Consider the following 115,343-nt stretch of genomic DNA (forward strand, 5'->3'; position numbering starts at 1 on the left):
TCGTAGGCGGTGAGGCCTGCGAAGATCAGCACGCCGATCACGTTGATCGCGAAGGCGAGCGCCGAAGAGCCGAGGAAGATGTTGACGATAGACGCGATGATGACGCCGAACAGACCCATGATCAGGAACGAGCCCATGCCGGACAGGTCCTTCTTCGTGGTGTAGCCGTAAAGCGACAGGGCGCCGAACGAAGCGGCGGTCACGAAGAACGTCTGAACGATGCTCTGGCCGGTGTAGATCACGAAGATCGACGACAGCGACAGACCCATCAGGGCGGCATAGATCCAGAACGTCGTCTGCGCGGCAGAAACGCTCATGCTATTGATGCGGAAGCTCATGAAGAACACGAGTCCCAGCGGCGCCAGCATCACCACCCACTTCAGCGGGCTCGTGTAGATCGCAGCACCGAAGGCAGTCAGCTGGCCATCCGAAAACGCCATCTGGAAGGCCAGGTAGGCCGCGACGCCAGTGATCGCCAGACCAAGCGCCATCAGGTTGTAGACCTTCAGCATGTATGCGCGAAGGCCTTCGTCAATCACGGCACCCGCCTGAGCGCCGGCGGGCGACATTCGGGTTTGGTAATTTCTCAGATCAGCCATTGTTTCCTCATTCAAGCTCCGGTGGATGTTACGGTGTCGGGCGGCGAGTATCGCCCTGGAAGATGAGCTTCCACGCCCAGGCGCCGCTGCGGAGCTCCAGCATGCCTGTGGACAAATATGATGCCGAAACCCGCTGCACACAAGACCCGGCACTCCCGGATTCCGTTGCACCGGACCGATTCAGTCCGGTGCAATAGGGATTTACGGTTAACTCGGCCCGGTCAAAGTTCGCGCAGGACCGGCGCCGCCTTCTGCCCGAGAATGCGCCATGTACCGGCAAGTCCGATGCCGACCGTCATCACCAGCGCCGCCACAACCGTCACGATCGCCACGTCGGGCAGGAAGCTCGACGGCAGCGTCATGATGCGGTTGACGACGAACCAGGCGGCGATACCGCCGGCAAACAGCGCAAAAACGGCGGTTGCAAGACCGAGGATTGCGTATTCGTAGCTGAACGCCTTGATGAGCGTCACCCGCGTTGCGCCCAGCGTCTTCAGGACGACCGCGTCATGGACGCGCGCCCGGTTGCCGGCAGCAAGCGCGCCGGCCAGCACCAGCACGGAAGCGACCAGCGCCACGGCCGCCGCCGCCCGGATCGCCGTTGCCAGCTGCCCGAGCAGACCATTCACAATGTCGAGAGCGTCCTTCACCCGTACGCTGGTGATCGTCGGATAGGCATTGGTGACGGCCTTCAGGACCGCCGCCTCCTCTTCCGGCGTCGCCGACGGATCGATCACCGTCGCCAGCCAGGCATGCGGCGCGCCGGCAAAGGTATTTGGCGAGAACACCATGACGAAGTTGATCGACAGCGATTCCCACTCGACATTGCGGAAATTGGCGATCTTGGCGGTGATGTTGCGGCCGAGCACGTTGACGGTGACCGTATCGCCGATCTTCAGGCTGAGTTCGCCGGCCTCCTCCGACGAGAAGGAAACCAGGGGTTCGCCACTGTAGTCCGCCGGCCACCAGGTGCCCTCGGACAGCGTCGAGTTCTCCGGCTTGTTCTTGGCGTACGTGATGCCGCGGTCGCCACGCAGCACCCATTGGCCTGCGGGCGGCACGTTGCGGCTGTTCACGTCCTCGCCGTTGAAGGCGGTGATGCGGCCGCGCAGCATCGGCACTTCGATGACCTTGCCCTTCGGGATCGCCTGGTTCAGCACCGAGCGGAAACCTTCGATCTCGCTGCCCTGGATATCGACGAAGAAGAAGTTCGGCGCGCGCTCCGCCATGCTGCCGGTGAGTTCGCGGCGCAGATTGCCGTCGATCAGCGCCAGCGTCACGAGCAGCGCAAGCCCGAGGCCGAGCGACAGCACCACCGAGGAGGTCAGCGCACCCGGGCGGTGAATGTTGCCGATCGCAAGTCTGAGAGCCGGGGAATTGACCCGCGGGCTGCGGCGCGCGAGCCAGGCGATCGCAAGCGCAACGGCCCGAAGCACGATGAAGGCGAAGGCGATCGCGCCGAGGAAGACGAGCGAAATGTAGCGGTCGTAGGCCGTAAAGATCGCCAGCCCGGCGAGCGCGGCAAGGCACGCAACGGCACCGAGCAGATAGGGCCATGCCGGAAAGCCCGAGGGGTCGAAGCCCTGCTGGCGGAAGAGCGCCGTCGCCGGAATGGCGCGCGCCCGGCCGAGCGGCAGGATGGCGAAGGTCAGCGCCGTCAGCACACCGAACAGCGCGGCAAGCCCGAGCGCGCCCGGATAGAGATGAAAGGCGGTCGAAATCGGCAGCAGGTCGGCCAGGAACTGCGCCGCGACAAAGGGGATCAGGGCCCCGAGCACGAGCCCGATGACGATGCCGATCAGGGCGATCATCAGGATCTGCGCGAGATAGATCATCGCCACCAAGGCGGCAGGTGCGCCCAGGCATTTGAAGGTCGCGATCACGCTGCGCTTGGCATCGAGATAGGCGCGCACCGCATTGGCGACGCCGACGCCGCCGACGATCAGCGCCGTCAGGCCGACAAGCGTCAGGAACTGCGAGAAGCGGGTGATGTTGGCCGTCAGCGCCGGTGCTGCGTTGCCGCTGGTGCGGATCGACCAGCCGGCGGCCGGCTGGCTTTTCTCCGCCTCGGTGCGAACGGCGGCGACCCCTGCCGGGTCGGCAAGCTTCACCTTGTATGTGTGCTCGACGAGGCTTCCGGTCTGCACCAGTCCCGTCGCCGCCAGGGCTTCTTCCGAAACCATCAGGCGCGGCGCGAAGCCAAAACCGTCGGAAAGCGCGTCCGGCTCGCGCGTGATCGTGCCGGCGATCCGGACACGGGCGTTGCCAAGAAGGATTTCGTCTCCGACTTTGACGTCGAGGCGGTCGAGCAGCAGAGGCGCCACCACCGCACCGAAGACGTCGCCGTCGCGGGCGATGAGGTCGTGCAACGGCCGGTCGGGTTCGCTTTCCAGCGTGCCATAGAGCGGATAGGCCGCATCGACGGCCTTCAGTTCCACCAGGGCCTGGTTGGATCCATCCGGCAATCGCGCCATCGATCGGAGGCCGGCGGAAACCGCAACGGTTCCAAGGCTATCGAGATAAGCGCGCTCTTCCGCCGTTGCGACACGATTGTTGAGCTCGAAGCGTATATCGCCGGCAAGCAGTTCCTGCCCCTGAGAGGCGATCGTCGCGGTGATCGATTGCGACAGCGAGTTGACGCCGGCAATCGCCGCGGTCCCGAGCGCAATGCAGGCGAGGAAGATGTAGAAGCCCTTGAGCCCGCCGCGCATTTCACGCAGCGCCAACCTGAGGGCAAGCAGCGGCCTCAGCCGTACCGGAGGCGCGCCAATCATGCGGAGGCCGCCTGCTGGACCGGCGCAACCGCCACGGGGTCCGCCGCACCGCCGGCAACGATCTCGCCCGAGCGCACCCGCACCTGCCGCGCGCAACGGTCGGCAAGGGCGGCGTCATGGGTCACGAGCACGAGTGTCATGCCACGGTCACGCTGTTCGGCGAAAAGCAGATCGGCAATCTGCCGTCCGGTTTCGGCGTCGAGGTTACCGGTCGGTTCATCGGCGATCAGAAGTTTCGGCGAAGGCGCAAGCGCCCGTGCGATCGCAACGCGCTGCTGCTCGCCGCCCGAGAGCTGGCCCGGATAGTGGCTGAGCCGCTCGCCGAGGCCGACGGCGACAAGCTCCTTGCGCGCAATCTCGAAGGCGCCGGGGACATTGGCAAGCTCAAGCGGCACGGCGACGTTTTCGAGCGCCGTCATGTTGGGAATGAGGTGGAAGGACTGGAAGACGATGCCGATGTTGCGTCCGCGAAAGTCCGCTACCCGGTCCTCGTCGAGCCGGTGCAGCGGCGTGCCGTCGATAACGATCTCGCCGCGATCCAGCCGCTCGAGTCCGGCAAGCACCATCAGCAATGTCGACTTGCCCGAACCGGACGGGCCGACGATGCCGACGGATTCTCCGGCATCGATCGTCAGGCTCATGTCCTTCAGCACATGCACCGAGGCGGCCGCCTCGCCCAGCGTCAGATCCGCGTTTTTAAGTTCGATGATGGTGCTGGCCAAGCGAAACAACCCTATATGAAACGAAGTGGGGAACAGAAACGGCATTCGGGATTTAGGAACAGGCCCATGGCATTAAAAGGATTTCAACGGGTTTTCTTGGCACTGATGATGACATTTGCGTTATCATGCACGGCACGCGCCGAGACGATCAGCCTCATCGGCTTCGGCGACAGCCTGATGGCGGGTTATCAGCTCCCGCCGGAGGACGCCTTCCCGGCCCGGCTCGAAAAGGCGCTGAAGGAAAAGGGCTTCGACGTGACGATCGCGAACGCCGGCGTTTCCGGCGACACGAGTTCCGGCGGTCTTGCCCGCATCGACTGGTCGGTGCCGGATGGCACCAAGGGCGTGATCCTCGAGCTCGGCGCCAACGACGCGCTGCGCGGCATCGCGCCTGAAGAGACCCGTAAGAACGTCGAGGCGATGATCACCCGGTTGAAGGACCGCGGCATCGCCGTGCTGCTGGCCGGCATGATGGCGCCGCCGAACATGGGCGCCGACTACGCCGCCCGCTTCAACCCGATCTATCCGGAACTCGCCGAAAAATACGGGCTGGAACTCTATCCGTTCTTTCTCGATGGCGTGGTGACCGAGGCCAAGCTCAAGCTCGAAGACGGCATGCATCCCAATGGCGACGGGGTCGGCGTCATGGTCGAGAAGGCCCTGCCCGTCGTCGAACGGTTTCTGGCAACGCTGAATAAGACGGAGTGATGACACCGTCCACAGTTAAGACAACGTTAATATTCTGAAGCGTCAAATACCAGTTGCGTGCAGATGCGATGCGTGATTCGCTAAGACATCTGCAAGAGATTCGGGGAGCTCGCCATGCCGAGACTATTCACCGCCCTCGAAATTCCGCGCAATGCTGCAATGAGTCTTTCATTGCTGCGCGGAGGTCTTCCCGGAGCTCGCTGGATCGATGTGGAGAACTACCACATCACCCTGCGCTTCATCGGTGACGTCGACTGGCGCACCGCCGACGAGATCATCGACAAGCTCGATCGCATCGAACGTCCCGAATTCCAGCTGCAACTGACCGGCACCGGCGCCTTCGGCTCGAAGAAGCCGCATTCGGTCTGGGCCGGCGTCACCAATCATCCGGAAATGTATGCGCTGCAGGCCGAAATCGAGCGCATCTGCCAGCGGCTCGGACTGGGGCCGGACCCGCGCAAGTTCACCCCGCACGTGACGCTCGCCCGACTGCGCTCCAGCCGTGTCGAAGACGTGGTCGAGTACCTCTCCGGGCGCGGCAACTTTATGACCTCGCTCTTCAACGTTTCCCGCTTCGTGCTGCTCTCGTCGCGCGATTCGGTCGGCGGCGGACCCTACCTGACGGAAGAGGTCTTCCCGCTTCACGAGGTGCGTTCGCCGAACCTTTCGAGCAACGACGAACATCCGGCCTCAAGCATCTGGTAAAGCGCCTCGAAGGCTTCCGGCCCGTCATAGTAGGGATCCGGCACGTCCCGGCTCTCGCCTGACGCATAGTCGAGAAAGAGATGCACCTTCTGCGCCGTACCCTCAGACGCGAGCCTTCTCAGCGTGCGAACATTGTTCTCGTCCATGCCGAGGATGATGTCGAAATCGTCGAAATCTGCCGCCGCCACCTGGCGTCCGCGCAGCGTGGAAATATCGATGCCGTGACGCCTTGCCGCCTGGATTGATCGCCGGTCCGGCGGATCGCCGATATGCCAAGCGCCGGTTCCCGCCGAATCGACCTCCAGCGCGAAAGCCAATCCCTTTTGCTCCGCCAAGGCGCGCAACACGCCCTCGGCAAGCGGCGACCGGCAGATGTTGCCGAGACAAACGAAAAGAACTCTGACCGGTTTCATGCTATTCAGATTCGAAGGCTGGAGACAGTGGACGCTTATACGCGACAGCGCGGCCTTCGAACAGGCGGATGGGAGGAAGAGAGCGATGGCAGCGGAGAAACTGGACGAGGCAGCGATTGCCGACAACCTGCACAAGATGGAAGGTTGGGTGCGGGCCGAAGACGGCAACTCGATCTGGAAGGCCTTCCGCTTCAAGAACTTCGTCGAGGCCTTCGGCTTCATGACCGAATGCGCGATCGTCGCCGAAAAGCTCAACCATCACCCGGAATGGTTCAACGTCTACAATCGCGTCGACGTGACGCTGACGACCCATGACGCCGGCGGATTGAGCGAACTCGACTTCAAGCTGGCTGCGCGCATGGACAAGGCAGCGGCCGGCCGCATGCCCGATCATTTGAAATAGAATAGCCAATCCCCATATTGTGAAGCGCTGCAACAGCGGAAGCGGGACGATGGACGACATCAAGATCGGTGAAATTCTCTTGCCGGGCGAAGAATCCGAGCAGGAGCGGCGGGAAAAGCGCGTGAAGCGCCGCTTCTGGCCCACCTTTCGAAGGGCTGCCCGGCAGATCCCCTTCAGCCGTGACCTGGTTGCCGCCTATTACTGCGCCATCGATCCGAAGACGCCGACGCGCACCCGCGGCATCCTGCTTGCCGCCCTCGCCTACTTCGTGCTGCCGATCGATATCATCCCGGACGTGCTGGCCGTCGTCGGCTTCTCCGACGACGTGGCCGTCTTGACCGCGGCCTTTGCTGCGATCAGCGGGCAGATCAAGGAAACGCACTATACCAAGGCCGACGAGACGCTGGCCGACACGCCGGAGAGCTGACGCCGGACGCACGGCTGTCCGGTTGTGGCGCCCCATTCCCGCCCAAAAGTCAAACTCTTGCCCAATTCTTTGTGGCATACACATGCAAATGACGCCGGCCGCGCGATTTGGCGTGGCTGACGTCAAAGATTGGCTTGGGGCAGGAAACCTTCCGGAACGGCATTCCGAGGCAAGGCGCATCCGGCATCGAACCCGGTTCGGCGAAGATGCGAAGCGGCGGTCGGAAAGCATTGCGGGGCAAACCGCGCCGTTTCGGGGCTAAAAGCCGAGGTTTTCGGCCATCGTTGACGGTTTGGTAACCTGAATTAAGTCAAAACAAATTCAAATGATGACTACGCGTCGCCCGTCTAACCTGTTTCGGGTGATCGAAGAGCAAGAAAAGCGGCAGGACCTCATGTTTGTAAGAAAGATCGCAACCGCAATCGCACTCGTTCTGGCGACCGCCAGCGTGGCTGCCGCCCAGTCACCGACGCGCATCCAGCAGTTCAATGCCTGGGGCGCCTATTCCTACAACGCCGGCGGCGGCAAGGTCTGCTACGTGCTCTCGGTTCCGAAGGACAAGAGCCCGGCCGGCGTCGACCATGGCGACATCTTCTTCCTGGTTTCCCAGCGCCCCGGCCAGAACATCAGCTACGAGCCGCAGGCGATGATGGGCTATCCCCTCCAGGAGAACTCCAAGGTCAACGTCGTCATCGACGGCCGCACCTTCGTGATGTTCACCAAGGGCAACTCCGCCTGGGTCGAAAACGCTGCCGAAGAGCCGGCGCTCGTCGCCGCGATGAAGAACGGCAAGGCCATGTCGGTCAACGCCAAGTCGCGCAAGGGCACGGCAACCTCCTACTCCTACTCGCTCTCGGGCATCTCCGCTGCGTTGAAGCAGATCGAGGCCTGCAAGTAATCACGGGACGACACGTCACGCGCAAAGGGCCGGCTGCAGAGCCGGCCTTTTGCGTTCACGGACCCTGCCTCGTGACTCCGGGCCAAAACAATGCTAAAGCCCGGCCCAACTTGAGAGCCTCCGCGCCCCAATTGGCCGCTTTCGATGGCTCGACCGATTTCAATTCGCGCATCAGGACGATTTCCGGACCCGCTCTCCGGACGGCCTCACGCCGTATGACAGGACATCATGAGCATGGCAGCCACTGAAATTCTGAACCGGGTGGAAATCGCCAAGGCACCCCAAGTGCGCGCAGCCGTAGAGGCGGAAAAGCCGTCGCTGATCGGTCTTCTGCGCGAGGACATGGCCAAGGCGCTGGTCGAAAAGGGCGTGCCGGAGCGCCAGGTCAAGATGCGCGTCAGCCAGCTCTGGCATTGGCTCTATGTGCGCGGCGTCTCCGACTTCGACCATATGACGAACGTGTCGAAGGACATGCGCGAGATGCTGAAGCAGCATTTCACCATCGCACGCCCCGAGATCGTCGAAGAGCAGATTTCCGGTGACGGTACCCGCAAGTGGCTGCTGCGCTTCCCGGCGCGCGGCGCCGGCCGCCCGGTCGAGATCGAGACCGTCTACATTCCCGAAGAAGGCCGCGGCACGCTCTGCATTTCCAGCCAGGTCGGCTGCACGCTCACCTGTTCCTTCTGTCACACCGGCACGCAGAAGCTGGTACGCAACCTGACGGCCGAGGAGATTCTGGCGCAGCTGCTGCTTGCCCGCGACCGGCTCGGCGATTTCCCCGAGCGCGATACGCCGCAGGGCGCAATCGTGCCGGCCGAAGGCCGCAAGATCACCAACATCGTGATGATGGGCATGGGCGAACCGCTCTACAATTTCGAGCACGTCAAGACCGCGCTTCTGATCGCCTCCGACGGCGAAGGCCTGTCGCTCTCCAAGCGCCGCATCACCCTTTCGACCTCCGGCATCGTGCCGGAGATCTACCGCACCGGCGAGGAAATCGGCGTCATGCTGGCGATTTCGCTGCATGCGGTGCGTGACGACCTGCGCGACATGCTGGTGCCGATCAACAAGAAGTACCCGCTGAAGGAACTGATGGACGCCTGCCGCGCCTATCCGGGGCTTTCGAACGCTCGTCGCATCACTTTCGAATATGTGATGCTCAAGGACGTCAACGACAGCCTGGAAGACGCCAAGCAACTGGTGAAGCTCTTGAAGGGCGTGCCGGCGAAGATCAACCTCATCCCGTTCAACCCCTGGCCGGGCACCAACTACCAGTGTTCCGACTGGGAGCACATCGAGAAGTTCGCCGACTTCATCAACCAGGCCGGCTACGCCTCGCCGATCCGCACGCCCCGCGGCCGCGACATCCTCGCCGCCTGCGGCCAGCTGAAGTCGGAATCGGAACGCATGCGCAAGGTCGACCGCCTCGCCTTCGAGGCGATGATGATCGCCAACCACGGCGAAGATTGAGCCGTAGCGCCTGCTTGCGGTTCCTCCACTCTGCCATCACCCATCGATGAAGAACTTTGATGGGTGATGCAGATCCTATCGATTGATTTCATGTCCCCGGTTTCCTAAGAAAGCGGGAAATCAATTCAGGAGGACAACCCATGCGCTCACTTCTCATCGCCCTTGCCGCCACGGTGGCATTCACCCTGCCCGCCCGTGCCGATGAGGTGACCGTCGCCGTGACCGCGATCGTCGAGCACCCGGCGCTCGATGCCGCCCGCGACGGCGTGAAGGATGCGCTGGCCGCCGCCGGCTACAAGGAAGGCGAGAACCTCAAGTTCCTCTACGAGTCGGCCCAGGGCAACCCGGCGACCGCCGCCCAGATCGCCCGTCAGTTCGCCGGCGAAGCCCCGAACGTGATCGTTCCTATCTCCACGCCGTCGGCACAGGCGGTCGTCTCCTCGACCCGTGATATCCCGGTCGTCTTCACGGCCGTGTCCGACCCGGTCGGCGCGCAGCTGGTTAAGGACATGGACAAGCCCGGCGGCAACGTCACCGGCCTCTCCGACATGTCGCCGGTTGCCGAGCACGTCGCCCTGATCAAGGAAATCCTGCCGAACGCCAAGTCGATCGGCTACCTCTACAACTCCGGCGAGGCCAACTCCGTTTCGCTGCTCGCGGTGCTGAAGACCGAAGCCGAAAAGGCTGGCCTGACCGTCGTCGAGTCCGCCGCGACCAAGTCGGCTGAAGTCCAGGGTGCTGCCCGCGCTCTCGTCGGCCGCGCCGACGCGATCTACGTACCGACCGACAACACGATCATCTCCGCGCTCGAAGGTGCCGTCGCCGTCGCCGAGGAAGCCAAGCTGCCGCTCTTCACCGCCGACACGGATTCCGTTGCCCGCGGCTCGCTCGCAGCCCTCGGCTTCAACTACTACGACGTCGGCAAGCAGACCGGCGAAATCGTCGTTCGCATCCTCAAGGGCGAAAACCCGGGTGATATCGGCGTCAAGGTTGCTGCCGGTTCCGACCTGGTGATCAACAAGAAGGCCGCCGAGAAAATGGGCGTCACCCTTCCGGAAAGTGTCGTAAAGCGCGCAACCCGCGTCGTTGAATAACGCTTTCGACCTTTTCAGGTTCAAGTTTGTTGCGTTTTGCCCGCCTCCGTTCCATACGGGGGCGGTTCGCTATGAGGGGCCTGATCCTTTGGATCTCGGGGCCGCTCCGAAAGTTCTGAGCCGCACATGCGCCGGCCTTGGGCCCCATGTGCCAAGCGGGAGCGTCGCGCCCATAACGACAACCACGCGCGACACGTAAAAAGAGGGTCTGGGGTTGAGTCTAATCGCTTTCTGGGGAGCCGTGGAACTGGGGCTGGTCTACGCCTTCGTCGCCCTTGGCGTCTTTCTCGCATTCCGGGTGCTCGATTTCCCCGACCTGACCGTCGACGGATCCTTTCCGCTGGGGGCAGCCGTCACCGCCGTGCTGATCATCGCCGGCGTCAACCCGTGGCTTGCGGCCTGTGTCGCCATGGTGGCGGGTGCCGCTGCCGGTATCGTCACGGCGATGCTCAACGTGCGCTTCAAGATCCTCAACCTGCTCGCCTCGATCCTGACGATGATCGCGCTGTTCTCGGTGAACCTGCGCGTCATGGGCAAGCCGAACGTCGCGCTGATCAATGCCGACACGATGCTATCGCCCTTCTATGGCCTCGGCTTGCGTGATTTCTATGTCCGGCCGCTGTTCATCGGCGTGCTCGTCGTCGTCGCCGTCATCATTGTCTGGCGCTTCCTTGAGAGCGATGCCGGCCTTGCGATGCGCGCCACCGGCGCCAATGCCCGCATGGCCCGGGCGCAAGGCGTCGACACCAACCGCCAGATCTATCTCGGCATGGCAATCTCCAACGCACTCGTCGCCTTCGGCGGCGCACTCTTTGCCCAGACCAACGGTTTCGCCGACGTCACCTCGGGCGTCGGCACGATCGTCGTCGGCCTCGCAGCCGTTATCATCGGCGAAACGCTGCTCGGTGCCCGCGGCATCCTGATTGCGCTCATCGGCTGCGTGCTCGGCTCGATCCTCTACCGCATCGCCATCCAGCTGGCGCTCTCGACCGACATGCTCGGACTGCAGGCTTCCGACCTCAACTTCGTCACCGCAGCCCTCGTCACCTTCGCCCTCGTCCTTCCCCGCCTGCGTCGTGGAGGTGCGGCATGATCAGCGTCAACAATATCCAGGTCATCTTCGGCAAAGGCACGCCGCTTCAGAAGCAGGCGCTGAACGGCGTCAGTCTGACGATCGAGCAAGGCTCGTTCGTTACCGTCATCGGCTCTAACGGTGCCGGCAAGTCGACGCTCCTCGGCGTGCTCGCCGGCGACGTGCTTCCGAGCGCCGGCCAGGTGATGATCGGCAAGACCGACGTCAGCCGCAAGGGCACCGCCGCCCGCGCCGGCCTCGTCGCCCGCGTCTTCCAGGATCCGCTGACCGGCAGCTGCGGCGCGCTCTCGATCGAGGAAAACCTGGCGCTCGCCGCCAAGCGCGGCGAGGCGCGCGGCCTCACCGCCGCCCTCGGCCCGAAGCGTCGCGAACATTTCCGCGAGCGCATCGCCGAACTCAACCTCGGCCTTGAAAACCGCATGGGCGACCGCATGGATCTTCTGTCCGGCGGCCAACGCCAGGCGGTCTCGCTGGTCATGGCGACGCTCGCCGGCTCCGAAGTGCTGCTGCTCGACGAACACACGGCTGCGCTCGACCCGGGCATGGCCGAATTCGTGATGAACCTGACGCAGAAGATCGTTTCCGAGCGCAAGCTGACGACGATGATGGTGACCCACTCGATGCGCCAGGCGCTCGACTACGGCCACCGCACCATCATGCTGCACGGTGGCGAGATCGTGCTCGACGTCGCCGGCGACAGTCGCAAGGAACTGCAGGTCGAAGACCTCATCGCCATGTTCCGCCGCATCCGCGGCCAGACGCTCGACGACGACGCACTGCTCATCGGCTGAGTACGGAAGACGACTTCAGAATAAGGCCCGGACATCCACGATTGTCCGGGCTTTTTGTTTACCGCGCCGTCGTCATGAAGATCTTCACCGCGAACACCGAGAAGACGCCGGCGAAGCTGAAGTCCAGTGCCCGCATCACGCCCCTGTTGCGCTGCAGCCAGGAGGCAAGCCAGTCGGCAGTGAAGACGACCAGCATGTTCACCGGCATGCCGATGGCGATGAAGAACGCGCCGAGGAACAGAAGCTTGCCGGTGACCGAGGGATCGTCGGCGCTGACGAACTGCGGCAGGAAGGTCATGAAGAAGATGATGACCTTAGGATTCAAAAGGTTCACCCAGAATCCAGCCGAGATGTTGGCAAGCGCCTTGCCTTCCGTCGGCTCGACCTTCTGCACCGAAATACTGGAGCCGAAGCGGATCGCCTGGATGGCAAGCCACAGCAGATAGGCGGCACCGCCGGTCTTGAGGATGGCAAAGGCGGTCGGCGAAGCGGTGATCAGCGCCGAGATGCCGAAGGCGACGAGCAGCGTGTGCACGACGATGCCGAAGCTGGTACCGAGCACGACGAAAAGGGCTGCCTTCTTGCCCTGGGCGAGCGCCCGGCTGATGGAAAGCGTCATGTCCGGGCCGGGCGTGGCCGCCAGAAGCAGCGTCGCAGCCGCGAAGGTCAGGAGGGTCGGCAGGCTGGGAATGAAGTCCATCATCGTTTCCTCGGCGCGGGGGTCGCCTCCAGTAATCATGCGCCTGCGCTTTTGCCAGCGGATTCGCATCGTCAGGCGTTCTAGCGCTTGTATCGCCGCAGGTTCTGGCTAAAGTGCCGCAGATTTGCACGCGGCATCGCCGCCCTCCCCAAGACCAGACGGACGGAAACCATGGCATCGCATAAAGACGTGAAAAAGGTCGTTCTCGCCTATTCGGGCGGTCTCGACACCTCGATCATCCTGAAGTGGCTGCAGACCGAACTCGGCGCGGAAGTCGTCACCTTCACCGCCGACCTCGGCCAGGGCGAAGAGCTCGAGCCGGCCCGCAAGAAGGCCGAGATGCTCGGCATCAAGGAGATCTACATCGAGGACGTCCGCGAGGAGTTCGTCAAGGATTTCGTCTTCCCGATGTTCCGCGCCAACGCCGTCTATGAGGGCGTCTACCTGCTCGGCACTTCGATTGCCCGGCCGCTGATCTCCAAGCACCTGATCGACATCGCCAAGAAGACCGGTGCCGACGCGATCGCCCATGGCGCCACCGGCAAGGGCAACGACCAGGTTCGTTTCGAGCTTTCGGCCTATGCGCTGAACCCCGACATCAAGATCATCGCTCCGTGGCGCGACTGGTCGTTCAAGAGCCGCACCGACCTGCTCGAATTCGCCGAAAAGCACCAGATCCCGGTTGCCAAGGACAAGAAGGGCGAAGCGCCGTTCTCCGTCGACGCCAACCTGCTGCACTCCTCGTCCGAGGGCAAGGTTCTCGAAGACCCGGCACTGGAAGCCCCTGAATACGTGCACATGCGCACGATCTCGCCGGAAGCCGCTCCGGATCAGGCGACCGTCATCAAGATCGGCTTCGAGCGCGGCGACGCCGTCTCGATCAACGGCGTGCGCCTGTCGCCGGCAAGCCTGCTTGCCAAGCTCAACGAATACGGCCGCGACAACGGTATCGGTCGCCTCGACCTCGTGGAGAACCGCTTCGTCGGCATGAAGTCGCGCGGTGTCTACGAGACCCCCGGCGGCACCATCCTGCTCTCGGCGCACCGCGCAATCGAGAGCATCACGCTCGACCGGGGTGCTGCCCACCTCAAGGACGAGCTGATGCCGCGCTACGCCGAGCTGATCTATTACGGCTTCTGGTTCTCGCCGGAGCGCGAGATGCTGCAGGCGGCGATCGACAAGAGCCAGGAGCATGTCGAAGGCGAAGTGACGCTGAAGCTCTACAAGGGCAACGTCATGGTCATCGGCCGCGAGAGCGACAAGTCGCTCTACTCCGACAAGCTCGTCACCTTCGAGGACGACCAGGGCGCCTACGACCAGAAGGACGCTGCCGGCTTCATCAAGCTCAACGCACTGCGCCTGCGCACGCTGGCCGCGCGCAACCGCTAAGCCACTATCCAGTGAAGAAAAAAGCCTCCGCGATCCTTTCGCGGAGGCTTTTTCGTGCCCACTACTCCGCCGCTTGCTGCAACGGATCCTTGCGCTCGACCGGCGCGTCCAGCGGACGCAGCCGAATGGTGCGGCGATACCAGACATAGCTCAGGATACAGACGAGGCCGAAGCATGGAATGATCGTGCCGAGCGCCATCACCGGAACGCCGACTGCAGCGGCGATCGCGCCTCCGAGCAGCCCCGAGCCCATCTGTACGAAACCCATCATCGCCGAGGCCGTACCGGCGATCGCGGGAAATGGCGCCATCGCCGCCGTCATCATGTAGGGCATGACGAAAGCGATGCCGAAGGAATAGATGCCGATCGGCAGCATGACCGAGAGGAAGCTCGGCACGATCAGGTGCATGCTGTAGCCAAGCGCGAGGCTGGCCGCACCGATGAAGAAAAGGCCGGCCGGCACCAGCGCCTGCGGCGTAAACCGGCGCAGCAGAAACCGCACCGTCACCGCACCCGAAAAGAACAGGCCGGACTGCATCAGCATGCCCACGCCGAACTCGGTCGGCGTCAGACCCACTTCGTTGATGAGCACGAACGGCAGCATAGTCGCCCAGGCATAGAGCGCGCCGACGGCGCCGGCGATGACGAGGGTGGAGGAAATGAAGCGGCTGTCGGAAAGAAGCGAGCGATAGGCAGCAAGGATCGGCTTCAGATGCCCCTTGCTCGGATCGGGTGTCGCGGTCTCGGCCATGAAGAACTGCACGGTGAGGCAGGCCATGGCCGCAAAGCCGACCATCAGGAAGAAGATCGACTGCCAGCCGAAGAGCCCGAGCGCCAGACCGCCGAGCGTCGGCGAGAAGGCCGGCCCCAGCGCCAGCATCATGCCGATCATGTTCATGATGCGGGCAGCTTCGACCCCGGTGAACTGGTCGCGCACGATCGCCCGCGCCACCGTCATCCCAACGGAGGCGCCAATGCCCTGCACCAGACGACCGGCCAGAAGCACGGCAACGGAAGGCGCGAAGGCCGCCATCAGGCTGCCGACGAGGTAGATGGCCATGAAGATCAGCGTCGCGCGCCGGCGTCCGATGACGTCGGAAAGCGTGCCGGAGACAAGCTGGGCAAAGGCGAAGCCGGCGAAATAGAGCGACAGCGTCATCTTGATCGCCGCTTCGCTTGAGGAGAAGGCACGCACCAGTTCGGGCATCGCTGGCGTGTAGAGCGCCATGGAAACAGGGCCGAGCGCCACCAGGAAGGCGCCGATGATGCTTGTGCGCCGCTCGCTCATGCGACGCGTCATTGCGCGGCTCCGACCCGGACCTCGGCCTTCTCCGCTGCATCCTTGCCGGCAAGGCACGGATCGAGCTGACGCAGATTGTCACGCAGGATGCGCAGGTTGGAACAGAGAAGCGCGCGCGCTTCCGCATCCAGCCCTTCGGTATAGGCATCCATCATTTCGCGAAGACCGGTCATCAGCTCGTTGAGCAGCGGACCCGCCTTTTCGGTGATGATGACATTCTTGGCGCGACGATCCGCCGGATCGGGAACACGGGCGACGAGCCCGTTGGTCTCCAGCCGGTCGAGATAGGCCGACAGCGTCATCGGCTCGATGCCCATGCGTGTGGCGATTTCGGCCTGTTTGATGCCCTCGGTAAGCGCCGCCTGGATCAGCGTGCGCGCCTCGCCGGGGGTGATGCCCAGGTCCATGGCATTGACCTTGCGGTCGAAGGCCCCGCGCAAGAGGCGCGAGACATCGGTCAGAAGCATTCCAATGGTTTCGGATTCAAGCTTGAAGGGCATCATGATCGTTCACAGGCGATATAATAAGTTTTACTTATCATAGCATCTGATAACGTTCAACGCGGCTAGCCATCTTTCCCTTACCAGTTTAACGGTAAAACCCGCAAGGATTCAACGTATTACCTTCGCATTCACGCATGGAACCGTCCTGGCTGTACCTCAGCCCTCGAGCTCCTCGCGCAGCATCTCGAGCTCCAGCCATTCCTCTTCCATGCGAGCGAGGTCGGCACGCAGCTTTTCCAGCTCCTGCGCCAGTTTCGCAAAAGCATTTGGATCTTTTGTGAAGAGGTTGGGATCCGCCATCTTTTCTTCGCGCTTGGCAGCCTCGGCTTCCGCCTTGGCGATCTCCTTCGGCAGGTTTTCGAGCGCGAACTTCTGCTTGTAGGAAAGCTTGCCTTTGGCAGCCTTCGGCGCTTCGGCGGCAGGTGCGGCGGCATCGGCCTTGGCCTTTTCCGCCTTCTCGGCCTTGCGCTTCTCCTCGATCGCGCCCTTGCGCTGCGCCATCATGTCGGAATAGCCGCCGGCATACTCGATCCAGCGGCCATCCGGCGCCTCCGGATTGGCCGGCGCGATCGTCGAGGTGACGGTGCGGTCGAGGAAGTCACGATCGTGGCTGACGAGGATGACGGTTCCGGCAAAGCCGGCGACGATCTCCTGCAGCAGGTCGAGCGTCTCGATGTCGAGATCGTTGGTCGGTTCGTCGAGAATGAGGAGGTTCGTCGCCCGCGCCAGAATGCGCGCCAGCATCAGCCTTGCGCGCTCGCCGCCCGAAAGCTCACGGATCGGGGTGCGCGCCTGCTCCGGCTGGAACAGGAAGTCCTTCATGTAACCGGTAACATGGCGCTGCTCGCCATTGACCAGCAGGTTGTCGCCGCGCCCGTCCGTCAGGTAGTGCGCCAGCGTATCGTCGAGATTGAGGTCTTCGCGCTTCTGGTCGAGCGTCGCGATTTCCAGATTGGTGCCGAGCTTGACCGTGCCTGTGTCCGGCTCGATCTGTCCCGTCAGTATCTTCAGGAGCGTCGTCTTGCCGGCACCGTTCGGGCCGACGAGACCGATGCGGTCGCCGCGGTGCACGCGGATCGAGAACGGCGCGACGATTGTGCGCTCGCCATAGGCCTTGGTGATCTTCTCGGCCTCGATCACCAGCTTGCCGGATTCCTTGGCGTCGGCGGCAGTCGCCTGCACGGTGCCCTGCGGCCCCTTGTGGCCGCGATAGGTCGCCCGCATGGTCTGCAGCTCGCCGAGGCGGCGCATGTTGCGCTTGCGCCGCGCGGTCACGCCGTAACGCAGCCAATGTTCCTCGCGCTCGATCGCCTTGCCGAGCTTGTGCTGCTCCAGCTCCTCGGCTTCCAGCACCTCGTCGCGCCAGGCCTCGAAATGGGCAAATCCGCGATCAAGGCGACGGGACTGACCACGGTCGAGCCAGACGGTGGCGGTCGAGACCTTTTCCAGGAAGCGCCGGTCGTGCGAGATCAGCACCAGCGCCGAGCGGCTGCGGATCAGTTCGTCTTCCAGCCATTCGATCGTCGGCAGGTCGAGATGATTGGTCGGCTCGTCGAGCAAAAGGATGTCCGGCTCCGGCGCCATGACGCGGGCAAGCGCCGTCCGGCGCGCCTCACCGCCGGAAAGACGCTTTGGGTCTTCCTCGCCGGTCAGCCCCAGATGCTGCAGCAGATAGGCGACGCGATAGGGATCGTCGCTTGGGCCGAGGCCCGCCTCGGCATAGGCCTGCACCGTGTCGTAGCCGTCGAAATCCGGCGCCTGGTGCAGATAGCGGATGGTGGCCGAGGGATGGCGGAACACTTCGCCCGACTGCGCCTCGGCAAGGCCCGCGGCGATCTTCATCAGCGTCGATTTGCCCGAGCCGTTGCGGCCGACCAGGCAGATCTTGTCGCCCGGCTCCACTTGAAAATTGGCGCCGGCAAGCAGTGGCGTACCGCCAAAGGTGAGGAAGATATCGTCGAGTTTCAGAATGGGAGGCGCCAAGGCTCAGGCTCCGGAAAGATCATAGGGGCGGGCAAGCACGAGGGCGCGGCCGCTCTTGAGAGTGAAGCGAAGGGGACCCTCCGCAACGTTGGAAACGGTTCGGGACGAGCCGAACGGCAGGGTGAAATCGTCGAGCGGATAACGCGCATTGACGATCGAAAGGTCGGTAAGCTCGGTCAGACCCAGCACCGAGAAGAGGCAGCCCTTGGGCAGGTCGACTTCGAGCGAGCCGGCCAGCAGCGGATAGGCCTCTTCCTCGCCCGACGTCATCAACACCGAAAGCCCGCGCTCGGCAAGGGCGACGGCATGAAGCAGATGCATGAACGCATGATCACTGCGGGTGCCGCCGAGCGCGCCGGCGAAGATCAGGCGATCGGCCCCACGCGACAGCGCCGCCTCGACCGCGATCTCGCCGTCCGTCGCGGCCTTTGCCGCCGGATAGGGCTCGCGCGGGACCGAGGCGTAGTCCGCAAGAAGGGCTTCCTCGGTCGAGTCGAAATCACCGACCCAGACATCGGGCACGATGCCGAGCAGCCGCGCATGGCGCATGCCGCCATCAGCCGCGATGAAGCGACTTGCGACCAGCTGGTGAGCCAGCCGGTCGGTCAGCGAAAGGGCGCCGCCAAGCAGAATGGTGAAGGTCGATCGAGCCATGGCAAAGCCCATAGCGCAAAGGACCGCCGAAGGAAAACGAAGAAAACCGTCGGGCGACCGGTTCTCGGTATTTTGGTCAACTCGTCAATGCCCCTCGGGCACCGGATCGCGGAACAGCATGCCGGCATAAATGCCGGGGGTCGAATCCGGGATCTCGACGGCGCCGGCCACCCGCTCGTAGAACTTCGCCGGCCCGACACCGCCGATAATCGCGTAGCCGTAGCCGGCCTCGCGCATGGCCATCAGGCTTGCAAGCAGCAGCGCCTCGCCGATCCCCTGCCCGCGCATGCCTTCGTCGACACCGGTCGGACCGAAGAAGCCGAGCGCCGTCACGTCGTGGCAGGAAAAGCCGACGATCTTTTCGTCCTGGACTGCGACATGCATGCGTGTCGGGGTCGAGGAAAAGGCGGCTTCCGCCTCGCCCGCCCATCCGGCGCCAAAGGTCTTTTCGATCCAGGACACGACCAGGCGGCGCTCCGGCGCAATGGCGCGGCGAATGCTGACGCCAGGACCAAGCTTCGACTGAGGCTCAGCCGGCAGGGCATAAAGTCGAACGAGCATATCAGGCATGACATTTCCTCCTCGCTGCCGTTGTGTAGCGCAGTTGGCGGCTTAGGCAAACACGCGCCGTTGTGCCGGCCAGGCGCTCTTGCTTCCCCGCAAACATCGCTTGCCTTGGGGCCTTGGCAGCGGTAAATCTCTTGCCGCTCTAACGGGGTGCCTCCCGACCGCACAGCGGCCGGAGGCTGAGAGGCGTCAAAACGCCAACCCGCGGAACCTGATCCGGCTCATACCGGCGGAGGGATTAGACGCGATCGGATCGATACGCCCTTTTCCCATGCAACAACGAACTTTGGGAGAGAGGTCCTCGCCATGTCCAATTCATCGCAACTCAAACTCTTTAGCCGGCTAGCCCTTGCGGCCGCCGCAAGCCTCGTATTTTCCGGCGTCGCGGCCGCCGCCGACAAGACGCTGACGGTCTATACCTATGAGAGCTTCATCACCGAATGGGGACCGGGCGCCAAGGTTGCGGAAGCCTTCGAGAAGACCTGCGAGTGCAAGGTCAACTATGTCGGCGTTGCCGACGGCGTCGAGCTGCTCACCCGCCTGAAGCTCGAAGGCGAGGCCTCCAAGGCCGACATCGTGCTCGGCCTCGACACCAATCTGGTTGCGGAAGCCAAGGCAACGGGCTTCTTCGCGCCGCACGGCATCGAGGCAACCGGCGTCACCGTACCCGGCAACTTCTCCGACGACACCTTCCTGCCCTATGACTACGGTCACTTCGCCGTCGTCTATGACACCGAGACGCTGAAGACGCCGCCGAAGAGCCTGAAGGAACTGGTCGAAGGCGACCCGTCGCAAAAGATCGTCATCGAGGATCCGCGCACGTCGACGCCGGGCCTCGGTCTGCTCCTCTGGGTCAAGGCCGTCTATGGCGACGAGGCGGGTGCCGCCTGGGCGAAGCTGAAGGACCGCGTCCTGACCGTTACCCCCGGCTGGTCGGAAGCCTATGGCCTCTTCACCAAGGGCGAGGCGCCGATGGTGCTGTCCTATACCACGTCGCCGGCCTACCACATGGTCGCGGAAAACACCGAGCGCTATCAGGCGGCCGCCTTCTCCGAAGGCCACTACATCCAGATCGAAGTCGCCGGCATGACCAAGAACGCCAAGGAGCCGGAACTGGCAAAGCAGTTCCTCGCCTTCATGACCGGTCCGGAGTTCCAGTCGATCATCCCGACGACCAACTGGATGATGCCGGTCGCAGCGACCAAGGAGCCGCTGCCGGACGCCTTCAACAAGCTGGTCAAGCCGGAAAACACGTTCCTCCTGCCTTCGGAGGAGGTCGCCAAGAACCGCAAGGCCTGGATCGACGAATGGCTCGCCGCCATGAGCAAGAACTGAGGCCGGATTGTTCGCACTGCGCGAAAATCGCATGACAGTGGTCGCCGGGGCAGCCTGCCTCGGCGCCTTCGTGCTTTTCGTCGGCCTGGCGATCGTCGCCTTGCTGAGCCAGACGGGCGGCGCGAGCGATGACGCGCTCTTCGACGCCTATATCTGGCGCGTCACCCGCTTCACCCTGCTGCAGGCGACACTCTCGACGCTGCTGTCGGTGCTCTTTGCCATCCCCGTCGCCCGGGCGCTGGCGCGGCGGCCGCAATTTCCCGGCCGCATCTGGCTCTTGCGCCTGATGGCGCTGCCGCTCGGCCTGCCCGTTCTCGTCGGCGCACTCGGCTTGATCGAGATCTGGGGGCGCCAAGGCTTCCTCAATTCCGGCCTGCGCTGGCTCGGCCTCGCGCAGCCCGTCAGCATCTACGGCCTGTTCGGCATCCTGCTCGCCCATGTCTTCTTCAACATGCCGCTTGCGGCGCGCCTGTTCCTGGCCGGGCTCGAGCGCATCCCCGCCGAATACTGGCGCAGCGCCGCCAATCTCGGCATGCCGTCGCGCGCACTCTTCCGTTTCATCGAATGGCCGGTCCTGCGCGGCCTCCTTCCAGGTGCCGCCGGCCTTGTCTTCATGCTCTGTGCCACCAGCTTCACCCTCGTGTTGACGCTCGGCGGCGGGCCTGCGGCCAGCACAATCGAAGTGGCAATCTACCAGGCGCTGCGCTTCGATTTCGATCCGCCTCGCGCCATCGCGCTATCGGCCCTGCAGATCACCATGACCGGCCTGCTGCTGTTCCTGCTTCGTTATCTGGCGATCGAGCCGGAAGAGGGCATGACCGGTGGCCGCACCGTGCGCCGCTTCGATGGCGCATCCAGGATCGCGCGCCTGAGTGATGCCGCCTGGATCGCCCTTGCCTTTCTGTTTCTCGGCGCACCGCTGGTCGCCGTCCTCATCTCCGGCCTCGAAGCCGATCTGCTGAAACTCGCGCGCGACCCGGCGGTGCACCGGGCGCTACTGACCAGCGCGGCAATCGCGCTCGCGTCGGCCCTCGCCTCCGTCACCATGGCGGCCGTGATGATCCGCGCAGCCGCGACCGTCACCGCGCCGCGTCACGCGACGTCGCTCGCCCGCGGCTTTGCCGGCGCCATCGGCGCCAGCACCTCGCTGATCCTGCTGGTGCCGCCCGTGGTGCTTGGCGCCGGCTGGTTCCTTCTGCTGCGCCCCTTCGGCGATGTCGCGCGCTTTGCGCCCGTTATCGTCGTGGCGATCAATGCGCTGATGGCGCTTCCCTTCGTCCACCGCATCCTCGCGCCGGCAATGGCGACCCACGCGGCGCGGTCGGAACGACTGACGGCAAGCCTTGGCATCCGTGGTTTTGATCGCCTGCGATGTATCGACTTTCCGGCGCTGCGCAAGCCGCTGCTGATGGCGCTTTCCTTCGCCATGGCGCTGTCGCTCGGCGATCTCGGCGCCGTCGCCCTCTTCGGCAGCCAGGACATGGTGACGCTGCCCTGGCTGCTCTATAGCCGCATGGGCAGCTACCGCACCGACGACGCCGCCGGTCTCGCCCTTTTCCTCGGGCTTCTGTGCCTGATCTTCACCATCCTCGGCACGGCGAATGACAGCCGGCCGGAAAGACGCAAAACATGACCCACCCCGTTCCCGCGATAGAGCTGCGCGATGTCGAGGTCCGTTTCGAAACGGCCGCGCTCACCTTCGATTGCGCGATTGCCACCGGTGGCATCGTCGCCGTCGCCGGTGCGTCGGGCTCCGGCAAGTCGACGCTGCTCCACCTTATTGCCGGGTTCGAGGACCCCGATCGCGGCGAGGTCCGCATTCTCGGCGAGAACGTGGCCGACCGGGCGCCGTCGGAACGGCCGGTCTCGATGATCTTCCAGGACAACAACCTTTTCGCCCATCTCGACGTCGCGACCAATATCGGCCTCGGCATCGACCCAGCGCTTCGATTGACCGCGACCGACCGCGACAAGATCGAAGACGCGCTCCGCCGCGTCGGGCTCGAAGGCTTCGGCAAAAGGCTGCCGCCGACGCTTTCCGGCGGCGAACGCCAGCGTGTCGCGCTTGCCCGGGCGCTTGTGCGAAAGCGCCCGCTGCTGCTGCTCGACGAGCCCTTCGCGGCGCTTGATCCCGGCATGCGCGCCGGCATGCGCACGCTCCTGCGGGAACTGCACGCGGAGGAAGGCAACACGATCCTGATGATCACACACCATCCCGAAGACGTGAAAGCCCTGGCCGACAGCGTGTTTTTTCTCGACCAGGGGCGTATCATCGCAAACGATACCCTCGACCGTTTCCTGGAGCGGCGGGATAATGCGGCGATCGACCGCTTTCTCGGCAATACTTGAAGGACGGATCGGATTCACCGCGCCCTTGGCCGGTTGCCACAATTTGACCGCGGCGCCATGCGACGCGCGAAATATCCGGCAAGGCGCGAATATTCCCGCATCCGTTGCCGTGATACCACGGGGCAACTATTTCTACCGAGACAAACTAGGCAGGTGGCGCTGAAATCAGATACAGCAAGACCAGGACTGAAAGGTCGCGGCAGAGCAACGCTGCCGGGCTGAAAAAGTAGGACTTTCAACGCTGTCGTTCCACGTTTCCGCAGGATGCGGGCGGAGCGACGGACGGAAACGGGCTGAGGCATGGAGAGGCATACAGTCACACACGACCGGATCCCGCCGACGGGCGGACGGCTGCGTGGACGCGCCGTGGTTGCATTGCTTGCGACCACGCTCCTTTCCGCATGCCAATCCGTGATCGAGCAGACCTATCAGCCGACGGTTTCGCCTTCCTCCAATCCGCAGATCGTGGAGGAAGTCCAGAAGAACGATCCGCGGGCACAGCTGGGCGCGCGCGAACATCCGCGCATCGTCGCAAGCTATGGCGGCGAGTACAAGGACGCCAAGACCGAGCGCCTGGTGGCGCGCATCACCGGCGCGCTGACGGCGGTCTCCGAGAATCCGCAACAGTCCTATCGCATCACCATCCTGAACTCGCCGGCCATCAACGCCTTCGCGTTGCCGGGCGGTTACCTCTACGTCACCCGCGGCCTGCTCGCGCTTGCCAACGACGCCTCCGAGGTGGCAGCCGTGCTGTCGCACGAGATGGCCCACGTCACCGCCAACCATGGCATCGAGAGGCAGCAGCGCGAGGAAGCGGAAGTGATCGCCAGCCGGGTGGTCTCCGAGGTGCTGTCCTCCGATATCGCCGGCAAGCAGGCACTCGCCCGCGGCAAGCTCCGGCTCGCGGCCTTCTCGCGCAACCAGGAACTCCAGGCCGACGTGATCGGCGTGCGCATGCTCGGCGAGGCCGGCTACGACCCCTATGCCGCCGCGCGCTTCCTCGACTCGATGGCCGCCTATAGCCGCTTCACGGCGGTCGATCCGGAATCCGACCAGAGCCTCGACTTCCTGTCGAGCCACCCGAACGCGCCCCAGCGCGTCGACCTCGCGCGCCGGCATGCCCGTGCCTTCGGTCCCGAAGGAACCAGCGGCGACCGCGGGCGCGACTACTATCTCGCCGGCATCGACGGCCTGCTCTATGGCGACAGCCCGCAGGAAGGCTATGTGCGCGGGCAGACCTTCCTGCACGGCCAACTCGGCATCCGCTTCGACGTGCCCGTCGGATTCCAGATCGACAACAAGGCCGAGGCGGTGCTGGCGACCGGCGCCGGCGACATCGCCGTGCGCTTCGACGGCGTCGCCGACACGGGCGGCCGAAGCCTGACCGACTATATCGCCAGTGGTTGGGTGACGGGCCTCAAGCCCGATACGATCCGGCAGATCAGCGTCAACGGCCTGGAAGCCGCAACCGCGCGGGCCTCCGCCGACCGTTGGGATTTCGACGTGACGGTCATTCGTATCGATACGCGCATCTACCGCTTCCTGACCGCCGTGCCCAAGGGGTCGAACGCGCTCGAGCCGACCGCAAACCAGTTGCGCACCTCGTTCCGCCGCATGACGGCCGCCGAGACGCAGTCGCTGAAGCCGCTGCGGATCCGGGTCGTGACCGTCCGGCCCGGCGATACGATCACCACGTTGTCGGCCCGCATGATGGGAACCGACCGCAAGCTCGACCTCTTCCGGGTGATCAATGCGATGCAGGTCAGCTCGACGATAAAGCCGGGCGACAAGGTGAAGATCGTTTCCGAGTAGCGTGAGGCAGTCGCGGTTGCAGCGCGTTGGTGCGCGGGTGATTGCCTGCCGTCTGTAAGGCAAGCGCGTCGCTGGGTGCCTCTACGATTGCCCCAAAAAGCCCAGCACCAATCGTCTCATTGCCAAGCGATCAACGGGCACCACTGCAGCCCGGCTCAGTGCCGGGTCGCCGAGCACAGCACTGGCGTGGCGGCGTCAGACGGTCAATGAATGCCTGCAGTCAGCGCCGGCGCTCTCGTCGCCAAGGCCGCCCGGAGCTTTTCCAGGGCCCGGGTTTCGATCTGCCGCACCCGTTCCTTGGAAATGCCGAGATCGATGCCGAGCTCTTCGAGCGTCGCCCCTTCTTCCGTCAGCCGCCGGGCGCGGATGATGCGCATCTCGCGCTCCGTCAGCGCTCCCAGCGCATCGCGCAGCCAGACGCGGGCCCGTTCGCCATCGATCATCTCGCTCACCTGCTCGTCGGGCAACGGCGCGTCACTGGCAAGGAAATCGAGCCGTTCACCGCCATCGGAATCGCTGCCGCCGACCGGCGCCTGCAGCGAAGTGTCGCTGCCGGAAAGCCGCGCATCCATCGTCTGCACGTCAGCGATGCTGACACCGAGGGCGGCGGCGATCTCCTCATGCATAGCCTGCGATGTAAGTTGCCTGTCACCCTGGGCAAGCCGGGCACGAAGGCGCCGAAGGTTGAAGAACAGGGCCTTCTGCGCAGAGCTGGTGCCACCACGGACGATCGACCAGTTGCGCAGGACATAGTCCTGCATCGACGCCCGGATCCACCAGGTGGCATAGGTTGAGAAGCGGACCTCACGGCTCGGCTCGAAACGGGCTGCCGCCTCCAGGAGACCGATATGGCCCTCCTGGACGAGGTCACCCATCGGCAGGCCGAAATTGCGGAACTTCGCGGCCATTGAGATCACCAGGCGCATATGCGACATGGCGATCTTGTTGCGGGCTTCCTGATCGTTGTCGTTTCGCCAGGCTTGCGCCAGCTTGTGCTCCTCGTCGCGCTCGAGATAGGGCGCCTCCATTGCGATCTTGATCATCCGCCGGTCTGCAGTGAGAGTCTTCATCGATCACTCCGTGACTGGCGCCGGGCGCCATTGCGTGTGAAGTCCAAAAGGCCGGACGGAGAAGATGTCCGGCAGCAGGGGCGTCTCGCGCCGCGATGTCGAAACTTGAAGAAACGACGCGGCGCCCTAACTTCCAAGTCACGAACCTGAACGGTGACGAAGCACAGAACCAAGATCGCCCGGCGCGCAAGCGGCGCGTTTCTGCCGGCTTTTATAAATGCGCGCAGGCGGCAAAAGTTCCACGCGATCAAAGAAAAAGCCCGGCGCGATGGCCGGGCTTTTTGGTAGTCTCAGTGCAGTTGGACGGCTTATGCAGCTTCGTCCTGGGCGTCGTCTTCATCGATCGCCTTGCCGCGCTTCGGACCCTTGCTGAGATTGGCCTCGACGAGGCGAACAGCTTCGGTTTCCGACATCTTGTTGACGGCAGCGATTTCGCGCGCCATGCGGTCGAGGGCAGCTTCATAGAGCTGGCGTTCGGAATAAGACTGTTCCGGCTGGTTTTCGGCGCGGTAGAGGTCGCGCACGACTTCCGCGATGGAAATCAGGTCGCCGGAATTGATCTTGGCATCGTATTCCTGCGCGCGGCGCGACCACATGGTGCGCTTCACGCGAGCCTTGCCCTGCACAACCTTCAACGCGCGGTCGACGAAATCGGTTTCGGAGAGCTTGCGCATGCCGATGCTGACGGCCTTGGCCACCGGCACTTTCAGGCGCATCTTGTCCTTCTCGAAATCGATGACAAAAAGCTCAAGCTTCATGCCGGCGACTTCCTGCTCTTCAATCGCCACGATCTGGCCAACACCGTGGGCCGGATAGACGATCGATTCACCGGTCTTGAAGCCCTGGCGTGTCGAAGATTTTTTCTGCTGGGTCGTCATTCGTTTCAAAAACTCCCTGTTTCGCGCCGGCCATTCTGGCCGGGGCCGGGTCAGTGAGGCCCGGGATAGACGGGGATACCGCCGGGTGGGTACATCCTGGTCCGTCCAAGGAATGCAAACAGCCTCATGAAATGCGGTCACAACAGAGCAACGCCATGTTGCGTACTAGGGAGAAACCGCGTTTTGGAGATCGTTTGCTTTCGTGATGGTTTTCGGGCGCGCAAAAACACCCTCTGTGGATCAGTAGAAGGAACCTATCACAAAAAAGTGCCGAAATCAATAATTTGCTGCATGGCAGCCATCAAGCCACCATTCTCGCAACTGCGAGCGCGGCTCGTGTTTTCCCCAGCTTTGCGCCCGGGAGCAGTTCTGCTTCGTCAGGCTCGGCGAACGGTGGCGACCGCTTCGTCTCAGTCGCCCTGGCCAGGCTCGGTCGAGAAGAACTTCTCGTACTTGCCTTCGACGCCGTCCATTTCCTTCGCTTCCGGCATCGGATCGCGCTTGACGGTGATGTTCGGCCACTTCGAAGCGAAATCCGCGTTCAGTTTCAGCCACATATCAAGACCCGGCTCGGTATCCGGTTTGATCGCCTCGGCAGGACATTCCGGTTCGCAAACGCCACAGTCGATGCACTCGTCAGGATGAATGACGAGGAAATTCTCACCCTCGTAGAAGCAATCCACGGGGCAGACTTCGACACAGTCGGTATACTTGCAGCGAATGCAATTGTCGGTCACGACATACGTCATGAGGTACTCCAGCCGATGCTCACGTTTGATGGCAGACGGCAATCAATGGTGATGCTCGTCGTCCGCGCATGCTAGGAATGTCCGGCGCGCATAGCTGCCGAAGCAAACCCGATGCACCCAACGTGGGTCTGTCAGGTAAAGGCTTTATGGACCCTTTGCAAGAATATTCAATGCGCGAAACGCCACGGGAAAGGCAGAGTTTTCTAAAGGCTGTCGCGCAAAAGCGCGTAGCGTTTTGCAGCTAGGGGCCGGTAGGGAACGAGACGCCCTTCAGTCGTCGCGGGGATCGAAATCGGGCTTCAGCCGGTCGGTTTCCCGCCGCTCCTTCTTCGTCGGCCGGCCTGCGCCACGTTCACGCGTGGCAAGCTCGTAGGCCGACAATTTCTCCTTCGGCTGCTCCGGCGTCAGATCGTCGTAGAGCAGACGCGCTTCCTCATAAGGACCGCGCCGCTCGCCCGGGCCAAGGACTCGGACGATCAGGCTGCGCCGGTCGAGCGCGAGTTCGAGCATATCGCCCGTCTTCAATTGAAACGAAGACTGCGTCACGCGCTCGTCGTTGACGGCGACGCGGCCATCCTCGATCGCCTTTTGCGCAAGCGATCGGGATTTGATCAGCCGCGTGAAAAACAGCCACTTGTCGAGACGCTGGCGCGAGGCCGGGTTGGACGCAGGCTGTTTTTCCATGGTCTACCTTACTTCTTCATCTGCTCCTTGAGAGCAGCAAGCTTGGCGAAGGGCGAATCCGGATCCACCGGCTTCTCGCGACGCGGCGGACGCGACTCGAACTTGCCCTGGCCCGGCTTGCCGCCGCGGTCGTGACGATCATGACGATCGCCGCGTTCCTGACGCGGCCCGCCTTCCGGCTTGCCACCGTCATGACGCTTGCCGCGCGCCTGCTGACCACCCTTGCGGCCGCCTTCACGTCCTTCGCCCTGGCCCTGGCCTTGACCACGCCCGTGGCGCTGACCGCCGCGACGCTGTTCACCCTCGTGGCGGCCACCGCCCTGGCGCTGGTTGTCCTGGCGGGTGCCGGGACGCCAGAGCAGAACGGGCTTGGCTTCGACCGGCTCACCGGTCTCCGTCACTTGGGTCTCCGTCGCCTGGGCCTCAGCAGGCTGGGCTTCGACGACAACGTCCGCTTCGGGCTTTTCGCCTTCTGCGGCAGGCGCCTCGACGACTGCAGTCTCGGCTTCAGCCGCACTGTCGCCGGCATCGGCATCATCGACGGCAGAAGCCGGCTCGGAAGCGGCGGCAGCACCGCCATCCTGGCCAGCGAGGAAGGCCTGAGCCTCCTCGGCCTTGACGCTGTCTGCACGGTAGCCGAGGCCCTTCAGAATCTCTTCCATGTCGTCGGGGGTCGCGCCGAGGATCGAGAGCATCGACGTCGTCGCGGTGAAGCGACGGCCGTCATAGGCGCCTTCCGGACGCGGCTGCGTGCCCGGCTTCCACTGCAGGAGCGGCCGGATGAGATCGGCGAGGCGCTCGAGGATATCGATGCGCACCGCGCGCTTTCCGAGGAAGCGGAAACCGGCCAGCTTGTAGAAGGTCCGCTCGAAGGACGGATCGGTAACAACAGACGTACGACCGGCAGCGAGCATCGGGATGAGGTCGCCATAGCCGGGCTTGTCGAGGCCGTCGTTCTTCAGCGCCCAGAGGAGCGTGATGAGTTCGGCCGGAGCCGGCTTCAGCAGCGCCGGCAGGAAGATGTGGTAGGCACCGAAGCGAACGCCGTACTTGCGGATCGACGCGCGGCCGTCCTGGTCGAGCGACTTGACGTCGTCTGCGACATCGCGGCGGAAGAGCACGCCGAGGTTTTCGACGAGCTGGAAAGCGAGGCCCTTGGCAAGACCTTCGAGATCCTCGGCGCGCGAGATATCGTCGAGCGGCTTCAACACCGTGCCGATGTGATGGTTCACGAAACGCTCAATGCGCGCCAGAACGTGCTCGCGGGCGTTCGCCTGCAGCTGATCGTCGGCCAGAAGGATGACGCGCGGGCGCATGACGTGGTCGCTTGCCGTCAGACGGGCGACGGGATCGCCGAGCCAGCGCACCAGACCATCCGACGAAAGCGCCAGGTCGTTGTTGCCGGAAGCATGCAGCCGCGCGGCGCGTGCTTCGAACTCGAGCGCCAGCGCCTTCTGGGCAGCACCCTGCACAGCCTTGGCATCCGGGCCATCGCCGCCGGTCGCCAGCGTAAACCGGAAACCGGTTAGTTGTCCTACGTGGTGTCCTTCGACGAAGACATCACCATTCACACTGATTTCAGCTTCCAGCATAGCATTCTCTCTCAGGCGCTTCATGAGCACAGATGTCCTGCGATCAACAAAGCGTTTCGTCAACCGTTCATGTAGTGCGTCGGATAATCGATCTTCAATTTCCCGCGTCTTTTCTTGCCAGTGTGTCGGATCGGCCAGCCATCCCGGCCGGTTCGACACATAAGTCCATGTCCTGATCTGCGCGATTCGCGCCGAAAGTGTGTCGATCTCACCGTCCGTATGATCGGCACGCCTGACCTGCTCGGCCATGAAATCTTCGTTTACGGTACCGCGGCGGACAAGATCCGCGTAGATCGTCGAGATCAAGTCGGCATGTTGAGCCGGTGTAATGCGCCGATAGTCCGGCAGCGCGCAGGCTTCCCACAGTTTTTCTACCCGCTCGGCATTGGTCGTGATGTCGACGACCTCGGGATACCGGGCCAAATGCTCGAACGCCTGCTGGTCTACCGCAGGTAGCGCCCGGGCAAGGCCGGGAACCGTCGGCGCGGCCTCAAGACTCTTCTTCAGAGCGGCGATCGAAGCGTAATCGAAAGCCTTCGAGCGCCACTGCAGCACCTTCACCGGATCGAACTCATGCGCCTCGATGCGATGGACGAGTTCGTTGTCGAAGGGATCGACACGGCCGGTCACACCGAAAGTACCGTCGCGCAAATGTCGGCCGGCGCGGCCGGCGATCTGCGCAAGCTCCGCCGGATTGAGATTGCGGAACTGATAGCCGTCGAACTTGCGGTCCTGCGCGAAGGCGACATGGTCGACGTCGAGATTGAGCCCCATGCCGATCGCGTCGGTCGCGACCAGGTATTCGACGTCGCCTTCCTGGTAGAGCGCCACCTGGGCATTGCGCGTGCGCGGCGACAGCGCGCCGAGCACGACGGCGGCACCACCGCGCTGTCGGCGGATCAGCTCGGCGATCGCATAGACCTCGTCGGCCGAGAAGGCGACGATTGCCGTGCGATGCGGCAGGCGGGTGATCTTCTTAGAACCGGCATAGAGCAGCTGCGACATGCGCGGCCGCTCGACCACGGTGATGCCGGGCAGCAATTGCTCGAGGATCGGCCGCATCGTCCCGGCACCGAGCAGCAGCGTCTCGCCGCGGCCGCGCAGGTGCAGGATCCGGTCGGTGAAGATGTGGCCGCGCTCGAGATCCCCGGCAAGCTGCACTTCATCGATTGCCACGAAGGAAGCCGTCGTCTCGCGCGGCATGGCCTCGACGGTGCAGACCGAATAGCGCGCCCGGTGCGGCGTGATCTTTTCCTCGCCGGTGATCAGCGCGACGTTGTGGTGGCCGACCCTTTCGACCAGGCGCGTATAGACCTCGCGCGCCAGGAGGCGCAGCGGCAGGCCGATGACGCCGCTGTCGTGCGCAATCATGCGCTCGATCGCGTAATGCGTCTTGCCGGTATTGGTGGGCCCGAGCACCGCGGTGACGCCGCGGCCGCTCAGGATCATGGGGTGAACGGACACGTCATCGATCCCGGGCATTCAGAAATTACGGCAGCGTCTTTTCACGCTGGCGGCAAACACATGCCCACGCACCGAGCCAAACGCAAGGGGCGCAGACAACTAAAACCATCGCTTGGCATCTCTCAGCCCATTGCACCACCTGTTGTGGTCGGCGCAATCGACAATTGGAACAGCCGTGGAACGAATCGGCGACGAATCGACGACTCATTGTGATTCACTGTATGTTCACGACTACATATAGATTTCAACACCGAACGTTGCACCACATGCTGAATCTGGCAATGATTCCGCCCATCAGGCGCTTTGGCGCACAATAATCCCTGCTCTCCCGTTGCCTGACACGTCCAAGGATTCCGAATCCAAGACTCTGGAAAGCCTGGAAAATTTTTCACGAAATTCGTCAGGGATTCACCCAAGCGAGAGAATGAGAATCGCAGTTCGGAGTCGCGACCAGTGCGGGAACATTCGGCAGCGACTCGCAGACCGCGCGTCATTCCACCTTTGTTCTCCACAAGATATAGTGTCTACGCCCCGCCCCGGCAACGGAACTGCCGGCGCAACTTCAGGATTTCGAGCAGGTTTCTCATGCGCCGCCACCACATGGAAACGGCGCCTCGAAAGGCGCCGTTCGCTGGCGTTCGGCTTGCCTGATGCTCAGACGAAAAACTGTCCGCCGTTCGCCGAAATCGTCGAGCCGGTGATGAAGCCGGCATCGTCGGAGGCAAGGAACACCACGCAGCGGGCGATTTCTTCCGGTTCGCCGAGGCGGCCGACCGGGATCTGCGGGATGATGCGCTCGTTGAGCACCTTCTCCGGCACCGCCAGCACCATCTCCGTGCCGATATAGCCGGGGCAGATCGCGTTCACGGTAATGCCCTTGGCCGCCCCTTCCTGGGCGAGCGCCTTGGTGAAGCCCAGATCGCCGGCCTTCGCCGCCGAATAGTTGGCCTGGCCCATCTGGCCCTTCTGGCCGTTGATCGACGAGATGTTGATGACGCGACCGAAGCCGCGGTCGCGCATGGCCGACCAGAGCGGATGCGTCATGTTGAAGAGACCGGTGAGGTTGGTGCCGATCACCTCGCCCCACTGTTCCGGCGTCATCTTGTGGAACATGGCGTCGCGGGTGATGCCCGCATTGTTGACCAGCACGTCCACCGGACCGAGGTCGGCCTCGACCTTGGCGATGCCTTCGGCGCAGGCCTGATAATTGGAGACGTCCCACTTGTAGACCGGGATGCCGGTTTCCTGCTTGAAGGCCTGGGCCTTCTCGTCATTGCCGGCATAGTTGGCAGCCACCCTGTAGCCGGCATTCTTGAGTGCGATGGAAATTGCCGCACCAATGCCGCGCGACCCACCCGTGACCAATGCTACCCTGCTCATATGCGCCTCCCACTTGATCAGTTCAGTTTTTCGAATGCCTTCTTCATCAGCTTTTCGCCGACCTGTTGCCCGTAGAGCCCGGCGGCCGCTTGAAACTGCGGCGTAGCCAGCGCGGACAGAGCCACCTCGCACTTTTCCAGCGCGAGACCCATCATCACCTCGGAGAGCTGCTCCAGCGACACCTTCAGCGCGCCGCTGTCATCGTTCAAGGCCGCGACCATCACGTCCTTGAAAACGCTCTCCTCGTCGGAAGTCGTGTGTTTCAGCATGCACTGTACCAGCCGCGCCTCGTCGAGAGGCGCGGGATTGGCATGTGCAGAAACGATCGGCGAACCGGCCAGAAGCAGGGAAAATGGAACCCACCTGGCGCTGTTCATGCCGCCAGACCGATCAGAGCCGCTCGACGCACATGGCGACGCCCATGCCGCCGCCGATGCAGAGCGTAGCGAGCCCCTTCGAAACGCCGCGGCGCTTCATTTCAAACAGCAGCGTGTTGAGCACGCGGGCGCCGGAAGCGCCGATCGGATGGCCGATGGCGATCGCGCCACCATTGACGTTGACGATCGACGGATCCCAGCCGAGGTCCTTGTTGACCGCGCAGGCCTGCGCCGCGAACGCCTCGTTGGCCTCTACCAGTTCGACATCACCGATCGCCCAGCCGGCCCTTGCCAGCGCTTTTCGCGAGGCCGGGATCGGGCCGGTGCCCATAACCTGCGGATCGACGCCGGCGGTTGCCCAGGAAACGATGCGGGCAAGCGGCTGGATGCCGCGCTTGGAGGCCTGCGCCTCAGTCATCAGCAGCGTGGCTGCGGCGCCGTCATTGAGGCCTGAAGCGTTGCCGGCGGTGACCGTGCCTTCCTTGTCGAAGGCGGGGCGCAGCTTCGTCATCTGGTCGAGCGTTGCACCGTGGCGGATATATTCGTCCTGGTCGACGGTGACGTCGCCCTTGCGGCCCTTGACGATGAAGGGAATGATCTCGTCCACAAAGCGCCCGGCCTTCTGGGCGGCTTCGGCCTTGTTCTGCGAGGCGAGCGCGAACGCATCCTGCTCCTCGCGGCTGAGCTGCCACTGGCGAGCGACGTTCTCGGCGGTAATGCCCATGTGATAACCGTAGAAGGCGTCGGTCAGGCCGTCCTTGATCATCGTGTCGATCATCTTGAAGTCGCCCATCTTCACGCCGCCGCGAAGATGCGAGCAGTGCGGCGCCATCGACATGGATTCCATGCCGCCGGCGACGATGATCTCAGCATCACCGGTTGCAATCTGCTGCATGCCGAGAGCCACGGCACGAAGCCCCGAGCCGCAGAGCTGGTTCATGCCCCAGGCGGTCTTTTCCTGCGGAACGCCGGCCTTCATCGCAGCCTGGCGCGCAGGGTTCTGGCCTTCGCCGGCCTGCAGCACCTGGCCGAGGATAACCTCGTCGACCTCACCGGCTTCCACGCCTGCGCGCTCGAGCACGCCCTTGATGACGGCTGCGCCAAGCTCGTGCGCCGGCGTGCTGCCGAAGGCGCCGTTGAAGGATCCGACCGCGGTGCGGCCGGCGCTGGCGATCACGATGGAGGGATTGCTCATGGGACGTTTCCTCAGATCTTCTGGCCTAATACGGGCAGACTGGCAAAGCGCGCGACGCAAGTCAAACGCCTTGATGCAGTGCCATAAAAGCGTCACCTAAAACGCAACCGCAAGATTTTGCACTTGCGTCGCCGCAACGCACAAAGACATTGTCAGCGGCGCGCTTTTGCGGATACTCTGAAAAACGCAATAAAGACGGGATGATGGGGGAGAGGAGACCCTGATGGCGAAGCACGAAGGCCAGATCGTTATCAAAAAATATGCGAACCGGCGGCTCTACAACACCGGGACCAGCACCTATGTCACGCTCGACGACCTGGCTGTGATGGTGAAGAAGGGTGAGGACTTCATCGTTCAGGATGCAAAATCCGGCGAGGACATCACCCATTCCGTGCTGACGCAGATCATCTTCGAGCAGGAGTCCAAGACCGGCAACACGCTGCTGCCGATCTCCTTCCTGCGCCAGCTGATCTCGTTCTACGGCGACCAGATGCAGATGGTGGTGCCGAGCTATCTCGAACATTCGATGCAGGCTTTCACCGAGCAACAGTCGCAGATGCGCGAGCAGATCAACAAGGCCTTCGGCGACACGCCGCTCAGCAAGAACCTGCAGGTTCCGCTGCAACTTGTCGAAGAGCAGGTGCGTCGCAACACCGAGATGTTCCATCAGGCCATGCAGATGTTTTCGCCCTTCATCACCGCGCCGCCGGTGAAGGAAACGAAGAAGGCCGAAGCCAAGGATATCGACGAACTGAAGGAGCAGCTGCGCGCGCTCCAGACCAAGCTCGACAATCTCGGCTGAAGGACGACCAGGCAGGGAAAACGCTTCCTGCCTTCACTTCACCTGCAACAGCGATCGCGGAAATCGGGGCGGCGTCGCCCCGAACCGTCAGGCCTAGAGGCCGATCGACACGTCCCGGCCGGCCGAGCGCATCGAAACGGCAAAGCCGGCGATGACATCGATGAAGCTGATGGTCATCAGGATGAAGAAGAGCTGCGTTGCCGCCGGTGCGAGCAGCAGAAATTCGATCAAGAAGACGATGAACAGGATCATCGACAGCAGATGATCCATCAGTGCGCGGCTGCTCGTGCGCGTCGCTTTCAGCAGCTCGACGAAGAGCAGCAGCAGGGCGCCGACGATCAGGAGGTCGCCGAAGCGCATCGTCCAGGTCGCACCTGAAAGCATGGAGAGCGACACCATGTCGGCGTTCAGGCCGGCGAGGCCGCCGAACATACCGATCATCGCGAGATTGTAGATTGCAAAAGGCAGGATCAGCAGCGGTATGGCAGCAAGCATCAGAACTCCTTGACCGCGTTTATGGGGGACCATGTTTGTGCGGCGTCGTCACGCAAGGCGCCAGCGATACCACGGCGTCCAAGCAAGATCATGTCAGATGCAAAACAAAAGGGCCGGCAGAGCCAGCCCTTTGAACCTAATCCGCGAACGGAAACGCTTATGCGCTTTCCTTCGGGGTCAGAACCTGACGGCCACGGTACATGCCGGTCTTCAGGTCGATGTGGTGCGGGCGACGCAGTTCGCCGGAGTTCTTGTCTTCGACGTAGGTCGGGGTCTTCAGAGCGTCAGCCGAACGGCGCATGCCACGCTTGGACGGGCTCGTTTTTCTTTTAGGTACAGCCATTTCATTCTCCACTTATCGGGCAAACACTGTTCAGCAGCCGAAATGGCCGTGTAAAACAGATGTTAATCACGGAAATTTGGCGCGCTTATACATGGCCAGCTGCTGTTTGACCAGTCCCCACGGGCAATTTTTCGACTCGACCTTTTCAGATCTCGTCTTCGATGACGACCCAAGGCTCTGCGCGGGCGGCTTCTTCCCATTTCAGGAACGCCGGATGTGCCTTTACGCGGTTCATGTAGCCGAGCGTTTCTGGATCCGCAACGAGATCATAGACGTCGAAGCGGTTGACCACAGGTGCGTACATCGCATCGGCCGCGGTGAAGGCGCCAAAGAGGAACGGACCGCCGGATTGGGCGAGCGCCTGCCGCCAGATGGTTTCGATGCGGGCGACATCCGCACGGACGTCCTCGGCAACGTCCAGCGCCTTCTTCGCCCGGCGGATATTCATCGGGCAGGCTCCGCGCAGCGCCCTGAACCCGGAGAGCATTTCCATCGAATAGCTGCGCGCCCGGGCGCGCGCCTGACGGTCGGCCGGCCACAGCCCGGCGTCGGGAAAAAGCTCGGCGACGTAGTCGATGATCGCCAGCGATTCCCAGACAAGGAAATCGCCATGCCTAAGCAGCGGCACCTTCCCCGTCGGCGAAACCGCGCGAATGTCCGGGTTACCCGCGGCAAAGTCGAAGGGGATCACCACCTCGTCGAAGGCGATGCCGGCCGCCGTCATCGCGATCCATGGCCGCATCGACCAGGACGAATAGTTCTTGTTGCCGACAAAAAGCGTAAGTCCGGTCATTTCCGCTCCTTGGTTGCTGGTCTCTCCGAGAAAACGATCAGTTCCTCGAAATGGTTCATGTCCTCGAACGAGCAGAAGGCGGGTGGATCGAGCGCGATCACCGGTGCCTGCTCGCGCAGAAAAGCGAGCTGTTCGTCCAGCATCACCTGCCAGCGCGGCAGCGCCGCATCGTCGAGCCAGTCGACGGGGTAGGCATAGGTGATGTGGAATTCGTAATCGTCATGATCAGGATGGCGGTAACCGAAGGCGTCTGCGAAGGCGTCGCGCCAGGCCTTGAGGCAGGCGCGATCGGCAGCACTGTTGCCTTCAAGCGCAAGACCTGTCGGGGTGACCTCGGTCACGCGGGCGCGGAACGGCTCCAGCGGCACAAAATTCGCGAGCCGGTCGCGGTAGTGCGCCGTCATCACCTCGATCGGCGTATCGAGCGGCAGGTCAGCCGGCCAGTAAGGGAGTTTCCGGCGGTGTTCGATGATGCCCTGGAAGATGGTCATGTGCAGGCTGGAGGGCGCGGTAAAGGCGAACTGCCGCGCCTCGGGCATCGCCATCAACCGGTCGCGCACGCCAAGCACGGCGGCCTCGGACGGCGACCCGGCAGTGACGTGAGAAACGACCGTGTTGCCCGGTTCCGGCAGGAAGCGGCCTTCGGGGTCGTAGCGCGTTCCGAGATGTCTCGGCGAGGCATGGTTGGCATTGCGGCCAAAGGCGAGAAGCGAGGGGGAGATCAAGGTCATGGAGCGATCGGGCCTTTCAAGGGGAGAGAGGCCCAGATGGCAGAACTCTACAACGCGAGCATGACATCGCCCAGTGAGCCCATCCAATGAAAAGGTCTGATCCTAATTATAAAGGCAGGTGATGTAACCGCCGGAGCGGCTGGCGCGGCGCTCGATCAGGTTTGCCAGGCGCTTCAGCCCGCGGCCCGGCTTGCCGGCGTTGCGCTCTTTCGGATTGGGCAGCGAGACAGCAAGCAGCGCTGCCTGCCGGCGCGAAAGCTTCGACGCCGAAACCCCGAAATGGTGGCGGGCAGCAGCCTCGATACCGTAGATCCCGTCGCCCCATTCGGCGATATTGAGATAGATCTCCATCATCCGCCGCTTGCTCCAGACGAAGTCGGCGGCGACCGCCAGCGGCAGTTCCATGCCTTTGCGCAGGAAGGAGCGGCCATTCCAGAGGTAGAGGTTCTTGACCGTCTGCATCGGAATGGTGCTGGCTCCACGGGTGGATTCCCCTTCGAGCGCATCCTCGACCACGCCCCGCATCTGCCCCCAATCGACGCCGTCATGGGCGCAGAACTGGCCGTCTTCGGACATCATCACCGACTGCACCAGAACCGGGGCGATATCGTCGAACTCGACCCATTGCCGATCGTAGCCGCGCAGCAGCGCGAGATCGCGCAGCATCAGCGTTGAAATCGGATGGATGAACTCCACCAGATAGAGAACGATCAGTGCGTAAGGAAGGACGAGCAGGCCAAGCACGGCGAGCACGATCTGGCGGCGGCGCGTACGCAACGTCCGGCGAAGCGAAGACCAGCGACTGGAAGGCACTTCGCCCTCCTCGCGCGCTTCCGGAACGACGTTCGCGGCCTGACTGTTCACCTCGCTGTCCATCCGCTTCTCTTAGTGCATGCGCAGGCAGAGTTGAACGGGCTTTCTGGCAAAAGGCAAGGCGTGCAGGCGGCTGTCCCAGGGAAAGCGCGCGGCTGCGACACGAATCCCCGTTGAAAGCCCTCTTCGCCCATGTCAAAGAGCGCGCATGAGCCAGGAACCATCGCCTTTTACCCGTCGCCTCGCCACCAATGCCCGCGCCGTCGAGGCGCTGCTGGAACGTCTGCTCGGCCAGACGAAGGAAGCCGACGAAATCGCCCGGCCGGCAAACCTGTTGGCTGCCATGCGCCACGGCGTGCTGAACGGCGGCAAGCGCCTGCGCCCCTTCCTGGTGATCGAATGCGCCGATCTGCTCGGCGGCAATCGCGACGCAGCCCTGCGCGCCGGCGCGGCACTCGAATGCGTGCATTGCTACTCGCTCGTCCATGACGACCTGCCGGCGATGGACGACGACGATATACGCCGCGGCCAGCCGACCGTGCACAAGGCCTTCGACGAGGCGACAGCGATCCTTGCCGGTGACAGTCTGCTGACTTTCGCCTTCGATATCATCGCAGCCCCCGAAACCTCGCTTTCGGATGCGCAGAAGGTGGAGCTGGTTCTGGCGCTCGGACGCGCCGCCGGCCACGGCGGCATGGCCGGCGGACAGGCGCTCGACCTGGCCGCGGAAAAGTCGCCGCCGGACGAGGCCGGGATCGTCACGTTGCAGGCGATGAAGACGGGCGCCCTGATCCGCTTTGCCTGTGAGGCTGGAGCCATCGTCGCCGGCGCCTCCAGGGACGATCGCGCGCGGCTTCGCGCCTTTGGCGAAAAGATCGGCCTTGCCTTCCAGCTTGCCGACGACCTTCTGGACCTCACCGCCGATGCGGAGACCATGGGCAAGGCAACCGGCAAGGACGCCGCCCGCGGCAAGGGCACGCTGCTGGCGCTACACGGCCAGGCCTGGGCGGAAGAGCGGCTGGAGCAACTGGTCGCAGAAGCAGAAGCGCTGCTTGCGCCCTATGGCGAGCGCTCGGCCATTCTCGTCGAAGCCGCCCGTTTCATCGCCAACCGCAGGAGCTAGATCCATGAGCAAATACTGGTCGCCGATCGTCTCCAAGCTGAAACCCTACGTGCCCGGCGAACAGCCGCGCATCGAAAACCTGGTGAAGCTCAACACCAACGAATGCCCCTACGGCCCGTCTAAGAAGGTGCTCGACGCGATCGCCGCGGCAGCGAGCAGCGATCTTCGCCTCTACCCCGACCCGCTGGCGCTGAAGCTGCGCCAGGCGATTGCCAGGCGCTATGGCGTGACCACCGAAGAAGTGTTCGTCGGCAACGGCTCCGACGAGGTGCTGGCGCATATCTTCGCCGGCCTGTTGAAACATGACGCGCCGCTGCTGTACCCGGATATTTCCTACAGTTTCTATTCGACCTATGCGCGCCTCTTCGAGATCGACACGGTCGAGGTGCCGCTCAACGATCGCTTCGAGATCGATCTCGCCGACTATGACCGGCCCTCAGGCGCGATCATCCTGCCGAACCCCAACGCCCCGACCGGGATCGCCTTGCCGCTCGCCGACATCGAGCGGCTGGTCGCAAGCCATCCGGACCAGCCCGTCGTCATCGACGAGGCCTATGTCGACTTCGGCGGAGAGTCCGCCGCAACGCTGGTTTCGAAATACGAGAACCTGCTGGTCGTCCAGACCTTCTCCAAGTCGCGTGCGCTTGCCGGCTTGCGCGTCGGCTTTGCCATCGGCCAGCGACCGCTGATCGAGGCGCTGGAGCGGGTGAAGGACAGCTTCAATTCCTATCCGCTCGGCCGTCCGGCCCAGGCTGGCGCGATTGCCGCAATCGAGGATGAAGCCTGGTTCGAGGAGACCCGCGCCAAGATCATCGCGTCGCGTGCGCGCCTTGCGGCCGAATTGACCGCGCGCGGCTTCGAGGTGTTGCCGTCATCGACAAACTTCGTTTTCGCCCGCCATCCCGGCCATAGCGGCGAAACGCTGATGAAGGCGCTGCGTGAACGCGCCGTGCTGGTGCGCCATTTCGCCAAGCCGCGCATCGGCGATTTCCTGCGTATCACCATCGGCACCGATCAGGAATGCGCCCGTCTGATCGAGGCGCTCGACGAGATCGCCTGACATCTTGTCTCGGTGACATTTCGCCGTTTCAAACCAGCGACGAACTGATCTAGCCTCCGGCGACCTCGCCGGAGCTTTGTCTGACATGTTCGACCTGACGCCCTATCTGCCGCAGTTGCTCATCGCCTGGACCGCCTATCTGATCGCGACCGCTTCACCCGGGCCCGCGATCCTCGCGATCATCACCACCTCGGTCAGTCAGGGACGCAAGGCCGGACTGGCGCTTGCCCTCGGCGTTCTCACGGGAAGCTACACCTGGGCGATGCTGACGGCCTCCGGTCTATCGGCGCTGATCCGCGCCTACGGCCATGCGATCATCGTCCTGAAGATCGCCGGTGCCTGCTATCTCTTCTGGCTTGCCTACAACGCACTGCGCGCTGCCATGCGCAGCGACAAAAGCGCGATCGTGCCGATGGCGAAGGCGCAGACGTCGCTGAAGCGGCTCTATCTCAAGGGGCTTGGCATTCACCTGACCAACCCGAAGGCGATCTTCTCCTGGATCATGCTGGTTTCGCTGGGGATGCCCGAGGGTGCGCCCGTCGGCGTCACCGCCACCTTCATCGGCGGCTGCATGGTGCTCGGCCTGGTGACCTTCTGCGGCTTTGCGATCGTCTTCTCACTGTCCCCGGTCCACCGTGCTTATCTGAAGTCCAAGCGGCTGATCGAGAGCCTGATGGCCGGCTTCTTCGCCTTTGCCGGCTTCAAGCTGCTGACCTCGCGGCTCTGAGGCCTCAGCGCTAGACAAAGCACTGGTTGCTTACTCGGCAGCCGCCTGGCCGCGGCCGTAGCGCTTCTCGATATAGTCGGAAACCAGCGTCTCGAAGTCACCGGCGATGTTGGGGCCGCGTAGCGTCATCGCCTTCTCGCCGTCGATGAAGACCGGAGCGGCCGGCATTTCGCCGGTGCCCGGTAGCGAGATGCCAATATCGGCATGTTTGCTTTCGCCGGGACCGTTGACGATGCAGCCCATGACCGCGACCTTCAGGCCTTCGACGCCGGGATATTTCTCGCGCCAGACCGGCATGTTGCGGCGGATGTCGTCTTGGATCTTCTGGGCGAGTTCCTGGAACACGGTCGACGTGGTGCGTCCGCAGCCGGGACAGGCGGCAACGACGGGAATGAACTGGCGGAAGCCCATGACCTGCAACAGTTCCTGCGCCACCTGCACCTCGCGGGTACGGTCGCCGCCGGGCTCCGGCGTCAGCGAAATGCGGATCGTATCGCCGATGCCCTGCTGCATCAGGATGCCGAGCGAAGCCGACGAGGCGACGATGCCCTTGGTGCCCATGCCAGCCTCGGTGAGGCCGAGATGCAGCGCATGGTCGGAGCGGGCCGACAGCATGGCGTAGACGGCGATCAGGTCCTGAACGCCGGAAACCTTGGCCGACAGGATGATGCGGTTGCGCGGCAGGCCGATCTCTTCGGCAAGCTCCGCCGACAGCAGCGCCGACTGCACGATCGTTTCGCGCGTCACTTCCTGGGCCGTGAGCGGAAAGCCGTTCGCCTTGTTCTCGTCCATCAGCCGCGTCAGCAGCTCCTGGTCGAGCGAGCCCCAGTTGACGCCGATGCGCACCGGTTTGTCGTAGCGGATCGCCATCTCGACGATCTCGGCGAACTGCTTGTCCTTCTTGTCCTTGAAGCCGACATTGCCCGGATTGATGCGGTATTTCGCCAGCGCTTCAGCGCAGGCCGGATGATCGGCAAGCAGCTTGTGGCCGATATAGTGGAAGTCGCCGACGAGCGGCACGTCGAGGCCGAGCCGCTCGAGCCGCTCGCGGATCTTCGGCACCGCCGCCGCACTCTCGTCGCGGTCGACGGTGATGCGCACCAGTTCCGAACCGGCTTTGTGCAGCGCGGCCACCTGGGCCACGGTGCCATCGATATCGGCCGTATCGGTGTTGGTCATCGACTGGACCACGACCGGTGCGCCACCCCCGACGATGACGCCGCCGACATCGACGGCGACGGAGGCGCGGCGGGGCTGCGGATCGAAATCGAAGGCGGAAGACATGAAGGCCTCTTCGTGGGTCACTGAGCCGGGCGAGGATGCGGGCAGAACCCACATGGACTTTCCTCAACTCGCCCTGGCCATTGGCCCATCAGGTGGATGAGGAAAGCCTGATTGTCAACGGCGACATCATGCCCTGACGGCGATTTGATGGCGGTGCTGCGCCTCAGTGCCCCTTGGCGCCATCCGCATGATCGGCATGGTGCGACAAGAGAAGCACGACGATGAAGAGCAGCGGCACCGAGGCGAAGATGATGGCAAAACCCGTATGCTCGGCGACGAAGCCGATCAGCGACGGTGCAAACAGCATCCCGGAATAGCCCATGAAGGTCGCGACCGAGAGCCCGATGCCCGGCTGCAGGCCCGGCATGTTGCCGGCCGCCGAAAACGCGATCGGCACCATGTTGGAGATGCCGATGCCGGCGATCGCAAAGCCAAGGATGGCGATGTAGGCATTGGGCGCCGTGCCCGCGATGATCATACCGACGAGTGCCGTGGCGGTGCAGATGCGCAGCGTCCGTTTGGCGCCGAAGCGATCCCGGACGAAATCGCCGGCAAAACGCATGGTCGCCATGGTCGCGGAGAAGGCGGCAAAGCCGAAGCCGGAAAGCTCGACGGAGGCACCAAGCTCGTTGCGCAGATAGAGCGCACCCCAGTCGAGCACCGTGCCCTCCGGCACCATCGAGAACAGCGCCATGATGCCGATCAGCCAGGGAAGCGGCGTCATCGGCAGGCGAAGCTTCTCCTTGGCGGCACCCGGATGCGGCTTGTCGGCCAGGATCATCGGCCAGGCGGCCACGATCAATGCCAGGCAGATCGCAGTGACGACGAGGACATGCGGCAGCACGCCGAAGCGGGCCATGAGGAAGCCACCAATGCCGGCACCGATCAGGCCGCCCAGGCTCCAATAGGCGTGGCAGGACGACATGATCGCCCGGCGCATGGATTTTTCGACCTCGACCGCATTGGCGTTCATCGCGACGTCCATTGCGCCGGCAAAACCGCCAAGCAGGAACATGGCGACGGCCGCCGTCCAGACGTCAGGGACAAGCGTCAGAAGCAGAAGCAAGGGCGACAGGATGATGGCGGTAACCTTGACCACCTTCTGCGAGCCGACGCGGGCGATAAAGCCGCCGGCAATCGGCATGAGCACCAGCGAGCCGATGCCGAACATCAGGATCAACAGGCCGAGCACGCTTTCGCTGATGCCGAGCCGGTCCTTGAATTCGGGGATCTTCGGCGCCCAACTGCCGATGACGAAGCCATTCAATAGGAACAGCAGCGATACCGCCAGCCGGTTGCGGGTCATGTAGCCCTGGCGGGCGGTCGCGGTGGGAGAACGTTGGTCCATGGTCTTGCCTCGGTGCCGGATCGCCCGGCTCAGATTGTGATTTCGATCAGATTTCCATCGGGGTCGCGAACAACGGCCTCGTAGAAGCCGTCGCCGGTCCAGCGCGGTTTTGCGACCAGAATGCCCTCAGCCTCGGCGCGCGCGGCCATAGCCTCGACCGCCTGCTCGCTGCCGAGCGACAGCGCCACATGGGCAAGGCCGATGCGTTCTTCGGTGGGATCGGCAGGCCCAACCCAGGGGCCTTCCATGATCTCGAATGCCGGCCCGTCACCAAGCGTCAGGAACCGCGAACGAAAGCCGGGCCGCCGCCGGCTTTCATAGATCTCGCCGACTTCGGCGCCGAAGAAGGACGACCAGAACCGGGCGATCGCCTCGAGGTCCCGCGTCCAGAGCGCCACATGCGTGATCGTCGTCATTCCGTCTCTCCCGCCATCAGGACCACTGCCCCTGCCGCCTCGAAGGCCGCCCGATGCTCCGCAGACGCATCCGCCTCGAGCAGCAGCGTCACCTTGTCATTGATATCGACGACACCGTGCGCGGCCGCCGTACCGAGCTTGTCGCTGGTGACGGCGACGACAAGACGCCGGCTGCGCTGGGCAACGAGCCGCTTGAATTCCGCATCCTCGAAATAGATCGCCGTCAGGCCCGCGACGGCATCGGCGCCACAGGTGCCGAGGAAGCAGAGATCGGGCCGGAGCAGTTCCGCATCGCGCTGCGCCCGCGCGCTGATCGCCGCACCGACGGCGCGGTTGAGCGGACCGCCGAGCAGGATGAGATCGACGCCCGGTTTCTCCATGAGCGCGACGGCAATCAGCGGCGTATTGGTGACGACAGTGACCGGCAGGTCCGGCTCGATCAGGTGCGCGATGGCGAGATTGGTGGAGCCGGCATCGAGAAACACGGTCATATCAGGCTTGATCAGGCCGATGGCCGCGCGCGCCAGCGCCGCCTTGCGTTCCGGCGCCATCGCCACCCGTTCCCGCAAGGTGCTGTGCGCTGCCGGCGCAACCGGAAGCGCGCCACCATAGACGCGCTCGCACAGTCCCGCCGCCGCCATCTCCCTGAGGTCGCGGCGGATCGTATCCTCGGAAACGCTGAGCTCAGCCGCAAGGTCGGCAGCAAGCACCCGGCCGTTGGCCTTCAACCGCTCCTGAATCAGCGTCTTTCGCTCACGAAGAAGGAGTTCACCTGACATCGCCATCAACCGTGCATAAACGTGCATGAATCGCTATAAATGTGCATATCAACTTTTGAAACCGTTTTCAAGTCGATGCAGCGACCAAATCGGGGCCGCGCGCGATTTCCGACAAACCGTGGCTTTTGCGCCTGGCCGGTGCCATTTCGAGGAAAATTCTTCATCAAAACGCTCAGGAATTGGTGTTTTATACGCTCAGATCGCCGATTTTTTATGCGATTGTCCGCTCAATCCGGACGACGGGCCGGGCCAGAAAGAAGATGGAAAATCACGATGAAAATCCTCCCCACGCTGTTTGCCGCCGCTCTGATGCAGGTCGCCGCGCTCGCCTCCGCTCAAGCCGGCGAGAACCTCAACGCGGTCAAATCCGCCGGTGTCCTGAAGATCGGCACCGAGGGTACCTATGCGCCCTTTACCTATCATGACACCTCCGGCGCCCTCGTCGGCTTCGACGTCGAGATCGGCCAGGCGGTCGCCGAGAAGCTCGGCGTCAAGGCGGAATTCCTCGAAGGCAAGTGGGATGGCCTGATCGCCGGCCTCGACGCCAACCGTTATGACACGGTCATCAACCAGGTCGGCATCACCGAGGAGCGCAAGAAGAAGTACGACTTCTCCGAGCCCTACATCGCCTCCAAGGCGGTGCTGATCGTCAAGTCCGACAACGAAGAGATCAAAGGCTTTGCCGATCTCAAGGGCAAGAAGTCGGCCCAGTCGCTGACCAGCAACTTCGGCAAGATCGCAACCGCATCCGGCGCCGAGCTCGTCGGCACCGACGGCTTCGACCAGTCGATCCAGCTCGTTCTGACAGGCCGCGCCGATGCGACGATTAACGACAGCCTCTCCTTCCTCGACTTCAAGAAGAAGAAGCCCGACGCACCGGTGAAGATCGCCGCCGAACAGGCCGATGCCGATTTCTCCGGCATCATCATCCGCAAGGGCGAGCCGGAACTGCTGGAAGCGATCAACAAGGCGCTCGTCGACATCAAGGCGGACGGCACCTACGACAAGATCTCGCAGAAGTACTTCGGCGCCGACGTCTCGAAGTAAGTTCCGACCGACCTGGTGGCCGGTTTTACCACCGGCCATTCTCGGCTATGAAAAGCGATCCGTTCCGGTCCCCGGGGCGGATCGCGCTTTTTTGAAAGGCCCGCCCCTTGCCCACCTGGCTCCAACTCATGCTGGATTCGGCGCCGTCCCTCCTTTGGGCCGGCCTGACCTTCACCATCCCGCTGACGCTGCTTTCCTTCATCTTCGGCCTGATCCTTGGTCTCTTGACCGCGGTCGCCCGCCTGTTCGGACCGGCACCGGTCGTCGCCATCGCCCGGTTCTACGTCTGGGTGATCCGCGGCACGCCGCTGCTGGTCCAGCTGTTCGTGATCTTCTACGGCCTGCCGAGCGCCGGCATCCTGCTTGACGCGTTTACCGCCGCCCTCATCGGCTTCTCTCTCAACGTTGGCGCCTATACCTCCGAGATCATCCGCGCGGTCATCTCCTCGGTGCCGCGCGGGCAATGGGAAGCGGCCTACTCGATCGGCATGAGCTGGAGCCAGGCGATGCGCCGCACCATCCTGCCACAGGCGACCCGCGTCGCCGTGCCGCCGCTGTCGAATACCTTCATCTCGCTGGTGAAGGACACCTCGCTTGCCGCCGCCATCACCGTGCCGGAGATGTTCCAGACAGCGCAGCGTATCGTCGCCACCACCTATGAACCGCTGATCCTCTACATCCTCGCGGCGCTGATCTACCTTGCCATGAGTTCGGTTCTGTCAGCCCTGCAGGTCAGGCTGGAACGCCGCTTCGCCCGCTATGGTGGTTTCCTGGAGGCGCGCACATGATCGAGCTTTCTCACATCGAAAAGCGCTTCGGCGACAATCTCGTGCTGAAGGACATCTCCGTCAGCCTGCCCGAGGGTAGCGTGACGGCGCTTGTCGGCCCCTCCGGAGGCGGCAAGAGCACGCTGCTGCGCTGCATCAACCTTCTGGAGATACCCACCTCCGGATCGATCAAGCTCGGTAGCGAACAGGTCCAGTTCTGGCCTGGAAGCCGGGTTGGCTGGGCAACCATCCAGCGGCTACGCCGGCAGACCGGTATGGTGTTCCAGAACTTCCAGCTCTTTCCGCACCAGACAGCACTCGGCAACGTCATGGAGGGTCTCGTCACCGTGCTGAAATGGCCGGCCGAAAAGGCCCAGGCGCGCGCCATGGAACTCTTGGAAAAGGTCGGCATGGCCCACAAAGCGGACGCCTGGCCGGCGACACTCTCCGGCGGGCAGCAACAGCGTGTGGCGATCGCCCGGGCGCTGGCCCCGTCGCCGCGCGTCCTGCTCTGCGACGAGCCCACGTCTGCCCTCGATCCGGAACTGGCCGAGGAAGTGGTCGAAGTGTTGAGCCGGCTTGCCCGCGAAGGAACCACCATGGTGATGGCGACCCATGACCTCCGGCTGGCCTCGCGCGTCGCCGACAAGGTGATCTTCCTCGACGGCGGCCTCGTCGTCGAAAGCGGCGCCCCGAAGACGATCTTTTCGGCGCCCGAGCGCGAGCGCACCAAGAAGTTCATCGCCTCGCTCAGCGCCCCGCACGACTACGAGATCTGAAGGGAAGCATTCGGACCGGTTACGATGGATGAGGAGCAGCAGGCGACAGGCGTCTCCATTATCCTCGCCTCCCCATAGTTGTCATCCTCGGGCTTAACCCGAGGATGACGGCCGAGAAGTGCGCCCGCTACAGTGGCCCTTTGCGCCTCTCGCAAAACGAAAACGGCCGGATTCGCATCCGGCCGTTTTTGTCTATCCGTGTGGCAAACGCTTACGCGTCGAAGACGATCAGCAGGTCCTTGGCGTCGATCTGGTCGCCGGCGCGCACCAAAACTTCGGCGACCGTGCCGTCCTTCTCGGCGTGCAGAGCCGTCTCCATCTTCATCGCCTCGATCGACAAGAGCACGTCGCCGGCCTTCACCGCCTGGCCGGCGGCAACGGCAACCGTCGAGATGACGCCTGGCATCGGGGCGCCGAGCTGCGCGGCATTGCCGCCCTCGGCCTTGCGGCGCACGGCGCTGGTCGCACTGCGGTTGCGGTCCGGAACCTTGATCAGGCGGGGCTGGCCGTTGAGTTCGAAGAACACCTTGACCATGCCCTTCTCGTCCGGCTCGCTCTTGGCCTGGTGCAGGATCACCAGCGACTTGCCCCGCTCGATCTCCGGCTGCAGCTCCTCGCCCGGCGCCAGCCCATAGAAATAGGCCGGCGTCGGCAGAACGCTGACCGGACCATAGGTGTCGGCCGCGATCGCGTAGTCGGTGAAGACCTTCGGGTACATCAGGTAGGAGGCGAACTCGAAGTCGTCGACCTTGCGCTCGAGCTTGTCTTCAATCGCCTTGCGCTCCGCATCGAGATCGGCCGGCGGCAGCAGCGAGCCGGGCACGGCGGTGTAGGCCTTCTCGCCCTTCAGCGCCTTCTTCTGCAGCGCTTCCGGCCAGCCGCCCGGGGGCTGACCGAGATCGCCCTTCAGCATCGAGACGACCGAATCCGGGAAAGCGATGTCCTTTGCCGGGTTCTCGACGTCGGCAACCGTCAGGTCTTGCGAGACCATCATCAGCGCCATGTCGCCGACCACCTTGGAGGACGGCGTCACCTTGACGATATCGCCGAACATCTGGTTGGCGTCGGCATAGGCCTGGGCGACCCGGTGCCACTTGGTTTCCAGCCCGAGCGAGCGAGCCTGTTCCTTGAGATTGGTGAACTGGCCGCCCGGCATTTCGTGCAGGTAGACTTCAGAAGCCGGTCCCTTGAGGTCGCTTTCGAAGGCGGCGTACTGGTAGCGCACCGCTTCCCAATAGAAGGAAATGCGGCGGATCCATTCGGGATCAAGGCCCGGATCACGCTCCGAGCCGCGCAGCGCCTCGACGATCGAGCCGAGGCAGGGCTGCGAGGTGTTGCCGGAGAGCGCGTCCATCGCCGCATCGACCACGTCGACGCCGCTATCGACGGCGGCAAGGACGGTCGCAGCCGCGATGCCCGAGGTGTCGTGCGTGTGGAAATGGATCGGCAGATCCGTTGCCTCGCGCAGCGCCTTGAACAGCACCCGCGCGGCCGCCGGCTTCAACAGGCCCGCCATGTCCTTGACGGCGATCATGTGCGCGCCGGCCTTCTCGAGCTCGGCCGCCAGTGCCGTGTAGTACTTGAGATCGTACTTCGGGCGGGCCGAATTCAGGATGTCGCCGGTGTAGCAGATCGCCGCCTCGCAGATGCGGTTCTCCTCGGCAACGGCCTCCATCGAGACGCGCATGTTGTCGACCCAGTTGAGGCAGTCGAAGACGCGGAAGACGTCGATGCCGCCCTTCGCCGCCTGGCGGACGAAGTACTTCACGACGTTGTCGGGGTAGTTCTTGTAGCCGACGCCGTTGGCGCCGCGCAAAAGCATCTGCAGCAGCAGGTTCGGCGCATCCTCGCGAATGCGGGCAAGGCGATCCCACGGATCCTCGGTGAGGAAGCGCATGGAAACGTCGAAGGTCGCGCCACCCCAGCATTCGAGCGAGAAGAGCTGCGGCAGGGCACGGGCATAGGTGCCGGCGACACGGGCGATGTCGTGCGTGCGCATGCGCGTGGCAAGCAGCGACTGGTGGCCGTCGCGCATGGTGGTGTCGGTCAGGAAAACCTGCTTTTCACCGCGCACCCACTCGGCAAACTTCTTCGGGCCGAGTTCGTCGAGCTTCTGCTTGGTACCCGCGGGGATCTCGCCCTGGATGAACGGCACGACGGGCTTGGCCGCGTCTGCCGGCGGCCGCGGGCGGCCCTTAGCCTCAGGATGGCCGTTGACGGTGACGTCGGCGAGATAGGTCAAGAGCTTCGTCGCACGGTCTTGGCGCCGGACCTGCTGGAACAGCTCCGGCGTCGTGTCGATGAAGCGGGTGGTGTAGGTGTTGTTGCGGAACTGCTCGTGGCCGATGATCGCCTCGAGGAAGGTGAGGTTGGTCGCCACACCGCGGATACGGAATTCGCGCAGCGCCCGGTCCATGCGGCTGATCGCTTCCTGGGGCGTGCTGCCCGAGGCCGTGACCTTCACCAGCAACGGATCGTAGTAGCGCGTGATGTAAGCGCCGGTATAGGCCGTGCCGCCATCGAGACGGATGCCGAAACCGGCCGCCGAACGATAGCCGGTGATGCGGCCGTAGTCGGGGATGAAGTTCTGTTCCGGGTCTTCTGTGGTGATGCGGCACTGCAGCGCGTGGCCGTTGAGCCGGATGTCTTGCTGCTTCGGTACGCCCGAGGCCGGCGTGCCGATCGCTTCGCCGTCGAGGATATGGATCTGCGCCTTGACGATGTCGATGCCGGTCACCACTTCGGTGACGGTGTGCTCGACCTGAATGCGCGGGTTCACTTCGATGAAGTAGAATTTGCCGGTGTCGGCATCCATCAGATACTCGACCGTGCCGGCGCCGACATAGCTGGTCGCTTCGGCGATCTTCAGCGAATAGTTGGCCAGTTCCTGGCGCTGCGCATCGGAAAGGTACGGAGCCGGCGCACGCTCGACGACCTTCTGGTTGCGTCGCTGGATGGAGCAGTCGCGCTCGAACAGATGCACGACATTGCCGTGGGTGTCGCCGAGGATCTGGCTTTCGACGTGGCGGGCGCGCTCGACCAGCTTTTCGAGATAGACCTCGTCCTTGCCGAAGGCGGCCTTGGCCTCGCGCTTGGCTTCGGTCACCTCGCGGATCAGGTCCTTCGGGTCGCGAATGGCGCGCATGCCGCGTCCGCCGCCGCCCCAGGAGGCCTTGAGCATGACGGGGTAGCCGATCTCGGCGGCTAGGCGATGGATTTCCTTTTCGTCTTCCGGCAGCGGATCGGTGGCCGGCACGACCGGCACGCCGACGGAAATGGCGAGGTTGCGGGCTGCCACCTTGTTGCCGAGCTGGCGCATGGTCGCCGGCCGCGGACCGATGAAGATGACGCCGGCAGCGTCACAGGCATCGACGAACTCGGGGCTTTCCGACAACAGGCCGTAACCCGGGTGAATGGCATCGGCACCCGAGAGCTTGGCGACGCGGATGACTTCCTCGATCGACAGGTAGCTCTCGATCGGACCGAGGTCGCGGGCCAGATGCGGACCGCGGCCGATCTGGTAGCTTTCGTCCGCTTTAAAGCGGTGCAGCGCGAGTTTGTCCTCTTCCGCCCATATCGCGACCGTTTTCAGACCGAGTTCGTTTGCAGCGCGAAAAACGCGGATGGCAATTTCAGAACGGTTGGCAACAAGGATCTTCGAGATAGGCAAGTCGGTCTCCTCAATGACTTGATATTGCGGGAAATGCTGCACCCGCGAAATAAAGTATTAGCGAGTCACCGGGCAGAGCGCAATTTCAGATGCGACAGGAAACCGAATGCCTTTCGACTTTAGGAAATCAGGCCGAGACGGAAGGCGATCGCCACGACGTGGTGGCGGTTCTTGGCCTTCAGCTTTTCCTGGATTCCGTTCATGTACCAATCGACCGTGTGGCTCGAAATATCGAGCACCTTGCCGATGTCGTTGGAGGTCAGGCCGTCGGCCAGATAGTTGAGCGCTTCCATTTCGCGCCGCGTCATTTGCACCTCGACGCGCGAACCGAGCTCGGCCGAAACCTCCGGGTCGGTCAGGTCCAGGAGCTTCCAGAACAGCCGCTTGGCGATCGAGTCGAACAGGCTGATCTCGACCGGGCTCAGGTCGACGACACGCCCGCCGACCGTCAGGTTGCCGAGCAGGCCGCGCCGGCCGTGCACCGGAAAGATATAGCCGTCGTAGAGACCGTGGTTGCGGGCCTCGATCATCATGCTTTCCATGCGCTTGCGATGCGGATCGGAGCGGAAGGCAAAGAGCGTATCGCGCCAGCGGAAACCGCGCTGGGCATGGCCGAGATAGCGGATGGTCGGGTCAATCACCACGAACTTCTTGCGGATGTAGATCTGCGGCCAGCCCTCGGGCCAGCGACCGGCAAGCAGCAGCCTCAGCGGGTTGTCATGCGGCTTGGGCTGACGCACGACGCCGTAGAAGTCGAAGCCGCAGCGATCGAGCAGACGCTCGAATTCCGGGATGATTTCCTCGCGAGTCTTCATCTCCTCCAGAAGCGCGAGAAACTGTACGAGCAGCGTAATGTTCATGGATCACCTTCCAGGTCGATGCATATGGTCGCAATTCCGAATCCGGACATAAAGGCACCGTTCAGCGACCATTCATGTTGCACCCGCGATAATCCGTCATACCACGCCCGGTCTTATGCGAAATATGCAAGAAATCGGAGTTGGCACGACAGATAGCAGACTATGAATATTCTCGCCAAGCTCGCAGACGAGCGAAACGGGAAAAGGAATAGCTGTCCTGCGTCCGGCTACGGCTTCCCATTGCCGCCAAAGACCGTCTCAGCGCGGCCCCGAGCGTTCTAACGGTGCGAAGCTTCAATGCCCACCATGGGGAACCTCGAGGACGCGGGTGCATCCGCCGCAGAAGGTCTGCGGCGCGTCAAATCCGGTACCCGGAAGGGGTGAGACAGTGTCATTGTTCCAGGTGTATGCAAGAGCGCTCCAGTATCTTGCGGTTCACAAGTTTCGCGTCTCAGCGATCGTTCTCGCCAACGTCGTTCTGGCAGCCATCACCATTGCCGAACCGATCCTGTTCGGACGCATCATCGACGCCATCTCGTCGAAGGGCGAAGTTACGCCGATGCTGCTGATGTGGGCGGGCCTCGGCGTCTTCAACACCGTCGCCTTCGTGCTCGTCGCCCGCGAGGCCGACCGGCTGGCCCATGGCCGCCGCGCCACGCTTTTGACGGAAGCCTTCGGCCGCATCGTTTCCATGCCGCTCGCCTGGCATAGCCAGCGCGGCACCTCCAACGCGCTGCACACGCTGCTTCGCGCCTGCGAAACCCTCTTCGGTCTCTGGCTCGAATTCATGCGCCAGCACCTGGCGACCGCCGTCGCCCTCATTCTGCTCGTTCCGACCGCCTTTGCCATGGACGTACGCCTGTCGCTCGTGCTCGTCGTTCTCGGCGCGCTTTATGTGGTGATCAGCAAGGTGGTGATGAGCCGCACCAAGGAAGGCCAGGCTTCGGTCGAGAACCACTACCACACGGTTTTCTCCCACGTTTCCGACGCGATCAGCAACGTTTCGGTCGTGCACAGCTACAACCGCATCGAGGCTGAAACCCGCGAGCTGAAGAAGTTCACCGAGCGGCTGATCTCCGCCCAGTTCCCGGTTCTCGACTGGTGGGCGCTGGCAAGCGGGCTGAACCGCGTCGCTTCGACCATCTCGATGATGGCGATCCTCGTCATCGGTACCGTGCTGGTGCAGCGCGGCGAACTCGGCGTCGGCGAAGTCATCGCCTTCATCGGCTTTGCCAACCTGCTGATCGGCCGTCTCGACCAGATGAAGGCCTTCGTCACGCAGATCTTCGAGGCCCGTGCCAAGCTTGAGGACTTCTTCACCCTCGAAGATGCCGTGCGCGAACGCGACGAGCCGGCCGGTGCGACCGAACTGCCGGCGGTTGTCGGCGAGGTCGAGTTCCGCAACGTCTCTTTCGACTTTGCGAACACGAACCAGGGCGTGCACAACGTCTCGTTCACGGCCAAGGCCGGCCAGACGATCGCCATCGTCGGCCCGACCGGCGCCGGCAAGACGACGCTCGTCAACTTGCTTCAGCGCGTCCACGATCCGCGTGACGGTCAGATCCTGATCGACGGCAACGACATCTCGAAGGTGACGCGCAAGTCGCTGCGCCGTTCGATCGCCACCGTCTTCCAGGATGCGGGCCTGATGAACCGCTCGATCTCGGAAAACATCCGCCTCGGCCGTGACGATGCGACGATCGAAGAAATCATGGCTGCCGCGGAAGCGGCTGCCGCCTGCGACTTCATCGAGGGCCGCACGACCGGTTACGACACGGTGGTCGGCGAGCGCGGCAACCGCCTTTCGGGCGGGGAACGCCAGCGCGTAGCCATCGCCCGCGCCATCCTGAAGAACGCGCCGATCCTGGTGCTCGACGAGGCGACCAGCGCGCTCGACGTCGAAACCGAAAACCGCGTGAAGGATGCGATCGACGCGCTGCGCAAGAACCGCACCACCTTCATCATCGCCCACCGCCTGTCGACGGTGCGCGAGGCGGACCTGGTGATCTTCATGGATCAGGGTCGGATCGTCGAGATGGGCGGCTTCAACGAGCTCAGCCAGAGCAACGGCCGCTTTGCAGCCCTGCTCCGCGCCAGCGGCATCCTGACGGACGACGATGTCCGCATGAGCCACACGGCAGCCTAAGACACTCTCCAAGCAAGAGAACAAGCTTCAAGCCACCCGCAGCCAACTGCGGGTGGTTTTTTTTCGTTTCGCCGTCACTCGCACAGAGCAGACTTGCCATTCTGAGGAATGCTGGTATTCCGGAATTCCGGCTTCAATTCCAAGGGAACCACCAATGCCGGACATTTCCACGATCGCAGTTTTCGCCGCAGCAAGCCTCGTGCTCACCGCCACGCCCGGGCCCGACATGCTGCTGATTGCCTCTCGCAGCCTCAGCCAGGGACGTGCCGTCGGGTTTCTCACCCTGGCCGGCATCGTGCTCGGCACCTATTGCCACGCGCTCGCCGCCGCACTCGGTCTGTCGCAGCTCTTCGTCACCGTTCCGATCGCCTATGAGATCGTCCGCTGGGCCGGCTGCGCCTATCTGCTCTATCTCGCCTGGAAAACCATCCGCTCGGATCCATTGGGCGCCTCCCCGATTGCAATCCTCAAGCGGCTTTCGGCCCGCCGGGTTTTCGGCGAGGGGCTGATGACGAACCTGCTCAACCCGAAGATGGCGCTGTTCGTGCTGGCCCTGTTTCCGCAATTCGTGGATCCGAACGGCGGGTCGATGGTCCTGCAGATGCTGCTGCTTGCGACCGTCCTGAACGGGATAGGCCTGCTCGTGAACGGTTCGGTCATCCTCGTCGGCAGCCATCTGCGGGCAAGGCTGTCCGGCTTCCGGCGTTTCCCGAAACTGCCGCAATACCTTCTCGCCGGCGTATTCACCGCCCTCGCCTGCCGCCTGGCCCTGGGTTCTCGAACCTGACACTGAAGCCCTGTGACGGGCGGCGTTTCTCACGCCGCCCTTAGCGGCTTAGCCATGGCGATGCCGCGCAGCCATTCGAGATAATAGGCATAGACGAAGTGCAGCCCGATGCCGGCGACGACGAAGAGGCTGCCGACAACAGGGTTTTTCCCCGTCACGAACAGCAGCACCTGGCCGGACATCGCCAGGATCGTGCCAAAAATGAAGATCGGCAGGGAATGCCGGCCGACCACCGCCAGCGGATGATCGCGGTCGAGTTTGGCAAGGTTGCTGATCCGCGGCGTCACCGCGATGAGGTAGCCGAGCGCCAGCACATGCAGCAGTCGCGGCGTGGACAGAAAGGTCTTATCGAAGCCCGTCAGAACGGCCGGAAGACCGAAGGAAAAATCGATGCTCCAGAACGAGAAGAGCACCCAGACGGCGGAAACCGCGAGATAGAGCCCGGAAAGCGCGATCAGCCAGGGCCAGCGCGGCAGCGATCCGCCGTTGCGCGCATAGGTCATCATGACGACGCCGATGACGAACAGGAACTGCCAGGACCAGGGATTGAGAAACCAGTAGCCCTCGTCGAGGAAGTTCGACGGCACGAACTTGAAGATGCCCGCAGCAAGCCAGAGGGCGGCCGAGAGCAGAAGCAGCAGTTTCTTGCTGACGCCGTTCAGCCAGAGGATGCCCGGCAGCATCAGGAACAGCGCCGCATACATCGACAGGATGTTGTTGTAGCCGAGCTGATGGCCCAAGAGCACCATCGCGACGATGCCCTGCTCCGTCTGCTCCACCATCGGGCGGATGTTGATCTCGCCGATCAGGTCCTGCCGCCCGAAATAGAGTGCGCCGCCGGCAAAGATCGCCAGCGTCACGATGCTGGTCATGATGTGGGCGATGTAGAGCGCCAGGGCCCGGCGCCAGATTTTCAGCGTCATGGCCAGCCGTGCGCCGGAGACGAACTTGCCGCCATAGGCGATCCCGACCGAGAGGCCGGAGATCAGGACGAAGGCTTCGGCGGAATCGGAGAAGCCGAAGTTCTTGTGCGTCAGGTATTCGAGATATTGTCCGGGAACGTGATTGACGAAGATCGTCAGGAGACACAGCGCCCTGAATACATCAAGGCGTGTGTCGCGCTCCTTCGGAACCAATCGGGCGGACATCGGCTCGACGCCACCCGGAAAAGTCTTTTGCAGCATGCGGTCCGTTTTCCAGGATTTGGCGCCCCTGCCCCATCCCTGTTGAAACGGGCACCGACGTCCCGCCTTTCGCGCGATGCTCGGCACCATGAAGGAGAGCGGGATGTCAACGTGCTTGCGGTTTCCCGCCCACACCCCGCTCACGAGATTTAGAGCACGACGCCCAGCCGTCGAGGTCGTGCCGCCCCGCATCTCCGCAAAGAAAAAACCGGCTTTGCCCTTGCGGGAACAAAGCCGGTTTCATCCTGTCTTCAATGCCGGCCGTTACAGCAAAATGCCTTCATGCGCGTTTTTTGTGACACTATTGTTGACGCTGACGATCGGCTCGCCACTTTTCTTGTCGCGCTCAACCGAAATCTTGTGCCGCGCACCATTGAGCGTCACTTCGGCCGAGTAGCCATTCCAGGCCGCCGGCAGCACCGGCCGGATAACCAGCCTGTCACCCTGCCTGCGAATGCCGAGGATGCCTTCGACACCGACGCGGTAGAGCCAGCCGGCCGAACCGGTGTACCAGGTCCAGCCGCCGCGTCCCGCAAGGTCGCCCTCGCCATAGATATCGGCGGCAACCACATAGGGCTCGACGCGGTAGTGTTCCGCCGCTTCGCGGCTTCCCGCATGGGAAACCGGATTCAGCATGTTGAACACGCGCCAGGCCTCTTCCGCCCTGCCCTGTTCGGCAAAGGCGAGCGCCACCCAGGTGGCCGCATGGGTATACTGCCCACCGTTTTCGCGCACGCCGGGCGGATAGGCCTTGATGTAGCCCGGATCCTGCGCCGTGCGCTCGAGCGGCGGCGTGAACAGCCGCACGATGTGCTGGTCCGGATCGACGAGTTCGGCCATGACCGCATCCATCGCCTTCAGCGAGCGCTGCTCGTCGCCTTCGCCCGAGAGCACGCTCCAGGACTGGCCGATGGAATCGATCCGGCATTCGAGCGCTTCGCTGGTGCCGAGCGGCGTGCCGTCGTCGTAGTAGCCACGGCGATAGTAGTCGCCGTCCCAGCCCGCCGCGTTGAGCGCCGTCTTGAGCGCTTCGAGATGGGCTTCCCAACGGGTGATGCGGGCCTCGTCCTTGCGCTCGCGCGCATAGGGCAGGAAGCCGCGCAGCGTGCCTGCGAGGAACCAGCCGAGCCAGGTGCTTGTGCCCTTGCCGGCCTGGCCGACCCGGTTCATGCCGTCGTTCCAATCGCCGCCGAGGAACAGCGGCAGGCCGTTTTCGCCGGTCCGCTTGATCGCAAGATCGAGGGCACGGGCGCAATGCTCGTAAACGTCGCCAATCTCTTCGGAGATCTCCGGCTTGTAGAAGGCGTCGTGCTGTCCCTCTTCCAGCGCCGGGCCGGTGATGAAGGCGAGCCGTTCCGCCAGGATGTCGGAGGTGCCGGTCACCGTGCAATAGTGGGTGACGGCATGGGCGAGCCAGACGACGTCATCGGAGATCATCGTGCGCACACCCGCGCCGGTTCCCGGCAGCCACCAGTGCTGTACGTCGCCTTCGACGAACTGGCGCGCCGCGGCGTTGAGGATCTGCGCCCGGGCAAGCTCCGGCCGATGGATCAGGAACGCCAGCGTGTCCTGCAGCTGGTCACGGAAGCCGAAGGCTCCGCTCGCCTGGTAGAAGGCCGAGCGCGCCATGATGCGGCACCCGAGGCTCTGATAGGGCAGCCAGTTGTTGATCATGGCGTCGAAGGCCGGATCCGGCGTTTCCACCTTCACGATGTCGGTGAAATCGCGCCAGAACGACTTTGCCGCATCAAGCACCGTATCGAAGGCGGTTTGACGCAGTTCGCCGACGACGGCGCGAAGCAGCTCCTCATTGTCGGCATCGCCGAGAATGAAGGTGACCTGCCGCTCGGCGCCGGGCTCGATCGTCAGATCGGTGGCGACGACCGCGCAAGGATCGCCGTCAACATCGACGGAGCCCGAGAGATCCGCCCCTGAAAGCACGGCCTGCGGCACGAGGATGCCCCCGAGCGCGCCGAGGAATTCCCGTCGGCTAGAGGTGTAGCCGGCCGCCTCGCCACCATCGACGGTGAAGAAGGCGGAACGCCCGCCGAAGTCGATGCTGTAGGGGTTGGTCGCCACCAGGGCCGACGTCTCTTCATCCCACTTCGAGAGAATGAAAGGCGCCGAGCGCGCGCGGTTGTTGCCGAGTACCCATTCGGCGTAGCCGTAAAGCCGCAGCTGCCGCGCCGTCGCCGCACGGTTGCGCACCGTGAGACGAACGAGCTTGGCCGGCAGGCTGCGATGAACCGTGTGGGTCGCCTCGATGTCGAGATCGTCCTGGCTGCTGCGGAAGCGCGAGTAGCCGAGCCCGTGAACCGTCTCGAAGACGACCGAACGACGACGCGACAGCGCCGCATAGGGCGTCGACACCGAGCCGCTCGCCATATCGCGGATGAAGATCGCTTCGCCCGGACGGTTGATGACGGTGTCGTTGGTCCACGGGGTCAGCTGGTAGTCGCGCGAGTTGCGGCTCCAGGAGAAGGCAGCGCCTTCGGCCGAAACATGGAAGCCGAATTGCTCGTTGGAGATGACATTGATCCAGGGCTGCGGCGTCGCTTCGCCGCCGCGCAGGCGCACGACGTATTCGCGTCCGCCTTCGGCAAAGCCGCCGAAGCCGTTCCAGAAGGAGAGATCGTCGCCCTTGATCTCCGCCGGTGCGACGTCTGCCGCTTCCTGCGGCGCCGCCAGGAGCGGGCCGACGAACTCGCTGCTCTTTTCGGCGCCCTTTACCGGCGCCGGCGAATAGAGCGAGTTGGCGCGGGCGATCTGATCGGAGATCGTGCCGTTGCGGGCATGGAAGACGGCGCGCGAGGCCGACAGCAGCGTCGACCACGTCTCGGCTTCCATCAGGTCGCGGCGCACCGAGAAGATGTGCTGGCGCGGACCGTCCGAGAGGCCGCGAAGCCTCAGGTTCTCGCACATGGAATCGAGCGCGTGCTGCATGTCCTGGGCATAGGACGAGGCGCGCTCGTTGATGATGACGAGATCGGCGGTGATGCCGCGTGCGCGCAGGTATTCCTGGGCGCGCAGCGCCTCACGGGCGATGCCGAGATCGCCGTCGTCGTTGATGCGCAGGCAGAAGATCGGGTAGTCGCCCGAAATCGCCAGCGGCCAGAGCTTCGACTGGGAATCGAGGCCGGCCTGAACCGTCGCCGAATCGGCACGCAGATGCATGTCCGGATAGACGAGGTAGCGGCCGAGCATCTGGAAGCTTGCCGCTTCCTGCGAGGTCACGCCGACATGGCGCATCTGCACCTGGCTACGGGTCCAGGCGTGGATGAGCTCCTGGTTGAAGGTCTCCGGATGGCGGTAGCGATCGATCGCGCGATCGACCTCCTCGCGGCTTGGGGCAGCGATCGTCCAGAAGACGACGCTAACCTTCTTGCCGGCGGGTACGCGCACGACCCGGCGTAGCGACATGATCGGATCGAGCGTGAATCCGTCCGTGCCCGAAAGCGCCGCATCCGTATCGAAGGCTGCGGCTTCGGCAAGGGTGCGGCCCGGGCCGATGAAGCGGCGACGGTCGGTCTCGGCTTCCGTGTGGCGGTCGCTGCCGGCATTGTCGGTGACGAGATGCGCCACTTCCATGTCCGGATCGCTGGAGCTGCGCTTGTTGCGGCTGACGCGAATGACGTCGCCGCGGCGGCTGATTTCCGTGCGCAGGAACATCTTCGAAAACGCCGGGTGGGCGCTGTCGGCCTCGTCGGTCGAAAGCACCGGCTCGGCATAGGAGGTCACTTCGATGAAGCGGTCCTGGGTGCCGGTGTTGAGCAGCATGACACGACGGCCTTCGGCATCGTGCTCGGTGGCGACGATGCACTCGACCTCGCTGGTGAGGTCGCCGACGGTCTTGACGAATTCCGCCTTGTCGTCGCCGAAGCGGGTCAGCATCTTCTCACCGGCCGCACGCCGCGGCTCCGCGGTCGCCGACCACCAGTCGCCGGTCGTCGTATCGCGCAGGAAGATGAAGGTGCCGGTACGGTCCTCGACCGGATCCGGCTTCCAGCGGGTGACGGACTGGCCGTTCCAGCGCGCATAACCCGCGCCGTTGGCCGTCAGCATCACCGAGTAGTGGCCGTTGGAGAGAAACACGGTCTCGCGGTCCTGCGAAAGCGGGTTCTCGATGATGCGGACCTCAGGGCGCAGGAGATCGTCCTGGCCCTTGCCGACAGATTCCGGCTCGCGCTTGGCATTCATGATCGGAATGTCGCGCGGCGCCTTTTCCTGCAGCAGCAGTTCGGCAGCCTCGATCACCGGATCGGCGTGGAACCACTCGCGCAGGCGGCCATTGAAGACGACGTTGGCGACAGCCGCGATCGACATGCCATGGTGGTGCGCATAGTAGTTGCGAACGACCGCGCACTTCTGGCCCTCGGGCACGCGCGTCGGCGTGAAGTCGACGGCGTCGTGGTAGCCGTAGGCGCCGAGCGCACCGACCTCGCGAAGACGCCCGAGGTTGGCGAGCGCCGACTTCGGATCGTACATGCAGGCGAGGATCGAGGCGTAGGGCGCGATGACCGCGTTCTGGCCGAGACCACGCTTGAGGCCAAGCGTCGGCACACCGAAGTTGGTGTACTGGTAGGTGAGTTCGTGGTCGCGCGCGTTAAACGCCGCTTCCGAGATGCCCCACGGCGTACCGAGGCGACGGCCGTGGTTGATCTGCTCCTTCACGACCAGATTGTTGGTCTGGTTGAGGATACCGCCCTGACGCTCCTGCATGACCAGAGGCGGCATCAGATATTCGAACATCGAGCCGGACCAGGAGATCAGCGCGCCGCGCGCGCCGATCGGCACGATCGGTCGGCCGAGCTTGTACCAGTGTTCGGTCGGCAGATCGCCCTTGGCGATGGCAAACAGGCTGGTGAGACGCGCTTCCGACGCCAGAAGGTCGTAGCAGGCCTCGTCGAGCTCGTTGGCGTTGACGCGGAAGCCGATCGACAGCAGGCGCCGCTCCGGACGGAAGAGGAAGCCGAAATCCATCGAGAAGGCGATGTCGCGTGCCCGGTCCTTCAGCACCAGCAGGCGCTGGCGCAGCGATTCGATTGCGCCGAGGTCGAAGACGCCATCGGCGATATGCGCTTCGCAGGTGGTGACGAGCGAGTTGGCCCACTTCGTCACTTCGCTGCTTTGCGGTGTGCGCACCTCGTGGTCGAGATTGACCGTGAGCTTGTGCATGTCGCGCGCCAGAACGGCCAGGTTGATCACCCGGATCGAGGCGAACTCGTGTTCGCGCATGATCGCGGCGAGCGCATTCTGGAAGCCGACGATGCGCTCCTCGATCAGGCGGCGCAACGGACGCACCGTCTTGCGGTCGTCCGGCAGGTCGCGCAGCACTTCCTGAAGGATCGCAGCGACGTCGCCGATACCGATCAGGCTGCCCTGGACATGCGCCGACGGCGCTTCCGCCCAGTCGCGACACATTGACGACACGGCGATCAGGTGACCGGCCAGATTGCCGCTGTCGACCGACGAAATGTAGCGCGGCTCCATGGTTTCGAGCGTGTTCGTCCGGTACCAGTTGAACAGATGGCCGCGATATTTCGGCATCCGGTCGATGGTGGCGATCGTCTGCTCCAGGCGGTTGATCGTCTCCTCGAAGCCGATCCAGCCGAAATCGCGCGCCGACATGACCGAAAGCAGGTAGACGCCGATATTGGTCGGCGACGTCCGCTCGGCGAGAACCGGCTGCGGCGTTTCCTGGAAGTTATCCGGCGGCAGGAAATGCTGCTCGGCGGTGACGAAGGTCTCGAAGTAGCGCCAGGTGCGGCGCGCGATCAGGCGCATCTCGTCGATCGCCTCGTCGGAAACGACGAGCTGGTCCTCGGTTTCAGCCGACTGGCTGACGAACCAGGCAACGGCGGGCGACAGCGCCCAGAGCAGCGCGAAGGGAATGCCGATGAAGGGCAGGCCGGTGTCGGAAATCGCCGCGAGTGCCAGCGAGATCGCCGACAGCGCCGGCGCGATCCACATGGCGCGATAATAATCGCCGATGGTGCCGTGGCCGGCACTCTGCACCTGGGCCGCCGTGCGCCATTCCAGCATCAGCTTGCCGCTGACGAAGGTGCGGTAGAGCGAACGCACGATGGCGTCGCCCATCATCGCCGCATTGTGGGCGATGAAGACGATGCGAAGAGCAACCTGCGCGTTGGCGGCACGGACTTCGGTCAGGACCGCATGCAGGTGCGCGCGTGCGACGATGTCGTTGCGGCGCGGCAGGAGGCCGTTGATCAGCGACAGGGTGGGGGCCACGAACAGGCTGAAGATCAGCACGATCTGCCAGATCAGCGCTTCGGTCGGCTCCATGTAGTACCAGCCCATCACCGAGGCGACGAGCCAGGCAAGCGGGATCAGCGATCGGCGCAGGTTGTCGTACATCTTCCAGCGACCGAGCATCGACAGCCCGTTCGAGAAATTGAAGATGTAGGGCAGCAGCTGCCAGTCGCCGCGCGCCCAGCGATGCTGGCGCGACATCTCGACCTCGTAGCGGGTCGGGAAGTCCTCGACGAGCTCGACGTCGGTGACAAGCGCGCAGCGCACATAGGACCCTTCGAGCAGATCGTGGCTGAGAACCGCGTTTTCCTGAATACGTCCCTTCAGCGCCGCCTCGAAGGCGTCGACATGGTAGAGGCCCTTGCCGGTGAAGCTGCCTTCGCCGGCGATGTCCTGGTAGACGTCGGATACGGTGAAGACATAGGGGTCGATGCCGCGATTGGAAGAGAAGATGCGCTGGAAGGCAGAGGCTTCGCTGCCCGTCGTCAGCGACGGCGTCACGCGCGGCTGCAGCAGGCTGTAGCCGGCGATCACGTCCTGGGTCTTCGGGTCGACCACCGGGCGGTTGATTGGATGGTACATCTTGCCGACGAGCTTCGTCACCGCATCGCGCATCAGGCGCGTGTCGGAATCGAGCGTCATGACGTATTGCACGTTGTCCGGCACCGTGTTGGCGCCCTGCAGGAACGAGGTGTCGCGGTCACCGCGCAGGAGCATGTTCAGCTCATGCAGCTTGCCGCGCTTGCGCTCCCAGCCCATCCACACGCCTTCCTGCTCGTTATACAGGCGGCGGCGATGCAGCAGGTAGAAGCGGGTCTTGCCGTCATAGGCATAACGCGCCGAAAGCTGGGCGATCTCGCGCTTGGCATAGTCGAGCACGTCGGCGTCGGTGCTCGATTCCTCGTCCTTGCTGTCGGCCCAGTCACTGACCAGCGCAAAGTAGATTTCGCCGCGCGGGTTGGCGAGGTAATGGACCTCGAGATTGCGCACCAGTTCGTCGACGTGATCGCGCTTGGAAATCAGGCACGGCACCGCAACAAGCGTGCGGGCGTCCTGAGGGATCCCGTCGAGGAACTCGTAGCCGACCAGCCGCGACGGTTTGACGAACAGCGTCACCAGCGTGTTGAACAGGCCCATCGCACCTTCCGAAGCCGGCAGGGCGAAGAGCAGCAGCATGATCAGCTTCGCGCCGTTCGGAATCTCCATCGGGCTGACGAAGGAATAGACGGCGATCATCGCCAGGATGGTCAGAAGGATGTTCGGCCCGGCGATCGCAAACCAGTCGAGCTTGCGGCTGAGGCGAATGATGCTCTGCAGCACCGACGGCCGGTAGCTGATCTTCTTTTCCAGAAGCTTGCGCTGCTTGCCGACAAGGAACGATCCGACATTCGGCTGTTGCAGTGGCGCTTCCGTCTCCGCCGCGACTTCCGCCTCGCGCACCATCTGGATGGCGATCTGCGTCACTTCGAATTCGCTGTGCCCCGAGCGGCGCGCCAGCTTTTCGATTGTGTCGCGGTACTTGTTGCGCGAGCCGAAATCGAGCGCCGCGTAGTCGGAACCTTCACGCAGTGCCGCGTCGATCTTGCTGACGCTTTCGAACCACACGGCCCAGTCGGTGTCGTCGATTTCGCGCAGGCTGCGGATGATGTTGCTCATCGTCGCGTTGCCGGACGACAGGCGGTTCTGCTCGGCGACCAGCGCGCTTTCGACGTCGCTACCGCGCTTTTCGAGCTGTTCCTCGATCCAGCCGATGACGGCGCCCGAGGTCTGCGACCCATCGCGCATGCGGTAGAGCAGCTGCGCGACGAAGGTGTTGTCGGCCGCCAATGCCTCCGATTCCGCAAGCAGCGTGCGCGACTTTTCCGGATCGCTGAGGCGAATGATCTGGTCGGCGACGTCGTTCGCCTTGCGCCGCATGCCGCGCGAGCGTTCGACACGGATGGCGATGCGGCGCAGGTTCTCGATCAGCACGAAGCGCAGGATCGAAGGCAAGGCCCAGAGTTCACCGATCTTGAAGGTCTCGTGCTTCTGGAAGCCCTCGACCATCGCCGTGATGCTTTCGCGCGTCACCGTGCTGTGGGTATGGGCAGCATAGAGCCAGGCGAGCGCCATGGTGCGCGGGATCACCGTCCCCGAAACCGAAAGCGTCGGGAGCTGGCGATAGAACCGGCGCGGGAAATCGCGCCGCACTTCCTGGATCGCCTCTTCGACGACGTGATGGTTGTCGAGCAGCCATTCGGCGGCCGGCGTGATCGTTGCGCCGGCTTCGACGTCCGCGGCCGTCGCCCGGTAGACGCGCAGGATCTCGTTCTCGTTCTCGCGATGCCGCGGACGGAACTCGAACGGGAAGAAGCCCGGCAGCGAGGAGACACCCTTGGCCGCGAGATCCTCGCCGCATTGGCGGAGGTCCTCCATCGAGAAGAAGGTGGCGCGGATCGAATCGTTGTAGTCGATCTGCTTCGCTTCCGGTTCGCGCGGAGAGGTGGGCGGCGTAGTTTGGAGCTGCATGGGTACGGGTTCTGAATCCAACCGGGGTTGATCGGCCCGGCCCTCGTCGGGGTGCCGGGTTGGCTGCGGACCTGAGAAATCAGGCTGAGCCGGCGCGTTGCTAGACACGGTCATGTGTCCTCCCATCCACCGTCATTTCCCGGGAAACCGGGACCTGGCGGTAACAGGCACCGCCCACGACTGGGCATCGGAGATCGCAAAGCCGGCGGCGCATTGGTTTTCAAGGCCGCGTGATGCATGAAAATGGCATTTTTTAGCCGTGGTGCCAACAGCTTGCAAGGATTGCTCATACAAGATTGGTCGATTTGCGCACAGACGAAACAGGCCGGAACAGGCCGCTGGATGCGCCCCCAATGGCACTAGGATACAGCTCTCTCAAACGCCCTCTTTCAAGCTTCATGCGGGTGGCAGACGAGGCGAAACGTGATGGGGGCGAGGAAGGTTCCCACGAATTTTCGACAAAACGTCGATCGGTCAGCCCACCTGCTCGGTAATCCACTCGCGAAACGCCAGGCTGATCGGGTTTTCGAGCTTGCCCTCGGGCACCGCGAGATAATAGCTGTTTTCCGTCTGCATCGGCCGGTCGAGCACGATCCGCAGCGTGCCGGCGGCAATCTCCTGCTCGATCAGATAGCGCGGCAGAAGCGCAAAACCGAGGCCGGCGGTCGCCGCCTCGATCACCATGGAGAACTGGTCGAAGCGGTTGCCGCGATAGGCCCCTCGCCCGTCCATGTCGTTGGCCTCGAACCATTGCGCCCAGAGCTTGGGCCGGGTGGCCAGATGCAGGAGCGGGCCGGCGACCAGGTCTTCCGGGGTTGCGATCGGATGGTCCGCGAGCAGGGCAGGGCTTGCGGCCGGCACGATGATCTCGCTGCAGAGGTAGCTGCAGGTGGCGCGTGCCCAGACCGGCTGGCCATAATGAATGGCGAGATCGAAATTCTGCTCTTCGAAATCGAACGGCGCCGAGCGCGAGGCGATGTTGATCACCGTGTCCGGATGGCGCTTTAGGAAATCGGGAAGGCGCGGCACCAGCCAGCGGCTGCCGAAGGTCGGCAGCGACGCGATCGAGAGCGTCGAATCCGCCCGGGCAGACGCCATCGCCCGCACCATCAGCTCCTCGGTCTGGTTGAGCAGACGGCGCACCTCCGGCAGAAACTTCTGGCCGGCATCCGACAGGATCACCCGCTGGCGCACGCGTTCGAACAGGAGCACGCCGAGCTGGTTTTCGAGATCCTTGATCTGGCGGCTGACGGCGCTCTGGGTAAGGTTCAGCTCGGCGGCGGCCTGCGTGAAGCTGCCGTGCCGCGCCGCGCACTCGAACGCCTGCAGCGTCGTCACGTCGGGAACCAGTCTGCGGCTCAACTTCATTCCGCCCTCGCATCAACATAGTCAGAAGCAACGCGATCAATGGCCAGTTCGATCGGATATGATCCGAAATGAGAATGACCTTGTCCTTCACCCATAGCGCGAGGCGAGCCCCAGTGAAAGAGAATAGTTTCGTATCCGCCGACGACATCCGCTCGGCCTTTTCCGCAGCCATGTCGGTCATGTACCGCGAAGAGGTGCCGGCTTACGGCACGCTGATGGAGCTGGTCGCCAAGGTCAACGCCGATACGCTCGCCGCCGATCCCAAGCTGAAGGAGCGCCTCGACGCGACGGATACGCTCGACCGTATCTCCGAGGAGCGCCACGGTGCGATCCGGCTCGGCACACCTGCCGAACTTGCGATGATGCGCCGCGTCTTTGCCGTCATGGGCATGTTTCCGGTCGGCTACTACGACCTGTCGACCGCCGGCGTTCCGGTTCACTCCACCGCCTTCCGTCCGGTCGGCGACGCCGCGCTGAAGCGCAACCCGTTCCGCGTGTTCACCTCGCTGCTGCGCCTCGACCTGATCGCCGACGAAGCGCTACGCGCCGAAGCCGATGTCATTCTGGCTGCACGCCAGATCTTCACGACGGGCGCCGTTGAACTCACGGAAAAGGCCGAGCGCGACGGTGGTCTCGACAAGGCGGATGCCGAGCGTTTTGTCCAGGAAGTGCTCGAGACCTTCCGCTGGCACGACAAGGCCAATGTCAGCCCTGACATGTACAAGCGCCTGCACGACGCCCATCGCCTGATCGCCGACGTCGTCTCCTTCAAGGGCCCGCACATCAATCATCTCACCCCGCGCACGCTCGACATCGACAAGGTGCAGGCGCTGATGCCGGAATACGCGATTGCCCCGAAGGCCGTCGTCGAGGGCCCGCCGACCCGCAAGTGCCCGATCCTCCTGCGCCAGACCTCGTTCAAGGCGCTCGAAGAGCCGGTCTCCTTCAAGGACGCCGACGGCACCTGGAAGGAAGGCTCCCACACCGCCCGCTTCGGCGAGATCGAACAGCGCGGCATCGCGCTGACGCCCAAGGGCCGCGCACTCTATGACGAGTTGCTCGACGCCTCGCGCAAGATCGTCCGCCCGGCCGCCGACGGTTCCAACGCCCGCGAATACGAAAAAGCACTTGCCGGGGCTTTCGAGCCCTTCCCGGACACCTGGGCAGGCATCCGCGAAGCCGGTCTCGGCTATTTCAGTTATTCGCTGACGGAGAAGGGCCGCAAGGCCGGCATCTCACCGGCACGCGACATCGAAGCGCTGATCGCCGCCGGCCTCGTTCAGTTCGATGCGATCGTCTACGAAGACTTCCTGCCGGTCAGCGCCGCGGGTATCTTCCAGTCGAACCTCGGTGACGGCGCCCAGCAGGACTTTGTTGCCAGCCCGAACCAGAAGCGTTTCGAGAGCGATCTCGGCGCGACCGTGCTCAACGAGTTCGATCATTATGCCGGCATCGAGCAGGCTTCGATCGAAAGCTGCCTCCGGGTCTTGACCGGCGCCATCGCTGCGGAATGATACTGATCCTATGATCGATCAACTGCACATCGACGCACTCACTGGCATCCTTGGTGACAAGGGTGTCTTGACGCGTCCTGAAGACCTGGAAGCCTATGAGACCGGCGCGCGCTACGATCGCGGCCGGACCTCGCTCGTTCTGCGGCCGGCAACGACCGAAGAGGTCTCTGCTGCCGTCGCCTACTGCGTCTCGAACGGCATCGCGCTGATCCCGCAATCCGGCAACACCGGACTTGTCTCCGGCTCGACCCCGGATCAGTCGGGCGACGAAGCCATCCTCAGCCTCGACCGGCTGACGCAGCGGTTCGAACTCGACCTCGACAACCGCTCGGTGCGGCTCGACGCCGGCTTCCGGCTGTCCGATCTCAACCGGCGGCTGGAAGAACACGGTCTGTTCTTCCCTATCGATCTCGGCGCCGACCCGCGCATCGGCGGCATGATCGCCACCAATACCGGCGGTTCGCGCTTCCTCAAATACGGCGACGTGCGCCGCAACACGCTCGGCCTCAAGGTCGTGCTTGGCGACGCCGAAGGCACCGTGCTCGACCTGCAATGCGACCTGCGCAAGAACAACACCGGCGTCGATTGGAAACAGATCTTCGTCGGCACCTCGGGCGCCTTCGGCATCGTCACCGAATGCGTCTTGAACCTCGAGCGCCTGCCGCAACAGACGGCAACCGCACTGCTGGTTCCGGCAAGCGGCGCCCATGTGCTGCCGCTGCTGCGCGCCATGGAAGAACGCCTTGGCGCTTATCTTTCGGCCTTCGAGGGCATGTCGAAGAACGCCGTAACGGCCGCCTTTGCCCATGTGCCGTCGCTGAAGAACCCGTTCCAGGGCGGTAACGTCCCTGACTACGTCATCCTCGCCGAAATCAGCCGCACCTGGGCACCGCGCGAGGGCGAGCAGTCGCTCGACGCCGTGCTCGAAACGGCGCTTGCCGAGATCTGGGAAATGGAGGAGGCACCGCTCGCCGATGCCTTCGTCGGCCCGCCGCACGAGATCTGGGCGCTGCGCCATGCACTGTCCGAGGGCGTCAAGCACCTCGGCAAGCTGATCGCCTTCGACGTCTCCTTCCGCCGGGGTGACATCATGGCCTTCTGCGACCATATGAAGGCCGAAATGCCATCGAAATTCCCCGACGTCACCGTCTGCGATTTCGGCCATATCGGCGACGGCGGCGTGCACTTCAACCTCGTCGTGCCGAAGGACAGCGCCCTTCTCAAGGACGAGACTTTCGAACCGCGGCTGCGCGAGTGGGTTTTCGCAGTCGCCGTCGAGGAGTATCACGGCAGCTTCAGCGCGGAACATGCGATCGGCCGCCGCAATCAGGCCTATTACGACTTTTATACACCAGACAAACTCAAGGACATGGCCGCGGGCCTGAAGACGCTGACCTCGCCGGGAAAGCTCGGCAGCGTGCGTTTCGGATAGGCCAGAGCGGAATGAGGAAAGTGTGTGCGGTCTTCCGCCGACATTCCGCTCCAACGAATGATCTAAACCAATAAAACGGGAGTCAGACCATGAACATCGCAACCAAGACAGTCGACGTGACCAAGGAAGCCGCAGCGCTTCTCGAAAAGATGGGCGTCGCCAAGGAACTCTACACCGGCGGCGACATGCCGTCCTTCAGCCCGGTTACCGGCGAAAAGATCGGCAACCTCAAGACGGTTTCGGCTGCTGAAGCTGCCGCCAAGATCGAAAAGGCCCATGAAGCCTTCAAGGCCTGGCGCCTGGTTCCGGCGCCGAAGCGCGGCGAACTGATCCGCCTGCTCGGCGAAGAATTGCGCGCCTTCAAGGCCGACCTCGGCCGGCTGGTTTCGATCGAAGCCGGCAAGATCACCTCCGAAGGCCTCGGCGAAGTCCAGGAAATGATCGACATCTGCGATTTCGCCGTCGGCCTTTCCCGCCAGCTCTACGGCCTGACGATCGCCACCGAGCGTCCCGGCCACCGCATGATGGAAACCTGGCACCCGCTCGGCGTCGTTGGCGTCATCTCCGCCTTCAACTTCCCGGTCGCCGTCTGGTCGTGGAACGCGGCACTTGCCATCGTCTGCGGCAACTCCGTCGTCTGGAAGCCGTCTGAAAAGACCCCGCTTACGGCGCTCGCCTCGCAGGCGATCTTCGAGCGCGCGCTTGCCCGCTTCGGCGATGCGCCGGAAGGCCTGTCGCAGGTCCTGATCGGCGACCGCACCGTCGGTGAAGTTCTCGTCGACAACCCGAAGGTACCGCTCGTTTCGGCAACCGGCTCGACCCGCATGGGCCGCGACGTCGGCCCGCGCCTTGCCAAGCGCTTCGCCCGCGCGATCCTCGAACTCGGCGGCAACAATGCCGGCATCGTCTGCCCGTCTGCCGATCTCGACATGGCGCTGCGCGCCATCGCCTTCGGCGCCATGGGCACCGCCGGCCAGCGTTGCACCACCATGCGCCGCCTGTTCGTGCATGAAAGCGTCTACGACCAGCTCGTTCCGCGCCTGAAGAAGGCCTACGGTTCGGTCTCGGTCGGCAACCCGCTGGAAACGACGGCCCTCGTTGGCCCGCTCGTCGACAAGGCTGCCTTCGACGGCATGCAGAAGGCAATCGCTGAAGCCAAGTCGCATGGCGGCACCGTCACCGGCGGCGAGCGCGTCGAACTCGGCTACGACAACGGCTACTACGCCAAGCCGGCGATGGTCGAAATGCCCAAGCAGGCCGGCCCAGTTCTCGAAGAAACCTTCGCGCCGATCCTCTACGTCATGAAGTACAGCGACTTCGACGCCGTCGTTGCCGAACACAATGCGGTCGCAGCCGGCCTGTCCTCGTCGATCTTCACCCGTGACATGCAGGAAGCGGAACTCTTCCTGGCCGTCGACGGCTCGGATTGCGGCATTGCAAACGTCAACATCGGCACCTCCGGCGCCGAAATCGGTGGCGCCTTCGGCGGTGAGAAGGAAACCGGCGGCGGCCGCGAATCCGGTTCGGACTCGTGGAAGGCCTACATGCGCCGTGCCACCAACACGGTAAACTATTCGAAGGCTCTGCCGCTGGCGCAGGGCGTGTCGTTCGACATCGAATAATCGGCGCACCCAGGTAGGTAGAGACCATGACCATCAACGCAACGGTCAAGGAGGCGGGCTTTGAGCCCGCCTCGCGGATCTCCTCGATAGGAGTGTCCGAAATCCTCAAGATCGGCGCCCGCGCGCAAGCCATGAAGCGCGAAGGCAAGCCGGTGATCATCCTCGGTGCGGGCGAGCCGGATTTCGACACGCCCGACTTCGTCAAGGACGCCGCCTGCGAGGCGATCAAGCGCGGCGACACCAAATACACCGCGCTCGACGGCACGCCGGAGCTGAAGAAGGCGATCCGCGAGAAATTCCAGCGTGAGAACGGCCTCGCCTACGAGCAGGACGAGATCACGGTTTCGACCGGCGCCAAGCAGATCCTGTTCAACGCCATGATGGCGTCGATCAATCCCGGCGACGAAGTAGTCATCCCGACGCCCTACTGGACCTCCTACTCGGATATCGTCCAGATTTGCGAAGGCAAGCCGGTGCTGATCCCCTGCGACGCGGCCTCCGGCTTCCGGCTGACCGCCGACAAGCTCGAAGCGGCGATCACGCCGAAGACGCGCTGGGTGCTCCTGAATTCGCCCTCGAACCCCTCGGGCGCCGCCTACAGTGCGGACGACTACCGGCCGCTGCTCGACGTGCTTCTCAAGCATCCGCATGTGTGGCTGCTGGTCGACGACATGTACGAGCACATCGTCTATGACGGCTTCCGCTTCGTCACCCCGGCCCAGCTGGAACCCCGGCTCAAGGACCGCACGCTCACGGTCAACGGCGTCTCCAAGGCCTATGCCATGACCGGCTGGCGCATCGGCTATGCCGGTGGCCCGCGCGATCTGATCAAGGCGATGGCCGTGGTCCAGAGCCAGGCGACCTCCTGCCCCTCCTCCGTCAGCCAGGCCGCTTCCGTTGCCGCGCTGACCGGCCCGCAGGAATTTCTCAAGGAACGCACCGCCAGCTTCCAGCGCCGCCGCGATCTCGTCGTCAACGGCCTCAACACCATCGATGGTCTCGATTGCCGCGTTCCGGAAGGTGCCTTCTACACCTTCTCCGGCTGCGCCGGCATGCTCGGCAAGGTCACGCCTTCGGGCAAGACGATCGCAACGGATACGGACTTCTGCGCCTACCTGCTCGACGACGCCCATGTCGCCGTCGTTCCAGGCTCGGCCTTCGGTCTCTCGCCGTTCTTCCGCATCTCCTATGCGACCTCGGAAGTGGAACTGAAGGAAGCGCTCACGCGCATCGCAATCGCCTGCGCGCGGCTTTCGTGACGAACTCCGGACGGCGCATCGGCGCCGTCCGCCCTCAAAACGTCGGCGGCGTGCAGGCGCTGATCACCTCGCAGGGCACCGGCCCGACGCAGCGAAAGCGATGCGGTCGCCGGCTTTCGAAATAATAGGCATCCCCTGGCCCGAGAATCCGCCGCTCGTCATCGACGGTGACCTCGATGCGGCCCGACAGCACGATGCCCCCTTCTTCGCCGTCATGCACCAGCGGCACCTTTCCGGTATCGGCGCCCGGCTGGTAGACCTCTTTCAGGATCTGCAGGCTGCGGCCGAAGAGGTTTTCGCCGATCTGGCGATAGGAAATCGGCCCCTTGCCGATCTCGACAAGTTCCTCCGCCGCATAAAAGGCCTTGCGCGGTTTCTCTGGCTCGAAGGAGAAGAATTCCGCCAGCCCGATCGGTATGCCATCGAGAATGCGCTTCAGCGCGCCGACGGACGGGTTGGACGCGTTCGACTCGATCAGCGAGATCGTCGAGTTGGTAACGCCAGCGCGCTTGGCGAGTTCACGCTGCGACAGATTGTGCATCAGTCTGAGGTGCCGAAGCCGGTTTCCGATATCGACGGTCATATGATCCGAACCTTGGTGTTCAGGTTGTTCGAAATATCGCAAACACGCCGAAACAGCGTGACGTATTTCAATGACTTAACTGACAGCAGAAAAGGACTTGTTTGGCAAATCAAATCATGGCGTCAATCGCCAACCTCAGGAGGATGCCATGAACCAGCACACCAAGCCCAACGCCCCCGTTCTCGACAGCTATTGGATGCCGTTTACCGCCAACCGGCAGTTCAAGCAGGCGCCGCGCCTGCTCGCCTCGGCCGAGGGCATGCACTACACCAGCACCGATGGCCGCACGATCCTTGACGGCACCGCCGGGCTCTGGTGTGTGAATGCCGGCCATGGCCGCCGTCAGATCGCCGCTGCCGTCGAGCGCCAGCTGTCGACGATGGATTTCGCCCCCTCTTTCCAGATGGGCCACCCGATCGCCTTCGACTTTGCCGAACGCCTGGCCGAGATCGCACCGGGCCCCGAGGGACAGAAGCTCGATCGCGTCTTCTTCACCGGCTCCGGCTCGGAATCGGTCGACACGGCGCTGAAGATCGCGATCGCCTATCAGCGCGCCATCGGACAGGGCACCCGCACGCGCCTCATCGGCCGCGAGCGCGGTTATCACGGTGTCGGCTTCGGCGGCATTTCGGTCGGCGGTATCCTCAACAACCGCCGCGTCTTCCCGCAGCTTCCCGGCTCCGACCACCTGCGCCACACCCACGACCCCGCCAAGAACGCCTTTGTTAAGGGCCAGCCCGAGCACGGCGCCGAGCTTGCCGACGATCTCGAGCGGCTGGTGGCGCTACACGGCGCCGAAACCATCGCCGCCTGCATCGTCGAGCCTGTCGCCGGCTCGACCGGCGTACTCATCCCGCCGAAGGGCTATCTCGAGCGCCTGCGCGCGATCTGCGACAAGCACGGCATCCTCCTGATCTTCGACGAGGTCATCACCGGCTTCGGTCGTCTGGGTGCGGCCTTCGCCACCGACTTCTTCGCTGTAACCCCTGATATGGTGACGGCAGCCAAGGGCCTCACCAACGGCGCGATCCCGATGGGCGCGGTCTTTGCCAGCCGCAAGGTGCATGACGCGCTGATGCACGGTCCGGAAAACGCGATCGAGCTTTTCCACGGCTACACTTATTCCGGCCATCCGGCCGCCTGCGCCGCCGGTATCGCGACGCTCGACATCTACCGCGACGAGGGCCTGATGACCCGCGCCGTCGAGCTCCAGGACGCCTGGCACGACGCGATGCATTCGCTGAAGGGCCTGCCGAATGTCATCGACATCCGCACGATCGGCCTGATCGCCGGCATCGAGCTGCAGTCGCGCGACGGCGCCATCGGTGCCCGCGCCTATGACGTCTTCGTCGATTGCTTCGAAAAGGGCCTGCTGATCCGCGTCACCGGCGACATCATCGCCTTCTCGCCGCCGCTGATTGCCGAAGAGAAGCATTTCGGCGAGATCGTCTCGATCCTCGGCGATGCGCTGAAGCGCGCCAAGTAAGTCCAAGCAGAGCAAGCCAAAAGCAACGCCGCCGCCGAAGATCTCGGCGGCGGCGTTGTCATTTCGGGTGCAGTGCTGAATCCGGCTAACGTCTCGACAAATGAGCCGCACCCTAGCGGATCAACAGCGCCCGGAAATCGTTGACGTTGGTGCCGGTCGGACCCGGTACGAACAGGTCGCCGCTCGCCGAAAAGGCCGACCAGGCGTCGTGACGGGCGAGATGAAGCCGCGGGTCGATATTCGCTGCCCGCATGCGTGCGATGCTCTGCCCGTCTGCAAAAGCTCCGGCATTGTCTTCTGAACCGTCGATGCCATCCGTATCGGCGGCAAGTGCATCGATGCCCGCAACACCGTCGATGTCGAGCGCCAGCGACAGCAGGAATTCACTGTTACGCCCGCCCTTGCCATAATCCTTGCCGGAGATCGTCACCGTCGTTTCGCCGCCGGATAAAAGCACCACCGGCTTGTCGAAGGGACGACTCCGAAGCGCCACTTCGCGAGCAAGGGCCGCGTGCATGCGGCCGATGTCGCGTGCTTCGCCTTCGATCGCATCGGAGAGGATGCGCGCCTCGACACCCAGTTCCCGCGCCTTGGCCGCGGCCGCTTCCAATGAGACGCTTGCCGACGCGATAACGTGGCACGCATGCCCGGCAAATCGCGGATCGTCGGGAGCAGGTGCGGCAGCCGCCTCCGAGCGCAGATGGGCGATGACGCCACCCGGCAATTCCATGCGGTAGCGATCAACAATCTCGAGCGCCTCCGCCGCCGTACTCCGATCCGGAACCGTCGGCCCCGAGGCGACGAAGGCCGGGTTATCGCCCGGCACGTCGGACACCACCAAACTAACGACGCGGGCCGGTGCAGCCGCCGCGGCAAGCCGCCCGCCCTTAATCCGCGACACGTGCTTGCGCACGACGTTCATCGCCGAGATCGGCGCGCCAGAGGCCAGCAGCGCTTTGTTGACGGCGATCTCATCGGCGAGCGTCAGGCCCTCCGGCGGCGCCGGCAGCAGCGCCGAGCCGCCACCGGAGATCAGGGCAATGACGAGGTCGTCCGCCGTCAGACCTGCAACCGCCTTCAGCAACGCATCCGATGCGGCAAGCCCCGCCTCATCCGGCACCGGATGGGCCGACTGCAGCACAGTGATCATCTCGCACGGCTCGACCGGCCCATGACGGGCGACGACCGTGCCGCTGAAGGGGTGCTTCCAGAGTTTCTCGAAAGCGGCCGCCATCTGGCTTGCCGCCTTGCCGGCGCCGACCACCACGGTCCGCCCTTTCGGCGGCTCGGGCAGATGCGCCTTGATCGCCTCATAGGGATCGGCGGCTCGAACGGCCGCCTCGAAAAGCTCTGTCAGGAAGGGGCGCGCGTCGATCATGCTATCGCTCAGTCGGCGATTTCGAGGTCGTAGACGAAGATGCCGGCAACGCCGCCCTCAGCGGCCGCCACGATCTTGGCGCCGGTCTTGCGGTGCTCCTCGTCCTCGAGATAGGCGTCGCGCGCCGCCGCATCGGTGAAATCGACGATGAAGCCCAGTCCGTGCCCCTTGTCCATACCCGCTTCCGGGCTGACATTGCCGCCGACATGGGCCGCCATGAAGCCTGGCAGCCGTGACTTCAGCGCGACGATCTCGTCGAAGATCGCCACCTTTTCCTCCTCAGTGATTTCGGGGCGGAAGCGGATGAAGACGCAATGGCGGATCATGGGGACCTCAACGGATATCGGCGCGGGCGCGCGGGCGGCTGTCGTTGCGTTCGTGGGCGAAGATCGCCGGCGGCAGGGGCTGGCGCTCGCGGATGATATCGGCGCCCTTTTCCCCCATCATGATCGTCGGCCCATTGGTGTTGCAAGAGGGAACGCGCGGCATCACCGAGCTGTCGCAGACGCGAAGGCCTTCGAGTCCGCACACCTTCAGGTCCAGCCCAACCACGGCCGAGGCGTCCGTGCCCATCTTGCAGGTGCCGACAGGGTGATGGTCGGTCTTGGCGTTGGCGCAGCCGTATTCGAAGAACTGCTCATCGCTCATGACCGAGTTGCCCGGCAGGCGCTCCGCCAGCACGAAGGGCTTCAGTGCTGCCTGCTGCATGATTTCGCGGGCGATCTTCAAGCCCTCGATCGACATCTTGCGGTCGTGCGGATCCTCCCAATAATTGGGATCGATCAGCGGTGCTGCCGCCGGATCGGAGGACTTGAGCCGCACGGTTCCGCGCGAACGCGGGTGCAGATAGGCGGAATTCAGCGTCACACCCGCATTCTTCAGCTTCTCGACGCCCGCCTCGATGCCGGAGCCGAGACCGAGATGGAACTGGATGTCCGGGGAGCGGGCATTGGGATCGGCGTACCAGAAACCGCCGGTCTCAAACAGCGAGGATGCGACCGGGCCTGAGCGGAAGAGCACGTACTGCAATCCAGCCCATAGCGTACGATGGAGTTTCGCCACACCGTCATAAGTGTGGTCGCCGGTGCATTCCGAGATCACGAAGAGATCGAGATGATCCTGCAGATTGCCGCCGACGCCGGGCAGGTCGTGTTTGACTGAGACGCCCACTGATTTCAGGTGATCGGCCGGCCCGATGCCGGACTGCAAAAGCAGCTTCGGCGAGCCGATGGCACCCGAGGTGACCAGCACCTCGCGATCCGCCCGAATGATCTCGCTGCCCTTGGCCGTAACGACTTCGACGCCGACGGCGCGGGTGCCTTCAAGCACGATCCGGGCGACGCGTGCGCCGGTGCGGACCGTCAGGTTGCGCCTATCCTTGATCGGCGAGAGATAGGCAAGCGATGCGCTCGATCGGCGGCGATTGCGCTGGGTGAGCTGGTAGAAGCCGACGCCCGCCTGCTGGCGGCCGTTGAAATCGTGGTTGTAGGGAATGCCGAGTTCCTGTCCGGCGCGGATATAGGCGTCGCAGATCGGCAGCGCCGCCGTGGGCATGGAGACGCCGAGCGGCCCGCCATAGGCGTGGTAATCGTCGGCAAAACGCTGGTTGTCTTCCGAGCGTTTGAAATAGGGAAGCACACTGCGATAGTCCCAGCCGCTGCAGCCGTCCTCGGACGCCCAGAGGTCGTAGTCGGCAGCGTTGCCACGGGTATAGAGCTGGGCATTGATCGACGAGCCGCCGCCGATCACCTTGGCCTGGGTATAGCGCAGCACCCTGCCCTTCATGTGCTTCTGCGGCACCGTCTCCCAACCCCAGCTGGCGACGCCCTTGGTCATCTTGGCAAAGCCCGCCGGCATGTGAAACAGCGGGTTCCAGTCGCCGCCACCGGCTTCCAGCAGCAGCACGCGAACCGATGGGTCCTCGGAGAGGCGATTGGCGAGAACGCAGCCGGCCGGGCCGGCGCCGGTGATGATGTAGTCGTAGCTCATTCCCTGTCTTCCTCCGCCGCCGTCAATTTGGAACGTTCCAAATTTTCGACGTGTTCAACTCAAACCCTGCCCGCTTGCGAGCCTCAAAAGTCCTGCCTGTTCCTAGAGACGGCCGATCGACAGCCCGCCATCCGCCTGGATGACCGAGCCGGTGGCAAAGGCGAATTTGCCGCCGGCAAGCCCGGCCGCGATATTGCCGATATCGTCGGGCTCGCCCCAGCGCCGCATCGGCACCAGTCCGCCATCGATCAAGCCATCGTATTTCGCCGAGACGCCGGCGGTCATGTCGGAGCGAATGATGCCCGGACGGATCTCGAACACCGAAATGCCGGTATTGGCAAGCCTAAGCGCCAGACCCTGGCTGAAGGCGGCAAGCCCGGCCTTGGTCATGCAATAGTCAAGCCGCTCCGGCGAGGTCATCGTCGCCGAAACCGAGGTGATGTTGATGATCGAGCGCGGCGTCCGGTCTGCCGGGTCGGTCAGCATGGAAACGAGCACGGCCTGGGTGAAGAACACCGTACCGCGCAGATTGGTGGCGACGATCGTGTCGAAATTTTCCGGCAGCATATCCAGGAAATCACCCCGCACCACCGAGGCAATGCCGGCATTGTTGACGAGGCAGCGGATCGGGCCGAGCTCGGCGCGGACGCGCTCGACCGTCGCCGCATGACCGCCGACATCGGCGAGATTCGCCTCAATGTAGATGGCCCGCCCGTGCTCACCGGAGAGTTCCGATAGCGTCTGGGCGGTCGTCGCGTCTGCCGCACCCAGGCCGGTAAGCGCAATGTCGAAGCCCTCGCGGGCGAGCGCGCGGGCAACGCCGAGACCGATGCCGCGGCGGCCGCCGGTGACGATGGCGACGGGACGCGTCGGTAACGTCATGAGCGGATCTCCTTCGCAAGGATATGGTCGGCGACCCTGAGCGCCTGGGCGGCAACGGTGAGCGCCGGGTTGACGGCGGCCGATGTCGGCAGGCAGCCGGCGTCGACAACAAAGAGGTTCGGGTGGTCGAAGGCGCGGCAATAGACGTCGAGCGGCGCGTCCTTTGGGTCCTGGCCCATCCGCACCGTCCCGCACTGATGCGACGGCGTGCGCTTGTCGAAGGGCTGAGAGAGCACGATCGGATAGCCGGCCGCCTTGAAATGGGCGCGCATCTTCGCTTCGAGGCTGGAAAGCGCCTCCATGTTGGAGCGCCGCCATTGCATGATGATGCCCTTGCCGTCGACCATGATGCGGCTTTCCGGGTTCGGCAGGTCCTCGGTCATCATGTACCAGTCGACCGCATGACCGGCCATGAAATCGAAGGCAAACCGGGGCGCCCAGACGGGCGCGTTGGCCTTCAGGATGTCGGCGTTGATCTTGCCGAGAAGCTGGACATTGCCGAGCGGTAGGCCGTCCCTGCCGCCGGTCAGGTAATAGTCGTTCAGCATCAGCGTCTTCTGGTAGACGCTGTCGTTGCGCTTGAACGGGTTGATCGCGAGCATGGCGCTGCAATTGTGGTTCATGAAGTTGCGGCCGACCTGGTCGGAGGCGTTGGCGAGCCCCTTGCCGTCGCCGGAGCGCAAGAGGATGGCAGCGGAATTGATCGCGCCCGCCGACAGGATCACCAGCTTCGGCGACAGCTTCTTCTTCTCGCCTCTGTGGGTGTAGTGGATCGCCTCGATCCGCCCGCCTGGGCCGGCCTCCAGCGTGTCGACATGGGCCGACGTGATCAGCTCGATGTTGGGGTCCTTGAGCGCCGAGGCGAGCGGTGCGGTCTCGGCATCCATCTTGCCCTTGCTGGTGTTCGGGAACCCATCCCAGGGCGTGCGCCCGCCGGCAAGCCACGTGTCGATGTCGACGCCGAGCGGCAAGGTCGCCGGGTGCAGGCCCTGCGCCTTCAGCTCAGTGCGCGCACGCGCAATCGCCGGCTCGTCCGGCACCGGGCCGAAGGCATAAGGGGAACTGTGGAACGGCTCCGTCGGGTCGTCGCCGAGTTCGCCGCGCACCTCGAACAGTCGCTCGGCCTTGCCGTACCACGGCTCCAGTTCCTCGTAGGGGAAGGGCCATGCCGGCGAAACGCCGCCAAGATGCTGCATCTCGGTGAAATCTTCGGCCCGGCAGCGCAAGAGTACGGCGCCGAAGAGCTTGGAGTTGCCGCCGACGAAATAGAAGTTTCCCGGATTGAACTCGGTGCCGTCAGGTTCACGCCACATCTCCCTGGGGCGGAAATGACCCTTGACGAAGATCGAACTGTAGCTGCGCGCTTCCGGCGTATTGGGCAAGCGCTCGCCGCGCTCGAGGATGGCGATGCGGGCGCCGGAGCCGGCAAGCCCCGCCGCAAGCGTGGAGCCGCCGATCCCCGACCCGATGATGACGATGTCCGGCTGCTCCTGCATGATCGATTACGCGATCCGCTGCTGGCTCTGCGGGTCGAAGAACACCGCCTTGTCGAGGTTGAAGGCGAGCCGCGAGGTCTGACCGGCAGCAATGCGGGCATCGGCCCTGAGCCGGGCAACGATCTCCTTGCCGCCGAGACGCGTGACCGCGAACGTGTCGGAACCGGCCGGCTCGACCACCTCGATCAGGCATTCGCCCTCGGCAACCACCTTGGCATTGCGGTCGGCGCCATCTGGGTCGGTCAGCGCCTCCGGACGGATGCCGAAGACCACGTCCTTGCCGGCATAGGCCGAGAGCGCACCGTTGGCCTGCGGCACCGCGAGTTTCAGCGGCTCGGCATTCGGGCGCGCCAGCGCCACGGCGATGTCAGCGCCGCTCTTCTCGATGCGCGCAGTCAAAAGGTTCATCGCCGGCGAGCCCATAAAGTCGGCGACGAACATGTTGGCCGGGTTGTTGTAGATCTCGGCCGGCGTGCCGAACTGCTGCAGCACGCCGTCCTTCAGAACGGCAATCTTGGTCGCCAGCGTCATCGCCTCGATCTGGTCGTGGGTGACGTAGACGATCGTCGTCTTCATGCGGTTGTGCAGCCGCTTGATTTCGGTGCGCATGTCGACGCGCAGCTTGGCATCGAGGTTGGACAGCGGCTCGTCGAACAGGAACACCTGCGGGTTGCGCACCAGTGCGCGGCCCATGGCGACACGCTGGCGCTGGCCGCCGGAGAGCTGGCTCGGCTTGCGGTCGAGCAGATGGCCGATCTGCAGCATGTCCGCCACCTGCTTGATCGCCTTCTCGCGCTCGTCCTTCGGCACGCCGCGGATTTCCATGCCGAAGGCGATGTTTCCGGCGACCGTCATGTTCGGGTAGAGCGCGTAGGACTGGAACACCATGGCGATGTCACGCTTCGACGGATGCAGATCGGCGACCGAGCGGCCGTTGATGGCGATCTCGCCCGAAGTGATCGGCTCAAGCCCGGCTATCGTGTTCAGAAGCGTGGACTTGCCGCAGCCCGAAGGACCGACGAGCACCAGGAATCCGCCCTTTTCGATCTCCAGGTTGATGTCCTTCAGGATCTCGAGCGAGCCATAGGATTTGCGCAGGTTGCTGATTTTCAAGAAAGACATGAGCTTATCCTTTCACGGCGCCCGACATCAGGCCGCGAACGAAGTAGCGGCCGGACACGATGTAGACGATGAGCGTTGGCAGGGCGGCGAGGATCGCGCCTGCGAAGTGAACGTTGTATTCCTTGACGCCTGTCGAGGACGAAACGAGGTTGTTGAGCGCGACCGTCATCGGCGTCGAATAGGGACCCGAGAAGGATGCCCCGAACAGGAAGTCGTTCCAGATGTTGGTGAACTGCCAGATGACCGAGACGACGATGATCGGACCGGAAGACGGCAGAAGGATGCGCCAGAAGATCTGGAAGAAGCTGGCTCCGTCGATCTGCGCTGCGCGCACCAGCTCGGTCGGGAAGGCCTCGTAGTAGTTGCGGAAATAGAGCGTCGTGAAGCCGAGGCCGTAGATCACGTGGACGAAAATCAGGCCCCAAATCGAACCGGCGAGCCCCAGGATCCCAAGGATGCGCGCCATCGGGATCAGCACGATCTGAAACGGGATGAAGCAGGATAGAAGCAGCATGGCGAAGAAGATGTTGGCACCGGGAAAGCGCCACTTCGTCAACACGTAGCCGTTCAGCGCACCGATGATCGTCGAGATCGCCACGGCCGGTACGACCATCAGGATCGAATTGATGAAGAAGGGTTTGAGACCCGTCGGCTGCACGCCGATCTGTGCCGTCGACCAGGCTTGAAGCCAGGGTTCGAGCGTAAAGGTCTGCGGCAGGTTGAGCATGCCGCCCTGGCGGATCTCGTCGAGCGGCTTCACCGAGTTCACCAGCATCACGTAGAGCGGCAGCAGCGAATAGAGCGCAAAGAGGATCAGCGCGGTGTAGATCAACGCGCGGGTGAGGCGGTTGTGCGAGATGATGTTGTCTGGGCTCGGAGCGCTCATCAGCGTTTTGCTCCCCGGATTTCGGAATAGAGATAGGGAACGATGATCGAGAAGATCATCACCAGCATGATGATCGCCGAGGACGCGCCGATGCCCATCTGGTTGCGGGTGAAGGTGTAGGAATACATGAAGGTCGCCGGCAGCTCGGTCGCCTGGCCGGGGCCGCCACCGGTGAGCGCGATGATCAGGTCGTAGGCCTTGATCGCCAGATGCGCGAGCACGACGAAAGCCGAGAGGAACACCGGCCGCATCAAGGGAATGATGATCCGGCGATAGATCGTCGAGGTCTTGGCGCCGTCGATCTGGGCCGCCTTGATGATCTCGTTGTCGACGCCGCGAAGACCGGCCAGGAACATCGCCATGATGAAGCCGGTCGACTGCCAGACGGCGGCGATGACGACGCAGTAGATCGCGTAGTTGCGGTCCTTGATCCAGTTGAACGAGAAACTCTCCCAGCCCCAGAGATGCATGGTGTTCTCAAGGCCGATGCCGGGATCGAGGAACCACTTCCAGGCAGTGCCGGTCACGATGAAGGAAAGCGCCATCGGATAGAGATAGATCGGCCGCAGGAACCCTTCAGCGCGGATCTTCTGGTCGAGCAGGATCGCCAGCCCGAGGCCAAGCACCGAGCAGATGGCGATATAGAGCGCGGCGAAGATCGCCAGGTTGCTCACCGCCCGCCACCAGTGTGGCAGCGCCCACAGCTTCGTATAGTTGCTCAAACCGACGAAATTGTAGGACGGCAGCATCTTGCTGTCCGTCATCGACAGAAAGCCGGTATAGGCAATGAAACCATAGACAAAGATCAGGACGATGAGGAAGCTCGGGGCAAGCACCAGCTTCGGTATCAGGTCCTGCAGGCGACTGCGGCTATCCATGAACGTTCACCACTTCTGGCGCGGCCGTCGGGCACAACCCTGATATCGGCATCCGCGCGAGGTTCTGGGTATCAAAGCGCCCCTCCCCGCGTCCTATTGGCCACGGTGGTTCGACGGCGCTTGCATGTCGGAATGGGGTGTCCGGGGCGCCTAGCAGCACCGCGTGTCTCGCAAGACACGCTAAGGTCGCTGCAACACCTAAGTTGCTGCATAATTTTGTCCTTAAATCCATGCGGATCTAAGGAATTATGCAGTACGCGCCCCGGAGCGAGCCCGTTACTTCGCGGCCTCGACGGCCGAGACCAGTTCCTTGACGGCCTCTTCGGACGTCAGTTCGCCATTGAACTCACGCGTCACGACGTCGTAGATCGCGTTCTTGACGGCAGCCGGATTGGCATGGCCATGGGCCATGGAGCCGAAGAGCTTGCCGTTGGTGTTGGCTTCCGCCAGGTCCTTGATGCCCTTCTTGCCGCAGGCGTCGAAGTCTGTATCCGGAACGTCAGTGCGCGCCGGAACCGAGCCCTTGACCACGTTGAAGGCCGACTGGAAGGTCGGGCTTTCGATCGCCGAAGCCATGGCGAGCTGCGCCGGAACCTTGTCGTCGGCAACCTTGAACATCGCGAACTGGTCGGAGTTGAAGGTCACGGAGCCTTGCGTGCCCGGGAAGCGCATGCAGACGAAATCGGTGCCCGGCACCTTCTTCGCCTTCAGGAACTCGCCCTTAGCCCAGTCGCCCATGAACTGCAGGCCGGCCTTGTTCTCGATGACCATGGCGGAAGCGAGGTTCCAGTCACGGCCCGAGAAGTTGTCGTCGACATAGGAGCGCAGCTTCGTCATGCGATCGAAAGCTTCCTTCATCTTGTCGCCGCCGAGCGCTGCCGGGTCGAGATCGATGAAAGCCTGCTTGTAGAAGTCCGTGCCGAGCGAAAGCACGACGGCGTCGAAGATCGTCGCATCCTGCCACGGCTGACCACCATGGGCGATCGGCGTGATGCCCTGAGCCTTGAAGTTGTCGAGCAGGGCAACCAGTTCGTCCCAGTTGGTCGGCTCCTTGCCGCCAGCCTTGTCGAGGGCGGCCTTGTTGATCCAGACCCAGTTGGTCGAATGCACGTTGACCGGTGCTGCGATCCAGTGGCCGTCATACTTCGAGAACTGCTGCAGGGCGGTCGGGATCACCTTGTCCCAGCCTTCCTTGGAAGCGGTCTCGTCGAGGTTGCCGAGTGCGCCTTCCTTGGCCCAGTCGAGAATGTCGAAGCCGAGCATCTGCACGGCGGTCGGAGCGTTGCCTGCGGTGACGCGCGCGCGCAGCACCGTCATGGCTTCCGTACCGCCACCACCGGCGACCGGCATGTCGGTCCAGGTGATGCCCTTGCTTTCCAGGTCCTTCTTCAGAACGTCGAGTGCGGCGGCTTCGCCACCGGATGTCCACCAGTGCAGAACTTCCACATTTTCGGCTGCGCGCGCGGCGGTGGCCGCCATCATCAGCGCCACAACGGCCGTCGTCGTCATCAACTTGCGCATCGTTTTCCTCCCGTTTGCAAGTTAACGAGGCGGAACCTCCTCCACCCCGGAATTCGCGCCGCTCAAGCCAGCGGCTGGCCATTTAAAACGTTATAAATTCAGCAAGTCAAGCATTCCGCCATTTTGTACTTTAGCACCTTCGGAACCGTTTGAATTTACTGAATTATATAGCTCACATTAGCTATTGCAGTGCAGCAATCCATGCCGCGATGCGAGATTTAAAACGTTTGCATGATTCGATTGCCTAAGCGTTCGCGCCACGTTACAAAACCCGCTCTTGCCCGCTCTCAGGATGACTCGCATTGGCCGATCCCTCCAAACCCGCCCACCACGAAGACAGCGGCGCCACCGTCAAGCGCGGCAAGCCGACCCTTCGCACGATCGCGGAAATCACCGGCCTTGCGGTCACCACCGTCTCGCGCGCGCTCTCCGATGCGCCGCAGATCTCCATCGAGACCCGAAAGCGGGTGCGCGAGGTCGCCGACGAGATCGGCTATTCGCCCGACCGCGCCGCCCAGCGCCTGAAGACCGGCCGCACCAATGTCATCGGCGTGCTGCTCGATCCGCACGAAGAAATCCTCGGTTATGGCACCTCGATCATGAGCGGCATCGCCAAGGCGTTGCAGGGCACCGCCTACCACCTGATCGTCATGCCGAATTTCCTGAATTCGACCAATGTCGAAGCGGTCAACTACATCACCCGCAACGCGATGGCCGACGGACTGATCTTCTCGCGCACTGAACCGCTCGATCCCCGCGTCCGATTGCTGTCCGATCTCGGCTTTCCCTTCGTCACCCATGGGCGCACGGAGCTTTCCACCCCACATCCCTATGTCGACTACGACAACTTCACCTTCTCCTACCAGGCGACGAAGCGGCTGATCGCCAAGGGCAGGCGCAAGCCCGCGCTGATCAGCGGGCCGGCGGACTTCACCTTTGCCGGCCACCTGCAGCACGGCTTCATGACCGCCGTGCGCGAGGCCGGTTGCGCCTACGAGATCCTCTCCGGCATCGACCTCGACAGCCCCGCAGGCGCGATCCGCGACCGTGTGCGCCAGCGCTATGCCGAGCCCGATCCGCCGGATAGTTTCATGTGCGGCGGGGAGGTCTGTGCGCTGGCGACCATCACCGGCATGAGCGATTGCGGCCTGACGCTTGGACGCGAATACGACATCATCGCCAAGCAGACCTCGCATCTCCTGAGCGCCATCCAGCCGCAGGTCGAAACCATCTACGAGGACCTGACGGCGACCGGCGAGGACATGGGCCGGGTGCTCCTGCAGAAGATCGGCGGCGAGAGCGACGTCAGCAAGCTGCAGCTGCTGCTCTGTCCGCAGATCCCATCGAGCTTCGGCACGGCCGGCTGAGCGGGCGAACACGGCGCGCAAGGCGGCGCCATGTGACGCTGCCTCCTGCCCCAATGTTCTCCCCGTCGTCCGCATGTCCTCTCCTCCCCTGTTTCAGCCTTAGCGCGGCATCCACCAGCCGGTACGCGGCCCCATATGCATGTTGAGCGTCTTCGTCTCAGTGTAGTCCTCGACCGAATGCCGGCCGAGTTCACGGCCGAGGCCGGACTGGCGGTAGCCGCCAAAGGGTAGTTCCGAAGCACCGTCCATGAAGGTGTTCATCCAGATGGTGCCGGCACGCACGCGGCGGCCGATCGTCAGGCAGGTGTCGAAGTCGCGGCTCCAGACCCCGGCCGAAAGGCCGTAGTCGATCGCATTGGCGATGCGGATCGCCTCTTCCGTCGTCTCGAAGGTCAGCACCGAAAGTACCGGCCCAAACACTTCCTCGCGCGCCACCGCCATATCCGGCCGCACGGCCGAAAGGATCGTCGGCGCCATGAACTGACCCATGCCGAGATCGAGCGCCGTGCCGCCATGGGCGACCGCTGCACCGTCCCGGGAAGCGGCAGAAACATAGCCGGCGATCTTTTCCAGATGCTGCGGCGTGATGATCGCACCGACCTGAGTTTCCGGATCGAGCGGGTCGCCGACCTTGACCTTGGCCGAGAGCTCGGCAATGCGGCGCGTCACCTCGTCGGCGATATCGCGATGCAGGATCAGCCGCGAGCCGGCATTGCAGCATTCGCCGGCATTGAAGTAGGCGCCGAACACTGCGGCATCGATGAACTCGTCGAGATTGGCATCCGGAAAGACGATCTGCGGGTTCTTGCCGCCGAGCTCCAGAGACACTTTCTTCAGCGTCTGTGCCGCATTGGCCATGGTCAGGCGGCCGACGCCGGTCGAGCCGGTGAAGGACACCATGTCGACATCAGGATGCGTCGTCATCGGCGCGCCGACCTCCGGCCCCGTGCCGGTGATGATGTTGACGACACCGGCGGGGACGCCGGCGGCTTCGAGGATTTCACCGAGCAGTAGCGTCGAAGCCGAGGTCAGTTCCGACGGCTTGACGACCGTGGTGCAACCCGCTGCAAGCGCAAAGGGCAGCTTCTGGCTGACGATCAGGAACGGGAAATTCCAGGGCGTGATGATCGAGACGACGCCGATCGCCTCGCGCAAGACGACGCCAAGCGTGCCGTCGCCGAGCGTGTTGTAGCTCTCGCCATGCAAGTCGCGAGCAAGGGCCGCCGCATAACGCCAGATATCGGCGGCACCGCCGAGTTCGCCCTTGGCCTGGCTGATCGGCTTGCCGGATTCGATCGCGTCGAGATAGGCAAGTTCGTCGGCGCGCTCGGCAATGATGTCGGCGGCACGCAGCAGCACCAGCGAACGCTGCGAGGCGGTCATGCGCGGCCAGGTGCCCTCGTCGAAGGCGCGGCGTGCGGCGGCAATCGCCTTTTCGGCATCGGCCTTGGTGCCCGCCTGATAACGGCTGACGACAACGCCATGGCCCGGCGCCACGCGCTCAATCGTGCGCCCTTCGGCGCTGTCCACCCATTTGCCGTCGATCAGCATCTGGAAGGCGCGGACCTTGTGGCCTTCGATCGGCTTGGGTTTCACGAGCACGGTCATTACCATTCTCCCTTGAATTGGGCTTCACGCTTCTCGGTGAAGGCGGCGACGCCTTCCTTGAGGTCGCCGGTCTTGGCGACGAGGATCGAGCCGAGTGCCTCGACCGCAGATCCGTTGTCTTCGCCATTCGCCGAAGCGAGCATCAGTTTGGAAATCTCGAGCGCCGCAGGCCCGCGTTTGGCGACACGCGCTGCGTAGTCGCGGGCGGCGGCAAGCACCGTTCCGGTCTCGACGACGACGTCGACCAAACCTTCAGTGCGAGCAGCCTCGGCGGTGAACATCTCGCCGCCAAGAACCATGCGCCTGACGATCTGGGCGCCGAAGCGAGAGACGAGACGCTGCGTGCCCGACCAGCCGGGCACCATGCCAAGGCTCGTCTCCGGCAGGCCGATCTTGATCTGTATTTCTGCAAGGCGGACATCGGCAGCCGCCGCAAGCTCCAGCCCACCACCGAGCGCGTGGCCGTTGAGGGCCGCGATGACAGGCATGCGCAGGGTCGCCAGCCGCTCGAACACGCGGTGACCGAAACGCACCCAGTCATGCCCGAATTCAGGCGCATCCATGCCGCCCCACGCCTTGATGTCGCCACCGGCCGAAAACGCCTTGCCCTCGCCGGTCAGGATGACGACGCGCACGTTGCGATCAGCCTCGACCGTGTCGCAGGCGGCTGCCAGCGCCTTCAGCATGTCGATGTCGAAGGCGTTGAGCTTATCCGGACGGGCAACCGTCATGGTCGCGATCGGCCCATCGACCTCGATGCGAATACGACCCTCAGCCACGACCGCCTCCCTGAAGCCGGCGCGCCGGCTTTTTCGGCAGCTCCAATCCGATCAACGCCTCCTGGAACAGGGCAGCATCCATCGTCTTCAGCCTGTCGGAAACGATCAGCGGGAATTCCGACTGGTCGAGAATATGCGCCTGCAGATCGACCCCCGGAGCGATCTCGGTCAGCATCACACCCTCGGGCGTCAGCTTCATTACGCAGCGTTCGGTCACATAGGTGATGTCCTGGCCCTGCTCGATACCGCGACGGCCGGAGAAGGTGACGTGTTCAACCTCGTTGACCAGCTTCTTCAGCTTGCCTTCCTTCTCGATCACCAGCCTGCCGTCGGCGATCGAAAGCTTGGCACCGGCGTTGAACATGCCGGAAAAGACGATCTTCTTTGCGCGTGCGGTGATGTCGACGAAGCCGCCGGCACCGGCCGTCACATGCGGGCGGAAGGAGAGTTTCGAGACGTTGACCGAGCCGTTGCGGTCGATCTCGAGGAACGAAAGCAGCGAGGCATCGAAGCCCGCCCCCTGGAAGTAGGTGAACTGGTAGGGCGAGGGCATGAAGGCATCGGCATTGGAAGCGCAGCCGAAGGCAAAGTCGAGAAGCGGCACGCCGCCGACCGCACCCTGCTCGATCACCCAGGTGACCGCACCATGCAGGCCCTCTTCGAGCAGGATGCGCGGCACATTGGCCGAAATGCCGAAGCCCAGATTGACGGCGCTGCCGGCTTGCAGTTCCTGCGCCACGCGGCGGGCAATCACCTTCTGGATATTGAATTCTGGCACCCGGAAGCTGTCGAGCGGCCGGAAGATCTCGCCGGAGATCGCCGGATCGTAGAGCGTCTGGGTTGTCTGCTTCTGGTCGGGGTCGACGATGACGTAATCCACCAGCACGCCCGGCACACGCACGTCATGCGGCTTCAACGAACCTTCCTTGGTGATGCGCTTGACCTGAGCAATGACGATGCCGCCATTGTTGCGGGCGGCGAGCGCCTGGTCGAGCCCGCCGAGATAGGCGCCCTCGTGCTCATAGGTGAGGTTGCCGCGCTCGTCGGCCGTCGTCGCGCGGATGATCGCCACCTGCGGCGCGATCGCCTTGAAGTAGAGCCAGTCCTCGCCTTCGAACGAGACCTTCTTCACTACGGGCTCAGCTGCGGCCGAAGCGTTCATGGCGCAGCCTTCGCGCGACGGATCGACGAAGGTGTCGAGGCCGACCTTGGTCATCACGCCCGGGCGCTTGGCTGCCGCTTCACGGTGCATGTCGAAGAGAATGCCGGACGGCACGTTGTAGGCGGCCACTTCGTTGGCGCCGATCATCTGCCAGATCAGTGGCGGTTCGGCACTCGACGGACCGGAGGGATAGGAGCCGCCGATGATCTTCTTCAGCAGACCTTTCTTGGCGATGTAATCGACACCCTTGATGCCGCTCATGTCGCCGGCGGCAATCGGGTGCAGTGTCGTCAGGTCGCGCGGATGGCCGGTCGTCTCGAACCGCTCGCCGATCGCCTTCAGCATCAGGTCCGGGCAGCCGAGTCCGCTGGACGAGGAGACGGAAACGACGGCGCCATCCGGGATCAGGGCGGCCGCTTCGGCCGGCGAGATATGCTTGCTCATCGACATCAGTTCAAAGTCCCGTTTCGATCGCCACGGCCTGGCCGGTGGCCGCCGCCTTGACGACGGCAAGGCCTGTTGCCAGCGACCAGACGCCGTCTTCGCCCGTCGCCGAAGCACGGCCTTCGCCCCTGACGGCAGCATGGAAGGCGGAAAGTGCGGTTTCGTAGAGATTGGCATGGTCGAACGGAAGCTCGCTCGCGCCATCGGCGTTGCGCAGCGTCACCGTTCCGATCGGCTTCTGCGTCATCACGTTGCGGCCGATGAGCGAACCTTCGGTGCCATGCACCTCAAGCCCGGTCTCGGCATACTTGGTGGTGAAGGCATCGTGGAACTGGGCGATGACGCCGGAGCGGAAGTGGATGACACCCATGACGCCATCCTCCAGGCCTTCCTTGCCCATGCCGGCGCTATGGCTGATGGCGACCGCTTCGATCGGGTCGTCATTGAGAATGAAGCGCAGCGTATCGGCGTCGTGCACGGTGATGTCGAGGATGACGCCACCGCCGGCATCCGGCCGCTCCAGCCGCCAGCCCTGGAGATGCGGTGGCAGATAGACCGCATGGAAGACGCGAGCAGCAATCGGCCGGCCGATCCTGCCCTCGACGATCGCATCTCGCATGGCGCGGTGGCTCGCGGCGTTGCGCAGATGGTGGTTGGTGGCAAGCACAACGCCCGTCTCCTGCGCCGCGCTCACCATGTCGCGCGCATCCTCCAGCGTCATGGCCAGTGGCTTTTCGCAGAGCACGTGCTTGCCGGCGGCGATCGCCGCCAGGGTCTGCTCGCGATGCAGCTCATTGGTGGTCGAGACATAGACGGCATCGACATCGGGATCGCCGACCAGGTCCGCGACCGAGGTCACCGACTTGGCGATGCCGTTCTCCTCGGCATAGGCCGCGCCGCGCTCGGCGCTGGTGCTCATGACCGAGACGACCTCGCCTCCGGCGGCGCGGATCGCGCCGATCACCCATTCACGCGCAATCGTGCTTGCGCCGATCAGACCCCATCGCGTCATGCCAGTGCCTCCCTTTTTCTCTCGACTGCAGCGCCGCAGCTCTGGCGAACGACGAGACGGACCGAACCGACGATCGTTTCCGGTTCCGCCTTGCCGGCCTTGATCTGCTTCAACAGCAACTCGGCGGCCCGCTGGCCCATGCCTTGCGGATCGACGGACACCGTCGTCAGAGCCGGAACTGCTGTCTTCGCCTCGATCACATCGTCGAAACCGATGACGGCGAAGTCTGCGCCCGGCTCAAGCCGCCGGGCCCGGAGACCATCGCAGACACCAAAGGCGACCGCATCGTTGAAGCAGAGTGCGGCCGTCGGCCGGTCCGCGAGCATCATCGCCTGCTCCACCGCGGTCACCCCACCGGCGCGCGACGGCGCCGAACCGATGATCAGCGCGTCGGAAACCGGCATGCCAGCCTCGACAAGAGCATCGCGGTAGCCGCACATGCGCGCCTCGAAGACGGCCGTATCCGGAAAACCGCCGAGGAAGGCGATGCGCTGGTGGCCGCGCTCGATCAGGTGACGCACGGCAGCCATGGCGCCGGCATGGTTGTCTGAAATCAGCGAGGAAACCTCGGCGCCGGCAATGTCACGGACGACGAGGACGACCGGAATGCCGCTCTCGACCAGCGGCGCGAGATCGGCCGCTTCCGTGCCGCGCGCCGGGGAGACGATCAGGCCCGAAACGCCATGCTCACGCATCGACGCCACCACTTCGCGCTGGCGTTCGATCTTTTCGCCGGTATTGGCAAGGAACTGCACGAAGCCAGCCGACTGCACGACCGCATCGACGCCGACGGCGAGCTCTGCAAAGAAGCTGTTGGTGAGGTCGTTGACGACGATGCCGATGATCTTGGACTTCGCCTGGCGAAGATTGGCGGCGCTACGGTTATAGACGTAACCGAGATCGCGGATGGCGGCATTCACCTTGGCGCGCGTCGTCTCGTTGACGAGCGAGCTGCCCTGAAGAACGAGCGACACGGTCGACTTCGACACGCCGGCGGCGCGCGCAATATCGATGACCGTTACCCTCTCCTTGACCACAGCATCCTCCCGAATTCTCCTGCCTGCTTTTCTCTTTCATAATTGGAACGTTCCAATTTCGTCAAGAGTTAGCTGATCACTTTTTTCGGGTCCGGCCGCGCCCGGCGCAGAGACAAGACGTCCAAAGAGACGTTAAGATTTGCGCTCTAGACAGATTATTCAATTGAATTTCAATCATAATATCGGAAGTTCGCAATCACCAAGAGGCGGGGCACCTCACCTGAAAAACATTGTTGCTTGCCATTTGGAACGATCCAAAGTATTCCAAGACAAACGTCCGCGGAGGAGACCGACCCCAATGACAAGCCTGACGCTGCCGCGCCAAGACGGTTCGCTTGAACAGTATCGTCTGACCGGAACGCCGATCGAACGGCCCAGCACGCCGCCGACCTTCAACCGCATCGCCTATGCGGCCGCCCATGTGGTTTCGGATCCGCTTCGCGACCTCGATCCCTGGGGCAATCCGGCGATCGACTGGGACGCGACCATGGCGTTTCGCCATCACCTCTGGAGCCTGGGCTTCAAGATCGCCGAGGCGATGGACACCGCCCAGCGCGGCATGGGCCTTGCCTGGCCGGGCGCGCAGGAACTGATCCGCCGCTCGCTGAGCGATGCTCGGCAGGTACCGGGCGCCGATCTTGCCTGCGGCGCCGGCACCGATCATCTCGCCCCGGCAGACGCGCGCTCACTGGACGACGTGATTGCGGCCTATGAGGAACAGGTCGGCTTTGTCGAAGGCGAGGGGGGCAGGGCGATCATGATGGCAAGCCGGGCGCTTGCCCGCGTCGCCCGTTCCGCCGACGACTATCGCCACGTCTATGGCCGCATCCTCGGCCAGACCAGGCACAAGGTGGTGCTGCACTGGCTCGGCGACATGTTCGATCCGCAGCTTCGGGGCTACTGGGGTTCGGAGGATTTCGACAAGGCGCTCGATACGGTGCTGTCGATCATCGAGGCCAACCGCGACAAGGTCGAGGGCATCAAGATCTCGCTGCTCGACAACACCAAGGAAGTGGCACTGCGCAATCGCCTGCCCGAAGGGGTGCTCTGCTTCACCGGAGACGACTTCAACTATGCCGAACTGATCGAAGGCGACGGCACGAAGTATAGCCACGCGCTGCTCGGCATTTTCGATGCGGTGGCGCCCTCTGCCTCCAAGGCCTTGGCGGCACTCGCGAAAGGCGATCTAGCGACCTTCCGCGGCGTTATCGAACCGACCGTACCGCTGTCCCGCAAGATCTTCGAGGCGCCAACGCAATACTACAAGGCCGGCGTCGTTCTCCTCGCCTGGCTGAACGGTCACCAGCGCCACTTCACCATGCCCGCCGGCATGCAGTCCGCTCGCGGGGTCCTGCACTATGCCGACATCTTCCGCCTCGCCGACCGCGCCAATGTACTCGACCGGCCGGAACTGGCGGCGCAGCGGATGCAAAGCCTGCTATCGACTTTTGGCGTGGACCAAAACGCTTGAGAAAGAGGGGCGCTTGAGAAAAGCCAGACGGCGCCCGGGAGGCGCCGTCTGTTCTCGATCCGAAGCCGGGCAGGGACCGGCCGGATGATCAGAATGTCGCCGTCAGGCTCAGCCAGAACCGGCGACCTTCCCCGACAGCGTTGAAATCGGTCGGCTCCACTTCCTTGTCGAAGAGATTGTAGACGGCTGCGTTCAGCGTCAGGCCTTCGCCGACATCATATTTCGTGCCGATATCGACGGTGGTGTAGGCATCATACTTGTAGCCCGTTTTGCCGTTGATCTTCACAGGCTTGCCGCTGGTGGTCGAGACACGCGGGCCGGCGGAGATTTCTTCGCCGTGATAGTTGACCGAGGCCCAGGCCTCGAGCCCTTCGACCGGCGTGAACCAGTCGGCTCTCAGATTGGCCATGTGCTCCGGTGTGCGCGCCAGCGGGAAGCCGGCAAAATCTCCGGTCTGCTGTTCCGACTGCGTATAGGTATAGCTGGCGCGAAGTGTCAGATCCGGGGTCGCATTCCAGGTCGCCGTCAGTTCCACACCCTGGATAATCGCGTCGTCGATGTTGTAGTTGTACCAGAGGCGGTAGTTCGGATCCTCGCTCCAACGGATCGGATTGCCCGAAGCATCCATGACCGGCATGTTGGCGATCTTGTCCCGGAAGTCCGTGTAGAAATAGGTTCCGCCGAGGATGACATCGCCATTGTCCCAGACCGCGCCGATTTCATAGCTGGTGCTCGATTCGGCCTTCAGGTTCGGGTCCGCGATGATGACGCCGCAGCTGCCGGTCGGCCCGTAGGTGCAACCGCCGCCGCCGGTGGTATAGGCATAGCCCGGGGCGATGCTGCGGATATCGGGCGCGCGGAAGCCGGTGGAGACGCCGCCCTTCACCGTCAGCATGTCGGTCGCGTTCCAGACGCCATAGATGCGCGGGCTCAGGTGGTAGCCATATTCCTCATGGTGATCGAGACGCAGGCCGGTGGTCAGCGCGAAGTCATCGACCATGCGCCATTCGTCCTCGGCAAACAGCGCCCATTGGGTGGCCGAGAAGGTTTCGGTTTTGCCCGTGCGTCGACCCGGATTCTGGTCGGAAAGCCGCGCCTCGAAATATTGCCCGCCGGTCACCAGCGTGTGGCTGCCGCCGAGATCGAAAGGGGTGGTGAACTTGCCGTCGATGACAGTGTTGCGGACTTCGGGTGCGCGTGGTTGCTTGATGAAACGGCCATCTGCCTGGCTGTAATTGTAGTTCCGGCGCTCCGCCCATTCCTGCAGGATGGAGAAGTCGGACGTCGTAGGTCCCCAGCGCCCCGTATGGGAAAACGACCAATGATCGCGGTCGTTTTCGTTGTAGGTGCTGACGGCGCGCGGACCGGGCGCAATGGTGTTGCCGACATTGGCGTCGCGCTTCAGGCGCGCCGCGCCGCCTTCCAGGAAGAAGTCGTGATCCTCGTTCGGCGTATAGGAAAGCCGCGCCGTCAGATCGTGCTCCTTCGCGCCGGTGATGCCAGACAGGACCTTGTCCTCGCTGCGCTTCAGGCCGCGGCCCCAGATCTGCACGCCGAGCGTATCTTTCAGGATCGGGCCGCTGGTGTAGAACGACATCTGGCCGGAATTGCCGAACTGCCTGTGCTGCTGCATCGTGCCGTCGGTGGTGACCGAGCCGGTCCAGCTGTCGGCGACCTTGCGGGTGATGATGTTGATGACGCCACCCATGGCATCGGAACCGTAGAGCGACGACATCGGGCCGCGCACGATCTCAATGCGCTCGATGGCGGCGGCGGGCGGGATGAAGCTCTGCTCGAAGCCGGAATTGCCGTTGGTGCGCGCGTCGCGCGTGCTCTGGCGTTTGCCGTCGACGAGGATCAGCGTGTAGGAGCCGGGCAGGCCGCGGATGAAGATATCGCGCTCGTTGGCGACACCGGTCACCGCCACCCCTTGCGCGTCGCGCAGCGCATCGGTGAGATCGCGGAACGACCGCTTCTGCAGGTCTTCGCCCGTGACCACCGTGATGCTCGCCGGCGCATCCTTGACGTTTTGCTCGAACCCGGTCGCCGTCACGACGATCTGCTCAAGCTCGGTCGCTTTCTCCTTATCCTCTTCCTTGGCCTTCTGCGCCAAGGCGTCCGTCGGCACTGTCAACGCCGTGCCGGCAAGGCAGGCGCAGACGAAACGACGGGACCATCCGGCCCGGCGGGCCCCTTGCCGCTGCCCCTCGGTTTCGGTCGCAAGCCCCATCCGCTTCATCATCTTCGCCCCGTATATATCTTGAGTAATGTACTCCACTTAGTTATTGGCGAGGGAGACGGTCAACGACGCTGTTTTGGAACGGTTCCAAATACGAAACGACGCAAAACAGCGCCCGCGAATATGCCGGATGAGACAGGAAGGCAGGACGAACCATGGCGGAAGAACGAACGGGCGAAGCAGTTGGAAAGCCGGTCTCGAACGAACGTCAGACGGATCTGAGCAAGCTGCGCCTGCTGGTGGCGCTCGACGCACTGCTGCGCGAAAATAGCGTCAGCCGTGCCGCCTCAAGCGTCGGCCTGCAGCCCTCGGCGATGAGCCGCCTGCTCGGTCAATTGCGTGAGGACTATGCCGATCCGCTGTTTCTGCGCACCGGTCATGGGCTGCGCCCGACCCCGCTTGCCGAGTCTCTGCGGCTACGCGTGCGCGCACTTGCCGCAGAGACCGAAGCCCTGCTTGACGCACGCTCCACTGCCTCCGCCCCCACAGCGTCGGGTCACGCCGGCTGGGGAGGGCAGGCCCTGACCGACGCACCACCGCTGGCGGTCCGGCCAAGCCGCCTGCTTGAGGGGGAGCCGGCGCCGGAACAGTTCGCCGCAAAGCTGGCCGAAATCGGTGACGACGCCGCCCCTGAACGACGCTTGGCGCGCTGCATCGCCACGATCGGCACCGGTGCCGGCCGCAGCCGGCCCTTGAGCGAAGAGGAGGCAGAGGACGCGTTGGCGATCATCCTTGCCGGGGAGGCTGATCCGGTGCAGATCGGCGCGCTGATGACGGTGCTGCACTATCGCGGGCCGACGGCGGTGGAGGTGGCCGGTTTCGTGCGCGCCATGCGCCGCCATATCGGTGCGATCGAACCGGGAAGCGGGATCGCCGACCTCGACTGGCCCTGCTACCTCTCGCCGAAACTGAAGACCGCGCCCTGGTTCCTGCATGCGGCACGGCTCGTCGCCGATGCCGGCCATCGCGTCGTGCTGCATGGAAGCTACGGTGAAGAGGGTCAGGAGCGGCACAAGCTGGAGGTGGCCGCTTCCACAGCCGGCGTCCCGGTCTGCACGTCGATCGCAGCGGCGAAGGCTGCACTTGGGTCGGCGGGCATCGCCTACCTGCCGCTGTCGGCCTTTGCGCCGCAGGTCTATCGTCTGCTGGGGCTCTATCGGCTGATGGAGATGCGCATGCCGCTGAACGCCGCCATCCATCTCATCAATCCGATGGGCGGGCGGGCAAGCCTGCTCGGCGTCGCCAATCCTTCGAGCCGCACGCTCAGCCGCGACATCGCTCTATTACTCCAAACGAGAGAACTGACGATCCTCGGCAACACCCGCGACCACGCCGAGTTCACGCCCTACCGCCAGACGCCGCTTTTCCGTCTTGTCGGGGGCGAACCATCGGACCTCATCATTCCCGCGAAAATCGCGCCGCCGGCCGAGCTGCGCACCGGCTTGAGCAGTCGCGAATACTGGCAAGCCGTCTGGACCGGTGCTGCCCGCGACCAACGCGCGGAAACCACCATCATCACCACGGCGGCTGCCGCCCTTCTCAGCCTGCGCAATTACGACGACTTCGAGGCTGCTTGCGAGACGGCGCGGGGACTTTGGAACAACCGATCACGCCGGATGGCGTGATCGGAGATAGGCGTGGCTCAGGCGGCCAGGCCCTTTTTCGCCAGCATCGCATCCGGGCTCGGCAGCTTGCCACGGAAGGCCTTGTAGGCATCCTCCGGATCGATCGAACCGCCGACCGAATAGATGTTGTTCTTGAGACGGGCGGCCATGGCCGGATCGAAGGCGTTGCCGGTTTCCTCGAAGGCAGCAAACGCGTCCGCGTCGAGCACTTCCGACCACATGTAGGAATAGTAGCCGGCCGAGTAGCCGTCGCCCGAGAAGACGTGCAGGAAATGCGGGCTGCGGTGGCGCATCACGATCGATTTCGGCATGCCGATCTCGTCGAGCTTCTTGGCTTCGAGCGCCATCGGCTCCGCCGTTACCGCGGCCGTATGATAGGCCATGTCCACCAGCGCGGAAGAGGTGAACTCGACCGTTGCAAAACCGGAGTTGAAGGTTCGCGCCGCCAGCACCTTGTCGAGCAACGCCTGCGGCATCGGCTCGCCGGTCTGGTAGTGCACCGCGTAGCGCTTCAGGATCTCCGGCACCGTCAGCCAGTGTTCGTAAAGCTGCGACGGCAGCTCGACGAAGTCGCGCGACACACCCGTGCCCGACACCGAAGGATAGGTGACGTTGGATAACATGCCATGCAATGCGTGTCCGAACTCGTGGAAGAGCGTGCGGGCATCGTCGAGCGACAACAGTGCCGGCTTGCCCTCGGCGGGCTTGGCGAAATTGCAGACGTTGTAGATAATCGGCAGCTCGCCCTCGGCGCCGTTCTTCAGCTTGAGCTTGTGCTGCGACTGGAACGAGCTCATCCAGGCACCCGAGCGCTTCGAGGACCGGGCGAAATAATCGCCGAGAAACAGCGCCACCAGCTTGCCGGCTGCATCCTTGATCTCGAAGACGCGCACGTCGGGATGGTAGGCGGCAATGCCCTTCTTCTCCGTCGCGGTAATGCCGAACAGGCGCTTGGCGACATCGAAGCAGGCCTCGATGATCTTTTCGAGCTGCAGATAAGGCTTGAGTTCGCCCTCGGAGAAATTGAACTTCTCGGCCCTAAGCTTCTCGGCGTAATGGCGCCAGTCCCAAGGCATGACGTCGTGATTGCGGCCCTCGTCGGCAACGAGCCGCGCAAGCTCGGCTTCTTCCTCACGCGCACGGGCAACCGCCTTTTCCCATACCTGCATCAAGAGGCCGTTCACCGCATCAGGCGTCTTCGCCATGGTGTCGTCGAGCTTCAAGGATGCGAAGTTTTCGTATCCGAGCAGCTTTGCCTTTTCCGCCCGCAGCGCCAGCGTCTCGGCGATCAGCCCGCGATTGTCGGTCTCGCCGCCGTTTTCACCGCGCGCGATCCAGGCGCGGAAGGCCTGCTCGCGAAGCTCGCGATTGTCGGAGAAAGTCAGGAACGGCTCGATGATCGAACGCGACAGGGTGACGGCGTATTTCCCCTTTTGGCCGCGGTCGTCGGCGACCGCCGCCATGGCGTCACGCAGGAAGTCCGGAAGCCCGGCGAACTGCTCCTCGCTCTCCAGGAACAGAACCCAGCTCTTCTCGTCGGCGAGCACGTTCTGCCCGAACTTGGCGCCGAGACCGGCGAGCTTTTCGTTGATCGCTGCCAGCCGCTCCTGCTCGGGCTTTGCGAGCTTGGCGCCGGACTTGACGAAGCCCTTCCAGTGCCGTTCGAGCACGCGCGTCGCTTCGAGATCGAGGCCGAGCGCCGCGCGCCCTTCCCAGAGCGTGTCGATGCGCTTGAACAGCGCCGCATTCATGCCGATCTTCGAATAGTGCCGCGACATCTTCGGCGCGATATCGCGCTCCAGCGCCTGGATCGCCTCGTTGGTGTCGGCGCCGGCCTTGTTCCAGAAGATCGAGGATACGCGCGAAAGTCCGTCGCCGGCGATCTCCAGCGCAATGATCGTGTTTTCGAAGGTCGGCGCCGCCGGATTTTCGGCAATCGCGTCGATCTCCACCTCATGCTCCCGGAAAGCTGCGTCGAACGCCGGGGCAAAATCCTCGTCCTTCACCAGATCGAAACGCGGCAGGCCCTCGTGGCCGGTCCATGCGGTGAGCGCGGGATTGAGCGGGGTGCTGGTGGTCATCAGAAGTCCTTTCGCATGCGGTCCGACGCGGGGCCGGGGAGGGGCGCCACTGATCCATGACATCAAGGCGCGGAGGCAATGGAGGTGGTCGCGCAGTGGCTTGCCGTCAAGGCCTGCGCAAACCGAGAAGTCCGGGGGCAGCGTGCCAGACCGCCTGAACGGCAAAGCCGATGAACAGGAGACCGGAAAGCCGGACGATCGCGAGTTCGTGGCGCCGGTAGAAACGCCGCACGACGGACGTTCCGATGATGACGATCAGGATCAGGTCGGCAACAAGAAATCCGATCAGCGAGACGCCGAGCAGCGCCGGCAGCGCATCGAACTCGAGCGCGTTGGCCGAACTGGCAAGCAGCGCGGTGAAGGTTGCGAGCGCCACCGGATAACCCTTGGGATTGGTGAGTCCGAAAATCAGTCCGCGCCTTAGAGGGCGCTCGACTGTCACAAGCGCACGGTTTTCGCCGGCGGGGCGTGCGCGCAGTGCCGTCCAGCCGATCCAGCCGAGATAGGCGCCACAGAAGAGACCGAGGATATCGAAGATCGTCGTGCCGACGGATCGGGCGCCAACGATTGCGACCAGCGCCAAGGTCGACCAGAGAACGTCACCGGCAAGATGCCCACCCATGAACAGGGCGCCTGCCTTGCGCCCCTGGCCCGCGCCGATACCGAGCAGCGCCAGAAACGCCGGCCCGGGAATAAGGACATAGGAGAGGGCGGCGAGAAAGGCTCCGATCAGCAGCGTCTCGGACATGGCGGGTTCCCAGTTGTGTTGTCCGCATTCGATCCGGAGGCACCGATTCAGTCAAGAGGAAAGCTAAGCCAGCTATAGGACGAGGCCGGTGAGCGCCGGATGGACGGACGGCCAGCAAAGGTCAGGTTCTTGGTCGTGGCGCGGATATGGGCGGCGACGGCGTGGAGGAAGTTGCGCATGTTTTTTGTCCTTGAGGGATCGATGGCCGGGCAGGCACGCTGTTTCTGAAAAAATCATCGCAGTCCCCCGGCTGATCAGCTGTTCCGTCGGGAACATGTCGCTCGCGGCCGCGCACAAATCTTTCGTTTCGCCGATTTCCCTCGATACGAAGTTGCGCTAGAACGCGCCCGGCAGCGCGGTGCGCCTGTTCAGGCGCACCGCGGCCGCTGCAGAACTTAGGAGGGCTGCATGTTTCCTTAAATCGACTGCGATTTCAGGAAACATGCAGCCGGTTTTCCCCCGCGAGAAGGACTATCCATGACTGTGCGCAACCTCTTCCTTCTGCCCGGCGACGGCATCGGCCCGGAAGCCATGGCGGAAGTCCGCAAAATCATCGCCTACATGAATGCCGAGCTTTCCGCCGGCTTCGTGACGGACGAAGGCCTGGTCGGCGGTTCGGCCTATGACGCCCACGGCCAGGCGATCTCGGAAGAGGACATGGCAAAGGCGCTCGCCGCCGACGCGGTGCTGTTCGGCGCCGTCGGCGGTCCGAAGTGGGATGCGGTGCCCTACGAGGTGCGTCCGGAAGCCGGTCTGCTTCGCCTGCGCAAGGATCTCGAACTCTTCGCCAACCTGCGCCCGGCGATCTGCTACCCGGCACTTTCCGCCGCCTCGTCGCTGAAGCCCGAGCTGGTCGAAGGCCTCGACATCCTGATCGTGCGGGAACTGACCGGCGGCGTCTATTTCGGCGAACCGAAGGAGATCGTCGATCTCGGCAACGGCCAGAAGCGCGGCATCGACACCCAGGTCTACGACACCTACGAGATCGAGCGCATCTCAGGCGTCGCCTTCGAACTCGCACGCACCCGGTCCAACCGCGTCTGCTCGATGGAAAAGCGCAACGTCATGAAGTCGGGCGTCTTGTGGAACCAGGTGGTGACCGAGACGCACAAGGCGAAGTACTCCGACGTCCAGCTCGAGCACATGCTGGCGGACGCCGGCGGCATGCAGCTGGTGCGCCAGCCCAAGCAGTTCGACGTCATCGTCACCGACAACCTGTTCGGCGACATGCTGTCGGACGTGGCCGCCATGCTCACCGGTTCGCTCGGCATGCTGCCCTCGGCCTCGCTCGGTGCCCCGGACGGTGTCACCGGCAAGCGCAAGGCGCTCTACGAGCCGGTGCATGGTTCGGCCCCCGACATTGCCGGCCAGGGCATTGCCAACCCGATCGCGATGATCGCGTCCTTTGCCATGTGCCTGCGTTATTCCTTCAACCTGGTGAAGGAAGCCGACAATCTGGAGAAGGCGATCGCCAACGTGCTCGACCAGGGCATCCGCACCGGCGACATCATGGCCGAAGGTGCGAAGAAGGTCGGCACCACGGAAATGGGCGACGCCATTCTCGCCGAGTTCAAGGCGTTGTCGGCGTAAGCGACGACCGATCAGATGCGGGCGTCCCGCCGACGCCAGCAGGCCCACGAAAACAAACACCTCCGGAGTGCATCCGGAGGTGTTTTGCGTTTACGGCCTTGAATTTGCCAAAAGAACCGACACATCGGGGAAGACAGCCCGGGCCGCCTGGCGCAGCAAGCACCCTGCACCAAGCCCCGACAGGAACAGACAATTGCCGAGCGATCTGGCCGGCAGGACGGGAGAACCATGAACCGACCACTTGCGGCCACCGGATGGATCGTGCTGACGACTGCCGTCCTCGTGTTCGCGCTCATCCCGCTCGATCCGTTCCTGTCGCAGCGCGCTCAGGGCCTGCCGGACAGCATCGTCACCTTCAATGAACGGATCACCGATTTCGGTACCTTTGGCTGGATGATCTATCTTTCCGGCGCCCTGCTCGCGGGAGCCTTCGTGCTGCGACGGGCGGCAGGCCAGGGGCCGCTTCAGAACAAGGCGCGCGCCGCCCGCGATCTCGCCGCCTATTTCCTGCTGACGATCGGCACGGCCAGCGCCCTCGTGCACACGCTAAAGATCCTGATCGGCCGGGCACGACCGGAACTCTTTGCCGAACTCGGCGCCTACAGCCTGACGCCGTTCGCCACCAGTGATCTCTATGAAAGCTTTCCGTCCGGGCACTCGACCGCGGCCGGTGCGTTTTTCGGCGTCTTCGCCATGTTATTGCCGAGACTGAGACCGCTGTTTCTGGTCCTGGCGCTGACGATCGGTGTTTCCCGCGTCATCGTCGGCGCGCACTATCCGAGCGACGTCGCCGCCGGGCTGCTGCTCGGCCTATGGACATCGGTGATGATGGCATTTGTCTTCGCAAAATACGGCCGCCTGTTTCATCTCGGCCCAGGCGGGTGGCCGCTTGCCGGACGCAGCGAGCCGACACAATAAAAAGTCGGCGCGGAAGACCGCGCCGGAGTCAGGAGAGCCATAATAGCTCGGGGAAGATTGAGGTGCTCCCGGGAAGTGCTCTCTCCGGGAGCGCCGGGCTTAATCCATCGCGTGGATGTCGCGATCCTTCGTTTCCGGCAGGAACAGGAGGCCGATGACCAGCGTGATGCCTGCAAAGACGATCGGGTACCAGAGGCCGTAGTAGATGTCGCCCTGGGCAGCACTCATCGCGAAGGCCGTAGCCGGAAGCAGGCCACCGAACCAGCCGTTGCCGATGTGGTAGGGCAGCGACATGCCGGTGTAGCGGATGCGGGTCGGGAAGAGTTCGACCAGCAGGGCGGCGATCGGGCCGTAGACCATCGTCACGTAGATGACGAGCACGGTGAGCACCGCGATAATCGTCGTCCAGTTGACGCTGGCCGGGTCAGCAACCATCGCGTAGGTGCCGCCGCCAGCGACCGTGTAGACGGCCATTTCGGTGGCAGCGCCCACTTCATCCTTGGTCAGCAGCTTGTCAGCGATGAGCTTTTCGGCCGGAACCATGGTCTTTTCGCCGCCGCGCACTGCGGCTGCATCGAGCGACAGTTCCGGGTTGGCGGTGACGAAGCCGTCAAGCTTGGCGTCCGGAACCTTCGCCGCACCACGAACCAGCGGATAGCCGGCATTGTGGAGCGCCATGTTGGTCTGCTTTTCGAAGGCGGCGTTGGCAGCCTTGGCACCATCGCCAGCAGCGACGGCGTCGTAGCTGTTGATCGTGGTGTCGCCGACCTTGACCGTCGCTGCCGTGCCCGCTGCTGCCGTCGTGACGACGTCATAGGGAACGGAGTTCTTGGTGAGGAACGCGGTTGCGATGTCGCACGAGGTCGTGAACTTCGCCGTGCCCGTCGGGTTGAACTGGAATTTGCAGTCGCCGGGTGCCGCGGTCACCGTTGCGCGAACGGTTGCCTGGGCTTGAGCGAGTGCCGGGTTACCGGCCCAGGTCAGCGCCTTGAACAGCGGGAAGTAGGTAAGCATGGCGAGCAGAAGGCCGGCCATGATGATCGGCTTGCGGCCGATCTTGTCGGAGAGCCAGCCGAAGAGCACGAAGAAGCCCGTGCCGAGGATGAGCGAGGCGGCAACCATGATGTTGGCCGACTGCGCGTCCACCTTCAGAACGCCGGTCAGGAAGAACAGCGCGTAGAACTGGCCGGAGTACCAGACGACGGCCTGGCCGACGACGGCGCCGAACAGCGCGAGCAGGGCAATCTTGGCATTCTTCCACTGGCCGAAAGCTTCGCGCAGCGGTGCCTTCGAGGTCTTGCCCTCTTCCTTCATCTTCTTGAAGGCGGGCGATTCGTTCATCTTCAGGCGGATCCAGACGGAAATGCCGAGCAGCACGCAGGACAGCAGGAACGGAATGCGCCAGCCCCAGGCGGCGAAGGCTTCCTTGCCGAGCGCGAACTGCACGAGCAGGATCACCACCAGCGACAGGAACAAACCGAGCGTTGCCGTGGTCTGGATCCAGGAGGTGAAGTAGCCACGGCGTCCGTTCGGCGCGTGTTCGGCCACGTAGGTTGCCGCACCGCCATATTCGCCGCCGAGCGCCAGGCCCTGCAGCATGCGCAGCACGATGAGCAGGATCGGCGCGGCAATGCCGATCGAGGCAGCGCCGGGCAGGATGCCGACCAGGAAGGTCGACAGACCCATGATCAGGATCGTGACGAGGAAGGTGTATTTGCGGCCGACGAGGTCACCGAGGCGACCGAAGACCAGGGCGCCGAACGGGCGAACCAGGAAGCCGGCGGCAAAGGCCAGAAGCGCGAAGATGTTACGCGTCGTTTCCGGGTAGGAACTGAAGAAGGTCGCGCCGATGTAAACGGCGAGCGAACCGTAGAGATAGAAATCGTACCATTCGAAAACGGTACCGAGCGACGAGGCGAAGATGACCTTCTTCTCCTCGCCGGTCATCGGACGCGTTTTTGCGTCGTCCGCTGTCGCGACATTTGCCATTTTGTTTATCCTCCACTCCAAAACAGCCTGTTGGAGCGCCCATTGGCAGGTCCGGCATTCCTCCCGAGAATGGCCGGACGTGGTGCGCCTGGTGAAGAGGATGGCAGAAAACAACCGATGCAGGCAGAGATGCTTTCGGCTTATGACTTTCGTCTAATGCGGCGATCGATCGCGGCCGGACCGGAGAGCGTGCTGGCGCGCGGCAACGTCTTGACTCTTCCCCAAAACCGCGTAAGAGCAGCGACGAACGAGGAAATCACCACCATGCGACCGATCGGTCCAGCCATCGCTGCTTTGATCCTGCCGGCTCTTGCCGCGGGGCAGGATGTCGATTTTTCGTTCGCTTGCAAAACAACGGCCAAAACGACGACGAAAACCGTCTGACGTCTCTGGCCCTCCGCTCTCTCCCCGGTTTGGCCGGGGACAGGAACCCTCGCGGCAGGTCGCGCGGTTTCCCCCTCACCCGACGAGGAGAGACAGAAAAGAGAGCTTAGATCATGGGTTTCAAGATTGCAGTCGCAGGCGCCACCGGCAATGTCGGCCGGGAGATGCTGAACATCCTTTCCGAACGCGGCTTTCCCGCGGATGAAGTGGTCGCCCTTGCTTCGGCCCGCTCCCAGGGCACGGAAGTTTCCTTTGGCGACAAGACCCTCAAGGTCAAGAACCTCGAAAACTACGACTTCTCCGACACCGATATCTGCCTGATGTCGGCCGGCGGCGCCGTTTCGCTGAAGTACTCGCCGAAGATCGGCCAGCAGGGCTGCGTCGTCATCGACAACTCCTCGGCCTGGCGCTACGACGCCGAAGTGCCGCTGATCGTGCCGGAAGTGAACCCGGACGCGATCGCGCAGTTCACCAAGAAGAACATCATCGCCAACCCGAATTGCTCGACCGCCCAGCTCGTCGTCGCGCTGAAGCCGCTGCACGACCACGCCAAGATCAAGCGCGTCGTCGTCTCGACCTACCAGTCGGTTTCCGGCGCCGGCAAGGACGGCATGGACGAACTCTTCAACCAGACCCGCGCCGTCTTCGTTGCCGATCCGATCGAATCGAAGAAGTTCACCAAGCGTATCGCCTTCAACGTCATTCCGCACATCGACGTATTCATGGAAGACGGCTACACGAAGGAAGAGTGGAAGGTTCTGGCCGAAACCAAGAAGATGCTCGACCCGAAGATCAAGGTGACCTGCACCGCGGTGCGCGTTCCCGTCTTCATCGGCCATTCGGAATCGGTCAACATCGAGTTCGAAAACGAGATCACCGCTGACGAAGCGCGCGACATCTTGCGCGAAGCGCCGGGTTGCCTGGTCGTCGACAAGCACGAAAACGGCGGCTACGTCACCCCTTACGAATGCGCCGGCGAAGATGCGACCTACATCTCGCGCATCCGCGAGGACGCGACCGTCGAAAACGGCCTCAACCTGTGGGTCGTCTCCGACAACCTGCGCAAGGGCGCCGCTCTCAACGCCATCCAGATTGCCGAACTCCTGGTCAACCGCGGCCTGATCAAGCCGCGCAAGCAGGCTGCCTGAAAACGGCACTAGAACCATTCACTCCCGCCAGGCTCTTTCGGGCCTGGCGGGTTTCCTGTTTCACGAGGGGCCGATCCTTCCCGGATTCACGTGAAACCACGATAAAGTTACCTGCCGCTTGCGGGAGGTGACACGGCCGGCGAAGGCTGGCATTTTTAAGAGCAACGAGATTCGGGCTATGACGGGGTATTTCATGCACAGGGCGAAGTGCGCAGCAGTGGGGCTTGCCGCCCTGATTTCGACTGCAGTTTTTCCGGCGGTGGCATCTGCCGCCCAATGCGGCAATGACGGAAGCGGCTTTGAAGCCTGGGTGCAGAACTTCAAGCAGCAGGCTTCCGGCAGCGGCATCAGCCCGCAGGTGCTCGACCGTGCACTCTCCGGCGTCTCCTACAACAAGGCGACGATCCGCGCCGACCGCGGCCAGAAGAGCTTCAAGCTGTCGCTGGACCAGTTCATGCAGAAGCGTGGCGGCCAGGTGATCATTTCCCGCGGCAAGAAGATGAAGCAGCAGAACGCTGCCCTCTTTGCCAGCATCGAGCGGCGCTACGGCGTACCGGCCGGCCCGCTGATCGCCATCTGGGGCATGGAAACCGGTTTCGGCGGCTTCATGGGCAAGGAGCACACGCTCTCGGCCGTTTCGACGCTTGCCTATGACTGCCGTCGCTCGGACTACTTCACCAACCAGCTTTATGCGGCCCTGCAGCTCGTGCAGCGCGGCGACCTGAGCCCGGATGCGCGGGGCGCTGCCCACGGCGAAATCGGCCAGACCCAGTTCCTGCCCGCCAACGTCCTGAAATACGGCGTCGATGGCGACGGCAACGGCCATGTCGACATGGTTCGCTCCAAGGCCGACGCGCTGGCATCCACCGCCAATTTCCTGCGCGGGCATGGCTGGCAGCCGGGCGCCGGCTATCAGCAGGGTCAGGCGAACTTCGCCGCGATCCAGGGCTGGAATGCGGCAACCGTCTACCAGCAGGCGATCGCCATCATCGGCGCCGAGATCGACGGTCTCTAGGATTTGCGTCTTTCGGAACGTTTAGCCGTTCCAACCAGACAAAAGGCCCAGTTCGAAAGAGCCGGGCCTTTTTGCTGAGCGATTACATTCCCGGGCGGGAGAAGTCGCCGGTAACCGGGTCCATCACCCAGAGTTCGCCGGTCGAAATGTCGAACCAGGCGCCATGCAGGTGGAGCTTGCCCTTGGCTTCGAGGATCTGGACGCAGGGGAACGTGCGCAGATTGGCAAGCGAGTTGCGGATCGATACCCGCTCGAGCGCGCGCTGGCGCTCCGCCTGGGTCATCACGTCGTTGCTCTGGATCTGCTCGGCCGAGGGTTTCAGAAGATGCATCCAGCGTCCGATGAAATCGCCCGGCGACAGCGGCTCCGCATCCGGATCGAGTGCCGCCTTGATACCACCGCAGCGGCCGTGGCCCATGACGACGATGTCGCTGACGCGCAGCGACTGCACGGCGAACTCCAGCGCCGCCGAAGTCGAGTGGTAGTGCCCATCGGGCTCGTAGGGCGGCATGAGATTGGCGACGTTGCGCACGACAAAGAGTTCGCCGGGGCCGCTGTCGAAGATCGTTTCCGGCGCAGCGCGCGAGTCGCAACAGGCAATGACCATTGTCTTCGGCTTTTGCCCGGTTTCCGCCAGCGCCTTGTAGCGTTTCTGCTGTTCGCTGAAGCGACCGTTCATGAAATTGTGGTAGCCGTTCAGAAGATAGTCCGGAAAACGCTGCTGCTGCTTGTCCATCGATTGCTCCGCTCGTGCTTCAAGGCGGCATGGCCGGCTTTCGCCCACCCGCACCTCCGTCATGAAAATGATCGCGATCTAAAATTCAATCCACGATGCCATAGGGTGGCGGTCCGTGAACAGCTTCTTCACTTCCGCCGCATCTGATTCGGATGAACCAGCCGGCGCATCTGCACCATCGCCATCGGCGTCGAAAGGCTCGACGCGTCCTGCTCGATGGTCAATTCATCTGCGCCGCGCTTGACGCTCCGCGCGATGATCTCAAATACGCTCGCCGTCGCCATCTGCAAGGCGCGTTCCTCTGAAAGTCCTTCAAGGATCCGGGCGAGAAACACCGCCGCCAACAGGTCGCCCGTGCCGTTCGGCGGGTTTTCGACCAGTCGATGTTCGGCAAGCAGCGCGTGGTTGCCCGAAAGAAAGAGATTGCCGGTCCCGCCGCTCATCATCGGCACGGCGGACGTCACCAGCACGCGGGCCGGACCGAGGCCGAGCGCGGCGTCGATGATCGCCGTGTTCGTCTCCAGCGTCGCGCCAGCGAGCCAGGCAAGCTCGTAGCGGTTCGGGGTCGCAAGATTTGCAAGCGGCAGCAGGCGGTCGCGAATGGCAACCGCCGTGGCTTCCGGCACATAGAGACCACCGGCATCGCCGACCACGGGGTCGCAGGCATAGATCAGCTTGGGATTGCGCTCCTTCAGCGCCGTCACCAGCCGCGCCACGGCTTCCGCCTGTCCCGCCGAGCCGAGGTAGCCCGAAAGCACGGCGCGCACCTCTCCGGCCCAGGGGGCTGCAATGAGGTCATCGACCACCGCCCCGAAATCCTGATCGGAAATGGCGATCCGCGTCGAGCGGCCATGGCCCGGATGCCAGGGGAGGATGACGGTCGGCAGCGCCCAGACCGGATGCCCCAGGGTCTCCAGCGCGAAGACCACGGCCCTGTTGCCCACCTTGCCGCGCACGACATGGCTCGAGATGACGATGACGGCGCCGGGCAGGGAAGGCATTTCGGGCATCGACCAGTCCAATCCTACGATCTCGAAACTCTGTTCACCCGACTGTCACCGCCCTGTCAACAGCCGATGGCAGATAGGCTCCGGAGAAGCCTCTGGCGTTTTCGTGCTTTTTCTTCGATTTTCGAGCAATTTTCGCGAAATTACCTTCGATTTAAATGGATTTAAGCTGTTTTCACGTGAAATTCTCCGAATTTGGGCTCGATTTTGCCGAAATCAGCGTAAAAAGCGGTCGCCATTAGCCATGGTTCTGATAGGGTTTGGCCTATCATGAATGGGAGAGACTTCATGGGCGTGAAATACAATCCGAAGCGGGACAGACACATCGACGCAGCGAAGGCGGCCGCCATCAAACTGGGCGTCGAGGCGCTGGCGCCGGAGATCCTCTTCGGTGGGGCCAGCAACGATGACCTCGATCTCTATTCGGCGGACATGCTGGCGCTGACCGCAGCCCATGCGGCTCGCGAACTCGCCCGCTGGGATGGCGGCAAGCCGCAGGTTTCGGTCGAAGCCGTCGCCGGCATCGCGCCGGGTGGTACCGAGGTATCGGTCATCGCCGTAACCGAACGCAACATGCCGTTCCTCTATGACTCGGTCATGGGGGAAATCACCAGCACCCACCGTGACATTCACCTCGCGATCCATCCCATCCTGGTCAAGGAACCGGGCAAGCCGGCAAAGCTCTTCGATCCGGAAGAGGAAAGCGATCCGTCGCACCGCGTCAGCCATATCCAGATCCACCTGACCAAGCTTGCGCCTGTCGAGGCGGAACAGCTCAGCAACCGCATCCGCGACGTGCTGGAGCAGGTCCACCAGACCGTGCACGACTGGCCGGCGATGACGACCTTGCTCGATCAGGCCATGTCGGAACTCGAAACCTACAACGCGACGCGCAAGAAGAGCGACCGCGACGAGGCGCTCGCCTTCCTTCGCTGGCTGCGAGACAACAACTTCACCTTCCTCGGCATGCGCGAATACACCTATTCGGGCAAGGGCGAGAAGGCAGCCGTCGAACGCGGCAAGGGCAGGGGCCTCGGCATCCTCTCCAACCCGGATGTGCGCGTTCTGCGCCAGGGCAAGGACGCGGTGTTGACCACACCTGAAATTCTCGCCTTCCTCGATGGCCCCGATTTCCTGATCGTCACCAAGGCCAACGTCAAGTCGGTCGTGCATCGCCGCGCCTACATGGACTATATCGGCGTCAAGCGCTTCGACGCCGACGGCAACGTCGCTGGCGAGTTGCGCATCGTCGGCCTGTTCACCTCCTCGGCCTACACCCGCCAGGCGGCTGAAATTCCGCTTCTGCGCCACAAGATCGAAAAGATCGTCGATCACTTCGGCTACGATCCGCAAAGCCATTCCGGCAAGATGCTGGCCAACACGCTGGAATCCTATCCGCGCGACGACCTGTTCCAGATCGATGTCGGCCTGCTGGCCGCCTTCTGCGAACAGATCAACGAACTCGGCGATCGGCCGCGCATCCGCGTGCTGCCGCGTATCGACCATTTCGACCGCTTCGTCTCGGTCATCGTCTTCGTGCCGCGCGAGCAGTACGATTCGGATGTTCGCGAAAAGATCGGCGACTATCTGAAGACGGTCTATGACGGCCGCGTCTCCGCCTATTATCCGGCCTTCCCGGAAGGCGGTCTCGCCCGCGTCCACTTCATCATCGGCCGCTCCGCCGGCAAGACTCCACGCATTCCGCAGGCCAAGCTCGAAGAGGCCGTTCGCGGCATCGTCACTCGCTGGATCGACCGGTTCGACCTGCTTGCCCGCAAGGACGGCATCGAACTCGATGTCGACAATGCCTACCAGTCGTTCTTCACGCCGGCCGAAGCCTATGCGGATCTCGCCGACATCGCGGCGTGCAAGGGCCCGGATCCGATCCGGATCGAGTTCTATCACTATCCCCGTACCGTTTCGCGGCCCGATACCGCCGAGCTCAAGATCTTCCACGCCAGCGAACCCGTGTCGCTGTCGCGCCGCGTGCCCTTGCTTGAAAACCTCGGCTTCCGGGTGATCAGCGAACAGACCTACGACATCGGCGTCAACGCCCACGGCGAAGAGAAGCGCAAGGTCGTACTCCACGACATGGAGCTCATCCACCGCGACGGCCACGCGCTGAACCTTGAAAAGTCCGGACCGGCGCTCGAAGAAGCGTTCCTCGCCGCCTGGAACGGCACGACCGAGGACGACAATTTCAACCGGCTGGTCCTGCTTGCGGGCCTCAATGCCCGTGAGGTAACGGTGTTGCGCGCCTATGCCCGCTATCTGCGCCAGGCGGGCATCACCTACTCGCAGGGCTATATCGCCGACACGCTGAACAAGTATCCGGCGATCGCCGCCGACATCTTCAAGCTGTTCGTGACCCGCATGGATCCGAAGCTCGAGGAAAAGCCGCGCGCCAAGAAGTGCAACGCGCTGCTGTCGGCGATCGAAGACGCGCTCTCGGCCGTTCCGAGCCTCGACGAGGATCGGATTCTGCGCCGCTACGTCAACGCGATCGAGGCTACGCTCCGGACCAACTACTTCCAGCATGACGCCGACGGCAAGCCGCGCGCGGTCCTCGCCTTCAAGCTGGACCCGAAGCAGCTCGACGGCCTGCCGGAACCGCATCCGTTCCGCGAAATCTTCGTCTACGGCACCGAGGTCGAGGGCGTGCACCTGCGCTTCGGCAAGGTCGCCCGCGGCGGCCTTCGCTGGTCGGACCGCGCCCAGGACTACCGCACGGAAGTGCTCGGCCTCGTCAAGGCGCAGCAGGTGAAGAACGCCGTTATCGTGCCCGTTGGCGCCAAGGGCGGCTTCTATCCGAAGCTGCTTCCGGTGGGCGGCACCCGCGACGAGGTCTTCAAGGCCGGTACCGAAGCCTACAAGACCTTCATCCGCACGCTTCTGTCGGTCACCGACAACATCGTCGGCCAGGACGTCGTGCCACCGGCCGACACGCAGCGCCATGACGGCGACGATCCCTACTTCGTCGTTGCCGCCGACAAGGGCACTGCGACCTTCTCCGACACGGCCAACGGCCTGGCGCAGGAAGCAGGCTTCTGGCTCGACGACGCCTTCGCATCGGGCGGTTCGGCCGGTTACGACCACAAGAAGATGGGCATCACCGCCCGCGGCGCCTGGGAAACCGTCAAGCGGCACTTCCGCGAGATGGACATCGATATCCAGACGACGCCCTTCACCGTTGCCGGCGTCGGCGACATGTCGGGCGACGTCTTCGGCAACGGCATGCTGCTCTCCGAAAAGATCCGCCTGATCGCCGCCTTCGATCACCGCGACATCTTCATCGATCCGTCGCCGGATATCGATGCCTCCTTTGCCGAGCGCAAGCGCATGTTCGACCTGCCGCGTTCGAGCTGGCAGGACTATGACCGCAAGACGCTTTCGGACGGCGCGATGATCATCTCGCGTGCCGAAAAGTCGGTGACGCTGACGCCTGAGGCGATGGCCGCCATCGGCCTCGACAAGCAGAAGGCAACGCCCTTCGAGATCATGAACGCGATCCTGAAGAGCCAGGTCGACTTGCTCTGGTTCGGCGGCATCGGCACCTATGTGCGCGGCAGCAACGAAACGGACGCCGAAGTCGGCGACCGCGCCAACGACGCCATTCGCGTGGCGGCCGAAGAGGTCCGCGCCCGTGTTATCGGCGAGGGCGCCAACCTCGGCGTTACCCAGAAGGGTCGCATCGGCTTCGGCCTCAACGGCGGTCGCTGCAACTCGGATGCCATCGACAACTCGGCGGGCGTCAACTCGTCCGACGTCGAGGTCAACATCAAGATCGCGCTTGCCTCCGCCATGCGCGACGGTCGCCTGACCCGTCCGAAGCGCAACACGCTGCTCGCCTCGATGACCGAGGAAGTGGGCCACCTGGTGCTGCGCAACAACTACGAGCAGTCGCTGGCGATCTCGCTGACCGCCATGCAGGGGCTCGGCAACCGCACGACGCTTGGACGGCTCATGACTCGCCTCGAGGCCGATGGCCATCTCAACCGCAAGGTCGAGACGCTGCCGACCGACCAGGCGATGACAGAGCGTTACCAGGCGGGCAAGCCTTTGACCCGCCCGGAAATCGGGGTACTGCTCTCCTATTCCAAGCTCGTTCTCTTTGATGAGCTGATTGCAAGCGAGCTGCCCGACGATCCGTACTTCACGGCAACGCTCGAGCGCTACTTCCCGGGCAAGATGCGCAAGGCCTATGCCGGCGACATCCACGGCCACCGCCTGCGCCGGGAAATCATCGCGACGATCCTCGCCAACGAGGTCATCAACCGCGGTGGTCCAGCCTTCGTTTCGACCCTGACGGATGCGACCGGCTTCCTCTCGGCCGACGTCGTCAAGGCGGCGGTGTTGGCGCTCGACGGCTTCGACCTGCCGCGGATCTATGACGAGATCGACGCGCTCGACAACAAGATCGGCGGGAGCCTGCAGAACATCCTCTACCAGGAAGTGGGCCGCATCTTCACGCTCGTCACCGAGCGGACGCTGCGCACCCATGCGGCGACCGGTTCGGTCTCCGAAGCCGTATCCCGCCTCGGCGATGGCCTGCAGAAGCTGCGCGCGACAATGCGCACTGCGGTTTCCGGCGAAAGCGCCGAAGAAGCCCGGTTGAAGACGGCTGCCTTCGTCGAGGGTGGCGTCCCCGCCAAGCTCGCCGAGGAAATCTCGGAACTGGCGCTGATGACGCTGGTGCCCGAGATCATGCAGATTGCCGCGGAAACCGGCGAGACCCTGAGCCGCACGGCGCAAGGCTACTTCGCCGTGACCGACACACTCCGCATCAACCGCCTGCTGGCGGCCTCCGATCGCGTTCCGGCAACGGAGCAGTTCGAGGCCATGGCTCTGTCTCGCGCCGTGTCCGATATCGCCGCTGCCCGGCGCGATATCACCGCGGCGGCCCTGCGCGAGCAGAAGAAGGAGCGCAATCCGGTTGCCGCCTGGGAAGAAAGCGAACGCGTTCGCGTCGCCCAGGCGACCGGCCAGTTGCGCCTTCTGACCGAGAAGGGTGAAACCACGCTTGCCAAGATCACCGTTGCTGCGGGTCTCCTCAACGACCTCGCACGCGGCAGGGCGAAGTAACGGACAAAAATGCGGGCAGTTTTTTCGCCCGCATCCGGTTCCAGACCTTTTGGAATCGGTTCGATTGAAGATAGGCTGCGCCGCGCGTTCGAGGGGACGCGCGGCGCAGTCGTTTCGGGAGGGAACTTTGCAGATTTCGGCCGAGAGGACTGAAGACCAGCCACGTACGTCCCGTGCGGGCATTGCCGGCTGGATGCTGTTCGACTGGGCCGCGCAGCCCTTCTTCACCGTCATCACCACCTTTATCTTCGGTCCCTATTTCGTATCGCGGCTGACGGAGGACCATGCGGTCGGCCAGGCGATGTGGGGCTACACGCTCACGGTTTCGGGCATCATCATCGCGGTTCTTTCGCCGGTACTCGGCTCGATCGCCGACGCCACCGGGCCGCGCAAGCCCTGGATCGCCTTCTTCGCCGTCATCAAGATCGGATCGCTGGCTATGCTCTGGTTCGCGGCCCCCGGCTCGCCGATCCTCTATCCGGCGATCTTCATGATCCTTGCGACGGTCGCAGCCGAGTTCTCGATCGTCTTCAACGATTCTATGATGCCCCGGCTGGTGCCGGAGAAAGACGTGGGGCGCATTTCCAACATCGCCTGGGGGCTCGGCTATCTCGGCGGCATGATCGTGCTGATCGCCGTGGTGGCGCTGCTTGCCGGAAGTCCTGAGACCGGCAAGACGGCCCTTGGCATCGACCCCTTGTTCGGTCTCAATCCGGCTGAGGGCGAGGATGCGCGCATCACCGGCCCGATCTCCGCCGTCTGGTATCTCGTCTTTATCCTGCCGATGTTCCTGTTCACGCCCGATGCCACCAAGGCCGCGATGTCGCTCGGCAAGGCAACCGTCACTGGCCTCAGGGAGCTGAAGGGCACGCTCGTCGAGCTTCGCGAAAGGCGTGGCATCCTGCGTTTCCTGATCGCGCGCATGATCTTCCAGGATGGCGTCAATGGTCTGCTTGCACTCGGCGGCACCTTCGCAGCCGCGATGTTCGCGTGGCAGACCCTGGAGCTCGGCGTCTACGGCATCATTCTCAACGTCGTCGCGATCGGCGGCTGCCTCTGTGCGAGCTGGCTGGATGCGCACCTTGGTTCCAAGGTGATCGTCACGGCCAGCCTGATCTGCCTGACGATTGCCACCATCGGCATCGTCTCGACGGGCCCGGGATTCACGCTGTTCGGGCTGCTGCCGCTGTCGATGGAAGATACCGGCGGCCTGTTCGGCACCGCCGCCGAAAAGGCCTACATTCTCTACGGCCTGCTCGTCGGCGTCGCCTTCGGCCCCGTTCAGGCCTCGTCGCGCTCCTACCTCGCCCGCAGCGTCAGCCTCGACGAGGCCGGTCGCTACTTCGGCCTCTATGCGCTGTCCGGTCGCGCCACCTCGTTCCTCGCTCCCGCATCCGTTGCGACGATCACGCTTGCCACCGGCTCGGCAAGGATCGGCATGATGGCGCTCATCGCCTTTCTGGTCATCGGGCTACTGATCCTTCTGCGCACGCCCTATCCGGCCGATGACGGACGCAAAAAAGCCGCCGCATCCTGGGGACGCGACGGCTCCTGACTTTCCGGGCATTCGGGAAGAGCGCGTGGCGCTCGTCCCGAACGAACTCAGTGGCGGAAGTGGCGCATGCCGGTGAAGACCATGGCGACGCCATGCTCGTTCGCAGCCGCAATCACCTCT

At 63.5% G+C, this 115,343-nt stretch carries 93 protein-coding genes and 1 riboswitch (2 of these 94 only partly in view); of the genes, 38 read left to right on the plus strand and 55 right to left on the minus strand.

Features of this window, described 5'->3' with window-relative positions; all coding sequences use genetic code 11:
* From ACIQUG_RS30025 to ACIQUG_RS30035, 3 genes are all read right to left on the minus strand, one after another.
* A protein-coding gene (locus ACIQUG_RS30025; RefSeq protein WP_402325893.1) for a Bax inhibitor-1/YccA family protein crosses the window boundary here: on the minus strand, positions 1-599 show its 5' portion. 148 nt of this gene lie to the left of the window's left edge; 599 of the gene's 747 nt are visible here — the first part of the coding sequence; the start codon lies at positions 597-599; its stop codon lies beyond the left edge, outside the window.
* Between the two features lie 221 nt (positions 600-820).
* The gene (locus tag ACIQUG_RS30030; protein ID WP_402325895.1) at positions 821-3,373 is read right to left on the minus strand and encodes an ABC transporter permease; all 2,553 of its coding nucleotides are present in this window, start codon (positions 3,371-3,373) and stop codon (positions 821-823) included.
* A complete protein-coding gene (locus ACIQUG_RS30035; protein WP_402325896.1) occupies positions 3,370-4,095 on the minus strand; it encodes an ABC transporter ATP-binding protein in 726 nt (241 codons plus the stop codon). Before ACIQUG_RS30035 ends, ACIQUG_RS30030 begins: the two co-directional genes overlap by 4 nt.
* A 66-nt stretch (positions 4,096-4,161) precedes the next feature.
* On the opposite strand from ACIQUG_RS30035, the gene ACIQUG_RS30040 reads away from it, so the two are divergent.
* Both ACIQUG_RS30040 and thpR read left to right on the plus strand, forming a co-directional pair.
* On the plus strand, positions 4,162-4,803 hold the full coding sequence (locus tag ACIQUG_RS30040) for an arylesterase (RefSeq protein WP_402325898.1): 642 nt from the start codon (positions 4,162-4,164) through the stop codon (positions 4,801-4,803).
* Positions 4,804-4,917: 114 nt separating this feature from the next.
* A complete protein-coding gene (thpR, locus tag ACIQUG_RS30045; protein WP_043622298.1) occupies positions 4,918-5,508 on the plus strand; it encodes an RNA 2',3'-cyclic phosphodiesterase in 591 nt (196 codons plus the stop codon).
* On the opposite strand, the gene ACIQUG_RS30050 is transcribed toward thpR, so the two are convergent.
* Complete coding sequence (locus ACIQUG_RS30050; RefSeq protein ID WP_402325900.1) at positions 5,445-5,921, minus strand: low molecular weight protein-tyrosine-phosphatase; 477 nt, start codon at positions 5,919-5,921, stop codon at positions 5,445-5,447. The genes thpR and ACIQUG_RS30050 overlap by 64 nt on opposite strands.
* Before the next feature lie 85 nt (positions 5,922-6,006).
* Between ACIQUG_RS30050 and ACIQUG_RS30055 the strand changes: the two genes are divergently transcribed.
* From ACIQUG_RS30055 to ACIQUG_RS30085, 7 genes are all read left to right on the plus strand, one after another.
* Positions 6,007-6,324 carry a 4a-hydroxytetrahydrobiopterin dehydratase gene (locus tag ACIQUG_RS30055; RefSeq protein WP_043622291.1) on the plus strand — a complete coding sequence of 106 codons (318 nt, stop codon included), beginning with the start codon at positions 6,007-6,009 and terminating at the stop codon, positions 6,322-6,324.
* Between the two features lie 49 nt (positions 6,325-6,373).
* Positions 6,374-6,751: a YkvA family protein gene (locus tag ACIQUG_RS30060; protein ID WP_034802857.1), complete on the plus strand. Its 378-nt coding sequence runs from the start codon at positions 6,374-6,376 to the stop codon at positions 6,749-6,751.
* A gap of 394 nt (positions 6,752-7,145) precedes the next feature.
* On the plus strand, positions 7,146-7,649 hold the full coding sequence (locus ACIQUG_RS30065) for an invasion associated locus B family protein (RefSeq protein WP_327513735.1): 504 nt from the start codon (positions 7,146-7,148) through the stop codon (positions 7,647-7,649).
* A gap of 234 nt (positions 7,650-7,883) precedes the next feature.
* A complete protein-coding gene (rlmN, locus tag ACIQUG_RS30070; RefSeq protein WP_104665632.1) occupies positions 7,884-9,119 on the plus strand; it encodes a 23S rRNA (adenine(2503)-C(2))-methyltransferase RlmN in 1,236 nt (411 codons plus the stop codon).
* 140 nt (positions 9,120-9,259) lie between these two features.
* Positions 9,260-10,213 (plus strand): ABC transporter substrate-binding protein, encoded by a 954-nt coding sequence (locus ACIQUG_RS30075; protein ID WP_043622288.1) that lies wholly within the window; start codon positions 9,260-9,262, stop codon positions 10,211-10,213.
* A gap of 214 nt (positions 10,214-10,427) precedes the next feature.
* A complete protein-coding gene (locus ACIQUG_RS30080; RefSeq protein WP_043622284.1) occupies positions 10,428-11,306 on the plus strand; it encodes an ABC transporter permease in 879 nt (292 codons plus the stop codon).
* On the plus strand, positions 11,303-12,097 hold the full coding sequence (locus ACIQUG_RS30085; protein WP_275021862.1) for an ABC transporter ATP-binding protein: 795 nt from the start codon (positions 11,303-11,305) through the stop codon (positions 12,095-12,097). Before ACIQUG_RS30080 ends, ACIQUG_RS30085 begins: the two co-directional genes overlap by 4 nt.
* 58 nt (positions 12,098-12,155) lie before the next feature.
* Here the strand turns inward: ACIQUG_RS30085 and ACIQUG_RS30090 are convergent, their stop codons facing one another.
* Positions 12,156-12,797 carry a LysE family translocator gene (locus ACIQUG_RS30090; protein ID WP_402325901.1) on the minus strand — a complete coding sequence of 214 codons (642 nt, stop codon included), beginning with the start codon at positions 12,795-12,797 and terminating at the stop codon, positions 12,156-12,158.
* Between the two features lie 171 nt (positions 12,798-12,968).
* On the opposite strand from ACIQUG_RS30090, the gene ACIQUG_RS30095 reads away from it, so the two are divergent.
* Positions 12,969-14,186: an argininosuccinate synthase gene (locus ACIQUG_RS30095; protein ID WP_205237518.1), complete on the plus strand. Its 1,218-nt coding sequence runs from the start codon at positions 12,969-12,971 to the stop codon at positions 14,184-14,186.
* A 61-nt stretch (positions 14,187-14,247) separates the two neighbouring features.
* On the opposite strand, the gene ACIQUG_RS30100 is transcribed toward ACIQUG_RS30095, so the two are convergent.
* The 5 genes from ACIQUG_RS30100 to ACIQUG_RS30120 all read right to left on the minus strand — a co-directional run bounded on the left by ACIQUG_RS30100 (position 14,248) and on the right by ACIQUG_RS30120 (position 19,196).
* A complete protein-coding gene (locus ACIQUG_RS30100) occupies positions 14,248-15,486 on the minus strand; it encodes a multidrug effflux MFS transporter (RefSeq protein ID WP_402325902.1) in 1,239 nt (412 codons plus the stop codon).
* The gene (locus ACIQUG_RS30105; protein ID WP_402325904.1) at positions 15,483-15,986 is read right to left on the minus strand and encodes a MarR family winged helix-turn-helix transcriptional regulator; all 504 of its coding nucleotides are present in this window, start codon (positions 15,984-15,986) and stop codon (positions 15,483-15,485) included. Before ACIQUG_RS30105 ends, ACIQUG_RS30100 begins: the two co-directional genes overlap by 4 nt.
* Before the next feature lie 159 nt (positions 15,987-16,145).
* The gene (locus ACIQUG_RS30110) at positions 16,146-17,972 is read right to left on the minus strand and encodes an ABC-F family ATP-binding cassette domain-containing protein (protein ID WP_402325905.1); all 1,827 of its coding nucleotides are present in this window, start codon (positions 17,970-17,972) and stop codon (positions 16,146-16,148) included.
* A gap of 3 nt (positions 17,973-17,975) precedes the next feature.
* Positions 17,976-18,626 carry a thiamine diphosphokinase gene (locus ACIQUG_RS30115; RefSeq protein ID WP_402325906.1) on the minus strand — a complete coding sequence of 217 codons (651 nt, stop codon included), beginning with the start codon at positions 18,624-18,626 and terminating at the stop codon, positions 17,976-17,978.
* An 84-nt stretch (positions 18,627-18,710) separates the two neighbouring features.
* Entirely contained in the window at positions 18,711-19,196 is a 486-nt protein-coding gene (locus ACIQUG_RS30120; protein ID WP_402325907.1) for a GNAT family N-acetyltransferase, read from the minus strand.
* Between the two features lie 133 nt (positions 19,197-19,329).
* A riboswitch (TPP riboswitch) is annotated at positions 19,330-19,448 on the plus strand.
* A 51-nt stretch (positions 19,449-19,499) separates the two neighbouring features.
* Between ACIQUG_RS30120 and thiB the strand changes: the two genes are divergently transcribed.
* From thiB to ACIQUG_RS30140, 4 genes are all read left to right on the plus strand, one after another.
* On the plus strand, positions 19,500-20,528 hold the full coding sequence (thiB, locus tag ACIQUG_RS30125; protein ID WP_402325910.1) for a thiamine ABC transporter substrate binding subunit: 1,029 nt from the start codon (positions 19,500-19,502) through the stop codon (positions 20,526-20,528).
* Positions 20,529-20,535: 7 nt separating this feature from the next.
* Positions 20,536-22,161, plus strand: a complete 1,626-nt coding sequence (thiP, locus tag ACIQUG_RS30130) for a thiamine/thiamine pyrophosphate ABC transporter permease ThiP (RefSeq protein WP_402325911.1) — start codon at positions 20,536-20,538, stop codon at positions 22,159-22,161.
* On the plus strand, positions 22,158-22,877 hold the full coding sequence (gene thiQ / locus ACIQUG_RS30135) for a thiamine ABC transporter ATP-binding protein (protein WP_402325912.1): 720 nt from the start codon (positions 22,158-22,160) through the stop codon (positions 22,875-22,877). Before thiP ends, thiQ begins: the two co-directional genes overlap by 4 nt.
* Before the next feature lie 300 nt (positions 22,878-23,177).
* Entirely contained in the window at positions 23,178-24,689 is a 1,512-nt protein-coding gene (locus ACIQUG_RS30140) for a M48 family metalloprotease (RefSeq protein WP_402325913.1), read from the plus strand.
* Positions 24,690-24,892: 203 nt separating this feature from the next.
* Here the strand turns inward: ACIQUG_RS30140 and ACIQUG_RS30145 are convergent, their stop codons facing one another.
* From ACIQUG_RS30145 to ACIQUG_RS30180, 8 genes are all read right to left on the minus strand, one after another.
* Positions 24,893-25,759, minus strand: coding sequence for an RNA polymerase factor sigma-32 (locus ACIQUG_RS30145; protein WP_043622257.1), 867 nt, complete (start codon positions 25,757-25,759; stop codon positions 24,893-24,895).
* Between the two features lie 308 nt (positions 25,760-26,067).
* Positions 26,068-26,637, minus strand: coding sequence for a CarD family transcriptional regulator (locus tag ACIQUG_RS30150; RefSeq protein ID WP_034802893.1), 570 nt, complete (start codon positions 26,635-26,637; stop codon positions 26,068-26,070).
* A gap of 410 nt (positions 26,638-27,047) precedes the next feature.
* Positions 27,048-27,386, minus strand: coding sequence for a ferredoxin FdxA (gene fdxA / locus ACIQUG_RS30155; RefSeq protein ID WP_034802896.1), 339 nt, complete (start codon positions 27,384-27,386; stop codon positions 27,048-27,050).
* Positions 27,387-27,656: 270 nt separating this feature from the next.
* On the minus strand, positions 27,657-28,070 hold the full coding sequence (locus tag ACIQUG_RS30160; protein ID WP_402325914.1) for an RNA-binding S4 domain-containing protein: 414 nt from the start codon (positions 28,068-28,070) through the stop codon (positions 27,657-27,659).
* An 8-nt stretch (positions 28,071-28,078) separates the two neighbouring features.
* Positions 28,079-31,111 carry a helicase-related protein gene (locus ACIQUG_RS30165; protein ID WP_402326065.1) on the minus strand — a complete coding sequence of 1,011 codons (3,033 nt, stop codon included), beginning with the start codon at positions 31,109-31,111 and terminating at the stop codon, positions 28,079-28,081.
* Between the two features lie 669 nt (positions 31,112-31,780).
* On the minus strand, positions 31,781-32,506 hold the full coding sequence (locus ACIQUG_RS30170; protein ID WP_192451064.1) for a beta-ketoacyl-ACP reductase: 726 nt from the start codon (positions 32,504-32,506) through the stop codon (positions 31,781-31,783).
* 17 nt (positions 32,507-32,523) lie between these two features.
* Positions 32,524-32,883, minus strand: coding sequence for a hypothetical protein (locus ACIQUG_RS30175; RefSeq protein WP_402325915.1), 360 nt, complete (start codon positions 32,881-32,883; stop codon positions 32,524-32,526).
* Positions 32,884-32,896: 13 nt separating this feature from the next.
* Positions 32,897-34,078 (minus strand): acetyl-CoA C-acetyltransferase, encoded by a 1,182-nt coding sequence (locus ACIQUG_RS30180; protein WP_402325916.1) that lies wholly within the window; start codon positions 34,076-34,078, stop codon positions 32,897-32,899.
* Positions 34,079-34,301: 223 nt separating this feature from the next.
* On the opposite strand from ACIQUG_RS30180, the gene phaR reads away from it, so the two are divergent.
* Positions 34,302-34,880, plus strand: a complete 579-nt coding sequence (gene phaR / locus ACIQUG_RS30185; protein ID WP_043622245.1) for a polyhydroxyalkanoate synthesis repressor PhaR — start codon at positions 34,302-34,304, stop codon at positions 34,878-34,880.
* Between the two features lie 93 nt (positions 34,881-34,973).
* On the opposite strand, the gene ACIQUG_RS30190 is transcribed toward phaR, so the two are convergent.
* From ACIQUG_RS30190 to mtgA, 5 genes are all read right to left on the minus strand, one after another.
* Positions 34,974-35,375, minus strand: a complete 402-nt coding sequence (locus ACIQUG_RS30190; protein ID WP_034802925.1) for a membrane protein — start codon at positions 35,373-35,375, stop codon at positions 34,974-34,976.
* 157 nt (positions 35,376-35,532) lie between these two features.
* Positions 35,533-35,718, minus strand: coding sequence for a 50S ribosomal protein L32 (gene rpmF, locus ACIQUG_RS30195; protein ID WP_034802928.1), 186 nt, complete (start codon positions 35,716-35,718; stop codon positions 35,533-35,535).
* Positions 35,719-35,863: 145 nt separating this feature from the next.
* Positions 35,864-36,511, minus strand: a complete 648-nt coding sequence (locus ACIQUG_RS30200; protein WP_402325917.1) for a glutathione S-transferase family protein — start codon at positions 36,509-36,511, stop codon at positions 35,864-35,866.
* A complete protein-coding gene (locus tag ACIQUG_RS30205; RefSeq protein ID WP_402325918.1) occupies positions 36,508-37,242 on the minus strand; it encodes a DUF1868 domain-containing protein in 735 nt (244 codons plus the stop codon). The genes ACIQUG_RS30200 and ACIQUG_RS30205 overlap by 4 nt, the downstream gene beginning before the upstream one ends.
* A gap of 102 nt (positions 37,243-37,344) precedes the next feature.
* The gene (mtgA, locus tag ACIQUG_RS30210; protein WP_402325920.1) at positions 37,345-38,118 is read right to left on the minus strand and encodes a monofunctional biosynthetic peptidoglycan transglycosylase; all 774 of its coding nucleotides are present in this window, start codon (positions 38,116-38,118) and stop codon (positions 37,345-37,347) included.
* Positions 38,119-38,263: 145 nt separating this feature from the next.
* On the opposite strand from mtgA, the gene ACIQUG_RS30215 reads away from it, so the two are divergent.
* The 3 genes from ACIQUG_RS30215 to ACIQUG_RS30225 all read left to right on the plus strand — a co-directional run bounded on the left by ACIQUG_RS30215 (position 38,264) and on the right by ACIQUG_RS30225 (position 40,965).
* Positions 38,264-39,178, plus strand: coding sequence for a polyprenyl synthetase family protein (locus ACIQUG_RS30215; protein WP_402325921.1), 915 nt, complete (start codon positions 38,264-38,266; stop codon positions 39,176-39,178).
* Between the two features lie 4 nt (positions 39,179-39,182).
* Positions 39,183-40,238, plus strand: coding sequence for a histidinol-phosphate transaminase (gene hisC, locus ACIQUG_RS30220; RefSeq protein ID WP_402325922.1), 1,056 nt, complete (start codon positions 39,183-39,185; stop codon positions 40,236-40,238).
* Positions 40,239-40,323: 85 nt separating this feature from the next.
* Positions 40,324-40,965 (plus strand): LysE family translocator, encoded by a 642-nt coding sequence (locus ACIQUG_RS30225; protein WP_402325923.1) that lies wholly within the window; start codon positions 40,324-40,326, stop codon positions 40,963-40,965.
* A 30-nt stretch (positions 40,966-40,995) separates the two neighbouring features.
* Here the strand turns inward: ACIQUG_RS30225 and ispG are convergent, their stop codons facing one another.
* From ispG to ACIQUG_RS30245, 4 genes are all read right to left on the minus strand, one after another.
* A complete protein-coding gene (gene ispG / locus ACIQUG_RS30230; RefSeq protein WP_034803175.1) occupies positions 40,996-42,249 on the minus strand; it encodes a flavodoxin-dependent (E)-4-hydroxy-3-methylbut-2-enyl-diphosphate synthase in 1,254 nt (417 codons plus the stop codon).
* A 163-nt stretch (positions 42,250-42,412) separates the two neighbouring features.
* Positions 42,413-43,597 carry an MFS transporter gene (locus ACIQUG_RS30235; protein WP_402325925.1) on the minus strand — a complete coding sequence of 395 codons (1,185 nt, stop codon included), beginning with the start codon at positions 43,595-43,597 and terminating at the stop codon, positions 42,413-42,415.
* A 29-nt stretch (positions 43,598-43,626) separates the two neighbouring features.
* Positions 43,627-44,013 carry a VOC family protein gene (locus tag ACIQUG_RS30240; protein ID WP_402325926.1) on the minus strand — a complete coding sequence of 129 codons (387 nt, stop codon included), beginning with the start codon at positions 44,011-44,013 and terminating at the stop codon, positions 43,627-43,629.
* On the minus strand, positions 44,010-44,792 hold the full coding sequence (locus tag ACIQUG_RS30245; protein ID WP_402325927.1) for a DeoR/GlpR family DNA-binding transcription regulator: 783 nt from the start codon (positions 44,790-44,792) through the stop codon (positions 44,010-44,012). The genes ACIQUG_RS30240 and ACIQUG_RS30245 overlap by 4 nt, the downstream gene beginning before the upstream one ends.
* A gap of 273 nt (positions 44,793-45,065) precedes the next feature.
* Here ACIQUG_RS30245 and ACIQUG_RS30250 point away from each other — a divergent pair, with 273 nt between their 5' ends.
* From ACIQUG_RS30250 to ACIQUG_RS30260, 3 genes are all read left to right on the plus strand, one after another.
* On the plus strand, positions 45,066-45,839 hold the full coding sequence (locus tag ACIQUG_RS30250; RefSeq protein WP_402325928.1) for an amino acid ABC transporter substrate-binding protein: 774 nt from the start codon (positions 45,066-45,068) through the stop codon (positions 45,837-45,839).
* Positions 45,840-45,946: 107 nt separating this feature from the next.
* A complete protein-coding gene (locus tag ACIQUG_RS30255) occupies positions 45,947-46,627 on the plus strand; it encodes an amino acid ABC transporter permease (protein WP_402325929.1) in 681 nt (226 codons plus the stop codon).
* Complete coding sequence (locus ACIQUG_RS30260) at positions 46,624-47,385, plus strand: amino acid ABC transporter ATP-binding protein (protein ID WP_402325931.1); 762 nt, start codon at positions 46,624-46,626, stop codon at positions 47,383-47,385. Before ACIQUG_RS30255 ends, ACIQUG_RS30260 begins: the two co-directional genes overlap by 4 nt.
* Positions 47,386-47,596: 211 nt before the next feature.
* Here the strand turns inward: ACIQUG_RS30260 and pyc are convergent, their stop codons facing one another.
* A complete protein-coding gene (pyc, locus tag ACIQUG_RS30265; RefSeq protein WP_402325932.1) occupies positions 47,597-51,055 on the minus strand; it encodes a pyruvate carboxylase in 3,459 nt (1,152 codons plus the stop codon).
* A 119-nt stretch (positions 51,056-51,174) separates the two neighbouring features.
* Entirely contained in the window at positions 51,175-51,915 is a 741-nt protein-coding gene (locus tag ACIQUG_RS30270) for an autoinducer binding domain-containing protein (protein WP_034802969.1), read from the minus strand.
* Positions 51,916-52,303: 388 nt separating this feature from the next.
* On the opposite strand from ACIQUG_RS30270, the gene ACIQUG_RS30275 reads away from it, so the two are divergent.
* Together ACIQUG_RS30275 and ACIQUG_RS30280 are read left to right on the plus strand one after the other, a co-directional pair.
* Positions 52,304-54,061, plus strand: a complete 1,758-nt coding sequence (locus tag ACIQUG_RS30275; RefSeq protein WP_402325933.1) for a glucan ABC transporter ATP-binding protein/ permease — start codon at positions 52,304-52,306, stop codon at positions 54,059-54,061.
* 154 nt (positions 54,062-54,215) lie between these two features.
* A complete protein-coding gene (locus ACIQUG_RS30280) occupies positions 54,216-54,848 on the plus strand; it encodes a LysE family translocator (RefSeq protein ID WP_402325934.1) in 633 nt (210 codons plus the stop codon).
* Positions 54,849-54,877: 29 nt separating this feature from the next.
* Here the strand turns inward: ACIQUG_RS30280 and ACIQUG_RS30285 are convergent, their stop codons facing one another.
* The 3 genes from ACIQUG_RS30285 to ACIQUG_RS30295 form a co-directional block, all read right to left on the minus strand.
* Positions 54,878-56,032 carry an OpgC family protein gene (locus tag ACIQUG_RS30285; protein ID WP_402325935.1) on the minus strand — a complete coding sequence of 385 codons (1,155 nt, stop codon included), beginning with the start codon at positions 56,030-56,032 and terminating at the stop codon, positions 54,878-54,880.
* A gap of 264 nt (positions 56,033-56,296) precedes the next feature.
* Positions 56,297-64,924: a cyclic beta-(1,2)-glucan synthase gene (gene ndvB, locus ACIQUG_RS30290; RefSeq protein ID WP_402325936.1), complete on the minus strand. Its 8,628-nt coding sequence runs from the start codon at positions 64,922-64,924 to the stop codon at positions 56,297-56,299.
* Between the two features lie 360 nt (positions 64,925-65,284).
* Positions 65,285-66,178 carry a LysR family transcriptional regulator gene (locus tag ACIQUG_RS30295; protein ID WP_043625779.1) on the minus strand — a complete coding sequence of 298 codons (894 nt, stop codon included), beginning with the start codon at positions 66,176-66,178 and terminating at the stop codon, positions 65,285-65,287.
* Between the two features lie 113 nt (positions 66,179-66,291).
* Here ACIQUG_RS30295 and ACIQUG_RS30300 point away from each other — a divergent pair, with 113 nt between their 5' ends.
* The 4 genes from ACIQUG_RS30300 (at position 66,292) to ACIQUG_RS30315 (ending at position 72,005) form a co-directional block, all read left to right on the plus strand.
* Positions 66,292-67,692 carry a VOC family protein gene (locus ACIQUG_RS30300; RefSeq protein WP_402325938.1) on the plus strand — a complete coding sequence of 467 codons (1,401 nt, stop codon included), beginning with the start codon at positions 66,292-66,294 and terminating at the stop codon, positions 67,690-67,692.
* A gap of 10 nt (positions 67,693-67,702) precedes the next feature.
* Positions 67,703-69,124, plus strand: a complete 1,422-nt coding sequence (locus tag ACIQUG_RS30305; RefSeq protein WP_402325939.1) for an FAD-binding oxidoreductase — start codon at positions 67,703-67,705, stop codon at positions 69,122-69,124.
* Positions 69,125-69,213: 89 nt separating this feature from the next.
* A complete protein-coding gene (locus ACIQUG_RS30310) occupies positions 69,214-70,746 on the plus strand; it encodes an aldehyde dehydrogenase family protein (RefSeq protein ID WP_402325940.1) in 1,533 nt (510 codons plus the stop codon).
* 26 nt (positions 70,747-70,772) lie between these two features.
* Complete coding sequence (locus ACIQUG_RS30315) at positions 70,773-72,005, plus strand: pyridoxal phosphate-dependent aminotransferase (RefSeq protein WP_402325942.1); 1,233 nt, start codon at positions 70,773-70,775, stop codon at positions 72,003-72,005.
* A 34-nt stretch (positions 72,006-72,039) separates the two neighbouring features.
* Here ACIQUG_RS30315 and ACIQUG_RS30320 read toward each other — a convergent pair whose 3' ends face one another.
* Positions 72,040-72,588: a cupin domain-containing protein gene (locus ACIQUG_RS30320; RefSeq protein ID WP_192451086.1), complete on the minus strand. Its 549-nt coding sequence runs from the start codon at positions 72,586-72,588 to the stop codon at positions 72,040-72,042.
* Between the two features lie 148 nt (positions 72,589-72,736).
* On the opposite strand from ACIQUG_RS30320, the gene ACIQUG_RS30325 reads away from it, so the two are divergent.
* The gene (locus ACIQUG_RS30325) at positions 72,737-74,074 is read left to right on the plus strand and encodes an aspartate aminotransferase family protein (protein ID WP_402325944.1); all 1,338 of its coding nucleotides are present in this window, start codon (positions 72,737-72,739) and stop codon (positions 74,072-74,074) included.
* A 112-nt stretch (positions 74,075-74,186) separates the two neighbouring features.
* Here ACIQUG_RS30325 and ACIQUG_RS30330 read toward each other — a convergent pair whose 3' ends face one another.
* From ACIQUG_RS30330 to ACIQUG_RS30370, 9 genes are all read right to left on the minus strand, one after another.
* Positions 74,187-75,452, minus strand: a complete 1,266-nt coding sequence (locus tag ACIQUG_RS30330) for a glycerate kinase (RefSeq protein ID WP_402325945.1) — start codon at positions 75,450-75,452, stop codon at positions 74,187-74,189.
* Between the two features lie 8 nt (positions 75,453-75,460).
* Positions 75,461-75,778: a Dabb family protein gene (locus tag ACIQUG_RS30335; RefSeq protein ID WP_402325946.1), complete on the minus strand. Its 318-nt coding sequence runs from the start codon at positions 75,776-75,778 to the stop codon at positions 75,461-75,463.
* Positions 75,779-75,785: 7 nt separating this feature from the next.
* Positions 75,786-77,441, minus strand: a complete 1,656-nt coding sequence (locus ACIQUG_RS30340; protein ID WP_402325947.1) for a GMC family oxidoreductase — start codon at positions 77,439-77,441, stop codon at positions 75,786-75,788.
* 102 nt (positions 77,442-77,543) lie between these two features.
* On the minus strand, positions 77,544-78,323 hold the full coding sequence (locus ACIQUG_RS30345; RefSeq protein ID WP_402325948.1) for a 3-ketoacyl-ACP reductase: 780 nt from the start codon (positions 78,321-78,323) through the stop codon (positions 77,544-77,546).
* The gene (locus ACIQUG_RS30350; RefSeq protein ID WP_402325949.1) at positions 78,320-79,819 is read right to left on the minus strand and encodes a GMC oxidoreductase; all 1,500 of its coding nucleotides are present in this window, start codon (positions 79,817-79,819) and stop codon (positions 78,320-78,322) included. Before ACIQUG_RS30350 ends, ACIQUG_RS30345 begins: the two co-directional genes overlap by 4 nt.
* A gap of 6 nt (positions 79,820-79,825) precedes the next feature.
* Positions 79,826-80,941 (minus strand): ABC transporter ATP-binding protein, encoded by a 1,116-nt coding sequence (locus ACIQUG_RS30355; protein WP_402325950.1) that lies wholly within the window; start codon positions 80,939-80,941, stop codon positions 79,826-79,828.
* 4 nt (positions 80,942-80,945) lie between these two features.
* A complete protein-coding gene (locus ACIQUG_RS30360; protein WP_043625398.1) occupies positions 80,946-81,827 on the minus strand; it encodes a carbohydrate ABC transporter permease in 882 nt (293 codons plus the stop codon).
* A complete protein-coding gene (locus ACIQUG_RS30365) occupies positions 81,827-82,705 on the minus strand; it encodes a carbohydrate ABC transporter permease (protein WP_043625400.1) in 879 nt (292 codons plus the stop codon). The genes ACIQUG_RS30360 and ACIQUG_RS30365 overlap by 1 nt, the downstream gene beginning before the upstream one ends.
* 276 nt (positions 82,706-82,981) lie before the next feature.
* The gene (locus ACIQUG_RS30370) at positions 82,982-84,214 is read right to left on the minus strand and encodes an ABC transporter substrate-binding protein (protein ID WP_370689582.1); all 1,233 of its coding nucleotides are present in this window, start codon (positions 84,212-84,214) and stop codon (positions 82,982-82,984) included.
* Positions 84,215-84,528: 314 nt separating this feature from the next.
* On the opposite strand from ACIQUG_RS30370, the gene ACIQUG_RS30375 reads away from it, so the two are divergent.
* Entirely contained in the window at positions 84,529-85,593 is a 1,065-nt protein-coding gene (locus ACIQUG_RS30375) for a LacI family transcriptional regulator (protein ID WP_402325951.1), read from the plus strand.
* 99 nt (positions 85,594-85,692) lie between these two features.
* Here ACIQUG_RS30375 and ACIQUG_RS30380 read toward each other — a convergent pair whose 3' ends face one another.
* From ACIQUG_RS30380 to ACIQUG_RS30400, 5 genes are read right to left on the minus strand one after another with little or no spacing between them, the layout of a single operon-like run.
* Positions 85,693-87,201: an aldehyde dehydrogenase family protein gene (locus ACIQUG_RS30380; protein ID WP_402325954.1), complete on the minus strand. Its 1,509-nt coding sequence runs from the start codon at positions 87,199-87,201 to the stop codon at positions 85,693-85,695.
* Positions 87,201-87,980 (minus strand): enoyl-CoA hydratase/isomerase family protein, encoded by a 780-nt coding sequence (locus ACIQUG_RS30385; protein WP_402325955.1) that lies wholly within the window; start codon positions 87,978-87,980, stop codon positions 87,201-87,203. Before ACIQUG_RS30385 ends, ACIQUG_RS30380 begins: the two co-directional genes overlap by 1 nt.
* Entirely contained in the window at positions 87,973-89,592 is a 1,620-nt protein-coding gene (locus tag ACIQUG_RS30390) for an acyl CoA:acetate/3-ketoacid CoA transferase (RefSeq protein WP_402325956.1), read from the minus strand. Before ACIQUG_RS30390 ends, ACIQUG_RS30385 begins: the two co-directional genes overlap by 8 nt.
* Positions 89,593-89,596: 4 nt before the next feature.
* Positions 89,597-90,598, minus strand: coding sequence for a Gfo/Idh/MocA family protein (locus ACIQUG_RS30395; RefSeq protein WP_402325957.1), 1,002 nt, complete (start codon positions 90,596-90,598; stop codon positions 89,597-89,599).
* Positions 90,595-91,635, minus strand: a complete 1,041-nt coding sequence (locus ACIQUG_RS30400; RefSeq protein WP_402325960.1) for a LacI family DNA-binding transcriptional regulator — start codon at positions 91,633-91,635, stop codon at positions 90,595-90,597. Before ACIQUG_RS30400 ends, ACIQUG_RS30395 begins: the two co-directional genes overlap by 4 nt.
* A 298-nt stretch (positions 91,636-91,933) precedes the next feature.
* On the opposite strand from ACIQUG_RS30400, the gene ACIQUG_RS30405 reads away from it, so the two are divergent.
* On the plus strand, positions 91,934-93,106 hold the full coding sequence (locus tag ACIQUG_RS30405; RefSeq protein WP_402325962.1) for a dihydrodipicolinate synthase family protein: 1,173 nt from the start codon (positions 91,934-91,936) through the stop codon (positions 93,104-93,106).
* Between the two features lie 88 nt (positions 93,107-93,194).
* Here ACIQUG_RS30405 and ACIQUG_RS30410 read toward each other — a convergent pair whose 3' ends face one another.
* Positions 93,195-95,348, minus strand: coding sequence for a TonB-dependent receptor domain-containing protein (locus ACIQUG_RS30410; RefSeq protein WP_402325963.1), 2,154 nt, complete (start codon positions 95,346-95,348; stop codon positions 93,195-93,197).
* Positions 95,349-95,500: 152 nt separating this feature from the next.
* Here ACIQUG_RS30410 and ACIQUG_RS30415 point away from each other — a divergent pair, with 152 nt between their 5' ends.
* Positions 95,501-96,970 carry a glycosyl transferase family protein gene (locus ACIQUG_RS30415; protein WP_402325965.1) on the plus strand — a complete coding sequence of 490 codons (1,470 nt, stop codon included), beginning with the start codon at positions 95,501-95,503 and terminating at the stop codon, positions 96,968-96,970.
* A 17-nt stretch (positions 96,971-96,987) separates the two neighbouring features.
* Here the strand turns inward: ACIQUG_RS30415 and ACIQUG_RS30420 are convergent, their stop codons facing one another.
* The 3 genes from ACIQUG_RS30420 to ACIQUG_RS30430 all read right to left on the minus strand — a co-directional run bounded on the left by ACIQUG_RS30420 (position 96,988) and on the right by ACIQUG_RS30430 (position 99,978).
* Positions 96,988-99,051 (minus strand): M3 family metallopeptidase, encoded by a 2,064-nt coding sequence (locus tag ACIQUG_RS30420; protein WP_402325967.1) that lies wholly within the window; start codon positions 99,049-99,051, stop codon positions 96,988-96,990.
* Positions 99,052-99,157: 106 nt separating this feature from the next.
* Positions 99,158-99,799 carry a LysE family translocator gene (locus ACIQUG_RS30425; protein WP_034803056.1) on the minus strand — a complete coding sequence of 214 codons (642 nt, stop codon included), beginning with the start codon at positions 99,797-99,799 and terminating at the stop codon, positions 99,158-99,160.
* Between the two features lie 47 nt (positions 99,800-99,846).
* The gene (locus tag ACIQUG_RS30430) at positions 99,847-99,978 is read right to left on the minus strand and encodes a hypothetical protein (protein ID WP_402325968.1); all 132 of its coding nucleotides are present in this window, start codon (positions 99,976-99,978) and stop codon (positions 99,847-99,849) included.
* Between the two features lie 298 nt (positions 99,979-100,276).
* On the opposite strand from ACIQUG_RS30430, the gene leuB reads away from it, so the two are divergent.
* Together leuB and ACIQUG_RS30440 are read left to right on the plus strand one after the other, a co-directional pair.
* Positions 100,277-101,389 (plus strand): 3-isopropylmalate dehydrogenase, encoded by a 1,113-nt coding sequence (leuB, locus tag ACIQUG_RS30435; RefSeq protein ID WP_402325969.1) that lies wholly within the window; start codon positions 100,277-100,279, stop codon positions 101,387-101,389.
* A 228-nt stretch (positions 101,390-101,617) separates the two neighbouring features.
* Positions 101,618-102,307 (plus strand): phosphatase PAP2 family protein, encoded by a 690-nt coding sequence (locus ACIQUG_RS30440; RefSeq protein WP_402325970.1) that lies wholly within the window; start codon positions 101,618-101,620, stop codon positions 102,305-102,307.
* A gap of 99 nt (positions 102,308-102,406) precedes the next feature.
* Here the strand turns inward: ACIQUG_RS30440 and ACIQUG_RS30445 are convergent, their stop codons facing one another.
* On the minus strand, positions 102,407-104,296 hold the full coding sequence (locus ACIQUG_RS30445) for an MFS transporter (RefSeq protein ID WP_043623748.1): 1,890 nt from the start codon (positions 104,294-104,296) through the stop codon (positions 102,407-102,409).
* Between the two features lie 117 nt (positions 104,297-104,413).
* Here ACIQUG_RS30445 and ACIQUG_RS30450 point away from each other — a divergent pair, with 117 nt between their 5' ends.
* The 3 genes from ACIQUG_RS30450 (at position 104,414) to ACIQUG_RS30460 (ending at position 106,843) form a co-directional block, all read left to right on the plus strand.
* Positions 104,414-104,680 carry a hypothetical protein gene (locus ACIQUG_RS30450; protein WP_402325971.1) on the plus strand — a complete coding sequence of 89 codons (267 nt, stop codon included), beginning with the start codon at positions 104,414-104,416 and terminating at the stop codon, positions 104,678-104,680.
* Positions 104,681-104,793: 113 nt separating this feature from the next.
* Positions 104,794-105,828: an aspartate-semialdehyde dehydrogenase gene (locus ACIQUG_RS30455; protein WP_034800169.1), complete on the plus strand. Its 1,035-nt coding sequence runs from the start codon at positions 104,794-104,796 to the stop codon at positions 105,826-105,828.
* A 193-nt stretch (positions 105,829-106,021) separates the two neighbouring features.
* Positions 106,022-106,843, plus strand: a complete 822-nt coding sequence (locus tag ACIQUG_RS30460) for a lytic transglycosylase domain-containing protein (protein ID WP_402325972.1) — start codon at positions 106,022-106,024, stop codon at positions 106,841-106,843.
* Positions 106,844-106,925: 82 nt separating this feature from the next.
* On the opposite strand, the gene ACIQUG_RS30465 is transcribed toward ACIQUG_RS30460, so the two are convergent.
* Together ACIQUG_RS30465 and pdxY are read right to left on the minus strand one after the other, a co-directional pair.
* Positions 106,926-107,579, minus strand: coding sequence for a carbonic anhydrase (locus tag ACIQUG_RS30465; protein WP_043623742.1), 654 nt, complete (start codon positions 107,577-107,579; stop codon positions 106,926-106,928).
* Positions 107,580-107,707: 128 nt separating this feature from the next.
* Positions 107,708-108,589: a pyridoxal kinase PdxY gene (gene pdxY / locus ACIQUG_RS30470; protein WP_402325975.1), complete on the minus strand. Its 882-nt coding sequence runs from the start codon at positions 108,587-108,589 to the stop codon at positions 107,708-107,710.
* Between the two features lie 285 nt (positions 108,590-108,874).
* Between pdxY and ACIQUG_RS30475 the strand changes: the two genes are divergently transcribed.
* Both ACIQUG_RS30475 and ACIQUG_RS30480 read left to right on the plus strand, forming a co-directional pair.
* Positions 108,875-113,668, plus strand: coding sequence for an NAD-glutamate dehydrogenase (locus tag ACIQUG_RS30475; protein ID WP_402325977.1), 4,794 nt, complete (start codon positions 108,875-108,877; stop codon positions 113,666-113,668).
* A 127-nt stretch (positions 113,669-113,795) separates the two neighbouring features.
* Positions 113,796-115,223, plus strand: a complete 1,428-nt coding sequence (locus ACIQUG_RS30480) for an MFS transporter (RefSeq protein WP_402325978.1) — start codon at positions 113,796-113,798, stop codon at positions 115,221-115,223.
* 47 nt (positions 115,224-115,270) lie between these two features.
* Here the strand turns inward: ACIQUG_RS30480 and purH are convergent, their stop codons facing one another.
* Positions 115,271-115,343, minus strand: the end of a protein-coding gene (gene purH / locus ACIQUG_RS30485) for a bifunctional phosphoribosylaminoimidazolecarboxamide formyltransferase/IMP cyclohydrolase (RefSeq protein WP_402325980.1). 1,538 nt of this gene lie beyond the right edge of the window; 73 of the gene's 1,611 nt are visible here — the last part of the coding sequence; the start codon falls outside the window, past its right edge; the stop codon is at positions 115,271-115,273.

Origin of the sequence: Ensifer sp. NPDC090286, assembly GCF_044769565.1 — a bacterium.
Taxonomy (GTDB): Bacteria; Pseudomonadota; Alphaproteobacteria; order Rhizobiales; family Rhizobiaceae; genus Ensifer.

Excerpts from the sequence above, each read along its gene's own strand:
- ACIQUG_RS30175 (WP_402325915.1), bottom strand. The coding sequence starts at position 32,883 with ATGAACAGCGCCAGGTGGGTTCCATTTTCCCTGCTTCTGGCCGGTTCG.
- fdxA (WP_034802896.1), bottom strand. The coding sequence starts at position 27,386 with ATGACGTATGTCGTGACCGACAATTGCATTCGCTGCAAGTATACCGAC.
- ACIQUG_RS30075 (WP_043622288.1), top strand. The coding sequence starts at position 9,260 with ATGCGCTCACTTCTCATCGCCCTTGCCGCCACGGTGGCATTCACCCTG.
- ACIQUG_RS30340 (WP_402325947.1), bottom strand. The coding sequence starts at position 77,441 with ATGAGCTACGACTACATCATCACCGGCGCCGGCCCGGCCGGCTGCGTT.
- ACIQUG_RS30115 (WP_402325906.1), bottom strand. The coding sequence starts at position 18,626 with ATGGCTCGATCGACCTTCACCATTCTGCTTGGCGGCGCCCTTTCGCTG.
- pdxY (WP_402325975.1), bottom strand. The coding sequence starts at position 108,589 with ATGCCCGAAATGCCTTCCCTGCCCGGCGCCGTCATCGTCATCTCGAGC.
- ACIQUG_RS30090 (WP_402325901.1), bottom strand. The coding sequence starts at position 12,797 with ATGGACTTCATTCCCAGCCTGCCGACCCTCCTGACCTTCGCGGCTGCG.
- ACIQUG_RS30395 (WP_402325957.1), bottom strand. The coding sequence starts at position 90,598 with ATGACGCGATGGGGTCTGATCGGCGCAAGCACGATTGCGCGTGAATGG.
- ACIQUG_RS30305 (WP_402325939.1), top strand. The coding sequence starts at position 67,703 with ATGATCGATCAACTGCACATCGACGCACTCACTGGCATCCTTGGTGAC.
- rlmN (WP_104665632.1), top strand. The coding sequence starts at position 7,884 with ATGGCAGCCACTGAAATTCTGAACCGGGTGGAAATCGCCAAGGCACCC.
- ACIQUG_RS30295 (WP_043625779.1), bottom strand. The coding sequence starts at position 66,178 with ATGAAGTTGAGCCGCAGACTGGTTCCCGACGTGACGACGCTGCAGGCG.
- ACIQUG_RS30365 (WP_043625400.1), bottom strand. The coding sequence starts at position 82,705 with ATGGATAGCCGCAGTCGCCTGCAGGACCTGATACCGAAGCTGGTGCTT.
- ACIQUG_RS30415 (WP_402325965.1), top strand. The coding sequence starts at position 95,501 with ATGGCGGAAGAACGAACGGGCGAAGCAGTTGGAAAGCCGGTCTCGAAC.
- thpR (WP_043622298.1), top strand. The coding sequence starts at position 4,918 with ATGCCGAGACTATTCACCGCCCTCGAAATTCCGCGCAATGCTGCAATG.
- mtgA (WP_402325920.1), bottom strand. The coding sequence starts at position 38,118 with ATGGACAGCGAGGTGAACAGTCAGGCCGCGAACGTCGTTCCGGAAGCG.
- ACIQUG_RS30205 (WP_402325918.1), bottom strand. The coding sequence starts at position 37,242 with ATGACCTTGATCTCCCCCTCGCTTCTCGCCTTTGGCCGCAATGCCAAC.
- ispG (WP_034803175.1), bottom strand. The coding sequence starts at position 42,249 with ATGTCTTCCGCCTTCGATTTCGATCCGCAGCCCCGCCGCGCCTCCGTC.
- ACIQUG_RS30250 (WP_402325928.1), top strand. The coding sequence starts at position 45,066 with ATGAAAATCCTCCCCACGCTGTTTGCCGCCGCTCTGATGCAGGTCGCC.
- ACIQUG_RS30475 (WP_402325977.1), top strand. The coding sequence starts at position 108,875 with ATGGGCGTGAAATACAATCCGAAGCGGGACAGACACATCGACGCAGCG.
- ACIQUG_RS30380 (WP_402325954.1), bottom strand. The coding sequence starts at position 87,201 with ATGACCGTGCTCGTGAAACCCAAGCCGATCGAAGGCCACAAGGTCCGC.
- ACIQUG_RS30040 (WP_402325898.1), top strand. The coding sequence starts at position 4,162 with ATGGCATTAAAAGGATTTCAACGGGTTTTCTTGGCACTGATGATGACA.
- ACIQUG_RS30450 (WP_402325971.1), top strand. The coding sequence starts at position 104,414 with ATGCAGGCAGAGATGCTTTCGGCTTATGACTTTCGTCTAATGCGGCGA.
- ACIQUG_RS30170 (WP_192451064.1), bottom strand. The coding sequence starts at position 32,506 with ATGAGCAGGGTAGCATTGGTCACGGGTGGGTCGCGCGGCATTGGTGCG.
- ACIQUG_RS30050 (WP_402325900.1), bottom strand. The coding sequence starts at position 5,921 with ATGAAACCGGTCAGAGTTCTTTTCGTTTGTCTCGGCAACATCTGCCGG.
- ACIQUG_RS30460 (WP_402325972.1), top strand. The coding sequence starts at position 106,022 with ATGCACAGGGCGAAGTGCGCAGCAGTGGGGCTTGCCGCCCTGATTTCG.
- ACIQUG_RS30440 (WP_402325970.1), top strand. The coding sequence starts at position 101,618 with ATGAACCGACCACTTGCGGCCACCGGATGGATCGTGCTGACGACTGCC.
- ACIQUG_RS30225 (WP_402325923.1), top strand. The coding sequence starts at position 40,324 with ATGTTCGACCTGACGCCCTATCTGCCGCAGTTGCTCATCGCCTGGACC.
- ACIQUG_RS30140 (WP_402325913.1), top strand. The coding sequence starts at position 23,178 with ATGGAGAGGCATACAGTCACACACGACCGGATCCCGCCGACGGGCGGA.
- ACIQUG_RS30310 (WP_402325940.1), top strand. The coding sequence starts at position 69,214 with ATGAACATCGCAACCAAGACAGTCGACGTGACCAAGGAAGCCGCAGCG.
- ACIQUG_RS30055 (WP_043622291.1), top strand. The coding sequence starts at position 6,007 with ATGGCAGCGGAGAAACTGGACGAGGCAGCGATTGCCGACAACCTGCAC.
- ACIQUG_RS30350 (WP_402325949.1), bottom strand. The coding sequence starts at position 79,819 with ATGCAGGAGCAGCCGGACATCGTCATCATCGGGTCGGGGATCGGCGGC.
- ACIQUG_RS30425 (WP_034803056.1), bottom strand. The coding sequence starts at position 99,799 with ATGTCCGAGACGCTGCTGATCGGAGCCTTTCTCGCCGCCCTCTCCTAT.
- ACIQUG_RS30335 (WP_402325946.1), bottom strand. The coding sequence starts at position 75,778 with ATGATCCGCCATTGCGTCTTCATCCGCTTCCGCCCCGAAATCACTGAG.
- ACIQUG_RS30190 (WP_034802925.1), bottom strand. The coding sequence starts at position 35,375 with ATGCTTGCTGCCATACCGCTGCTGATCCTGCCTTTTGCAATCTACAAT.
- thiQ (WP_402325912.1), top strand. The coding sequence starts at position 22,158 with ATGACCCACCCCGTTCCCGCGATAGAGCTGCGCGATGTCGAGGTCCGT.
- ACIQUG_RS30240 (WP_402325926.1), bottom strand. The coding sequence starts at position 44,013 with ATGACGACGATCACGCATGTGGCGCTCTGGACGCGGGACCTCGAGGCG.
- ACIQUG_RS30165 (WP_402326065.1), bottom strand. The coding sequence starts at position 31,111 with ATGATCCTGAGCGGCCGCGGCGTCACCGCGGTGCTCGGGCCCACCAAT.
- ACIQUG_RS30430 (WP_402325968.1), bottom strand. The coding sequence starts at position 99,978 with ATGCGCAACTTCCTCCACGCCGTCGCCGCCCATATCCGCGCCACGACC.
- ACIQUG_RS30465 (WP_043623742.1), bottom strand. The coding sequence starts at position 107,579 with ATGGACAAGCAGCAGCAGCGTTTTCCGGACTATCTTCTGAACGGCTAC.
- thiB (WP_402325910.1), top strand. The coding sequence starts at position 19,500 with ATGTCCAATTCATCGCAACTCAAACTCTTTAGCCGGCTAGCCCTTGCG.
- ACIQUG_RS30120 (WP_402325907.1), bottom strand. The coding sequence starts at position 19,196 with ATGCCTGATATGCTCGTTCGACTTTATGCCCTGCCGGCTGAGCCTCAG.
- ACIQUG_RS30410 (WP_402325963.1), bottom strand. The coding sequence starts at position 95,348 with ATGATGAAGCGGATGGGGCTTGCGACCGAAACCGAGGGGCAGCGGCAA.
- ACIQUG_RS30150 (WP_034802893.1), bottom strand. The coding sequence starts at position 26,637 with ATGACGACCCAGCAGAAAAAATCTTCGACACGCCAGGGCTTCAAGACC.
- ACIQUG_RS30405 (WP_402325962.1), top strand. The coding sequence starts at position 91,934 with ATGACAAGCCTGACGCTGCCGCGCCAAGACGGTTCGCTTGAACAGTAT.
- ACIQUG_RS30180 (WP_402325916.1), bottom strand. The coding sequence starts at position 34,078 with ATGAGCAATCCCTCCATCGTGATCGCCAGCGCCGGCCGCACCGCGGTC.
- ACIQUG_RS30030 (WP_402325895.1), bottom strand. The coding sequence starts at position 3,373 with ATGATTGGCGCGCCTCCGGTACGGCTGAGGCCGCTGCTTGCCCTCAGG.
- ACIQUG_RS30280 (WP_402325934.1), top strand. The coding sequence starts at position 54,216 with ATGCCGGACATTTCCACGATCGCAGTTTTCGCCGCAGCAAGCCTCGTG.
- ACIQUG_RS30160 (WP_402325914.1), bottom strand. The coding sequence starts at position 28,070 with ATGGAAAAACAGCCTGCGTCCAACCCGGCCTCGCGCCAGCGTCTCGAC.
- ACIQUG_RS30245 (WP_402325927.1), bottom strand. The coding sequence starts at position 44,792 with ATGTCAGGTGAACTCCTTCTTCGTGAGCGAAAGACGCTGATTCAGGAG.
- ACIQUG_RS30455 (WP_034800169.1), top strand. The coding sequence starts at position 104,794 with ATGGGTTTCAAGATTGCAGTCGCAGGCGCCACCGGCAATGTCGGCCGG.
- ACIQUG_RS30330 (WP_402325945.1), bottom strand. The coding sequence starts at position 75,452 with ATGATCGACGCGCGCCCCTTCCTGACAGAGCTTTTCGAGGCGGCCGTT.
- ACIQUG_RS30085 (WP_275021862.1), top strand. The coding sequence starts at position 11,303 with ATGATCAGCGTCAACAATATCCAGGTCATCTTCGGCAAAGGCACGCCG.
- ACIQUG_RS30095 (WP_205237518.1), top strand. The coding sequence starts at position 12,969 with ATGGCATCGCATAAAGACGTGAAAAAGGTCGTTCTCGCCTATTCGGGC.
- ACIQUG_RS30060 (WP_034802857.1), top strand. The coding sequence starts at position 6,374 with ATGGACGACATCAAGATCGGTGAAATTCTCTTGCCGGGCGAAGAATCC.
- ACIQUG_RS30420 (WP_402325967.1), bottom strand. The coding sequence starts at position 99,051 with ATGACCACCAGCACCCCGCTCAATCCCGCGCTCACCGCATGGACCGGC.
- ACIQUG_RS30235 (WP_402325925.1), bottom strand. The coding sequence starts at position 43,597 with ATGGACCAACGTTCTCCCACCGCGACCGCCCGCCAGGGCTACATGACC.
- rpmF (WP_034802928.1), bottom strand. The coding sequence starts at position 35,718 with ATGGCTGTACCTAAAAGAAAAACGAGCCCGTCCAAGCGTGGCATGCGC.
- ACIQUG_RS30345 (WP_402325948.1), bottom strand. The coding sequence starts at position 78,323 with ATGACGTTACCGACGCGTCCCGTCGCCATCGTCACCGGCGGCCGCCGC.
- ACIQUG_RS30325 (WP_402325944.1), top strand. The coding sequence starts at position 72,737 with ATGAACCAGCACACCAAGCCCAACGCCCCCGTTCTCGACAGCTATTGG.
- ACIQUG_RS30105 (WP_402325904.1), bottom strand. The coding sequence starts at position 15,986 with ATGCCCTTCAAGCTTGAATCCGAAACCATTGGAATGCTTCTGACCGAT.
- ndvB (WP_402325936.1), bottom strand. The coding sequence starts at position 64,924 with ATGACCGTGTCTAGCAACGCGCCGGCTCAGCCTGATTTCTCAGGTCCG.
- ACIQUG_RS30065 (WP_327513735.1), top strand. The coding sequence starts at position 7,146 with ATGTTTGTAAGAAAGATCGCAACCGCAATCGCACTCGTTCTGGCGACC.
- ACIQUG_RS30320 (WP_192451086.1), bottom strand. The coding sequence starts at position 72,588 with ATGACCGTCGATATCGGAAACCGGCTTCGGCACCTCAGACTGATGCAC.
- ACIQUG_RS30100 (WP_402325902.1), bottom strand. The coding sequence starts at position 15,486 with ATGACGCGTCGCATGAGCGAGCGGCGCACAAGCATCATCGGCGCCTTC.
- ACIQUG_RS30260 (WP_402325931.1), top strand. The coding sequence starts at position 46,624 with ATGATCGAGCTTTCTCACATCGAAAAGCGCTTCGGCGACAATCTCGTG.
- ACIQUG_RS30370 (WP_370689582.1), bottom strand. The coding sequence starts at position 84,214 with ATGACGACGACGGCCGTTGTGGCGCTGATGATGGCGGCCACCGCCGCG.
- ACIQUG_RS30315 (WP_402325942.1), top strand. The coding sequence starts at position 70,773 with ATGACCATCAACGCAACGGTCAAGGAGGCGGGCTTTGAGCCCGCCTCG.
- leuB (WP_402325969.1), top strand. The coding sequence starts at position 100,277 with ATGACTGTGCGCAACCTCTTCCTTCTGCCCGGCGACGGCATCGGCCCG.
- ACIQUG_RS30445 (WP_043623748.1), bottom strand. The coding sequence starts at position 104,296 with ATGGCAAATGTCGCGACAGCGGACGACGCAAAAACGCGTCCGATGACC.
- phaR (WP_043622245.1), top strand. The coding sequence starts at position 34,302 with ATGGCGAAGCACGAAGGCCAGATCGTTATCAAAAAATATGCGAACCGG.
- ACIQUG_RS30215 (WP_402325921.1), top strand. The coding sequence starts at position 38,264 with ATGAGCCAGGAACCATCGCCTTTTACCCGTCGCCTCGCCACCAATGCC.
- ACIQUG_RS30390 (WP_402325956.1), bottom strand. The coding sequence starts at position 89,592 with ATGTCGATGAGCAAGCATATCTCGCCGGCCGAAGCGGCCGCCCTGATC.
- ACIQUG_RS30355 (WP_402325950.1), bottom strand. The coding sequence starts at position 80,941 with ATGTCTTTCTTGAAAATCAGCAACCTGCGCAAATCCTATGGCTCGCTC.
- ACIQUG_RS30360 (WP_043625398.1), bottom strand. The coding sequence starts at position 81,827 with ATGAGCGCTCCGAGCCCAGACAACATCATCTCGCACAACCGCCTCACC.
- hisC (WP_402325922.1), top strand. The coding sequence starts at position 39,183 with ATGAGCAAATACTGGTCGCCGATCGTCTCCAAGCTGAAACCCTACGTG.
- ACIQUG_RS30285 (WP_402325935.1), bottom strand. The coding sequence starts at position 56,032 with ATGCTGCAAAAGACTTTTCCGGGTGGCGTCGAGCCGATGTCCGCCCGA.
- ACIQUG_RS30200 (WP_402325917.1), bottom strand. The coding sequence starts at position 36,511 with ATGACCGGACTTACGCTTTTTGTCGGCAACAAGAACTATTCGTCCTGG.
- ACIQUG_RS30145 (WP_043622257.1), bottom strand. The coding sequence starts at position 25,759 with ATGAAGACTCTCACTGCAGACCGGCGGATGATCAAGATCGCAATGGAG.
- ACIQUG_RS30270 (WP_034802969.1), bottom strand. The coding sequence starts at position 51,915 with ATGAACATTACGCTGCTCGTACAGTTTCTCGCGCTTCTGGAGGAGATG.